Annotated in this window: 110 protein-coding genes, 5 tRNA genes, 1 other RNA gene and 1 pseudogene (2 of these 117 only partly in view); 41 read left to right on the top strand and 76 right to left on the bottom strand. The window is 38.5% G+C overall.

Translation table 11 applies throughout. The annotated features are described in order from the left end of the window. From ACZ5V8_RS02905 to ACZ5V8_RS02770, 28 genes are all read right to left on the bottom strand, one after another. On the bottom strand, positions 1-1,374 hold the 5' portion of the coding sequence (locus ACZ5V8_RS02905) for a polysaccharide biosynthesis protein (protein WP_464218274.1). Its footprint begins 411 nt before the window's first position; the window shows 1,374 of its 1,785 coding nt (coding positions 1-1,374); its start codon is at positions 1,372-1,374; its stop codon lies beyond the left edge, outside the window. 39 nt (positions 1,375-1,413) lie between these two features. After that, the gene (locus ACZ5V8_RS02900) at positions 1,414-2,580 is read right to left on the bottom strand and encodes a DegT/DnrJ/EryC1/StrS family aminotransferase (protein WP_464218273.1); all 1,167 of its coding nucleotides are present in this window, start codon (positions 2,578-2,580) and stop codon (positions 1,414-1,416) included. A gap of 121 nt (positions 2,581-2,701) precedes the next feature. Continuing rightward, positions 2,702-3,331: a NeuD/PglB/VioB family sugar acetyltransferase gene (locus ACZ5V8_RS02895; RefSeq protein ID WP_440616719.1), complete on the bottom strand. Its 630-nt coding sequence runs from the start codon at positions 3,329-3,331 to the stop codon at positions 2,702-2,704. Next, positions 3,324-3,950, bottom strand: coding sequence for a sugar transferase (locus tag ACZ5V8_RS02890; RefSeq protein WP_464218272.1), 627 nt, complete (start codon positions 3,948-3,950; stop codon positions 3,324-3,326). Before ACZ5V8_RS02890 ends, ACZ5V8_RS02895 begins: the two co-directional genes overlap by 8 nt. Positions 3,951-4,227: 277 nt before the next feature. Beyond that, on the bottom strand, positions 4,228-4,620 hold the full coding sequence (locus tag ACZ5V8_RS02885) for a hypothetical protein (RefSeq protein ID WP_440651792.1): 393 nt from the start codon (positions 4,618-4,620) through the stop codon (positions 4,228-4,230). Between the two features lie 80 nt (positions 4,621-4,700). Beyond that, the gene (locus ACZ5V8_RS02880; protein WP_464218271.1) at positions 4,701-5,006 is read right to left on the bottom strand and encodes a nucleotidyltransferase domain-containing protein; all 306 of its coding nucleotides are present in this window, start codon (positions 5,004-5,006) and stop codon (positions 4,701-4,703) included. Between the two features lie 253 nt (positions 5,007-5,259). After that, the gene (locus ACZ5V8_RS02875; protein ID WP_464218270.1) at positions 5,260-6,483 is read right to left on the bottom strand and encodes a glycosyltransferase family 4 protein; all 1,224 of its coding nucleotides are present in this window, start codon (positions 6,481-6,483) and stop codon (positions 5,260-5,262) included. 1 nt (position 6,484) lies between these two features. Continuing rightward, positions 6,485-8,308, bottom strand: coding sequence for a hypothetical protein (locus ACZ5V8_RS02870; RefSeq protein WP_464218269.1), 1,824 nt, complete (start codon positions 8,306-8,308; stop codon positions 6,485-6,487). A 36-nt stretch (positions 8,309-8,344) separates the two neighbouring features. Beyond that, entirely contained in the window at positions 8,345-9,439 is a 1,095-nt protein-coding gene (locus ACZ5V8_RS02865) for a glycosyltransferase (RefSeq protein ID WP_464218268.1), read from the bottom strand. 23 nt (positions 9,440-9,462) lie between these two features. Continuing rightward, positions 9,463-10,605: an N-acetyl sugar amidotransferase gene (locus tag ACZ5V8_RS02860; RefSeq protein WP_464218267.1), complete on the bottom strand. Its 1,143-nt coding sequence runs from the start codon at positions 10,603-10,605 to the stop codon at positions 9,463-9,465. Further along, positions 10,602-11,372 (bottom strand): AglZ/HisF2 family acetamidino modification protein, encoded by a 771-nt coding sequence (locus ACZ5V8_RS02855; protein ID WP_464218266.1) that lies wholly within the window; start codon positions 11,370-11,372, stop codon positions 10,602-10,604. Before ACZ5V8_RS02855 ends, ACZ5V8_RS02860 begins: the two co-directional genes overlap by 4 nt. Then, the gene (gene hisH, locus ACZ5V8_RS02850; protein ID WP_464218265.1) at positions 11,354-11,989 is read right to left on the bottom strand and encodes an imidazole glycerol phosphate synthase subunit HisH; all 636 of its coding nucleotides are present in this window, start codon (positions 11,987-11,989) and stop codon (positions 11,354-11,356) included. The genes ACZ5V8_RS02855 and hisH overlap by 19 nt, the downstream gene beginning before the upstream one ends. Positions 11,990-12,203: 214 nt before the next feature. Next, complete coding sequence (locus ACZ5V8_RS02845) at positions 12,204-13,637, bottom strand: O-antigen polymerase (protein WP_464218264.1); 1,434 nt, start codon at positions 13,635-13,637, stop codon at positions 12,204-12,206. Continuing rightward, positions 13,630-15,045, bottom strand: a complete 1,416-nt coding sequence (locus tag ACZ5V8_RS02840) for a lipopolysaccharide biosynthesis protein (protein WP_464218263.1) — start codon at positions 15,043-15,045, stop codon at positions 13,630-13,632. Before ACZ5V8_RS02840 ends, ACZ5V8_RS02845 begins: the two co-directional genes overlap by 8 nt. Then, positions 15,045-16,151, bottom strand: coding sequence for a TDP-N-acetylfucosamine:lipid II N-acetylfucosaminyltransferase family protein (locus ACZ5V8_RS02835; protein ID WP_464218262.1), 1,107 nt, complete (start codon positions 16,149-16,151; stop codon positions 15,045-15,047). Before ACZ5V8_RS02835 ends, ACZ5V8_RS02840 begins: the two co-directional genes overlap by 1 nt. 131 nt (positions 16,152-16,282) lie before the next feature. Further along, entirely contained in the window at positions 16,283-17,008 is a 726-nt protein-coding gene (locus ACZ5V8_RS02830; RefSeq protein WP_464218261.1) for a dTDP-4-amino-4,6-dideoxyglucose formyltransferase, read from the bottom strand. Continuing rightward, positions 17,001-18,074, bottom strand: coding sequence for a DegT/DnrJ/EryC1/StrS family aminotransferase (locus ACZ5V8_RS02825; protein WP_464218260.1), 1,074 nt, complete (start codon positions 18,072-18,074; stop codon positions 17,001-17,003). The genes ACZ5V8_RS02830 and ACZ5V8_RS02825 overlap by 8 nt, the downstream gene beginning before the upstream one ends. Then, entirely contained in the window at positions 18,064-19,071 is a 1,008-nt protein-coding gene (gene rfbB / locus ACZ5V8_RS02820) for a dTDP-glucose 4,6-dehydratase (protein WP_464218259.1), read from the bottom strand. The genes ACZ5V8_RS02825 and rfbB overlap by 11 nt, the downstream gene beginning before the upstream one ends. Then, positions 19,071-19,946 carry a glucose-1-phosphate thymidylyltransferase RfbA gene (gene rfbA / locus ACZ5V8_RS02815; RefSeq protein WP_440616742.1) on the bottom strand — a complete coding sequence of 292 codons (876 nt, stop codon included), beginning with the start codon at positions 19,944-19,946 and terminating at the stop codon, positions 19,071-19,073. The genes rfbB and rfbA overlap by 1 nt, the downstream gene beginning before the upstream one ends. Before the next feature lie 10 nt (positions 19,947-19,956). Further along, on the bottom strand, positions 19,957-21,018 hold the full coding sequence (locus ACZ5V8_RS02810) for a DegT/DnrJ/EryC1/StrS family aminotransferase (RefSeq protein ID WP_464218258.1): 1,062 nt from the start codon (positions 21,016-21,018) through the stop codon (positions 19,957-19,959). 8 nt (positions 21,019-21,026) lie between these two features. Then, positions 21,027-21,596, bottom strand: a complete 570-nt coding sequence (locus ACZ5V8_RS02805) for an acyltransferase (RefSeq protein ID WP_464218257.1) — start codon at positions 21,594-21,596, stop codon at positions 21,027-21,029. Next, the gene (locus ACZ5V8_RS02800) at positions 21,593-22,597 is read right to left on the bottom strand and encodes a Gfo/Idh/MocA family protein (protein ID WP_464218256.1); all 1,005 of its coding nucleotides are present in this window, start codon (positions 22,595-22,597) and stop codon (positions 21,593-21,595) included. The genes ACZ5V8_RS02805 and ACZ5V8_RS02800 overlap by 4 nt, the downstream gene beginning before the upstream one ends. Before the next feature lie 32 nt (positions 22,598-22,629). Beyond that, positions 22,630-23,877: a nucleotide sugar dehydrogenase gene (locus ACZ5V8_RS02795; RefSeq protein ID WP_464218255.1), complete on the bottom strand. Its 1,248-nt coding sequence runs from the start codon at positions 23,875-23,877 to the stop codon at positions 22,630-22,632. Between the two features lie 127 nt (positions 23,878-24,004). Then, positions 24,005-25,129 carry an ATP-binding protein gene (locus ACZ5V8_RS02790; RefSeq protein WP_464218254.1) on the bottom strand — a complete coding sequence of 375 codons (1,125 nt, stop codon included), beginning with the start codon at positions 25,127-25,129 and terminating at the stop codon, positions 24,005-24,007. 174 nt (positions 25,130-25,303) lie between these two features. Continuing rightward, a complete protein-coding gene (locus ACZ5V8_RS02785; protein WP_464218253.1) occupies positions 25,304-25,792 on the bottom strand; it encodes a hypothetical protein in 489 nt (162 codons plus the stop codon). Then, entirely contained in the window at positions 25,789-26,085 is a 297-nt protein-coding gene (locus ACZ5V8_RS02780; RefSeq protein ID WP_464218252.1) for a nucleotidyltransferase domain-containing protein, read from the bottom strand. The genes ACZ5V8_RS02785 and ACZ5V8_RS02780 overlap by 4 nt, the downstream gene beginning before the upstream one ends. 25 nt (positions 26,086-26,110) lie before the next feature. Next, on the bottom strand, positions 26,111-27,664 hold the full coding sequence (locus tag ACZ5V8_RS02775; RefSeq protein ID WP_464218251.1) for an ATP-binding protein: 1,554 nt from the start codon (positions 27,662-27,664) through the stop codon (positions 26,111-26,113). Between the two features lie 110 nt (positions 27,665-27,774). Then, complete coding sequence (locus tag ACZ5V8_RS02770; RefSeq protein ID WP_464218250.1) at positions 27,775-27,954, bottom strand: hypothetical protein; 180 nt, start codon at positions 27,952-27,954, stop codon at positions 27,775-27,777. A 149-nt stretch (positions 27,955-28,103) separates the two neighbouring features. On the opposite strand from ACZ5V8_RS02770, the gene trxB reads away from it, so the two are divergent. After that, the gene (trxB, locus tag ACZ5V8_RS02765) at positions 28,104-29,054 is read left to right on the top strand and encodes a thioredoxin-disulfide reductase (protein ID WP_464218249.1); all 951 of its coding nucleotides are present in this window, start codon (positions 28,104-28,106) and stop codon (positions 29,052-29,054) included. Positions 29,055-29,063: 9 nt separating this feature from the next. Here the strand turns inward: trxB and ACZ5V8_RS02760 are convergent, their stop codons facing one another. The 7 genes from ACZ5V8_RS02760 to clcA all read right to left on the bottom strand — a co-directional run bounded on the left by ACZ5V8_RS02760 (position 29,064) and on the right by clcA (position 37,068). Further along, positions 29,064-31,271 (bottom strand): RelA/SpoT family protein, encoded by a 2,208-nt coding sequence (locus ACZ5V8_RS02760; RefSeq protein ID WP_464218248.1) that lies wholly within the window; start codon positions 31,269-31,271, stop codon positions 29,064-29,066. A gap of 278 nt (positions 31,272-31,549) precedes the next feature. Continuing rightward, an RNA gene (gene rnpB, locus ACZ5V8_RS02755) (RNase P RNA component class A) lies at positions 31,550-31,946 on the bottom strand. A gap of 166 nt (positions 31,947-32,112) precedes the next feature. Beyond that, positions 32,113-32,805, bottom strand: a complete 693-nt coding sequence (locus tag ACZ5V8_RS02750) for a DNA-binding protein (RefSeq protein ID WP_464218247.1) — start codon at positions 32,803-32,805, stop codon at positions 32,113-32,115. A 280-nt stretch (positions 32,806-33,085) separates the two neighbouring features. Beyond that, positions 33,086-34,270, bottom strand: coding sequence for an amino acid permease (locus tag ACZ5V8_RS02745; protein ID WP_464218246.1), 1,185 nt, complete (start codon positions 34,268-34,270; stop codon positions 33,086-33,088). 123 nt (positions 34,271-34,393) lie between these two features. Next, entirely contained in the window at positions 34,394-35,407 is a 1,014-nt protein-coding gene (gene tsaD / locus ACZ5V8_RS02740) for a tRNA (adenosine(37)-N6)-threonylcarbamoyltransferase complex transferase subunit TsaD (protein WP_464218244.1), read from the bottom strand. Continuing rightward, a complete protein-coding gene (locus tag ACZ5V8_RS02735) occupies positions 35,404-35,628 on the bottom strand; it encodes a lipopolysaccharide assembly protein LapA domain-containing protein (protein WP_440616765.1) in 225 nt (74 codons plus the stop codon). Before ACZ5V8_RS02735 ends, tsaD begins: the two co-directional genes overlap by 4 nt. A 75-nt stretch (positions 35,629-35,703) precedes the next feature. Continuing rightward, positions 35,704-37,068, bottom strand: coding sequence for a H(+)/Cl(-) exchange transporter ClcA (gene clcA / locus ACZ5V8_RS02730; protein WP_464218243.1), 1,365 nt, complete (start codon positions 37,066-37,068; stop codon positions 35,704-35,706). Between the two features lie 738 nt (positions 37,069-37,806). Between clcA and ACZ5V8_RS02725 the strand changes: the two genes are divergently transcribed. The 5 genes from ACZ5V8_RS02725 (at position 37,807) to ACZ5V8_RS02705 (ending at position 44,666) form a co-directional block, all read left to right on the top strand. Beyond that, a complete protein-coding gene (locus tag ACZ5V8_RS02725) occupies positions 37,807-40,518 on the top strand; it encodes an Rne/Rng family ribonuclease (protein ID WP_464218242.1) in 2,712 nt (903 codons plus the stop codon). 57 nt (positions 40,519-40,575) lie between these two features. After that, positions 40,576-41,148, top strand: a complete 573-nt coding sequence (locus ACZ5V8_RS02720) for a tetratricopeptide repeat protein (protein WP_464218241.1) — start codon at positions 40,576-40,578, stop codon at positions 41,146-41,148. A 23-nt stretch (positions 41,149-41,171) separates the two neighbouring features. After that, complete coding sequence (gene ffh / locus ACZ5V8_RS02715; protein ID WP_464218240.1) at positions 41,172-42,572, top strand: signal recognition particle protein; 1,401 nt, start codon at positions 41,172-41,174, stop codon at positions 42,570-42,572. Between the two features lie 123 nt (positions 42,573-42,695). Next, complete coding sequence (locus tag ACZ5V8_RS02710; protein WP_464218239.1) at positions 42,696-43,910, top strand: amino acid permease; 1,215 nt, start codon at positions 42,696-42,698, stop codon at positions 43,908-43,910. Positions 43,911-43,928: 18 nt separating this feature from the next. Then, on the top strand, positions 43,929-44,666 hold the full coding sequence (locus tag ACZ5V8_RS02705) for a 16S rRNA (uracil(1498)-N(3))-methyltransferase (protein ID WP_464218238.1): 738 nt from the start codon (positions 43,929-43,931) through the stop codon (positions 44,664-44,666). On the opposite strand, the gene ACZ5V8_RS02700 is transcribed toward ACZ5V8_RS02705, so the two are convergent. From ACZ5V8_RS02700 to aroK, 6 genes are all read right to left on the bottom strand, one after another. Continuing rightward, positions 44,660-48,577, bottom strand: a complete 3,918-nt coding sequence (locus ACZ5V8_RS02700) for a YhdP family phospholipid transporter (RefSeq protein WP_464218237.1) — start codon at positions 48,575-48,577, stop codon at positions 44,660-44,662. The genes ACZ5V8_RS02705 and ACZ5V8_RS02700 overlap by 7 nt on opposite strands. A gap of 25 nt (positions 48,578-48,602) precedes the next feature. Then, positions 48,603-50,081, bottom strand: a complete 1,479-nt coding sequence (gene rng, locus ACZ5V8_RS02695; protein WP_464218236.1) for a ribonuclease G — start codon at positions 50,079-50,081, stop codon at positions 48,603-48,605. 99 nt (positions 50,082-50,180) lie between these two features. Continuing rightward, positions 50,181-50,693 carry a methyltransferase domain-containing protein gene (locus tag ACZ5V8_RS02690; protein WP_464218235.1) on the bottom strand — a complete coding sequence of 171 codons (513 nt, stop codon included), beginning with the start codon at positions 50,691-50,693 and terminating at the stop codon, positions 50,181-50,183. Then, positions 50,653-50,739 (bottom strand) — tRNA-Leu (locus ACZ5V8_RS02685). Before ACZ5V8_RS02685 ends, ACZ5V8_RS02690 begins: the two co-directional genes overlap by 41 nt. A gap of 124 nt (positions 50,740-50,863) precedes the next feature. Then, entirely contained in the window at positions 50,864-51,958 is a 1,095-nt protein-coding gene (gene aroB, locus ACZ5V8_RS02680) for a 3-dehydroquinate synthase (protein ID WP_464218234.1), read from the bottom strand. Continuing rightward, a complete protein-coding gene (gene aroK / locus ACZ5V8_RS02675; RefSeq protein ID WP_440615791.1) occupies positions 51,955-52,479 on the bottom strand; it encodes a shikimate kinase AroK in 525 nt (174 codons plus the stop codon). The genes aroB and aroK overlap by 4 nt, the downstream gene beginning before the upstream one ends. Positions 52,480-52,719: 240 nt before the next feature. Between aroK and ACZ5V8_RS02670 the strand changes: the two genes are divergently transcribed. Both ACZ5V8_RS02670 and ACZ5V8_RS02665 read left to right on the top strand, forming a co-directional pair. Then, positions 52,720-53,208 (top strand): DUF2062 domain-containing protein, encoded by a 489-nt coding sequence (locus ACZ5V8_RS02670; protein WP_464218233.1) that lies wholly within the window; start codon positions 52,720-52,722, stop codon positions 53,206-53,208. Between the two features lie 131 nt (positions 53,209-53,339). Further along, positions 53,340-54,713 carry an O-antigen ligase family protein gene (locus tag ACZ5V8_RS02665; protein WP_464218232.1) on the top strand — a complete coding sequence of 458 codons (1,374 nt, stop codon included), beginning with the start codon at positions 53,340-53,342 and terminating at the stop codon, positions 54,711-54,713. A 6-nt stretch (positions 54,714-54,719) separates the two neighbouring features. Here the strand turns inward: ACZ5V8_RS02665 and ACZ5V8_RS02660 are convergent, their stop codons facing one another. The 5 genes from ACZ5V8_RS02660 to ACZ5V8_RS02640 form a co-directional block, all read right to left on the bottom strand. Continuing rightward, the gene (locus tag ACZ5V8_RS02660; protein ID WP_464218231.1) at positions 54,720-55,163 is read right to left on the bottom strand and encodes a pilin; all 444 of its coding nucleotides are present in this window, start codon (positions 55,161-55,163) and stop codon (positions 54,720-54,722) included. A gap of 213 nt (positions 55,164-55,376) precedes the next feature. Then, positions 55,377-56,081, bottom strand: coding sequence for a 1-aminocyclopropane-1-carboxylate deaminase (locus ACZ5V8_RS02655; RefSeq protein WP_464218230.1), 705 nt, complete (start codon positions 56,079-56,081; stop codon positions 55,377-55,379). Positions 56,082-56,277: 196 nt separating this feature from the next. Continuing rightward, entirely contained in the window at positions 56,278-56,457 is a 180-nt protein-coding gene (locus tag ACZ5V8_RS02650) for a rubredoxin (RefSeq protein WP_119327587.1), read from the bottom strand. A 99-nt stretch (positions 56,458-56,556) separates the two neighbouring features. Beyond that, positions 56,557-57,471, bottom strand: a complete 915-nt coding sequence (locus ACZ5V8_RS02645) for an acyltransferase (protein ID WP_464218229.1) — start codon at positions 57,469-57,471, stop codon at positions 56,557-56,559. Between the two features lie 188 nt (positions 57,472-57,659). Continuing rightward, complete coding sequence (locus ACZ5V8_RS02640) at positions 57,660-59,765, bottom strand: DNA internalization-related competence protein ComEC/Rec2 (protein WP_464218228.1); 2,106 nt, start codon at positions 59,763-59,765, stop codon at positions 57,660-57,662. 262 nt (positions 59,766-60,027) lie between these two features. Here ACZ5V8_RS02640 and ACZ5V8_RS02635 point away from each other — a divergent pair, with 262 nt between their 5' ends. The 10 genes from ACZ5V8_RS02635 to nhaA all read left to right on the top strand — a co-directional run bounded on the left by ACZ5V8_RS02635 (position 60,028) and on the right by nhaA (position 68,707). Next, positions 60,028-61,188: a saccharopine dehydrogenase family protein gene (locus ACZ5V8_RS02635; RefSeq protein WP_440615798.1), complete on the top strand. Its 1,161-nt coding sequence runs from the start codon at positions 60,028-60,030 to the stop codon at positions 61,186-61,188. Positions 61,189-61,223: 35 nt separating this feature from the next. Further along, positions 61,224-62,714 carry an L-piperidine-6-carboxylate dehydrogenase gene (gene amaB / locus ACZ5V8_RS02630; protein ID WP_464218227.1) on the top strand — a complete coding sequence of 497 codons (1,491 nt, stop codon included), beginning with the start codon at positions 61,224-61,226 and terminating at the stop codon, positions 62,712-62,714. A 10-nt stretch (positions 62,715-62,724) separates the two neighbouring features. After that, positions 62,725-63,528, top strand: coding sequence for a 2-oxoadipate dioxygenase/decarboxylase family protein (locus ACZ5V8_RS02625; protein WP_464218226.1), 804 nt, complete (start codon positions 62,725-62,727; stop codon positions 63,526-63,528). Positions 63,529-63,536: 8 nt separating this feature from the next. Then, on the top strand, positions 63,537-64,817 hold the full coding sequence (locus ACZ5V8_RS02620; protein WP_464218225.1) for an aspartate aminotransferase family protein: 1,281 nt from the start codon (positions 63,537-63,539) through the stop codon (positions 64,815-64,817). A 147-nt stretch (positions 64,818-64,964) separates the two neighbouring features. Then, a tRNA-Arg gene (locus tag ACZ5V8_RS02615) sits at positions 64,965-65,041 on the top strand. 7 nt (positions 65,042-65,048) lie between these two features. Then, positions 65,049-65,123: transfer RNA gene (locus tag ACZ5V8_RS02610), tRNA-Gly, on the top strand. 92 nt (positions 65,124-65,215) lie between these two features. Next, positions 65,216-66,388: a D-alanyl-D-alanine carboxypeptidase family protein gene (locus tag ACZ5V8_RS02605; protein ID WP_464218224.1), complete on the top strand. Its 1,173-nt coding sequence runs from the start codon at positions 65,216-65,218 to the stop codon at positions 66,386-66,388. Between the two features lie 63 nt (positions 66,389-66,451). Next, the gene (locus tag ACZ5V8_RS02600; RefSeq protein WP_440615806.1) at positions 66,452-66,733 is read left to right on the top strand and encodes a DUF6812 domain-containing protein; all 282 of its coding nucleotides are present in this window, start codon (positions 66,452-66,454) and stop codon (positions 66,731-66,733) included. 162 nt (positions 66,734-66,895) lie between these two features. Beyond that, the gene (locus ACZ5V8_RS02595) at positions 66,896-67,498 is read left to right on the top strand and encodes a TetR/AcrR family transcriptional regulator (protein WP_464218223.1); all 603 of its coding nucleotides are present in this window, start codon (positions 66,896-66,898) and stop codon (positions 67,496-67,498) included. Between the two features lie 63 nt (positions 67,499-67,561). Continuing rightward, the gene (nhaA, locus tag ACZ5V8_RS02590) at positions 67,562-68,707 is read left to right on the top strand and encodes a Na+/H+ antiporter NhaA (RefSeq protein ID WP_464218222.1); all 1,146 of its coding nucleotides are present in this window, start codon (positions 67,562-67,564) and stop codon (positions 68,705-68,707) included. Between the two features lie 39 nt (positions 68,708-68,746). On the opposite strand, the gene ACZ5V8_RS02585 is transcribed toward nhaA, so the two are convergent. Both ACZ5V8_RS02585 and kdsA read right to left on the bottom strand, forming a co-directional pair. Next, on the bottom strand, positions 68,747-70,039 hold the full coding sequence (locus tag ACZ5V8_RS02585) for an MATE family efflux transporter (protein WP_464218221.1): 1,293 nt from the start codon (positions 70,037-70,039) through the stop codon (positions 68,747-68,749). 15 nt (positions 70,040-70,054) lie between these two features. After that, positions 70,055-70,888, bottom strand: a complete 834-nt coding sequence (kdsA, locus tag ACZ5V8_RS02580) for a 3-deoxy-8-phosphooctulonate synthase (protein ID WP_464218705.1) — start codon at positions 70,886-70,888, stop codon at positions 70,055-70,057. 141 nt (positions 70,889-71,029) lie between these two features. Between kdsA and plsY the strand changes: the two genes are divergently transcribed. From plsY to holA, 3 genes are read left to right on the top strand one after another with little or no spacing between them, the layout of a single operon-like run. Further along, on the top strand, positions 71,030-71,623 hold the full coding sequence (plsY, locus tag ACZ5V8_RS02575) for a glycerol-3-phosphate 1-O-acyltransferase PlsY (RefSeq protein WP_464218220.1): 594 nt from the start codon (positions 71,030-71,032) through the stop codon (positions 71,621-71,623). Next, the gene (gene mutM, locus ACZ5V8_RS02570) at positions 71,616-72,434 is read left to right on the top strand and encodes a bifunctional DNA-formamidopyrimidine glycosylase/DNA-(apurinic or apyrimidinic site) lyase (RefSeq protein WP_440615814.1); all 819 of its coding nucleotides are present in this window, start codon (positions 71,616-71,618) and stop codon (positions 72,432-72,434) included. Before plsY ends, mutM begins: the two co-directional genes overlap by 8 nt. A 12-nt stretch (positions 72,435-72,446) precedes the next feature. Beyond that, a complete protein-coding gene (gene holA, locus ACZ5V8_RS02565; protein WP_464218219.1) occupies positions 72,447-73,439 on the top strand; it encodes a DNA polymerase III subunit delta in 993 nt (330 codons plus the stop codon). Here holA and ACZ5V8_RS02560 read toward each other — a convergent pair. Beyond that, positions 73,436-74,029: a GspH/FimT family protein gene (locus ACZ5V8_RS02560; RefSeq protein ID WP_464218218.1), complete on the bottom strand. Its 594-nt coding sequence runs from the start codon at positions 74,027-74,029 to the stop codon at positions 73,436-73,438. The two genes, holA and ACZ5V8_RS02560, sit on opposite strands and share 4 nt — an antisense overlap. A gap of 42 nt (positions 74,030-74,071) precedes the next feature. Here ACZ5V8_RS02560 and ACZ5V8_RS02555 point away from each other — a divergent pair. Further along, positions 74,072-74,147: transfer RNA gene (locus ACZ5V8_RS02555), tRNA-Lys, on the top strand. A gap of 204 nt (positions 74,148-74,351) precedes the next feature. Here the strand turns inward: ACZ5V8_RS02555 and ACZ5V8_RS02550 are convergent. The 3 genes from ACZ5V8_RS02550 to ACZ5V8_RS02540 all read right to left on the bottom strand — a co-directional run bounded on the left by ACZ5V8_RS02550 (position 74,352) and on the right by ACZ5V8_RS02540 (position 76,810). Next, entirely contained in the window at positions 74,352-75,758 is a 1,407-nt protein-coding gene (locus tag ACZ5V8_RS02550) for an APC family permease (RefSeq protein ID WP_464218217.1), read from the bottom strand. 96 nt (positions 75,759-75,854) lie between these two features. Then, entirely contained in the window at positions 75,855-76,457 is a 603-nt protein-coding gene (recR, locus tag ACZ5V8_RS02545) for a recombination mediator RecR (RefSeq protein ID WP_440615819.1), read from the bottom strand. A gap of 29 nt (positions 76,458-76,486) precedes the next feature. Next, entirely contained in the window at positions 76,487-76,810 is a 324-nt protein-coding gene (locus ACZ5V8_RS02540; RefSeq protein ID WP_440615821.1) for a YbaB/EbfC family nucleoid-associated protein, read from the bottom strand. 190 nt (positions 76,811-77,000) lie between these two features. Between ACZ5V8_RS02540 and ACZ5V8_RS02535 the strand changes: the two genes are divergently transcribed. Both ACZ5V8_RS02535 and hemW read left to right on the top strand, forming a co-directional pair. Next, positions 77,001-77,435: a universal stress protein gene (locus tag ACZ5V8_RS02535; protein WP_440615822.1), complete on the top strand. Its 435-nt coding sequence runs from the start codon at positions 77,001-77,003 to the stop codon at positions 77,433-77,435. Between the two features lie 21 nt (positions 77,436-77,456). Further along, positions 77,457-78,599: a radical SAM family heme chaperone HemW gene (gene hemW, locus ACZ5V8_RS02530; RefSeq protein ID WP_464218216.1), complete on the top strand. Its 1,143-nt coding sequence runs from the start codon at positions 77,457-77,459 to the stop codon at positions 78,597-78,599. A 465-nt stretch (positions 78,600-79,064) separates the two neighbouring features. Here hemW and ACZ5V8_RS02525 read toward each other — a convergent pair whose 3' ends face one another. Further along, the gene (locus ACZ5V8_RS02525; RefSeq protein ID WP_464218215.1) at positions 79,065-79,469 is read right to left on the bottom strand and encodes a hypothetical protein; all 405 of its coding nucleotides are present in this window, start codon (positions 79,467-79,469) and stop codon (positions 79,065-79,067) included. Between the two features lie 103 nt (positions 79,470-79,572). Between ACZ5V8_RS02525 and dnaQ the strand changes: the two genes are divergently transcribed. Continuing rightward, entirely contained in the window at positions 79,573-80,301 is a 729-nt protein-coding gene (dnaQ, locus tag ACZ5V8_RS02520) for a DNA polymerase III subunit epsilon (RefSeq protein ID WP_464218214.1), read from the top strand. 174 nt (positions 80,302-80,475) lie between these two features. Then, complete coding sequence (locus tag ACZ5V8_RS02515; protein ID WP_464218213.1) at positions 80,476-81,039, top strand: potassium channel family protein; 564 nt, start codon at positions 80,476-80,478, stop codon at positions 81,037-81,039. 11 nt (positions 81,040-81,050) lie between these two features. Here the strand turns inward: ACZ5V8_RS02515 and ACZ5V8_RS02510 are convergent, their stop codons facing one another. Next, the gene (locus ACZ5V8_RS02510) at positions 81,051-81,725 is read right to left on the bottom strand and encodes a transposase (protein WP_464217023.1); all 675 of its coding nucleotides are present in this window, start codon (positions 81,723-81,725) and stop codon (positions 81,051-81,053) included. A gap of 64 nt (positions 81,726-81,789) precedes the next feature. Next, a complete protein-coding gene (locus tag ACZ5V8_RS02505; protein WP_464217022.1) occupies positions 81,790-82,299 on the bottom strand; it encodes a helix-turn-helix domain-containing protein in 510 nt (169 codons plus the stop codon). Between the two features lie 68 nt (positions 82,300-82,367). Here ACZ5V8_RS02505 and ACZ5V8_RS02500 point away from each other — a divergent pair, with 68 nt between their 5' ends. The 3 genes from ACZ5V8_RS02500 to cysZ all read left to right on the top strand — a co-directional run bounded on the left by ACZ5V8_RS02500 (position 82,368) and on the right by cysZ (position 84,792). Beyond that, complete coding sequence (locus tag ACZ5V8_RS02500) at positions 82,368-82,991, top strand: NAD-binding protein (RefSeq protein WP_464218212.1); 624 nt, start codon at positions 82,368-82,370, stop codon at positions 82,989-82,991. A gap of 74 nt (positions 82,992-83,065) precedes the next feature. Then, positions 83,066-84,034, top strand: coding sequence for a lipoate--protein ligase (locus ACZ5V8_RS02495; RefSeq protein WP_464218211.1), 969 nt, complete (start codon positions 83,066-83,068; stop codon positions 84,032-84,034). A gap of 2 nt (positions 84,035-84,036) precedes the next feature. Further along, positions 84,037-84,792 (top strand): sulfate transporter CysZ, encoded by a 756-nt coding sequence (gene cysZ / locus ACZ5V8_RS02490; RefSeq protein WP_464218210.1) that lies wholly within the window; start codon positions 84,037-84,039, stop codon positions 84,790-84,792. Here the strand turns inward: cysZ and gyrB are convergent. From gyrB to ACZ5V8_RS02450, 8 genes are all read right to left on the bottom strand, one after another. Continuing rightward, positions 84,789-87,206: a DNA topoisomerase (ATP-hydrolyzing) subunit B gene (gene gyrB, locus ACZ5V8_RS02485; protein WP_464218209.1), complete on the bottom strand. Its 2,418-nt coding sequence runs from the start codon at positions 87,204-87,206 to the stop codon at positions 84,789-84,791. The two genes, cysZ and gyrB, sit on opposite strands and share 4 nt — an antisense overlap. A gap of 255 nt (positions 87,207-87,461) precedes the next feature. After that, entirely contained in the window at positions 87,462-87,908 is a 447-nt protein-coding gene (gene rplI / locus ACZ5V8_RS02480) for a 50S ribosomal protein L9 (protein WP_440615835.1), read from the bottom strand. Between the two features lie 25 nt (positions 87,909-87,933). Further along, positions 87,934-88,161, bottom strand: coding sequence for a 30S ribosomal protein S18 (gene rpsR, locus ACZ5V8_RS02475; protein WP_117002186.1), 228 nt, complete (start codon positions 88,159-88,161; stop codon positions 87,934-87,936). Positions 88,162-88,172: 11 nt separating this feature from the next. Further along, on the bottom strand, positions 88,173-88,532 hold the full coding sequence (gene rpsF, locus ACZ5V8_RS02470) for a 30S ribosomal protein S6 (protein WP_440615836.1): 360 nt from the start codon (positions 88,530-88,532) through the stop codon (positions 88,173-88,175). Between the two features lie 169 nt (positions 88,533-88,701). Then, a tRNA-Val gene (locus ACZ5V8_RS02465) sits at positions 88,702-88,777 on the bottom strand. Between the two features lie 79 nt (positions 88,778-88,856). Then, complete coding sequence (rpoZ, locus tag ACZ5V8_RS02460; RefSeq protein WP_117002188.1) at positions 88,857-89,069, bottom strand: DNA-directed RNA polymerase subunit omega; 213 nt, start codon at positions 89,067-89,069, stop codon at positions 88,857-88,859. 106 nt (positions 89,070-89,175) lie between these two features. After that, positions 89,176-89,691 carry a hypothetical protein gene (locus ACZ5V8_RS02455; protein WP_464218207.1) on the bottom strand — a complete coding sequence of 172 codons (516 nt, stop codon included), beginning with the start codon at positions 89,689-89,691 and terminating at the stop codon, positions 89,176-89,178. A gap of 45 nt (positions 89,692-89,736) precedes the next feature. Then, the gene (locus ACZ5V8_RS02450) at positions 89,737-90,324 is read right to left on the bottom strand and encodes a superoxide dismutase (RefSeq protein WP_464218206.1); all 588 of its coding nucleotides are present in this window, start codon (positions 90,322-90,324) and stop codon (positions 89,737-89,739) included. A gap of 110 nt (positions 90,325-90,434) precedes the next feature. On the opposite strand from ACZ5V8_RS02450, the gene grxD reads away from it, so the two are divergent. The 3 genes from grxD (at position 90,435) to mnmA (ending at position 93,827) form a co-directional block, all read left to right on the top strand. Next, complete coding sequence (gene grxD / locus ACZ5V8_RS02445) at positions 90,435-90,773, top strand: Grx4 family monothiol glutaredoxin (RefSeq protein WP_464218205.1); 339 nt, start codon at positions 90,435-90,437, stop codon at positions 90,771-90,773. Between the two features lie 414 nt (positions 90,774-91,187). Beyond that, positions 91,188-92,345 (top strand): methionine adenosyltransferase, encoded by a 1,158-nt coding sequence (gene metK / locus ACZ5V8_RS02440; protein ID WP_464218204.1) that lies wholly within the window; start codon positions 91,188-91,190, stop codon positions 92,343-92,345. A 408-nt stretch (positions 92,346-92,753) separates the two neighbouring features. Continuing rightward, complete coding sequence (gene mnmA, locus ACZ5V8_RS02435; RefSeq protein WP_464218203.1) at positions 92,754-93,827, top strand: tRNA 2-thiouridine(34) synthase MnmA; 1,074 nt, start codon at positions 92,754-92,756, stop codon at positions 93,825-93,827. 224 nt (positions 93,828-94,051) lie between these two features. Here the strand turns inward: mnmA and ACZ5V8_RS02430 are convergent, their stop codons facing one another. Continuing rightward, positions 94,052-95,920: a cation:proton antiporter gene (locus ACZ5V8_RS02430; protein ID WP_464218202.1), complete on the bottom strand. Its 1,869-nt coding sequence runs from the start codon at positions 95,918-95,920 to the stop codon at positions 94,052-94,054. 170 nt (positions 95,921-96,090) lie between these two features. Between ACZ5V8_RS02430 and lgt the strand changes: the two genes are divergently transcribed. The 7 genes from lgt (at position 96,091) to ACZ5V8_RS02395 (ending at position 103,845) form a co-directional block, all read left to right on the top strand. Continuing rightward, a complete protein-coding gene (lgt, locus tag ACZ5V8_RS02425; RefSeq protein ID WP_464218201.1) occupies positions 96,091-96,936 on the top strand; it encodes a prolipoprotein diacylglyceryl transferase in 846 nt (281 codons plus the stop codon). Beyond that, positions 96,920-97,753, top strand: coding sequence for a thymidylate synthase (locus ACZ5V8_RS02420; protein WP_464218200.1), 834 nt, complete (start codon positions 96,920-96,922; stop codon positions 97,751-97,753). Before lgt ends, ACZ5V8_RS02420 begins: the two co-directional genes overlap by 17 nt. Next, positions 97,753-99,003, top strand: coding sequence for a phosphoglycerate dehydrogenase (gene serA, locus ACZ5V8_RS02415; RefSeq protein WP_464218199.1), 1,251 nt, complete (start codon positions 97,753-97,755; stop codon positions 99,001-99,003). The genes ACZ5V8_RS02420 and serA overlap by 1 nt, the downstream gene beginning before the upstream one ends. Positions 99,004-99,008: 5 nt before the next feature. Next, positions 99,009-100,220: a tRNA lysidine(34) synthetase TilS gene (gene tilS, locus ACZ5V8_RS02410; RefSeq protein WP_464218198.1), complete on the top strand. Its 1,212-nt coding sequence runs from the start codon at positions 99,009-99,011 to the stop codon at positions 100,218-100,220. 136 nt (positions 100,221-100,356) lie between these two features. Then, positions 100,357-101,817 carry a decarboxylating NADP(+)-dependent phosphogluconate dehydrogenase gene (gene gnd / locus ACZ5V8_RS02405; RefSeq protein ID WP_464218197.1) on the top strand — a complete coding sequence of 487 codons (1,461 nt, stop codon included), beginning with the start codon at positions 100,357-100,359 and terminating at the stop codon, positions 101,815-101,817. 17 nt (positions 101,818-101,834) lie between these two features. After that, positions 101,835-102,356, top strand: a complete 522-nt coding sequence (locus ACZ5V8_RS02400; RefSeq protein WP_464218196.1) for an outer membrane beta-barrel protein — start codon at positions 101,835-101,837, stop codon at positions 102,354-102,356. 85 nt (positions 102,357-102,441) lie between these two features. After that, positions 102,442-103,845 (top strand): leucyl aminopeptidase, encoded by a 1,404-nt coding sequence (locus ACZ5V8_RS02395; protein ID WP_464218195.1) that lies wholly within the window; start codon positions 102,442-102,444, stop codon positions 103,843-103,845. A gap of 200 nt (positions 103,846-104,045) precedes the next feature. Here ACZ5V8_RS02395 and ACZ5V8_RS02390 read toward each other — a convergent pair whose 3' ends face one another. From ACZ5V8_RS02390 to glyQ, 9 genes and pseudogenes are all read right to left on the bottom strand, one after another. Further along, on the bottom strand, positions 104,046-104,447 hold the full coding sequence (locus tag ACZ5V8_RS02390) for a helix-turn-helix domain-containing protein (protein WP_464218194.1): 402 nt from the start codon (positions 104,445-104,447) through the stop codon (positions 104,046-104,048). After that, the gene (locus tag ACZ5V8_RS02385) at positions 104,431-104,754 is read right to left on the bottom strand and encodes a type II toxin-antitoxin system HigB family toxin (protein ID WP_464218193.1); all 324 of its coding nucleotides are present in this window, start codon (positions 104,752-104,754) and stop codon (positions 104,431-104,433) included. Before ACZ5V8_RS02385 ends, ACZ5V8_RS02390 begins: the two co-directional genes overlap by 17 nt. Positions 104,755-104,780: 26 nt before the next feature. After that, positions 104,781-104,960 (bottom strand): hypothetical protein, encoded by a 180-nt coding sequence (locus tag ACZ5V8_RS02380; RefSeq protein WP_440615853.1) that lies wholly within the window; start codon positions 104,958-104,960, stop codon positions 104,781-104,783. Positions 104,961-105,051: 91 nt separating this feature from the next. Next, the gene (gene ilvD, locus ACZ5V8_RS02375; RefSeq protein WP_464218192.1) at positions 105,052-106,734 is read right to left on the bottom strand and encodes a dihydroxy-acid dehydratase; all 1,683 of its coding nucleotides are present in this window, start codon (positions 106,732-106,734) and stop codon (positions 105,052-105,054) included. A gap of 21 nt (positions 106,735-106,755) precedes the next feature. Then, positions 106,756-107,292, bottom strand: coding sequence for an alpha-isopropylmalate synthase regulatory domain-containing protein (locus ACZ5V8_RS02370; protein ID WP_464218704.1), 537 nt, complete (start codon positions 107,290-107,292; stop codon positions 106,756-106,758). A 150-nt stretch (positions 107,293-107,442) separates the two neighbouring features. Next, positions 107,443-108,465, bottom strand: a pseudogene (thrC, locus tag ACZ5V8_RS02365) (threonine synthase); the annotation flags it as partial. Between the two features lie 104 nt (positions 108,466-108,569). Then, positions 108,570-108,866 (bottom strand): acetolactate synthase small subunit, encoded by a 297-nt coding sequence (locus ACZ5V8_RS02360; protein WP_440615856.1) that lies wholly within the window; start codon positions 108,864-108,866, stop codon positions 108,570-108,572. Positions 108,867-108,870: 4 nt separating this feature from the next. Further along, entirely contained in the window at positions 108,871-110,583 is a 1,713-nt protein-coding gene (gene ilvB / locus ACZ5V8_RS02355) for a biosynthetic-type acetolactate synthase large subunit (RefSeq protein ID WP_464218191.1), read from the bottom strand. Between the two features lie 449 nt (positions 110,584-111,032). Then, positions 111,033-111,920, bottom strand: coding sequence for a glycine--tRNA ligase subunit alpha (glyQ, locus tag ACZ5V8_RS02350; protein WP_117003820.1), 888 nt, complete (start codon positions 111,918-111,920; stop codon positions 111,033-111,035). Positions 111,921-112,224: 304 nt separating this feature from the next. Between glyQ and asnS the strand changes: the two genes are divergently transcribed. Then, positions 112,225-113,628, top strand: coding sequence for an asparagine--tRNA ligase (asnS, locus tag ACZ5V8_RS02345; protein ID WP_464218190.1), 1,404 nt, complete (start codon positions 112,225-112,227; stop codon positions 113,626-113,628). A gap of 12 nt (positions 113,629-113,640) precedes the next feature. Here the strand turns inward: asnS and ACZ5V8_RS02340 are convergent, their stop codons facing one another. The 3 genes from ACZ5V8_RS02340 to ACZ5V8_RS02330 form a co-directional block, all read right to left on the bottom strand. Next, on the bottom strand, positions 113,641-113,964 hold the full coding sequence (locus tag ACZ5V8_RS02340; RefSeq protein WP_464218189.1) for a helix-turn-helix domain-containing protein: 324 nt from the start codon (positions 113,962-113,964) through the stop codon (positions 113,641-113,643). Further along, positions 113,954-114,310, bottom strand: a complete 357-nt coding sequence (locus ACZ5V8_RS02335; RefSeq protein ID WP_464218188.1) for a type II toxin-antitoxin system RelE/ParE family toxin — start codon at positions 114,308-114,310, stop codon at positions 113,954-113,956. Before ACZ5V8_RS02335 ends, ACZ5V8_RS02340 begins: the two co-directional genes overlap by 11 nt. 68 nt (positions 114,311-114,378) lie before the next feature. Next, on the bottom strand, positions 114,379-114,942 hold the full coding sequence (locus ACZ5V8_RS02330) for a hypothetical protein (RefSeq protein ID WP_464218187.1): 564 nt from the start codon (positions 114,940-114,942) through the stop codon (positions 114,379-114,381). 339 nt (positions 114,943-115,281) lie between these two features. On the opposite strand from ACZ5V8_RS02330, the gene murJ reads away from it, so the two are divergent. Further along, positions 115,282-115,343, top strand: the 5' end (the start) of a protein-coding gene (murJ, locus tag ACZ5V8_RS02325; protein WP_464218186.1) for a murein biosynthesis integral membrane protein MurJ. The gene runs 1,483 nt beyond the window's last position; the window shows 62 of its 1,545 coding nt (coding positions 1-62); it begins with the start codon at positions 115,282-115,284; the stop codon falls past the right edge of the window.

Genomic DNA, 115,343 nt, shown 5'->3' with positions numbered 1-115,343 from the left:
TTCCAATTGCTTTTTAAATAGTGGGACAACGCTACCTGCAGAACCCAACACATTGCCAAAGCGTGTGATCATGAACTTTGTATGTTCACTTTTTTGAGCATTCACATATAACTCAGCCACCCGCTTTGTCGCGCCCATAACGTTTGTTGGATTAACTGCTTTATCCGTTGATACAAGAAGAAAGCGCTCGACTTTATATTGCAGACTCAAATCAACAACCTGCTTAGTTCCTAAAATATTGTTTTGAATGGCTATTTCTGGCTGATCTTCCAACAGTGGCACATGCTTGTATGCTGCCGCATGAAAGACGACATCAATTTTATTTCTCTCAAAGACCTGCGTTAGTGCCTCGGTATCTATTACACTTGCCAGAATAAACTGTAAGTCTGTTTGACAAGGATATGCACTAAGCTCTTTCTCAATCAAATAGAGATTATATTCACTGTGATCCAAAATAATGAGCGTTTTTGGAGATGATTTTTTGAGTAACTGCCGGCATATCTCAGAGCCAATAGATCCAGCACCACCTGTGACCAATATTGCTTTATCCAGATAGGCTTTATCCAATTCATTTGAGTTAATAACAACTTGATCACGCCCCAGAAGATCTTCAATTTTTATCTCTTGCAAATCAGTCAGTTTAGCGCCGTGTGTTAACTCCATTAACGATGGTAAAATTTTAACAGGCAAGCCAAGCTTTGAGACTTTCTGATACAGCGTTTGTAATTTTACTTTATCAAGTGATGGAATAGCGATTAAAACTTCGTCTGCTGGGTGTTTTGTTAAAAAATCTCGCTCGTCTAGGAAGTTAACAGGTCCAATGATTTTATTATTACGTAATAACTTACCATGCAATGTTTTATCATCATCAAAGATACCTAGAACATTATAAGGTCGATTAAGCGCATCATTCTCACGTAAAAATAAACTTGCACCGCTGCCCCCACCAATGATAATCAGTTTCTTTGCATGCTTTTTCCTCACTCCCAACAAATACTGCCGGTAAAAAAATCGTCCTGCTAAAGTAATTAAAAGCGTCAATACCGGATAAAACAGCACTTCAGAGCGAGCAATAAAATCCATCCTATTAGCAATAAACTCTAGACCAAAAAAAATAATCACTCCCAAAATAACTGAATAAATATTCCTTTTTAAGTCTTCTGCCGACACTGTTTTCCATAGCGAGGCATAGGTACGAAAAATCTTGGTTGATATAGCAAATGCAATCGCTATAAATATAAACTGTCGAAAACTAAAACCACTTACTCTTCCCCATATAAGCGCATGCACAATCCCCCATGAGAGTAAGGCTGAGAAAATATCGTAAACAAAGACGATCCACGCACTTTTATTTTTTATTAGGCTTATTTTCATTATTATCTCTTTTACTCCTCACTTTTATCTAAAAGTGAACTACATACTTGCTTGCTCTAGAACTTTTGTAATTATATTTATACTATTTTCAATATCATCATCTGATAATGTTGGATGGCACAACAACATCAAGCTCCTCTCCCCTATACGTTTAGCATTAGCTAGTGGGTTATGCAGGCTATACTCACTGCCCATAAAAGCTTTTTCTTTATATATCTCTGAACAACTGCCACTAAAGCAGCTTACCCCTCTTGAGGTAATCTCTACTATCAAGTTATCACGACTCCAACCCTCTTTTAGTCTGCCCTCATTAACTAACAAATAATATTTATAAAACGCGTGAATTATATCATTTGAATAATTTGGAGTTTCAACCGCTTCAAAGTTAGAAAAGGCATTTGTATATGCTTGTGCAATCTCATTTCTTCTAGCAAGCCAATTTGGTAGTTTTTTCAACTGCATTCTACCAATTGCAGCCTGCATTTCAGTCATCCTGAAATTGGAGCCAAATGATCCATGTAACCACCTAAAACCAGCCTCATGTTTATTATGAAAGACTGCATCATAACTTTTACCATGATCTTTATAGCTCCACGCTCGTTTAAAAAGACTTTCATCATTACAAACTAACATACCTCCTTCGCCACCGGTTGTCATAATTTTATCCTGACAAAATGAAAATGAGCCAAAGTGCCCCCATGAACCTATCTTTTTCCCCTTATACTCAGCACCATGAGCTTGAGCACAATCCTCTATAACATAAATTCCTTTTGCTAATGCCAACTCCATAATTTCATCCATTTCACATGGATAACCTGCAAGATGAACTGGGATAATCGCTTTTGTTTTATCAGTACATTTTTCTGCAATCGTAGCAGCTGTTATATTACCAGTATGAGAATCAACATCTGCCAGAACAGGAATCGCACCTACAGCAACAATGGCACTTGCCGAGGCAATAAATGTTCTTGGTGTCGTAATAACTTCATCACCATAACCCACATCACAAGCACGAAGTGCTAACTCCAGACTTACCGTTCCATTTGATAATGAAATGGCATAATCACAACCAATAAATTTAGCAAACTCTTCCTCAAACAGCTTGCACTCGTTGCCAGTCCAATAATTTACTTTGCCACTTCTTAAAACTTTTTCAACTGCCAAAATTTCATCTTCAGCAAAGTGCGGCCATGCGCCTAACGTCATTCAAAAATCCTCTACTAATGTAAAAGTTAAATTTCAAAATTTTTAGATCTCTTGCTGTTATACACAACACGTTTACTATAAGGTTTGCGAATGGAAGTATACAGCTAACATTCACAATATTCTATTCCTTTCTTTTAGCAGGAACTCCAACATAAGTACCTGACTCTGTAATATTGCAAACTACACTCGCTCCACAGCCTATTATTGAGTCATTCACTATATGGATACATTGGCGAATCACTGAGTTAGCACCAATATAGACTTTTTCATCTACGCAACATCCTCCACACACCACCGCTCCGGGAGATAACTGTGAGTGACTCAAGATACTGACATCATGTTCGATAATAACCCCTGTATTAATGATTACATTAGCTCCTATATTACTATCTGGATTGATAATAACACCCGCTAAAATAACACTTCCTTCACTTACTATAACATTGCGAGCGATTATACTTTGAGGATGGATAATTGTTGCGGCATGATAGCCTTGCTTTTTATACTTTAAAAACTGCTCTTTTCTCGTATTGTCACAGCCTATAGCAACGATAAAACAATCTATTTTTTTCCCACTCAAATGAGAGGAGTGAATAACCTCATACCCTAGAATTGTTTTCCCGTTTTCAGGAATTGGGTCATCCTGAATAACAGCCTGAATAGTGTATTTACCTTGAGCTAATATTGCATCCACTACAACCTTGGCATGCCCGCCTGCACCGATAACTACGATATTTTCACCTTTACTCATCGCTTCTTGCGCTCCCTGTAAACTTCTCCATCGTTACATGCTTGCCACTGGATATATCACTACGCTTTATCACTTTTAAAAAAGTTAGCCATAATATTTTTAAATCCAATAAAAAAGTTCTATTCTCTACATACCAAACATCTAGCTCAAACTTCTCCTCCCAAGTTATAGCATTACGCCCATTCACCTGAGCCCAACCTGTAATTCCTGGTTTCACCAAATGTCTTCTTGCTTGTCGAGAATTATACAAAGGTAAATACTCAACCAACAATGCACGAGGACCAACAAAACTCATATCGCCTTTTAACACATTATATAATTGAGGAAGCTCATCTAAACTAGTACTCCTTAGAAATTTCCCAAACTTAGTTAGCCTTTGTTCATCTGGCAGTAACTCACCATGAACATCCACCTTATCATTCATCGTACGAAATTTATAGATAGTAAATATTTTGCCATTCTTTCCTGGACGTTCTTGTTTGAACAAAACAGGACGACCAAGCTTAACTCCAATTAAAACACTAGTCACTAACAGAATTGGTAAACTCACAACAAGAATAACACATGCTAAAAATTTATCTAAAAACAACTTCATCTTTAAATCTTCTTCACTATACATCTATTTCTGTATCAAAAATTGGACTCTTAACAAACTCGTTACCAACAAAGCCCGTTGCACCAGTTATTAATACTTTCATAATATAATTACCCCTTTTACATTGTCTTTCTGATAATGCGCCTCAATTAAAGTAATACATAACTTAAATAACTCTAAACTCAAATTCGATATTTTACTTCTAAATCTCGCCAATAAATTATAACAATCACCTTTTGCCATTTAGCTCAATGACTATGACGCTGCATTATATATTAAAAGCGCTAATCTTTCTTGATGTTTAGTTTAAAAAATCAAACTTCTCTCGGCAGAACAAATTGATTCGATCATAAATATCAATCAAATCTACACATGATTCGTAAATCGCATTGAGACTATCAACCATATCAACCACATTAAATCCATATTCATGCGCAACACTGTTTCTAATTTTTCTTAACCGAAGCCAATGATCAGTGTATAACAACCCTAGCGCCTCTAATTTATTAAGGATATCGATAAATGACTGACGCTTAACATCCTCCGCCAACAGCATAAGCACCGTTGGAAAAAGCTTCTCACCCATCACATCTTGCAACTTAGCAAAGCGAAATAAGAACTGATCAATATGCTCAATTTCTTCATCACGAAATTTCTCATAATTAACCACATCAAAAGGTAATTTGTGTTTCATGTTATTATAAGCGTAATTTATTCTCTTTTTGTGCTGGTCACATTCGTATAAAATTTTAACCATTTTATCTTGCAATGGATTCATAGCTCAACTCCATCTCTTAAGGCTATATCATCTATCAGGCGTTTATCATCACCCGCTTTTGCAATCACTATATCAATTTTTTGCTCACCTAGCGTTTTTTCTAATGCAACCAGTAGATCAATTTTCCTGCCATAAGCCCCTTCAATTTCCTCATGCTTTTTGGGCAAAAGATATAAATCAATATCACCCCCTCGCTTTTCATCATCAACCCGACTACCAAATAAGAATACTCGCATACCCCGACCAAAAATCGAATGAACACAAGCTTTTATTTTCAACGCATTTTCTTTACTTAAGCGCATAAAATACCCTTGCTGTTAAACCAAAAATAGTTGTTGCTTTCATTTAACCATAAACCTTCTTAACATTCACACTTTTTCAACCCACAAATCCGCCATATTGCACTGTTTAACATCAAAGCTCCATAATAGAGCCTTGATTAAACATCCACTATTAATTCACTATACTCTATTAAAAATGGACTAGGTTGATAACCCCATCAAATGTACACATACTGTTACAGATAGGTGATCAATTGGATGACATAATGTAAGACTATTTTTTAACTAAACCCTCAAGTTGAATTAAATACTCACTCGCAAGCTTATCATAGGTTCTATTTTTCATAATCCATGCCTTTCCTCTTTCACCCATCCTAGACTTATCTTCTGCATTTAGCATCGCAACTTTTAAAATTTCTTGCTTTAACTCTTCAGGATCATCCGTATTAATAAAGCATCCACAATTCGCTTGATTTATCATTGATTGATAGCCTGAGTATGATGCCAATATTGGCTTAGCTGCCAACATATACTCAACTACTTTATTCATTGACTGACCATATAGCCAAATCTTAGAGGGCATAGTTGAGAGGTATACCAAATCACATTTATCTAAAAAAAATTTGACCTCATCCTGAGGTAGCTTGCCAATAAAGCGAACATTATCACAACCCTCAAGCTCTTTCTCAAATTGCCCTTTTAGATCTCCGTAGCCTACAAGTGCAAAAAAGATTTCTTTATTATCTTTCAAAAGTTTTATTGCTTTGATTAAAGGCGCTAGATTGTTTGTCACCCCCATGCTTCCAGCATAACCGACAATTTTTTTATCTTTCGGAAGAAGTATCTCATGTTGTTTTTGACCTTCAGACTCTTTGATATCATCATAAGTTTTTTTATCAAATCCCAAGGGCGAGCAAAAATAGGGGCGCTTATACCCTAATATTTCTTCGACATGCTTATCTAGTCTGGGCATCGTTCCAACAATGAGGTTAGCATGTTTATAACCAAACTTTTCAATCCATCCAACTATTTTAACCAGCGGATGCCATTTAGAAAAACCACCTTCCTCCGTCATTGTTAGAGGCCATATATCTCGAACTTCAAAAACTAGCGGAACTTTGTATTTTCTTTTGAGATAATACCCATAAATTACTGTGAAAATAGATAACGATGAAACAATGACAACATCAGGATTGTTAAGTTTATCTCTCTTTAATTTAAATAGCTTTATTTCAAAATCAAGCCAACTCAAAATACGAGCAAATGAGGCTGTTTTTTTGTATTTCTTGGTTTTGATCCAACAAACATTAACACCTTGAACTTGTTCAAAGTTGTATACTTGTTCAGTTTCAGGATATTGCGCCAAGTGATTAGCATCTGAAGTAACTAACAAGACATTATGATCTTTATCAACAAACTCTTTTGACAACAAAAAAGTTCGTGCAAGCCTACCATATTTCGGAATGGTTGCATATTTAGAAATACACCAAATATTCACGTTATTCTACCTTATACAGTTTTGGTATTGCATTTACTACTTTTATGACCTCTTTAAAATCAAATCCTAAAACATCAAGATACCACCTAAGGTTTGAATAGCGAGGTTTGTTTTCTTCTTTAACCAATTCCAACGCCTTCTCTCGCGAAATTTCACCTTCTCGAATTTGATTACTTCTAAACGTATCATGCTCGGTGAAACCTGCAACCGTATAGTATACATAGTTATAGAACGCTGCAGTTCCATCACCTATCCGCCAGGTTGTACTAGTATCTGTTGCCTTTTCCCAATCATAACAAGAGACTAATGTGTCATCTATTGTTTCTTCATCCCAACGCCAATAGTCAAATATATGAAAATAATCTTTTTTTTCAGTAAAACTTCTATAGTATTCTCCTGAAAGCGTATCCCATAATGAACTATTAAAGTAACCTGGACTTTTGATCATTGCTCCCAAACGCAATGACTGGTAGCGTAATTGCTTCATCATTCCATGAGAATATACTCTTTTTTCCTCAAAGTCAGGTTTAATACCAAGAAAGCCCGCTTTAAAATGTGTTACTTCTAAAGGGTTTACTCCCCATAAATTTAAATTGATTCCAGTTTGCTTTTTGACTGACTCTACGTATTTGAAAAAGTGTTTATCTCCGGCTGTCAATATACTAATCATCCCAAGGTGAGGAGATTTTAACCACGCCTTCAAATTCATCGCAATATTTTTACGTTTTGTCTCAATATCAGCGGCAACAATAATATTCTCCACACCAAGTTCGGCACACATTCTACTAATATTACGCCTCCCTAGATCTGTCACCATCCCCCAATCATAGGTGTAAGTAACAGGTTTCATTTTGAGCTCATTAACAATTAGATGAAGTCCATAACAACTATCTCTTCCACCTGAAAAAGGAACTATACAATCATTGCCATGCGCGCTGCGATATGGCTCTACAAGTTCAAAAATCTCCTCCTTAGGGCGTGGCTTATTTCGTATTTTATAATGATGACAATAATTACATACACCGTCTGCGTCAAAGTGAATAAAAGGCATGGTTTCTGTCAGAATACATTTACTACAACGCTTCAGCTCCGGAGTGTCATACTCTAAAAGAGCTTCTTCCTCACTATTTGTCAAAAGCTCAGGAATAACATTATGTTGACGAGTTTTCTCATCAGTAATTACTGGCAACTCATTTGATTTTGGAATATCTATAAATATAGCTGATTTGATTTGCTCAATATTGATGCACCCATTTGTTTCTAGAGGATAACTCTCAGAAGAAAAATAAATATCCTTCTTCTTTTTTCCCCAATATAAGCTGCCATTGTTTGAGAACAATGCCAACTTACCGTACTCTGGAAACACTAATGCACAGGCAATCACGCCTTTACAAAGGCTCAATACCTTTTCTGGAATATCCTCAATTGCACCACCATCCAAAAGATGTTCTTCAGCAACTGCTACAATTACTTCTGAGTCTATTTGTAAGTTTTGCGTAACCGAAAGTTTCTCCCAGACATCCTTATCATTGACAATAATCCCATTATGGATTGCCATAATTTTCCCACGCACTACAGGTTGATTATCAGACAAACCATTGGTGATCAATCGACTATGTCCCATTGCCAATGAGCCATTACATGGGTTAACTTTGCGAATTAATTTTTCAATTGAATAGTCCGATCGGTTAACTTTGTAAGAATCATTTTCATAATAAATCAGACCACTAGAGTCCATACCTCGCTGTTCAGCATGTCTAGCCAACTTCTCAAAATCACGCTTATCTACACTTGGTGTTGAAATAACACCAAAAATTCCACACATAATTACTCCAAATTCTTTAATAAAGCTACAATTTTGTCATGCAATACTGTTATAAAAACCTAACAACTTTTCCGATTCAATTCCCCAATTATATTTCTCTTCAACAGCAAGTCTTCCATTGTTACCCATTTCTTCGGCCTTATCCATATTATCAATAAAAAAGTCTATTGCTTGCGCAATATCCTCTGGTCTCATTGGATCGACACAAATACCACAGATATTGCCCTCAATAATTTCTTTCCATAAAGGGAAGTTAGAAGCTATTACAGGAATACCAGCTGACATATATTCAAACATTTTAACTGGTAATGCATCTATGTAATTAACTGTAGGATGTAGAGCGACCAAACCTACAATACTTCTCTCATAAACAGAACTCACTTCTTTTCTAGACAGCCAGCCAGTAAGTTCAATTTTTTCAGGCAACCCCTGTTTAATTTTTTTCTCCAAATATGAGTTTTCAAAATCACCAACGACATAAGCCTTTATTGCTTTTGATAAATCGATTGCGCAAATAGCCTCATTAATTCCCCTTGCTTTGGATATTCCACCAACATAACAACAGCTATTTTCTTTCAAACTCCAATTACTTAAGCTTCCAACTTCATCAATAATTGGGTAATTATTAACATCCAATGTGTTTTTGTTTATTTTAAGAAACTTGTCTTTAATAAATGGCGTTGCAGCTATTATACCATCAAGTTTTGAGCAAATTATTTTCTCATATTTAGCGGTTAACAATGAGAGTAACTTTGCTTTCCAAGGCTTTAAATAAGGTTTAGATAAAATTTGCGCCGGCAAGTCTTCATGAGCATCAAAAATAACTTTTTTGCCTGCTTTTTTTAGTTTTTTCGCAATAAGCAATAATTCAGGATCGTGCAAATGATAAATATCTGCATCTATTTGTAAAGCCTTATCTAAAACTTTCCTCGTTGTTTTAAAAACTCGATGTATACGACTATTTGAGTTACCTACATCATAAATATTAATACTATTTTTTATCTCATCTCCTTTGCCGTCTGCAACCACTAATGAAACTTCATATAGCTCACAAAGCGATTGACATTCTTTAATAAAAATTCTCACATCATAACGAGGGTGAGCAGATGTTAAATGCACAACCTTTATCATAAAATCCACTCCGCAATAAAATGCTAACTATAAATCTTAACTTTTTTATTAGCTATTTTCTCAAATATCCTCTGAGTTTTTTTAGCCCATTTATGCAAAGAATCCCAGTTTTTATAATTCTTATAACTGTATCCTTGCATTTTCGTCATTTCCATGAGTTTCTCAGCGGAAATACCCAATTTTTTTGCGACATAAGCACAATCATCTTGCAACTCATCTTGATCATATAACGGACGATCCAACTCAGCAAGCGCTTGATTTCGAGTGATTAGTTCCGAAAGGATTTCGCTTGATAGATGAGCTCTGCGCTTATCTATATTAAACTTAGTTGGCAAGTAATAGTTTTGAAAAAACTTGGTAAATCTGGATTCACCATGCTTTCTGCCATACTCTTTATAACCAACCGTTTCCTTTAGCTCCTTTAATGCCTGTGCTTTATCATATTGCATATAATTTAGCGGTCTAATGGTTCTCATTTTTTTAATCATTGGATAATAAAAATAATACTGGAAAAATGAAATCGTATCATAATCCTTTAACCTATGCTGACCAAATTTTTTATGTATATCCTTTAAGTTGATTGCATCCATTGCTGAATGATGCCAGCTCTCAGGAAAAACTGATTCAGTAGCAATGTTACCTCCGCTAATTACATATCTAATTTTATTTTGAGTCGCGTAATGGTACAAAGAAGCAAAAAATATGTGATCCTGCACAACATCTTGGTTCGCAACGCCAGACTTCAAATAAGCGTTTTGTAAGTCTTTAATTTCTTGCCAATCAACAACCCTAGTATGCAGTTCATAACCACAGTGTTTTATGATTTGTTCAATATTCCAAACTGCTAATTCACTGTTCCATCCAGCGTCAACATGAACAACTAGAGGGCGCAAACCATAATCTTTAATTTTCAAAGCCAAATATGAACTATCAACCCCACCACTTAAGCCAATAATACAGTCATACTCTTTCCCTTGACCTTCTTTTTTTATTTGCTCAAAAACCTTCTCTAGCTTCTTGCCACCTTCAGCATTAGGGAACCAGTGCTTTGAGGTAATGTCATCAAATTTATGACAATGATTACATACACCACTATCATCAAATGTAATCATGGGATCACTTGTATCCATTACACATCTACTGCATACTTGATAGAGCTTGGTCAATTTTGTTTCTCCTGCAAAAGACTTTCTAATTTTTCATAGCTGGGGTATGTTATCAAAACAGCGCGATGTTTACCATGAAAAACAAACATGCTACCTGCTGAAACAGCCGACACATCAGCTTTTGACACAGCTTGAGCAAAATCATCAATAGAGCCTGCACCACCTGAGGCTATTACAGGTATTTCAACCTCCGAGGATATTTGTTGAAGCAAATCAACATCATAACCATTACCCATTCCTTCACGATTAATTGAAGTCACAATCAGCTCTCCAGCGCCTAAATCCTGCATTCTCTTTGCATACTCAACTGGGTGTTGTCTTGTTCTACATTTACCATTGTTAACAAATACTTCATGCTTCCCAATAAAACTTTTCTTAACATCAATTGCAACAACAATGCTTTGACTTCCTGCAAGTTTACTTGCTTGAGCAATCAACTCTGGAGAGTAATATGCTGCACTATTGATAATTACCTTTTCAACCCCTAAACGAAAAAGTTTCTCAACTTGCTCTATCTGGCTAATTCCACCACCATAGGCAAATGGCATAAAAGTTTCAGCCGAAATATCTGCAATCAACTCGTAATTAATGGACTGATTTTTAGTTGCTGATATATCTAAAAAAACAAGTTCATCAACCTCTTTCTCATTGAAAATTTTCACCACATTAATAGGGTCACCAACATATCGATGATCCTTAAACTGCACGCCTTTATATAATCCACCCTCTTTCAGTAGCAATATTGGAATCACGCGAGTTCTGAGCATCTTACAATCTCCAAGAAGTTTTTAAATAATTGCATCCCAAATTTATGACTCTTCTCAGGGTGAAACTGGACCCCATAAATATTATCCTTGCGTACAGCACAAGTGAAGGGTTGACCATAGTAGCAACAGGCTAATGCATTAGCTCCATCCAAACAGTTAACATAATAGGAGTGCACGAAGTAAAATCTAGCATTTGCAGTTAATCCCCTAAATAGCAAGTCATCTTTCGCTGATATTTCATTCCAACCCATATGCGGCACACGCATTTTTTTTTGTTGCTCTTGCCGTTCAGAAAATTTAAACCTTGTGACATTTCCTGAAATATACCCTAACCCAAATTCTTTACCTTCTTCACTTGTTTCAAATAATAACTGCATACCTAAACAAACACCTAGAAATGGCGTCTTATCTTGCAGTATTTTCTTTTTTAAAACCTCTAAGATACCTAATTTCTTTAGCCTTATCATACCATTATCAAAAGAGCCCACCCCTGGAAGTATGATGGCTGTTGCAGCATTAATCTCCTGAATACCGGATGACAAAACGGCCTTTCCACCAACCTTTCTAATCATATTCAATATAGAAGCAGGGTTTCCCATACCATAATCAATAATCACAATCACTAAATACCTCTACGTTTCTTCTTTAATAGTTAAACATCTTAATATGATGTGGTTACTTTACAAACTTTGCTTAATCACTGGCAAGCACTTTTTTAAACGAAAAACTCAAAAAAGACAGCTTTGTAGTGCGGTAATGTTAGCAAAGATTGTACCTATCAGCAGTGAAATTGGGTATCCTTTTTTTTGCTTCACCGAACCTACTTCACTTCTAACTTTGCAAAGATTTAATTGCTTCTACAGAGCTAAAATTAGTACGTTTACTTAAGAGAGCTAAAGCACTATACACTAAAAGATAAGGTAAGATATACCATAAACTCATGTTATCAAACTCCCCTTTAGCATAAAGCATAAAAAAATTAACAGATATCACCGCATAGATAACCGAGGACCAATAGCTATTGTACTTACGCAACACATTATGAAGTAAGGACATTAAGATACCCATAAAGAAAAAAGCCATCACTCCCCCCATATAACCAAAGTTCATATACATTTCTCCCATCCCAGTTGGAGGCAAGGCTCCACCCTCTACTCCGCTATACCAGAGTTCTTTAATAATTACACTTGGCTGGTAATTCGGTAAAAGCAATGAATTTGCTGGCAATATATTCTGAAGCCATAAAATAGTTGAGCTCCCATAAAGTAACTGATGACTTCCCTCCCATTTATCCAAAATTTGCATCAGCACGGGAATATTCGGCATATTACCACTGCCAACTGAGTAATAGGTGAAGAGCTTAAAATTGAAGATATAATGCAAGATAGTGTCCGTATAAGTTGTATCTAGTAAATGATTATAAGCCAAATTACTCGCTAGCCTAAAAAAATATAAAATAACACCCAAGCTACAAATTAGTACTAAAATACTGAAGTATTTAAAGTTTTTCTTAACACACTTCGTATAAAAAAATAAATAGTGCGTAATAAAGAATGTTAATAAATAAACAATAGATGAGAAAACCCTACCTGTTGAGATATGGATTAGAAAAGTTAACAGCAAATATAATAACCAACACCATGAAAAACCTTTGCCCTCCTTAAAGAGATAATACTGCCACATATAACAAGCAATATAGGAAAACAAGTAAAAAAAAGTGGTTGTGTGAACCGTTTTCAGCTCCAAATATCTTACTGAGATATTCTGCATATAGCACCAAAGGTTCCCATTTGCAATAATAGCAACATTATAGATAAAGTTTGAGAGACCTATTAAAAAAAATAACAATATAAATAATGGTAGAAGTTTGCTAGACACCCCATCATTGATGTTAATTTTCACTACAAATTTTCTTCGAAAAACTCTATATCCAAAAAAAGACGATATATAGCATAAGCAAGAATATATCACTGCCGATTCTAATAATTTAACTCTATTTGCATTCTGAATATCAAATAAGTATCTATTTGTAGATAAATCCCCAAAATATAACAGTATGGCCGCTACTGGAACCGTTAAATAGAAGAGTGTATAGAGCATAAATGGGCTAAATAAGTTTCTGTCTGCAGAAAAAATGGCATAACAAAAAAGTACTACTGTCAAAAACATAGCCCACCCTACTACCTGACTAAAGAATGCAATTACTACACAAATTAAAGTTCCAAACAAAAAAAATAAAGCAGCAGATTTTGAAAAATTATACATAGTCTTTCCTTCTCCAAAAATATTTAAACGTGCCTATATAAGCTAATAGTAAACAGAATATTAAGAGCAAACATACAGCAGGTGACCAATCTATAAAATCTTGAAGCACATACAGTAAGGGTGGAAATAATATAAATATTGTAAACCTGATATCTATGCACTTGAATTTAAAGTATTTATTTGCCAAGATCCATTTTGAAATAAAAAAAATAAAGTATCCAAAAGCAATTGATATAGCAGCACCTTTAGCTCCATACATAGGGACAAACACAAGCGAGCCAATAATATTCACCAACATGGCAAGAAAAGAGGATAAAATTATAAACTTTGTTTTTTTAACGTACAGAAACCCAACTTGCACAATTTCAGATAATACATAAAAAAATGGAATAAAAAGAAGTATGCTAAAAATATTTATAGCTGCGGCATAATTATACCCAAGAAACATCACGATCAGATCTTTCAACATGTACGAAGTAATAATTATAACAAGCATTATACAAGCCATAAAATTAAACACTTGATTGAAAAGCGTTTTTTCTTCTTCACCTAAGCCTGTTGCTATAATTTCATTTACTTTAGCAACCCAAAAATTACTAAAAACTCCTTGGATTATACTCAAAGGCGCGATAAGTGCGAAAGCCGCAGCATAAATGCCTAGCTCATAGCTATTAGATAGATTCAGCACTATAACGCGATCTATGCTCTGCATAACCCATACCATAGCAAAGGAAAACACAAATGGGTAGCCATATTTTAAATAGGACTTTAGTTTTTCTGATTCAAGCCTCAGCAATATAGGTGTATTTTGGATAGAAGGGAGGTTCCAAGCCTTGTGAACACCTATAGCACTAACCAATATTTGAGCGATAATTTGAGCAACTATTATTAGCCAAAAACTATTGTAGTTAAACCCCAAATATAATAACAACACTAGCATGAAATAAAATAAACTATTGCTTATTTGGAGGAATGCATAAAACGCAGATGATTTAGCCATAAGTACAGAAAGCAACACGAATCTATTTATCACAAAGCTTAAAACCCCTATAACAGTCGCAACATAAAGGGCTAGGCTTTGAGCTGAGAAGAAGACTTTTGTTATTTCTTTATGAAAAGGGAATAATACAGTTAACACTAAAGCAGCAAATATAAGCACGACAAACAGGCACTGACATAGCAAGACACTCCTATTTTCTTCACTTTCCTGCTCATAATAATGCCTTACAAAAACTTGATCCATTCCACAACTACATATATAAAAGGCTAAATTCATTACTGTAATAAACATTGTCCCTAGACCATAGTCATTTGGCTCTAATATTCTAGTTAGTATGGGGACTGTAAATAATAGTATTGCTGCAGATCCAATAGCACCTATGCCGTAGTGCAGTATACTTTTATTCATCAACTTACAAGCTCCACAATTTCTTGAGTCTGTCTATCAAGGCAATCATCCGACCAAATCTGTGATAAAATTCTACGATTTTCAAGGACCTCATCATACTTCATTGGCATTCCAAGCCCCTTAGCATAATCAAATGCATAAAGATATATGCCTTTGTTTTTCAAAAATATATAAAGTGGGGATTTACTATTCATAAAAACCTTGCACCCTGCAAACAATAGCACCACAATATTCGCTAGTGCCTCTTGTCTCAAGTGGCCAAAAATTGCATATTTGCAATCAAAAAGAAGCTTGGTGTAATTATGTAGCGACATGAATTTTTCAATAAGTTCGACACGTCTATAGCCTTCTACAACCTCTTTAATCTTTATTTTATAGCGTTCACTTGCACCATAAGATATGGGTATAATGAGCTTCACATACTCTACATTCCATTGATATATTAATCGATTAAGTATATCAACATGGTTATTAGTATAAGAACCTGAGTTCCCCACCAACACCCAATCATTACTAGGCAATCTATTACTATACACCACTCCTTCTAATAAATCTTCTAAACTGCAATAATTCCAATTAATCAATTTAGCGCTAAAAGAGGGATAATACTCTTTTAGCAGGAAGAACTCAGACTCAATAACTGGAGCAAAATAACTGATTTTAGCAAGCACCTTTGCATAGTAACCCAAGCTAGGAAAAACCATTTTCTTGACTATATTACTCAATAATTCAGACTTCCTTTTTTCGCAGTTATATTTTTTGATATATTCCAAACTGTTAGGTAAATATTGCTGATAGCCCACTAAATATGGATATAGGTCTCCTCCCCAGCCTATCCAAAAAAAAATAATTTTTTCTGAGGAATTCAAGATTAATCTTTGCTTGATAGGGCATAGACAGTGAATAAACACCATTTTATATTTCTTAAGCTTATTTAAGAAGAGTGGGTTATATATATTTAACCAACTTATTCTCCTAACTTTTTTATTAGAACACCTTAACCTTCTTTGAGTCGAAAGACAGATAAACTCATGCCCCTCATACTTGGAAAATCGTTTAATTGCATATGAAGTAAAGTTATCATCTTGAACAATATGTAAATACAAAAATCACCTCAACCTTTTTAATTTGAATTAATTTGCACACAGACACAATGCGTAAGGGTTAAAATGCCAATTAAATAAAATATAATTTCTCCAACATAATTGGCAATTGTGTTTTTCTTCAAGGACATTAACTACAGCTCTTCCTGAAGGTCAAGTGAAACATATATACGCTTTCCTTTTTCATTAACAAAATAGGCATTTTTATATGGATAATGGCTCATCGCCCTTAAATAGTCGATAGCCTCCTGCATGGTCACTTGCTTTTCTAAATTAATGGCACATAAATTTTGAAAATCTTGAATAGAGTTATAATTACCTTCATTTTTTGGTTTATCTGCTATGCATGCGTTATTTAATATATTATCTATGTTCTCTTCCAGCAGCTTCATCTCCACTGACACAACCTTGTTATATAACGACAAAGAGGTATCATCTTCTGATTGAACCACCTCTCTTTGCGCAATAATTTTACCATGGTCTATTTCCTCATCCATAATATGAATAGTAGCCCCAATTGGTTTCTTATTTATAATTGAAAACACCTGTGGAAACCATCCTCTATTATAAGGATTGAAACCAGGGTGAATATTAATACATTTTAGCTGATTAACTAATTTACTTGGAAAAATTTGTTTTGAATGACAGGAAAAGCCAAGCTCATAACCTGAATTCATAAGCATGCGCATAGCTTTATTATCTTTCAAGTCTAACTCAGATACTTCATCCTCTAGCTCAAACAATTTATAACTTTTAGGGCTATGAAAATAATCAACTTCAACTTTTCTACTACTTAAAATTACCCTAATAGCTTTATATAGAAGCAAGTTATCCGTTAGAACAAATAGTTTACTAATCACGTAAAACCTCGATAATACATTTCTGTTGAGCTAGATTTAAGCCTATATAAATAGGCAAGCATAAAATTCCTCTAGATATCGATTCGGAGATAGGGCAATTATTTTTAAAGCTTTCATCAATAAAACTCAATTCATTTAATGATGGGTAAAAGTATCTTCTTGGATAGATACTTAAATCATTAAGTTTACGAACCGCCTTAAGCAAAGATTCTTCCGTTTTAAAAACAATAGGAAAATAGTGATAATTTAACGATGCACTCTCATCCATCTCTTGTAACTGGAAATGATTATTTAAGTGATCGTAATAATATTCCCAAATCCTTTTTCTATTTTTAACAATAGCGTCCATATCCTCTAAAACAGCAAGTCCCATAGCCGCTTCAAACTCATTCATCTTTAAGTTACTACCAAGACATACTATATCTGCTCCATCGAGACCAAAGTTAATCATGTGTTTAGCTTTCTGATATAAGACATCATCTTTTATAATTAAAGCTCCACCCTCAATAGTATGGAATAATTTGGTTGCATGAAAACTCAAGGTGGAAATATCACCGTACTCTAAAATACTTCTTCCTTTATACTTTACGCCAAAGGCATGCGCTGCATCGTATATAACCTTGACATTACTCTCATCAGCGATGCTTTGAATCAACTCAACCTCACAAGGGTTACCAAAGACATGCACTGGAAGTATCGCTGAGGTTTGTGTGGTTATTTTTTCCTTAATTAACTTAGGGTCAATATTAAAGCCACTTGATTTTATATCACTAAAAACCGGGGTAATATTATCCCATATAAGGCTACTAGACGTTGCCACAAAAGAAAAGGGTGTTGTAATCACATCACCGCTGATATCTAGTAATTTATAAGCTAAATTCAATGCTACAGTTCCATTAGTGACTAAAAGCAGGTTCTTAACGCCTAGATGTTCTTCAAGATCACGCTCAAGCTTTTGCACCAAAGGTCCATTGTTTGTTAACCATTCATTTTGATAAATCTGATCAATATAGCTTTTATATCTATCGATATTTGGCAAATACGGTTTAGTAACATTAATGCGCATCTAAATAAAACTCAATCGTCTGTTTAAACAACTTCTCAAAATCCTGAGAAGGCTTCCATCCTAACTCATTTTGAATCTTACTATTATCAATTGCATAACGCCAGTCGTGCCCTTTGCGATCCTCAACAAAATTAATGAGTTTTTGGTGTGGCGCACTATCTGGACGATATCCATCCATCAGTTGACAAATCGTTTTAACCAAAGTTAAATTATCAACCTCATTTATACCACCTATATTATAAACCTCTCCAACTTTCCCTTTTTCCAGTATGCAGGCAATAGCATCACAATGATCCTCAACATAGAGCCAATCACGAACATTACTACCATCACCGTAAACAGGGATGGTTCTTTGTTCAATACAACTATTAATAACCACTGGAATTAATTTCTCAGGATGCTGATAAGGTCCGTAGTTATTAGAACAATTCGATATAGTTACTGGCAACTTATAAGTGTGATAGTAACAACGCACAATATGATCAGAGCCTGCTTTCGATGCTGAATAAGGTGAATTAGGCTCATATGCTTTGCCTTCAGTAAATGCAGGTGCTTCTTTTGTTAGCGTACCATAGACTTCATCTGTTGACACATGATGGAAACGACATTGCGTTTCATCCAGAGCTTTTTCATCAAGCCAAAATCTTTTTGCCTGCTCTAGAAGGTTAAAGGTGCCCATTACATTCGTTTCAAAAAAGACCTTGGGGCCTGCAATTGAATTATCGACATGCGACTCTGCAGCAAAATGTATGACCGTATCAATATTATGCTCTCTTAATACTTTTGCTACCTGTCCCTCATCACAAATATCACCTTGAACGAAAGTGTGATTTTGGGCATTTAACAAGTCCTCAAGGTTCTTTAAATCACCCGCATAGGTTAATTTATCGTAGGATATTACCTTATATTGCTCATTCATTAACAACAGCATCCGCACAAAATTGCTACCGATAAATCCCGCGGCACCTGTAACTAAAATATTTTTAGCCTTATACATTAATTCACTAACCCTTTTAAATACTGACCATATTCGGTCTTATTAAGCAATTCCGCTTGCGCTAGCATTTGCTCAGTTACAATAAATTTTTTACGCCACGCGATCTCTTCTAGACAACCTATTTTTAGCCCTTGACGCTTTTCAATTGCAGCAATATACTGCGAAGCATCTAATAGTGAGTCATGTGTTCCCGCATCAAGCCAAGCAAATCCACGACCAAGCAATTGTACATTCAATTTTTTCTTTTCCAAGTAAATTTTATTTAAATCCGTGATTTCAAGCTCACCACGCCAAGAACGTTTGACTTGTTTTGCATACTCAACCACATGCTTATCATAAAAATACAGCCCTGTTACGGCGTATTTTGATTTAGGTCTTTGGGGTTTCTCCTCTAGTGAAACCACTTGATTATTTTCATCAAACTCAACAATGCCATAACGCTCTGGATCGTTAACATAATAACCAAACACACAAGCCCCACCATTATCTGAGTCACATTGTATTTTCGCTGTGTTTAGAAAATCTGGCAATCCTTGACCATAATAAATGTTATCTCCCAGAATCAAGCAAGCCGAGTCACCCGCTAAAAAATCTTCTGCTAAAATAAAGGCTTGCGCCAACCCATCTGGGGATGGCTGAATTTTATAACTTAGCTCAATACCAAACTGTGAACCATCACCTAAAAGATCCTTAATCAGGGGAATATCTCGCGCAGTAGAGATAATTAGAATTTCTCGCAAACCCGCTAGCATCAACACTGATAAGGGATAATACAACAAAGGTTTATCATATACTGGCAAAAGTTGTTTACTCACGCCTAGAGTTAAAGGGTAAAGCCTTGTCCCGCTACCACCTGCTAAAATAATGCCTTTCATCCACTATCCTCTATGAATACAAACACATTGGTAAACTAATCACCTCATCAGATAATCTATCTGATATCGGACAAAAAGCGTTCTTGTCTTCAAATGCAGGTTGCTTATTTAACGGGACAGGATAATGAATCGTCGTTGGAATACCTTGATCTTTTAACTGCTCTTGGAAGTTCGATCTATTTCTCACCCGCACGGTATATTGGCCATAAACATGCTTTCTGCCTTTTAACTCTACAGGAGTTATCAGGTCTGTATTTTTATATTGCTCAAAATAAGCTTGCGCGCGTTTACGACGTATTTCAATTTCTTGATCAAAATACCTGAGCTTAACCAACAGTATAGCTGCCTGAATGGTATCCAATCGTGAGTTTACACCAATACTGGTATGGTAATAACGCCTACTTTGTCCATGCACTCTGATTTCACGCATTTTTTGCGCAATATCGTCATCTGAGGTAAACATTGCCCCACCGTCGCCATAGCAACCTAGAGGTTTCGTTGGGAAGAAACTCGTTGTTGCTATATCAGATACATTGCAAGATTTGTTGCCTTTATACTCAGCACCAAAGCTTTGAGCTGCATCCTCAATCACATAAATCTTATGACCCAACTTTTGCGAATAACTCTTTGCCACTTCATTAATTGCATCCATATCTGCAATCTGACCATATAATGAAACCGGAATAATGGCTTTTGTTTTTGATGTTATTTTTTCTGCAATTAGCTTAGCATCAATCAAAAAGCTGTCTTCTTCAATATCGACGAATACAGGTTTAGCACCCAATAGTGCAATTGTTTCAGCTGTGGCAATAAAAGTAAACGGGGTTGTAATTACCTCATCACCCGGTTTAATACCAATAGCCATCAATGCAATTTGCAAAGCATCCGTGCCATTTGCACAACTGACACAATGTTTAGCACCTGTATATCTTTCTAATTCTTCTTCAAGCATTTTAACTTGCGGACCCATAATAAATTGACCACTATCTAAAACTTCTTGAATTGCATTATCAATTTCTTTTTTACGTGCCTGATATTGCGCCTTAATATCAAAAAATGGTTTCATTTGCATAGTCACATTTACTCCATTACTACGCAATCATTATTAAGAAAGTAATGATTGCCTTGGGTGTCAATTGCTTTACCGTCTTCATCAAATTGCAAACGATCGCCACATTGATCAACCCAACCGATTTGTTTAGCTGGCACACCAGCCATTAATGCATAAGGTTTTACGTCTTTTGTAACCACTGAACCTGCGCCAATTAAAGCATATTCACCGATTGTCACGCCGCATATAATAGTTGCATTAGCACCTACCGTTGAACCCTTTTTTAGTAAAGTTTTTCTAAATTCGCTCTTACGATTCACATGACTTCTTGGGTTAATGACATTGGTAAAAACCATTGAAGGACCAAGAAAAACATCATCCTCACACTCCACCCCATCATAGATGGATATGTTGTTTTGCACTTTGACATTATTACCAAGTTTAACATTTGGACCTATTACACAGTTTTGACCAAATGAGCAATCATTACCAATAACTGTATTACCCATAATATGACAAAAATGCCATATTTTAGTGTTTTCACCAATGCTAACATCTTCATCAATATAGCTACTTTGATGAACGAAAACATTACTCACACTGACTTCTCCATGTATTGATCTATCAATGGTTTAGAAAATCCTAAAAATGGTGTTTTCAGCGCTTTTTGACAAAATGGGTGACTATTTGGAGTAATCCCAAGCGGTGTCTTGTGTCTTAATGCAAACACAATTTCAATAGCAGTTTTAGCATCTGATACACGATAACCTTTACCATTTAATATATCTTGGTACACAAGTGTGTGCAAATCCGTAAAGCCCTCACTAAACTCAAACTCATCACCATCAATTTTAATTGAACGAAATGTTCTCATCCCTTTATCAAGTGCTTCTTGTGGTAACATCTCTGGATTGATGCTCAAGAACCATCTCACTCTCGCACGCTCAAACTCAAGATAACCCGCTGCTTTATCAACTTCATAGAGGTGACAGTCATTTCTTTTTAAATCACCAAAGATCCAAGAAAGCATATCAAAAAAATGCACACCAATATTGGTTGCAATACCTCCTGATTTACTTTCATCCGCTTTCCAAGTAGTGTAATACCAAGTTCCTCGACTCGTAAGATAAGTCAGATCAACATCGTAAACTTTATCTTTTGGCCCACTCAATATTTTTTCTCTCAAGGCAATAATTGAAGGATGAACTCGTAACTGTAGAATATTATAAACATTCCTACCCATCTCTTTTTCTAAACTCTCCAAGCCTTCTAAAACCCAAGGATTTAAAACCAATGGCTTTTCTGAAATTGCATGTATACCATTATTTAACGCAAAACGAATATGACTATCATGTAAATAATTTGGAGAGCATATTGAAACAAAATCTAGCAATTGGCTCTGTTGTTTTCTCAACTGTACGTTACGCTCAAATCGCTCAAACTCTTTAAAAAAATCAGCTTGTGGGAAATAGCTATCAATAATGCCAACAGAATCAAAAGCATCCATTGCCACTACAAGATCATTATTAGTATCTTTTATTGCCTTCATATGCCTTGGGGCAATATAGCCCGCCGCACCAATTAATGCAAAATGCTTCATCACAAATTCCTTAAACAGAATTAATATTAAATTTACAACCTAAACTTCGATTTCTTCTTATCATAAATCGACTTAACATCAATTAATATATCATGCATAGGCAATCTTTCATTGCGATAATCATCATGACCTACAGCAACAACAATAACATCGTAGTGTTTTTTTTCAAGTTCCGACCAACCGATAAGCTTCACACCAAACTCATGCTGAACTTCGCTAACATCAGCCACAGGATCATGAACATCAACATCCAAGTTATACTCTTTTAACTCTCCAATCACATCAAAAATTTTAGAGTTCCTGATATCAGGGCAGTTTTCTTTGAACGTTACACCCAAAACAGCAACTTTTGAGTCACGGATCAACTTTCCTTCATGTATCATTGTCTTAACCGTTTGTTCAGCTACATATTTTGCCATACCATCATTAATTCTTCGCCCTGCCAACAACACCTCTGGGTGATACCCTAGCTTCTCTGCCTTATAAGTCAAATAATATGGGTCCACACCGATACAATGCCCGCCAACAAGCCCAGGGTTATGGCGCACAAAGTTCCATTTGGTGCCAGCTGCATCTAAGACTTCTTGCGTGTCTATATCCATCATGGCAAATATTTTGGATAGCTCATTAACGAATGCAATACTTAAATCCCTTTGTGCGTTTTCAATCACTTTACAGGCTTCAGCCACTTTAATTGAACTTGCCTTATATATGCCTGCTTTAACAACAGATGCATAAACATCAGCAACAATGTCACAAACTTGAGGTGTTTGCCCTGAGACTACTTTTAGAATCTTGGTAAATGTATGCTCTTTGTCGCCCGGATTAATTCGCTCGGGAGAGTAACCGACAAAAAAATCAACGCCACATTTTAAACCTGACTCTTTCTCCAAAATAGGTACACAATCCTCTTCTGTTGCCCCTGGGTAAACTGTCGACTCATACACAACAATATCACCCTTTTTAAGCGCTTGACCGATCGTCTTGGATGCGCTCAAAAGCGGTGTCATATCAGGCTTATTAGCATCATCAATAGGTGTCGGAACGGCAACAATATGAAAATCAGCATTTTTTAAATCAATAATCTTATTCGTTAGAACTAAATCTGCCGATCGCAACTCATCATCAGAGACTTCAAGTGTTGCATCATGGCCTAATTTTAACGCTTCTATTCTCTTTTCATTAATATCAAATGCAACCACTTGATGCTTTTGCCCAAAAGCAACCGCCACAGGCAAGCCGACATAACCTAAACCAACAACCGAAATTTTTCTATCCACTTCTTCTAACGTCCAATTTTTACTTTGAAATTTATAAGTTCTTCACTTGAAGACCGTCGCTAACCCTATAAGGTTAAAGCAAGACATTCAACTTAATTCTTAATCTTTAATTCAATATTTATCATTTTCACTCATCCAACACTTGCCAATGTCCAGACTTAGTTCCTCCCACTCTTTTAAGTCTACCCTCTTTTTTAAGGTTTGCAATATGCTCCTTAATCGTCCCATCTGCCTTAGCCAAAACCCGCATCAAATCTGATTTAGTGTATTTTGGATTTTGCCTTAAAAGCTCTAAAACCATTTCTTTTGTATTTTCTTGAGCGGTTTCTTGAGCGGTTTCTTGGGCGGTTTCTTGGGCGGTTTCTTGGGCGGTTTCTTGGGCGGTTTCTTGAACCAATTTGATTTTAATAAACTTTACCTGCACAAAGCTAGATGCATCATCAATCTCAATAGCAAGTTCTGGATAGTCCTGCATAATAGAATGAATCTTATTAAACCCTGTACCCCACTGCTCAATTATCTCTAAGCGCTTAAGTAACGCACCTAAATGCGGATTTCTTAACTCACTATACCCAAACCCAAGCTTTTCCTTATCAATCACTAGAATGCCAGGACTTGTGATCTCTAACATGTCATCAAAAATAGCAATTTTAATGTCACTGCCTAATATCGAATAATCTCGATGCAGCACAGCATTAACAAGCACTTCCCGTAATGCTAATAATGGGTACTCCCACCTATTCTCACGATAAATCTCACCAATCGTGGCTCCCAATCGAATATTACGTTTAATAAACTCCGTTGCGCCTTCAATCGCTTCAATAAGATCATTATCATAAGTTGCCTGATCAATAAAGATTTCTGTCTTGATACCCTTAAAGCGTGCACATTCAATCTTTGCATAAGGGAAAAAGGTCTGTTTTTTATCAGAAAACAAAATGCCAAGATTAGTGAGAAAATACCTCCCTCTTTCACTGCAAATCAATTTTAGCTTTTCATACAAGGAAACAGAACCTTGCTCATTTAAACGATGTGTCAGACTTTTGAATAATCGATGTGTTTGAGCTTCCGTTACTTCAAGGTCATAATTCACTAAACTGTCAAAATGAAAGTTACGTTTTTCTCTCTCAAGCGAGATTAATGTTTCTTCAGTTGCCAACCTATTACTAGACCCAAGCCTGACATATCGCCAGAAGGCTTTTTTGTCTTTTGCATCCATTATGCCAAAAAAGTAATATTTAAATTTTTTCATCTAGCACTCATTACTACCAGTAAGATGATTCAAATAACCAACAACCGAAATTTTTCTATCCACTTCTTCTAACGTCCAATTTTTACTTTGAAACTCATAAGTTACTCACTAAGAAAACCGCTGCTAATCTTATAAGATATTCCAGTGATTCTCAATTTTTAATTTTTAATTTCTCTACATTCTCAGTTCTATATTAAGTCTCACTCTACAAAACTCACACACTCTTCCATAAGTTTCCGCAAGTTCATCACTTTTGTGATAGATAAGATTAATGCTGTCAACCACTTCAGCTACGTTAAATGAATATTCATGCGCTATTTCATTTCTGGCTTCTCTTAGATTAAGCCATTGATTTTTATCAAGCACCTCAAGCTCTTCAAGCCGGTTTAGAATATCTATAAACGTTTTTCTCTTTACATCTTCCTCTGCCAGCAATAAGACAGCTGGAAAGATTTTGCCTCCCATCGTATCCTGAAGCTTTAAGAATCGATATATCAATCCATCAATAAAACTCAAACTGACATCATCTAATGCTTGGTAAGCCTCAACATTAAGCGGCATATGGTCAGCTAAGTATTTTTTAGCAATCTGAATTTTTTCAATGTGCTTATTGCATTCATATATTTTTTCTTGAAATGTATTCAACACACTATTACCACTCATAGCTTAACACCTTTAGTTAATGCTTCTTGCTCAATCAATCTATTTTCATTCGTGGCAATGATAACATCTATTTTCTGTTCACCTATCAAACTTTTCACGCTAACCAAAAAATCTATTTTCTTCTCAAGCAATTGATCTCGCGACAACGCTTCATTAGGCACAATATATAAATCAATGTCACCGCCTCTTTTATTATCGTCGACTCTACTACCAAATAGATAAACACTACCCGTACCAAAAACCTCTAAAAATGAACTTTTGATTGCTTTAACCTCATATTCTGTAAGCCTCACATCGATCCCCTAATTCATAATTAGTCTAAAATCTCTCCACCGCCAAATCCGCCATATTGCGCTGCTTGTTATCAAAACTCATACCAATTAAATAAATAGGTTTATTATAAGCCTCATACTTTTGTGCATATTGGCGTGATTTAATTTGTGCAACAGCCTCTTTGGCATCACCATATTTTTGTAGTTTAAACTCAATAATCAGTACTTTATCGGGCATTACAAGTGTTAAATCAATTCTCCCGTGATTGGTGACATCTTCAGCAATCAAATCATAGCCAAGCGCTGCTAAAAAGCTATAAACAATACTGGCATAAAATCCCTCATATTGATCAATATGATTATTACGATACCAATCATTAGGGATAGAGGCAAAATGACTGCTAAAGATCTGAAACAAGCTTTCAAAATCATTTTGCAGCAAGGCTTGGGCAATACTTTGCAAATGTTGATTTTTAACCATCATATTAGTAGCAATACTAGCTAAGGCACCATTTAAACTGGCCTTAACCTCTAGATTTGGATAACTTAGAACATAGGCATATTGCGTACCTATCGTTGTCGTATTTTTCACCGTTAAATAGCCTGTTTGAAATAATAAGGTTTCAATGGGCATATTATCAATATCAAAAGTTTTTAAGACATCCTCACCAACAATAGCATTTTCAAGATTGGGAATAAAATAACGATATTTTTCAATCATTTTAATTAGAAAAGTGGGTGTTGCCGTTTCAAACCAATAATTACCATAACGATAGTCTTTATTAATAAATAACAATATATCAAAGGGATTATAGACTTTTTGCTCCTTACTACCAGTAAAATTATAACCGTTATACCAACTTTTTAACAGCTTTCTGTCAACATTACCTTGATCTAAATGTGCTTTAAAAGCCCCCTCCAGCTCCAACTGAGTATAACCACAAATATCGGCATATTTAGCATCCAAGGTTATATCATCTAAATTATTTAAATCACTAAACAAACTCACTTTACTAAACTTTAAAACACCGGTTAACATCACTAACTTAATATATTCATCTTGCGCTTTAATAACACTATAAAAATTTTTCAAACGCTGGCGCATCGCTATCGCAAGATCACTATTATCAATATTGTCTAAGATTGGCTTATCATATTCATCGATTAGAATAACCACCTGCTGATACTTAGTGCCAAGCATGTTAATGAGATAAGAAAATTTGCTACTGATTTCACTATAAGGTTGCTCAATACTATAGCGCTCATAGTAAACATCTAGAAAGCTGCTAATCTTTTCATCTAAGGCCTCTGGACTTGAGAGATTTCCCTCACCAAAGCTAAAGTGCAACACAGGGTAAGTCGTTTGCCAATCCCAATGATCCTCAAGGTGCAGTCCTTTAAACAGTGCTTTATTACCTTCAAAGGCGTGCTTGATTGTATCAATTAATAATGACTTACCAAACCGTCTAGGACGAGATAAAAAATAACGCCCAGCACCCTGGTTCACCAGCTTATCAATATGCTGGGTTTTGTCGACATAAACATAGCCTTCAGTAATGATTTTATCAAAGCTTGAAATACCAATTGGAAGTCTTTTCATATTTGCCTCAACTCGCATGATTTTTAATTTTTAATTTTTAATTTTTAATTTTTAATGTTTAATTTCTAATTCACAATTCACAATTCACAATTCACAATTCACAATCAAGTTTACTCCAGCAACTGACGATTCTGTGCATAAACTTCATCTAACTTCTTCTGAATCATTTCTATGGTTCGCTTACTTACGCCCAAATCATACGCATAGTTTTGCCAATATGAAAGCGCATCAACAACAGATTGAATATCTTTTTTGGCATTTTGCCAAGAGGCGTAATTTGCTACCTGCACGGGTGAGGGGAGTAATGGAAGCTTAACTTATTTTTGCATTATTATATCGCTTTCCCAACCTCAACTAATTCCAAATCGGCAATAGCTTCTAGCGCGCTTTCCGTTTACCATATTGTCGTTTGATTATTTGACATTACGGAGTGAAAAAGATGGCACAAAATCATCATAAACTTATTATTCTAGGATCGGGACCAGCTGGCTATACGGCAGCCATTTATGCCGCGCGCGCTAATTTAAATCCTGTGATTATTACTGGCATGCAACCAGGTGGGCAACTCACGACAACAACTGACGTTGATAACTGGCCAGGTGAAGAAAATGGTATTCAAGGTCCTGAGCTTATGCAAAAGCTGCAAGCTCAAGCTGAGCGCTTCAATACCCAGATGATTTATGACCACATCAATCAAGTAGATCTTAACAATCGCCCTTTCACACTGATAGGGGACAATGATCAATACACCTGTGATGCATTGATTATTGCCACGGGCGCCAGTGCAAAATACTTGGGGCTCCCCTCTGAAGCAGCCTTTATGGGCAAAGGCGTTTCGGCGTGCGCGACGTGTGATGGCTTTTTCTATCGTGGCAAAGATGTCGCGGTTATTGGCGGAGGTAACACGGCTGTTGAAGAAGCGCTTTATTTATCGAATATTGCTAAAACCGTGACACTGGTGCATCGCCGTGATGAGTTAAGAGCGGAAAAAATTCTTATTGACCAAATTATGAAAAAATCAAAAGACGGCAACATTCGCTTTGAGTGGTTTCACACTCTTGATGAAGTATTAGGTAATGACGCCGGTGTCACTGGTGTACGAATCAAAGATGTCAAATCAAATAGCATCAAAGAGCTTGCCGTTGATGGCGTGTTTATCGCGATTGGTCATACGCCAAACACACAGATCTTCAATAATCAACTTCAAATGGAAAATGGTTATATCACCGTCAAATCCGGTCTTACTGGCAATGCCACACAGACATCCGTCGAAGGCGTTTATGCTGCAGGTGACGTGATGGATCATGTGTATAAACAAGCCGTTACTTCAGCTGGTACGGGTTGCATGGCAGCGCTCGATGCTGAAAAATATCTTGATGCGCTTAAGTAAATGACAAAGCTACGCGATCACACGTGTGACATTCTCAACATAAGCCGTTGAGCTCATCTTTTTAGCCAACGTATCTAAGGTTTGCATATCGTTTAAAATCAAGCTTAGTTTGATGGTTTTATGTTTATCTGAATACGAAGGTTGTAATGCCGCAATGGTTATCTTCTCAATGTTTAAAATACTGGTGACTTCATGCATCGCCTTTTCGACATCACTACAAATCAACAGCAAATCAACCTGATAACGCCTTAAATCCTTCTTACCCCATTGGACATCAAGCACCCGCTCAGGGGAGCTTAAGCTTAAACGCAAGAAGTTGGGGCACACTGCTCTATGTACGGTCACGCCTCGACCATGTGTCAAATAACCAACAATATCATCACCTTGCACCGGCTTGCAGCATCCTGCCATATGTGACAATAAATTATCAACACCATAAATTGTTAAATCCGTTTTGCGTGCATTGTCTTTTAAGCTTTGCGTGACATTAACACTTTTACTCGCCACTTCTTCAACCGTTGGTTTTTCGACAAGCGTGTAATGCTCAACAATATAATTAACCACTTGATTAAAACGCAGAGACCCCGTTTCAATACCGGCATAAAATGTTTCCTCATCCGCCATATTAAAATGTGAGGCAACCTCGGCATAATCAATTGATTTCAAACGATGCTGCTTTAATTCATCCAAAAGGCGTTCGCGACCTAAGCTCGCATTTTGCTCTTTATTTAATTGCTTAAACCAACGTGCCACGCGTGCACGAATTTTCGCTGAATGAATAAAACCACTTCCGGCATTTGCCCAATCCAAACTGGGGCTTGGTTCCTTGTGAGTAAGAATCTCAACCTTGTCACCGGTGCTCAGTTTGGTTGTCAAAGACACAATCTTACCATTGATTTTAGCCCCCTTGGTGCGGTGCCCAATCATCGTATGCACCATATAAGCAAAATCAAGCACAGTGGCCCCTAACTCCAGATCAATCACATCACCATTAGGGGTAAACACATACACCCGATTTCCGGCAAGCTCTTTTTTAAGCTCATCACTTTTTAACTCATCGGCGAGCTCAGTCTCCCAGTCAAGTAAGGATCGCAACCAATTAACGCGCGCCTCGTAACTTGGATCATGCTTGACACCCTCTTTATAGCGCCAATGTGCCGCAACACCCATTTCAGACTCATTATGCATTTGATGTGTTCTAATCTGAATCTCTAAACTCAAGTGCTCAGGCCCATAGACAACGGTATGTACTGAGCGATAACCATTGGGCTTAGGCGTGGCAATATAATCAGCAAATTCACTAGCAATAGGCTCCCACAACTGATTAACAATGCTTAACGCACGATAACACTCATCAATCGAATCAACCAATACACGCATCGCCCGAATATCATATAGCTCATCAAGGCTACGTTCTTTTTTGCGTAATTTGCGCCATATGCTATAGATGTGTTTCACCCGACCGGATAGCTCAAAGTGAATATTTTCTTTTTTCAGCTCAGCAGCAAGCATATCCATTGCATCATGAATATAAGCTTCACGCTGTAAACGTTTCTTTTTTAGTCCTCTGGCAATTTTCTTATATTCAACAGGATATAAACAGGCAAAAGCACGATCCTCAAGCTCCCACTTTGTCTTTGATAAACCCAAACGATTTGCCAATGGTGCGTATATTTCAAGGATTTCCTTAGCGATTGTCTGTTTGTAGCTTTCCGTCCAATTCTTAACCGCACGCATGGTGCACACTCGATCTGCCAACTTAACCAACACGATGCGCACATCTTCAACAATGGTTAATAGCATCTTACGAAAGGTATCAATTTGTGCCTGATTAGGTTTGTTATTTTGCAAAGCTCTAACTGCTGACATTGCCGTAGCACCATCAAGAATTTTCAACACTGCTTCACCACAAGCTTCAAGCACAAGCTCTGGCGAAATTTTTTGATTATAATGCAACTCAAATAACAATGCGGCTGCGACGGATTCCTCATCCGCCTGCAAATCAAAAAGAACTGCTGCCATTTCAACACCATAACCAAAACACGTACCACCATGCACCGAAGGCTCGTCAACACCGTATTGCGCCAAAATATCAATTGCACCGGCAATCGTTGCTAAACGTTGTTTTGGATAAAAGTCTTCTAATAAAGGCAACCATTTCTGAAAATCAATCAACCCTTCAGCGGTTAAAGCATATTTGTCCGTTACTTGCACCATTCTTATCTATCCAAAAATCATCTTAAAAAATCAAAGTCCACACTTGGAATTCAAGTTTGCACTATCAATAAAAGCTGTATTTAAGGATAACGAAAATCAGTGAAAAACCCTAGTGAAAGTATGGTAAATATCAAATAGCTTGCATTAGGTAAAAAATACTAAGTAATAATTCAAAAATAAGTTGAGCTTCAATTACTCCCCTCACCCGTGCAGCTTAAGCTGCACGACCTCTCCCGCAAGGGGAGAGGTGCTAACTGACGCAACTTATTCAGGATTCATTACTAAGTCAATCGATAAGCCGGGTTCTGTCGTGGACAGTCATTTCTCTAGGCATTATGTCACCATAATGCTCAAGCAGCCTACCCAGTTGCAGCGCGAGCCACACTATTACAACCCTATTTGGCCTTGCTTCAGATGGGGTTTACCATGCCACTTTTGTTACCAAAAGCGCGGTGCGCTCTTACCACACCGTTTCACCCTTACCTATATAACAATACAGGCGGTCTATTCTCTGTTGCACTTTCCGTAAGCTTACGCTTCCCAGGCGTTACCTGGCATCTTGCTCTTTGAAGCCCGGACTTTCCTCGTCCTACCACTTTTGCCGACTCTAAGCTTTTGCTTTATCAAAACTCTGAATTGCCAAAAGTGGTAAGACGCGACTGTCTGATCAACTTAGCAGGCAGAATTATATACCCATCCCAAACCATTTTACAGAATTTTTTGCTTTGTATTTTGCGTGCTTTTGGCAAGTTGAATTTTGATAATAGTCCTAGCTATTACCTGCAATCCAACTTGCTAAAATCTTCACAAACTACTTTACAAGTAAACACTGCAAAATGATTTACGATGGGTATATACTTAACTGACGACGAATGGCAATAATCTCTTGATCATAAGTTGTTTTCAAGCGACTAAACTCTGTTTGCAGTGCTAATAATTGCTCATTAGCCTTTTTTTGAAAATCACGCACTTCTTGATCACAGGTCATACGTATATTAAGTAACTCATTTTGTGCTGTTTGATAATGCTCTTGTGCCAACAAGCGCGTGCTTCTAATAATGGCTAATGCCTGAAAAAGCTTCTGGATAATATCAGGCTCTGCCTTTAAACGCTCAGAGGTCAGCGATTCACGTGGTGCGATAGCCTCATAAGATTCATCGGAATTGCCATTGCCAATAAACTGCGTTCTTGAATATGATTTTCTGTATTCGCTTTGCCCATGTGAAGATTGCTGTTGACGCATAGGCTTCTTTGATTTAAATCCATTCATATCTGGTCTACGCAATGAAGAAGCGCCTGTATTTTTCGTATCATCCGATCTTGATTGTGAAAATCTAGGTCTTGCATTTTTATTTTCATGCATTAATTGCGCATTTTCTTTTTGCCACTTACCAAGAAGAACCGCAATCTGCGCATGTGTCCCTTTGCCTAACTCGCGACGCACATATTCAAGTGTGACTTTGCGCCCCTCACGACTTAGACGTTCGGCAACCGCAGCAAGCTCATCATAAGTTATCTGGTTATCTTCCGACATGGATTCCCTTAATTAAGATATTTCATATTTTTTAATTTTTAATTTTTAATTTTTAATTTTTTTAGAATTTTTCCTACTTAGCATTTACTTTTAAGCTTAACTCAATCCCACCAAGGGCTTAGATATTCCAACATATACACTGCCTAAACGGGTCACCTAATAGCAAATGAAAAAAGCACACTCATCAAATGCGCACAATTTAGTTTTAGCAGAAAATCGCTTTAAAGGTAAATGAAAACGGCTGAATTATGACTAAAAATATGCTTAAGCTCAAGAAAAATCATGCTAATACTGCTAAAAGACCGATACTACTGAGTATTTGCAGTACAATAATAAATGTGCCCAATAGGATCAATAATGATAAATACGCTTTACTGGGCAGCGTATTACGTCCCTCATTATTTCTTAATGACCATGCCATGCATGCCGGCAGTATAATTAACAAAATACAAACAAAGATACTGGCATAGCCTAATGCCGCCAAGAAGCCATTGACGAAAAAAACGGCAAATATCAGTGGCGGCACATAGGTAATCACAAAGTTTAAAAGCTTTGCTTTAGTCGATTTTTTCAAGCGATAAGCATCTTGATTAAAGTGGAATAGTGCTAACGTCACGCCAAGAAAAGATGTTGTGACTGCAATATTGGAAAAGCCAACGATAAAACCACTGGCTGCATGCACATTCAGTAGATGGTGATATGCCTTACCCAAATCAACACCATGTGTCATTAGATATTTAAAACCATATTCCCCCAAGACAGGGACAACACCCAATGTAACAACAACCCATACGACATAGACGATAAATGGCACACTCGCACCAATAACAACAATTCGTTTTAACTCATGATCATTTTTAAAATAATTGCGAATTGTTGGAATCACAATATGAAATCCAAAAGAGGTTATCAAGATAGGGAAAGCATACCACGCATAGCCAATACCCAAGCTTTGTGTACTCAATAGACTGGTCTGCACATACGGCACAATCACCACAATAATCCCAATAAAACAAAGTGCTTTAAGGGTAAAAAATAATTTATTTAGTTGATCAACTGCCGATGTACCGAAATAAATAACCGCTCCCAATATCACAGTAAATAACAATGCCCCATAACCGCCTGAATTGCCCACACCCAAGACATATTGATCAAGCAGCCCGCCACCCATTGCAATATAAGCTGTCGTTAAAGCATACAGCAGTAATAGATAAGCCAACCAATTGACAACTTGCCCAAAGCGCCCCAAAGTGGCAAACGCCATAGTATTTAGATCCGCCGTTAATGGCTGACGCACATTGACTTCAACAATCAATAAGGCAGTTGCCAACATAATAATCCAATTGATAAACAACAAGATCAATGCGGTTTTAAAACCAACTGCCGCAACAGCGTACGGAATACCAAGCATGCCAGCACCAATCGATGTGCCGGCAATCAACAAAATACCTCCAAGTTTTTTCATCCTTGAAACCGTGTGCGATGTATGATTTTCCAACATTTTTTTGAATCAAAAAATTAGCGAAGCTTCATCTTATCATCACCAGTCAAACTGACAACTAATTTTCTAAAATAGTTTTGTAATTCTCTATAGATTCAGCGACGCTCTTGGTTTCACATTAATCGCCATATCATGATCAACAAAGCCATTTGCTAAACGATAGGCCCCTGCAATGGCAATCATTGCACCATTATCAGTGCAAAACTCAAGAGGCGGATAATAAACCTGCCAACGATTTTTAAGTGCCAACTCATTAAGCGCTGACCGCAATCCTTTGTTGGCACTAACTCCACCTGACACCACTAAATTCTTCATAGCTGTATGCTTTAATACACGCTTGCATTTAATGACAATTGTATCAATTAATGCCTCTTGAAATGCATATGCAATGTCCGCTTTAATTTGTTCACTTTGATCATCTTGCGCCTGCCAAGTATTAAGCACGGCTGTTTTCAAGCCACTAAAACTAAAATCAAACCCAGGTCGGTCACACATTGGGCGTGGAAAAGTAAAAGCACCCGCTTGCCCTTTTTCAGCCAGATGCGCTAAATGTGGTCCACCAGGGTAAGGCAAACCCAATAACTTAGCCGTTTTATCAAAAGCCTCACCTGCGGCGTCATCAATTGACTCACCTAGTAACTCATATTGCCCAAAGCTTTTAACCGCTATTAACTGCGTATGTCCACCTGAGACCAATAGTGCCACATAAGGATATTCAGGTCTAACCTCTTCACTTAGTAACGGAGCTAATAAATGCCCCTCTAAGTGATGAATAGCAACCGCAGGAATATCCAACATATAACTTAATGTTTTAGCAAAAGTTGCGCCAACCATCAGCGCGCCAACCAACCCTGGCATTGCCGTGTAAGCAATTGCATCAATATCCTCAAGCGCAAGTTCAGCCTTTGCTAACGCTTCTTTGGTCAGTGGAATGAGTTTAGCCACATGATCACGCGAGGCAAGCTCGGGGACTACACCACCATATTGCGCATGCAAATCAATCTGACTGAACAATGCATTGGCAAGAAGTTTGTGTTTTAAGCCATCATAAATGGCAATACCCGTTTCATCACATGATGTTTCAATACCAAGGACAATCATCCTTTGACAACCTTATCACGCTGTTTTTTTTTGCATGACAGCAGCATCAAGACCATACCGATAACAAGCCCCAAGACAAAAACCACCAACAGTAGCAATATCAACGGTAAATGCAATGTACCAATCAAATAATTAAAGGTTACTTCCTGTGCATTCAACACTGCCAATGCCGCAACCAAAATAAATATAACTACTAAAATTATATATCCCAATAAACGCATTATATCTCCTATAGCATATGCATTAATTCATGCTGCGCATGATAGTATATCTTTATAGGCGTATGCAATACGCCCCTACAAACTTCTATTTTTCCTCTTTTTAAACGACAGATAAAGCTTCTTACGCTTTGCCAATACAAGCGTCCGACTCAACAGCGTGCTATAAATAGGACTTCCACCCATAAAGATTGCAGCAATCGTAGCACTAAAGCAAGTGACAATTAGTGGCAAAATTAAAGCATAATTCATCGTCATCTCAACAACCAGTACAATTCCTGTCAATGGAGCGCTAACCGTCGCGGTAAAAAGTGCACTCATGCCTGCGACAGCAAAAACTTGTGGGTTGGTTATAAGATCTGGAAAAAGCGTATGTGCGACAATACCAAAGAACATGCCAAAAACGGTTCCCAATGCTAGCATGGGGGCAAATATCCCACCAGGAACACCGGTGCCATAACTAACCAGGGTCGTGACAAAACGTAAAATAAATAAAGCAATTAGCACTGATAAGGCAATCTCACCATGCAATGCATCAGGCATGACTTTATAACCACCGCCAACTACATGCGGGAAAAAAACAATGAGTAATCCCGTTGCCGCGCCAATGACAATGATCCATTTCCAAAAATGAAACCCTGAGCGCTTAGCAAAGAAATTCAGTGAACGCACTAGATACTTATTAAATAATACGCCCAATGCACCAAAAATCGCACCAAACATAACAAAAAGCCATAAACTTGACAAAGGTGGCGCATTATATGCAGTCATATCGATATCCATCATCTGACGAATATTATACCCCCCTGTTTGCAGCAATGCTTCGAGCAAAATATCTGCAACAACACAGGCAACAATCACTGTTTGTAATGATTGAAAGCTGTATTTGAATTGCCGACGCATTTCTTCAATCACAAATAAAATCCCCGCTAAAGGCGCATTAAATGCTGTTGCAAGACCGGCACCAGCTCCGGCGGCAATAAGTACATGCGCATAATCATTATTCAATCTAAAAATGCTTTTAACCAACTGACCAATCGCACCACCCATTTGGATAGTTGGACCTTCCCTTCCTAAGACAAGTCCACTTGATAAAGACATCACCCCACCGATAAATTTAGCTGGCAACACACGCCACCATCGAAGCTCTCGCACACCGTCAAGCGCGCCTTCAATCTCCTGCACTCCACTACCTGACGCCTCAGGCACCATATGTCTGACAATAACCAAGGATAAAATCAAAAACATGCTGGAGAAGAACATGCTAAATAGGCAGAGTAAGAATAGATTATCTTGTAATGCCATAAATGCGGCTTGCTGCCCGGCCAATATCCAATGGATACATAACTGAAAAAGCGCACCAACACTCCCCACTAAAACCCCAACAATACCGCCATAGACTGTTGATCGCAATACATCCTTTGGGTAATGAACTTTATTCATCCTCATCCTTAAAATGATTTAATTTTTCTATATCCTAGGCGTTAGCATAGAAACTCTTTAAGATTATTACAAGCATTCAACAATTTAACTTTCATTCATAGTGACCTTTTGCTAAAATACCGCTGTTTTTGCTCGATAGTTTTATGGCGCAATAACAAACAACAATTTGATATGGATTTTGACGATTGTACATCGACTGGGAGAAGTCAATTGCGTTAACGCAATTAGCCAATGACTCATTCATCTACATGACGCTTTAAAATCCAACCACACATAGTATATTGGCTTTTGAGTCTATGCTATGTGCTTTTAAGAGAAAGCATAAAATATGCAAAACAGATTTAGATGATTAATAACTGCAGCTATCTAAGGCAGCTGCAAGCGATCTTGGAGAGTCTACTCACAAGGGTTGCACACATTAAACGTTAAATCACACAAAGGTATTAGGACAAGGTTTAAGTGTCCTTAAATTTGTGTAAACACTTATGGTAAAGAACATAAGTGACCATAGCAGAATATTTGCGTTTTTGGTCATATAGGCGCAAACGCAAGATGAGAAAACTATAGGAATCACAAAAAAGATGATTGTTTTTATAACAATAATAACAATAACAGCGTGCTTTTATTGGGCTTTAACTAGTCAGGCATGCGCTTTATTTCATGCAAACAGATCATCTACACACTTAGCTTCATCCTTTGTACCTTTTAAACAACCTGAATTTAAAAGGATAACAACACATGAAAAAAATGTTAATCAATGCGCGTCAAGCAGAAGAAACGCGTATTGCAATCGTCGACAACGTTCAATTGATGGATTTAGACATCGAGAATGTTGACAGAGAACAGAAAAAAGCCAATATCTACAAAGCAAAAATTTCACGCATTGAACCAAGTTTAAATGCTGTTTTCGTTAATTATGGTGAAGATAAGAATGGTTTTTTGCCATTTAAAGAAATCTCACCTGAATACTTCAAGAAAACTGCCAAAGACCAAGACTCACCGCTAAACGAATTGCTTGATGTCGGTCAAGAATTGATTGTGCAAATTGCCAAAGAAGAGCGTGGATCCAAAGGTGCCGCCTTAACAACATTCATCACACTTGCCGGCTGCTATATGGTACTGATGCCAAACAACCCAAGTGCAGGAGGCATTTCTCGCCGCATCGAAGGTGATGAGCGTCAAAAACTTAAAGCACTTTTTGACTCCCTAACAATCCCTGCCAATATGGGCGTTATTATCCGTACGGCAGGTGTTGATCGTTCAGCTGATGAAATCCAAGCAGATCTTGACACTTTAACAACACTTTGGGATGCGATTAAACGTGTTTCATATCAGCGTAAAGCGCCTTTTTTAATCCATAAAGAAAGTGACATTACCATTCGCGCTATTCGTGATCATTTAAAGGAAGATATCAAAGAAATTATTATCGATGATCAAGAGTCTTACGAAGACCTTAAGCGCCAATTAAGCATGCTACGCCCTGGCTTTGTTGAGCGTTTACAACTTTATAAAAAAGATTTGCCATTATTTAACGCTTTCCAAATTGAAAAGCAAATTGAAAGCGCTTTTAAACGTGAAGTGCAATTGCCATCAGGTGGCTCAATTGTGATTGATACTACGGAAGCGTTGACTGCGATTGACATTAACTCGGCGCGCTCAACCAAAGGTGACAACATCGAAGAGACGGCTTTTGCGACAAATTTGGAAGCAGCTGAGGAAATCGCTCGACAATTACGTTTACGTGATCTTGGTGGTTTAATCGTTGTTGACTTTATTGATATGGCATTTTTCCCCAATCAAAAAACCGTTGAGCAAAAGCTTGTCGACGCTTTATTCCATGATCGCGCACGCATCCAGATGACTCGCATCTCTAAGTTTGGCTTAGTGGAAATCTCACGTCAGCGTTTACAAGCATCCCTTGGTGAGTCAGTCATGCACTCATGCCCACGTTGCGCAGGACACGGTTTTATTCGCTCGATCCCATCATTAGCATTATCCATTTTACGCAATGTTCATGCTGAGGCAGTGCGTGATAAAACCAATGAATTACGCGTGCAACTACCAATCGATGTTGCAACATTCTTACTCAATGAGAAGCGCGATGAATTGGCGCAGATTGAGGAAGGCACAAGCACTAAGGTCACTTTAATTCCTAATGCTAACTTACAATCCCCTCATTTTAGCGTACAACGTATCTGGGGTGATGCTTATACGGCAAGTCGTCCAAGCTACGATTTGATTGAAGATAAGAAAGATGTTGAGCTTTATAAAACACCAAAAAAAGATAAATCAAAGCAGCCAGCGTTAAAATCTGCTGATTATAATCAGACATCTGGCAATAATGACAACAAAAAATCTGAAAACAAACCTCAAGCTACTAAAGAAGCCCATAAAGAAGCTAAGCATAGCAAGGCTGAAACAAAAGGTTTCTGGGCAAAGCTAAGCGCTTTTTTCTTCAGCGATAAAGAAACCAGCACTGAGCGTGATGCACGTGATCAAAAACAATCACATAAATCAGCACAACCTAAAAAAGGTCAACAAGATAGAGCTGATAACAGAAATAATGACCGTGATAACACTCGTCGCGATAAGTCTCAATCTCGTGACGGGCGCAATAATGACCGTGATAACAGCCGTCGTGATAGTCGCAATAACAATAGAAATCAAAATGAGAATAAGCCACGTCATCAGCAAAAAAGTGATGAACGCAATGATGATCATCACAACAAATCTGCTGACGCACGTCAAAATAATGACAATCGCAATGATCGCGGCAATAAAAATGATCGTAATGATCGTAACAACCGTAATGATAGAAATGATAGAAATGATCGCGACAGAGGTAATAAAGGCAACCGTAGCAATAATCGCAACAACCAACGCCTACAAGTTCACCAAAGCGAAGAGATGGTTGATATTGCTGCATTGAAGAAGGATTCACCTGAAGCACAAAAAGCGGCAAAAGAAAAAGCGATCATGAAGACAATTTCAACCACACCAGAAGAAAAGATTTCAGTGATGGTGAAAGAAGTTTTAGCTGAGGTTACGACACTTACAAGTGATCAAGCTGTTCAGGTTGAAACACATGCTTCACAAACCCGCAAAGTGAAATACTTAAACTTTGAAGTAGTTGACACGCAAGCATTAACTGCTGAAATTGCCAAGGAAGAAAAGCTTAAGCAAAAAGAGCTTGCCAAACAAGCTAAAGAAGCCGAAGAGTCGATAGCTGATGCTGAAGATATTGGAATCATTATCGGTGAGACCACACTGCAAAGTGATGATAGCACTGCTGATGATAACGAAGTTGAAGCAGCGGCTACAAGCGATACTGGCGACAACAGCAAGCAGGAAAAAAAGCCACGCGCACGCAAATCAACACGTAAACCTGCACACATGGAATACTCCCCTGCCGTTGATGTTAGCTCTCAAGGCTATATCACTAAAGTCTAAGTAAAACCGTCACCACCTTTTCAAGAGGGTGACCATTTTAAAATATAAGGATGGATTATGACTCACTATAAACGTAACCTACTTTTTGTTGGCAGTATTTTATTGGCAAGTTTGAGCATCCAAACGGCAAATGCTTGTATCTCTAAAGAATACAATGACGCATATGCATTGTTTAAGCATGGTGAATATAGCCAATCTGTGCCTGCATTTACCAAGCTCTATAATAACGGTTGCCCAACTTCTCCCTACTTTCTAGGGACTTATTACACCTACGGGATTGCCGTTAAACCTAATTATGATACAGCGATCAAGTATTTTGATAAGTTCCTTGATAAGAGGAACCTAGCACAACCTCGCGATTATCGAGCCAATGCCTATCGTGCTTTAGCACTGATTTACAATTCTAAAAATCAACCTGAAAAAGCGCACACTTATCTTATTGACTCCGCTAAACTAGGTAATACTGAGGCGATGTACTTATTAGGTCGATCATATATTGGCAAAGATCAACCGTATTATACAAAAACCGACCTGCATCAAGCATTTATCTGGCTTAATAAGGCAGCCAATTTTGGCAATATTGCTGCCATGAAACTCATTGACCAACATCAATTACAAAAAGATGCTTAAAGCACAATAAACAGGTAAAACATATGTTTAAAAGTTTATCCGAACGCTTAGGCGGCTCACTTGACAAACTCAAAGGTCAAGGTCGCTTAACCGAAGACAACATTAAAAGCGCCTTACGCGATGTGCGTATGGCATTACTTGAGGCTGATGTCGCCCTACCAGTCGTTAAAGAGTTTATCAATCGCATTCAGGAAGAAGCTTTGGGTGAAAAGATTCGTACAAGTCTCACGCCAGGGCAGACCTTTATTGCAATGGTTCAGAAAGAGCTGGAACGCACCTTAGGTGAAAAAAATGAGACACTTAACTTAAGCGCCCAGCCACCTGTTGTTATCTTAATGGCAGGTTTACAAGGCTCCGGTAAAACAACGACCACTGCGAAACTTGCAAAATTTTTAAAAGAACGTCAAAACAAAAAAGTCATGGTCGTTAGTGCCGATGTTTACCGACCAGCAGCGATCAAACAGCTACAAACCTTAGCCGAGTCTTTAGATATTAGCTTTTGCCCATCATCAGCTGATGAAAAGCCTATTGATATCGCCGGGCGTGCATTGCAACTTGCCAAGCAACAAGTATGCGATGTTTTAATACTCGATACCGCTGGGCGTCTGCATATTGACAGCCAAATGATGGATGAGGTTAAAGCATTACATCATGCGATGAAGCCAACCGAGACGCTCTTTGTCGTTGATAGCATGACCGGTCAAGATGCAGCAAATACAGCCAAGGCATTTAATGATGCTTTGCCATTAACCGGTGTTGTGCTGACTAAAGCCGATGGTGATGCCCGAGGAGGAGCCGCCCTTTCTATTCGTGAAATCACCGGTAAACCGATTAAATTTATCGGGATGGGTGAAAAAGCCGATGCCTTAGAGCCTTTTCATCCTGATCGTATCGCTTCACGTATTTTAGGTATGGGCGATGTGCTTTCTTTAATCGAAGAAGTTGAGCATAAAGTCGATCAAAAGGAAGCTAAAGCACTTACAACCAAACTTAAAAAAGGTAAATCATTCACCTTAGAAGATTTCAAAAGTCAGTTGCAACAAATGAAGAAAATGGGTGGTGTTGGCTCAATGCTGGATAAACTACCAGGCATGGGTAACATGTCGGCTAATCTTCAGGATAAAGTCAATGATAAGATGTTTGTACAAATGGAGGCCATTATTAATTCAATGACCCCTTTTGAGCGCCGTAAACCTGAGTTCATCAAATCATCACGCAAACTGCGTATTGCTAAAGGCTCTGGCACACAAGTGCAAGATATTAATCGCCTATTAAAACAGTTTACACAAATGCAAAAGATGATGAAGAAAATCAGTGGTAAAGGCGGCATGGGTAAAATGATGGGAACCATGCGCCAGATGAAGCAAATGAAAAATATGCAAGGCATGATGCCTCCTGGCGGCAAAGGTGGTAAGTTATTCTAAAGACTATCTACATTTGATAAATTTCAAAAATAAATTATCTAATATTTTCACTTTTATGCAGCAGGAAAATCAGGTACTGTAGCATTTCAATAAGCAAAAATATCAATTTCTGGAAATTCTTACATGGCAAATAATACATTTGCAAAGCAGCTTGGCTGTATGATGATTGTTACAGGCACTGAGATCGGCGCTGGCATTTTAGCACTCCCTATAATCACCGCCAAGCTTGGCTTTTTTATCAGTAGCATAGTGATGCTTGTTGCCTGGTGCATTATGACCTATACCGCACTGTTAATTGCTGACATCTCACTATCAATGCCAAAGGGTGCAAGCTTCGCCTCTATTGCTAAGCGCACATTAGGCCTACCAGGTGTTATCATCACTTGGATTTCGTTTCTACTTTTAATGTACTGCATTAGTGTCGCTTACATCTCAGGTGCTGCTTCTGCTTTTAATTCATTACTACCTAGCATTTCCTCAAGTGCTTGGTCGTTAATATTTGTCGTTGTTTTTGGTGCAATCGTCGTTGTTGGGACTTCTGCAGTTGATGTTATCAATCGCATGCTCCTCTCAGCGAAGCTTGTATTTCTGGTGCTCGTCTGTTTGATTTTCTTGAACTTCGTTGACTTTAGCAATCTTGCAGTATCACCCGTTGATTTAGCGCCTACGTTATTAATTGCCATTCCAGTTATTATCACTTCTTTTACATCACATATTATTGTACCAACCTTAAGTGAGTATCTTAATCAAGATGCTAAAGCATTATTTCGCGTGATCTTTATCGGCAGCATAATCCCGCTAATACTTTATTTCTTATGGCTCATCGCAGTACTTGGTGTATTACCTTTGCATGGACCAATCAGTTTCATGAGTTCTATTTTTGATCACACGAGTGTTGATCAGGCTAATGTTGGTAATATTCTGCATGCACTAAAAGAAAAAATCACAACAACAACTGCCAATATCAGCATGAACGTCTTTACCGATATCTCAGTGATGACATCATACTTAGGTGTCAGCTTGGCACTTTATCACTTTAATGTTGATAGTTATCGCTTAAACCGCCTACCTGCTCAATTTAAGATCCTTATCGCAATTATTCTCACCTTTATTATTCCACTATTAGTTAATTTGCTTGACCCTAATCTGTTTATTAGTGCCATTGGCTATGTTGGTGTGTGTATTGCTGTTTTGCTCCTCATGATGCCTGCTGTTATCGCTTATAAGCTCAATAAATCAGGGCATGTTTTTCATTATAAAATCAGTCAGTTTTCGCTATTGTGGCTTATCTCATTTATTGCCGGTATTGCTATTATTGCGATTCATTTTTCCGCCTAAACATAAGCGAGTTATTATATGAGAGTTTCTCGTGTATTTTATCCTGAGGTTTCTGCACAATCCGCAACGATCACCCTTTCTGCTGAAACAAGTCATTATCTTATTCGTGTATTAAGACATAAACAGGGTCATCAAGTTACTTTATTTAATAATATTGATGGCAATGAATACCTTACTGAAATCAGTCATGCAGACCCTAAAAAAGTGACACTTCAGATATTATCTAAAACTGAAAAGCATAATGAATCGCCAATCCATATCCATCTTTTTCAGGCATTGTCTAAGGGAGATAAGTTAGAAACTGTCATTCAAAAAGCCACTGAACTTGGCGTCAATGAACTCACACCAATGCTGAGCGAACGCGTTGATTATAAGCTCAATCAAGATCGGATAGCGCATAAACTCGATCATTGGCAGAAGATTGCCATAAGTGCCAGTGAGCAATCCGCTCGTGTATTTGTGCCTACAGTTAATATGCCTCAAGCTTTATCTAATGCACTAACTATCGATGCGGATATTAAATTGTTCCTATCCCCTTACAGCAATGAAACCATTACCCATCTCCATCAACAGCAATCAAATGCCAAACGTTTTGCTATTTATATTGGTCCTGAGGGTGGTTTTAGTAATGATGAAGAGAAGCTTGCCTTAAATAAAGGCTGTCACAGCATACGACTTGGTAAAAGAATACTGCGCACAGAAACTGCACCCTTGGCAATTATTGCTATATTACAGGCTTTATGGGGTGATTATTGAACTTGCTTAAGGCTTGGTTTATCCCAACTACCTGTCACATCAAAACTTACTAAGCCAATATTTTTAAAGACGGTATTTCCTAAAAGTTTTGTACCTAAATAAGTAGCAAAAGCAACAACTGGCCCGCCAATAGCGCCGGCAACTGCCGCCGTTGTTCCTGAGAAATGCGGCTGATATTTAATACGCTGATTGAGTTGTTTATTGGTTATATCAACATCACCTGTCACCACCAAAGCAAAGCTAGGGGTATCAATAATCACTGATGGGTTACTTTTTGCCAAACCATTATCTAGTGTATAAGCACCAACCACACTATTAAAAGCCATACCGCGATGTTCAAAATCATCATAAGGCATAAATAAACGTTTGAAATATGAATCCAGACTTAATAAACCAATATATTTAGCAATTCCTGAGTCAACCGACAATATGACACCATTGAGTAAATCAGCCGTTGCTTTACCTGAAATAGTTGATACGTTTGGCATGAGACCTGACCAGCTTAATTGTGCTTGTACATTGCCAGATCCTCCTTTTAAGAAATCATCATAGCCAAAATTATGCAGCATATCACCCCAATTTAATGAAAAGACATTGGCATGCACATAACTATCATATGAGGAGAGCTTCGCTGTCGCTAATAACTTGGCATTTGGATCATAAGCGGATAATACCGGAATAGATAACACTCCTCCTCTAACCGTCGTTGCCATTAGAAAATTTGGGATCGAGTAACCACCAACTTGCAAATTGTTCAGCTTCACATTCATATCGGGCGTTTTGCGCAACACATCTGAGGTTAATAGCGTGTTCAACATCATCATAAAGTCATTTTTATTATTTTTGCTATGTTCATTGTCATTTTCAAGTTTGTCCCTATTTTGTGGTAAGGCAAAAAACAGATTATCTGCACTGACTTCAATCGGCTCACTTAACACATCAGGTACGCTTATGACCAATGATTTTTGAGACTCTCCACGCGCAATATAGTTGGTATAGTTATGCACGCTATTGGTTTGCAAAGTGACACTACGATAATTACTACCAAAAAGGTTTAACTGATCAATACTGAGCATCACTTTTGGGCGCAGTAACTGATTAAGCTGTCGATAAACACAGTCATTATAATTGGCAACCACAAAACATCCTGTTTGACTAAAGTTTTTATCGATCATAGGCACATCTAAGTGCAAAACCTGCTGCCATTGCGCTTTATTCTCTACATTTAAAATATCAGCACTACTGATGCTTTGCATTGCATTGACTATTAACTGGCTACTTATTATTGATAGCTTCCCGTATAAGTCAACATCTGAGACAACACCTTTGTCACTGACATTAAGACTTGCGCTTAGTTTATCCTGATGTTTGATATCCAATTTACTACTGACATGCCATGAGACTGCCTTGTTTTCTGATTGATTTTTTTGCCATGTACTTTTTAATAACAACGGAGTAGATTCAAAACTTTTTTTCGTTAATGGTTGACCTAAGCTATTTTGCCAACCCAGTAAATTAGAACTCACTTGCAAAATACCTTCATTAACATTGCCTTTAATGGCAAAATCAAATGGCAATACACCTTGCATTAAGTGATATATACCATTATCTAATCGCTCAGCACTAAACCTAGGCAAAAATGCAATAGACGCTCCCCCTTGAAGATTAATGCTCGGGTGTTTAAGATCTGAGAAATCAACCATACCCTTGGCATTAAATGGTGTATTAACACCCCAAAACCCTAGCAGATTTTGAATTGTGAACGTCTCATTATTGAAAAATACTTCGGCATTTACATCATAAAGTTGTTTAGACAGTGGTTTTTTAATATCAACCATACCATGTTTAAGTAATACTTTACCTGCAAAACGATCCTTTTTTGTGTGATCACCCAAAGCAATATCAATATTAAGCTTGGCATTAATGTCACCTTGATAGCGCGCATATTGATTAACTTGTTGCGCCAAGTTTCCATATTTCGTTTGCGCTAAATACGTATATACATGCTGGCTATTGGTTGCAACATCAGCATTAATATTAAAAGTTGCTGGCACACCAGGTGCAATGTTATCAATTTTCAAATTAACTTTTTTGATTGGAATACCGGCTAAAAATCCCCCATTAACCTTAGCAGTAAATAGCTCATTATCAAAGTGTAAAGTCCCCATCACTTGGTGTGCGACACCTAAACCAAAATAAGGCGATAAACTACCCTCTTCAATCGTTGCATCTATTTTAAATATACCATCATTTTTGGGATATGGAATTTTGCGTGCAATGCCATTTATTGCAAAGCTTGCATCTAGTTTTTTAGCGCCATACAAACACTGCATTAACCAATCATACAACGGCTTAGGGATCCCTTTCTGTGGTAAAAAGGCTTGATATTCAGTTGTTAGATTTTTGCCACTTAACTCACCCTTAAGATCAAGACTAAAGTTTTTAGGGTTAGCTAATGGCAGATCAACCGTACCTTTACTCACAAAATGAATATTCGCATTCGTTAATGCCAGATCATCAACCACAAAGCGGATTTTTGAAGGCTCTTTGATGATATCTATATTTCCTTTAACGGCAAGCTCTGGCCAATCTCGACTAAATATATGATTCTCCGCCATATTAAAATCCGAGGAGTCAAGCGTGAGTTTCACGTGATTTTCACGCCACCAAACGTTACCACTTAGCCCCTTAAAGTCAATATTATGATCGCTATTAGCAATACCAAGATCATTAAAGTGCGCTTTTAATTGCATACCACTTAAACTAAAATCCTGCAAATCAAAACTAAAACGCACATCGCTTAGCACACCAGAGAGCGCAATATTTTTACGCCAATCACTCGTTTCCATCTGCACTAATGACGAAAAATCTGCCAAGTCTAGCCGTGGAATATTCATCACTAAGCGGTGCTGATCTAATGAAAAAAGTGCAGATCTGAGAGTATATCGCTTATGATTCGTTACAAAGGACAAGGGGTTAGCACCCAATACAAAACGATTTTGATAACGGAATAATCGCAGATTAAATACGATATTCCTAAACACTGATTCATCTAACTGACTGGTTTTAAACTCGGCTTTGGATAACTCACCCATAATCATAACTGAGTCTAACCCTTTGGTTGAGCTGACCACAGACAATGTCAATTGATGATCAGTTAAATGTGATATTTTCACTTGTTGTGTCACGCCATCAATCAAAGTTGCTAAGACATTATGCTTGTCATTTAAGGTACTATCAAAATGGTATTTATGCTCTTTTTTCTCAACAACCGAGACGATATCAATTTGTCCAAGCTGAGGCTGCATATTAGCTTTCTTTTGTGGTTGTAACGTTAAACGTAAAACACCTTTTGCCAGAGTTCTCTGCTGATAATTCGCATTAACAATAAGCTCGGCTAACGATTTATTATTCTTAAGAATATCAACGTGCATATTCTGCAACTCGAGATCATTTTGTTGTAATAGATAATCCAAGATACTCGACCAACGTCCACCAATTTCATCAATCTCCGCCACTGATATGGATTGTAACATGCGATAATCGAACCCTTTGTCACTGGAATAAAAGACAAGTTTGGGTGCTGCCACAGTGACTTCTTTAGTGACAAACCGCCAACTCACCAGTGATTGCCATGCATTAATATGCACCGTCATTCTAGGAATATTAAGAGAAAACCCTTTATCTTTAACTTTGACATCTCTGACTTCAATCACAGGATTGATGCCATGCCAACTGGCATACTCTACTTTTAGAGAAACACTCGAGCCAGTCACCTTTGATAACACATCTTCAATCGAGCTTTGATAAGCAGGCAGAAGCCTTAAAACACCATAACCAACAACACAAGCAACAATAAGAAAAGTAGCAAATACTGAACTTAACCATAATATAAATATTCTTCTTTTCATAAATTGCTGCTCATTACATCTATAATCACATTAGTACAATATCATACATTTCTTGAGCATAGCTTAATTCTGGCTGAAGTTTAATGGGTTTACCAATAATAATTTCTAACTCACCTAAACCAAATGATTCATCATTTTGTAAAGCATCAATCACCGAGTTTGCAGCAACGATCAAAAAGCCATTGCTTTGATAAGCATTTGCCTCACGATTAATCTCACGAAAAATCTCATAACAAATGCTTTGCACTGATTTAATACGCCCTTTTCCTCGACACATCGGGCAAGGTTCACACAAAAACTGTGCCAAGCTTTCCTGCGTACGCTTACGCGTCATTTCAACCAAACCAAGCTCTGACAAAGATGAAAATGTCGTGCGCGCATAATCAAGCTCTAACGCTTTTTCAAGTGCTTCTAAAACTTGTGTTTTATGTTCCTCGTCTGACATATCAATAAAATCAACAATAATGATACCACCCAGATTTCTTAGCCTTAGCTGTCTTGCTAAAACGCGTACTGCCTCTAAATTCGTTTTAAAAATTGTCTCTTCAAGATTGACCATACCGACATAACCGCCGGTATTAACATCAATGGTTGTCATGGCTTCCGTTTGATCAATGACAATATGTCCACCAGATTTTAATGGCACTTTACGCTCAAGCGCACGTGATAACTCTTCTTCAACACCATACATATCAAAGATTGGCGTGTTTGAGCTGTATAATTCCAATTTCTCACGCACGCCAGGCACAAATTTGTCACTAAAGCGACATAACTCACTATACATATCAATATTATCAATGCGAATTCGCTCAACCTTATCATTAGCAAAGTCTCTTAACGCACGCATAACCAGACTGAGGTCTTGATAAACGACACCCGGTTTTGTCACGGTACTGGCTGAATCGACGACATCTTGCCATAAGTTTTGCAAGAAATTAATATCTTTTCTAAGCTCTTCAGAGGACAAACCTTCAGCCACCGTGCGAATGATAAATCCGCGTGGATAATCCGAGCCAATCGCTTCTTTCATTACTTGCTGTAACCGATCACGCTCTTCTTCAGACTCGATACGTAAAGAGATACCAATATGGTCCAAATCTGGCATATGCACTAAATAGCGCGATGCTAATGACAAATGCGCACTTAAGCGCGCACCCTTACTACCTAATGGATCCTTAAGCACTTGTACCAAGATGCTTTGCCCTTCTCTCAACCAATGGCGCACATCAGCTTCTTTGCTATTTAGGTCAATCCCAACACTTTCATCTGAGGCAATAGGCATGACATCAGAAACATGCAAAAATCCAGATCGCTCAAGTCCTATATCAACAAATGCAGCCTGCATTCCAGGTAAAACACGCGTGATTTTCCCTTTATAAATATTACCAACAATACCGCGCTGATTTTCACGCTCAAAATGTACTTCCTGCAACACACCATTTTCGATCACGGCAACCCGCTTTTCGTGTGCTGCTATATTCATTAAAATCTCTGCTTTTACCATAACAGCCCACTATCAAAATCCAAATATTTTACTCATCAAACAGTTTACTGGATTTAACTCGGTGCAGCAGTAGTTTTTACGGTGTTTTTGAGAGTTTAACTAGTTAACTTTAACTGCAACCATGCGTAAACGCACATAATCAGCATACCACTGACCATCTTGATATTGTGTCCCCTGCGCCAACGACTCAACATTGCTCAAATAGTCTTCATGACTATCTTTGGGAATCTGACTTAAGACATCATTGCGAAACATCTTCACCCAATTGCGTAAGCCCTCATCCGTTTGCAATAAGGTCGGACGATCAAAATGAACAGCAAATGTCACACGAAAGCCATTATTTTCAAGTAATGTCGCATATTCAGCAATTGATGGATAAAAATTAAAGGCACTGAACTTTGTTACACCATAAGATTTAGCTGCTGTTTCAATTGCCGTCAGCACGTTATTAACATTGCCTTTACCACCCATCTCAAAAACAAAGCGTCCATCTGGCTTTAGTACTTCTTTGATATTTTTAATCACCGCATCGGCATTGTGCATCCAATGAAGGGCAGCATTAGAAAAACTTTGGTACCAGAGGCCGGACTCGAACCGGCACAGTGTTGCCACCGGTGGATTTTGAATCCACTGCGTCTACCAATTTCGCCACTCTGGCACACAAACTCGTGTGAAGGATAAACTGAACTTCTTACATCGCAAGAACAGGTGCTATTCTAGCTAAAGGTCATCTGATGTCAAACACTATTTAAGGCTTTTATCATAATTTATGCTGAACCTCATCAAACTCGATCAAAATATCTTGATAAAAACTCTGATAAATCACTTTCTGAGACGGACTTATCCACTTTTGCCTGACCAATAGCATCTAATAGAATAAGTGTGATGCCTGCTGTGGTATTTTTCTTATCACGTAACATCGCTGCGATAAACTGTGTCTTACTCAAGCCTCTTGGCAGCCCTATCGGCAATGAAAAGTTTTGGAGTAACGAACGTATTCTTTTAACAGTCAACTCATCAACAAACCCCAAGGATTGTGATAATTCTGCAGCCATTACCATGCCAATGGCAACCGCTTCACCATGTTTCAACCCTTGATAATTCTGGCAACACTCAATGGCATGCCCAAAAGTATGCCCAAGATTTAAAAGTGCGCGTACACCAGTTCTTTCTTCTTCATCAAGACTGACCACATGCGCTTTAAGCTCGCAACTCTTGGCAATCGCATAGATTAATGCATCCGGATCATGTGCTGTTAACAAGCGCGTATTTTGCTCAAGCCACGCAAAGAAATCCGCATCAATAATACAACCATATTTAATAACCTCTGCCATACCTGCAGCAAATTCACGTTCAGCTAAACTCTCTAGAAATTGCGTTGAGGCCAGCACCAATTGCGGTTGGAAAAAAGCGCCAATCATATTCTTACCCAACGGGTGATTAATTGCTGTTTTACCGCCAACCGAAGAATCTACTTGTGATAATAAAGTCGTTGGAATCTGAATAACATTGGCACCGCGCTGATAAGTTGCAGCAGCAAAACCTGTAATATCACCGATAACGCCACCACCTAATGCAATAAGCACACAATTACGCGTGTAATTACGCTCAAGCAAATGTTGATAGATCGTGTTTAAAGAATCACTATTCTTATACACCTCACCATCTATTAAAACACAGTGACCATATTTAAAACATTCATCTTTAATGGCTTTATCTAACACCGTTAAATACAAATCAGCGATTGTGGTATTGGTGACAACCAACACTTCTTTGTTTTTGATATAGGAAATAAGTTTCGTAAAGTCAATATCAGACGAAATCATGACAGGGTAGCTTGGCTTGCCCTTCGGAGCAACGACAACTTCGGTGATCAAACCGCCTCTTCCATTAATAGATTTGTGATTTTTTGCACTACATTGCGTACCGTCGTTTCACTTGTCTCAATGGTAATATCGGCAATCTCTCGATATAACGGCTCACGCTCTGCCATTAACTTCTTCAGTTGCGCTTCCTTGTCATCAACTTGTAATAATGGACGCTTTTTATCTTTGGCTGTACGCTCTAATTGCTGCTCAATTGAGGCTTGCAAATAAACCACTTTGCCACGTGATGACAGAAGCGTTCTGTTCTCAGGCAGAATAATCGCACCCCCTCCAGTAGCCAAAACAATACCCTGACGAGTCGCTAAATCACCGAGCACTTCTTGCTCTCTTTTTCTAAATCCTTCTTCGCCTTCAATATCAAAAATCCAATCAATATCAACGCCGCAACGTTGTTCAATCTCACGATCAGAGTCAACAAAGTCAAGCTTAAGCTCATTTGCTAGTTGACGACCTATTGTACTCTTGCCAGCACCTACTGGCCCAATCAAGAAAACATTTTGAGTAATAATCATTTTTCTCTACATTACGTTAATATGTTTAACACATAGACCCACAACACGATCATAACCTTGCATGATCCACTTCAAAAAACCAAAACAAAATACACAAAAAAGTCATTTTAAGCAAGATTTTTTGCACTAAAGACATCTTGGCATGACAGAGAGATTTTTTATTTTTTTGCCAGTGTCCAACAGCTTTTATAATCACTTTTTGCTATGATTTCTCAAGTTTATGAATAATGGAAATAAATCGTGAAGCGCAAATGGCTGCCTAGCAAAGAGGAACTGAAAGAACATAAATGGTTGCGCTTTTTACACAAACACATGCACCATAATTTTTTATGGCAATTTGATAAAAGCAGTGTTAGCAAAGCCTGTGTTATTGGTGGCTTTATGTGTATGATGCCAATGCCATTTCAAATGGTGCCTGCAGCCATTTTGGCACTTTTTCTACGTGCTAACTTGATCATTGCTGTTGCTCTGGTGTGGATTAGTAACCCGATCACCATGTTACCGATGATGTATGGCGCGTATTTATTTGGTTGCTTTATGCTAAATAAAACGCCACTTTTTCATGAGAATAATTTTGCTTGGCATCAGATGATTACACATATCCATAGTATTTTTATGCCACTGATAACAGGATGTGTCGTTATCGGCTTAATACTTGGGATTATTTTGGCAAGCATTAGTTGGTTTGGATTTGCTTTGTTTAAACCCAAAAATAAAAAACATAACTAAAATAACCGTACCCTGAGCGTAAGTCGAAGGGTACATTTAGAAACATAAAAGGCTTCGACTTACGCTCAGCCAACGCTTACACAATTAAGATAAGTAACAACAAGTAGGAACATACGACAGGAAATCGCAATATGCTAAACAAAAAGCTTCTTTCATCTAATCACACTGAGCACTTTATCTATGGCGTGATGCTTATCGGACTGATTATGGTCTTTTGGAATCCGATTGGCATGATGAAAATCTCAATGGAAAACACCGTCATGCTCTATGTTTGGCGTGGGATTACGGCACTTTTTTGCTGGATTGTGATTTTGATTTTATTTACCGCCAGTCGTGATGCACGAAATAGCATTTTAGCTACATTTCATGCACTTTCAACTTGGATTAAAAGTCTGATTGTATTGTTCTTCTGTATTGGTATTATCTCAGCAAGTTTGGCATTTCATCCTGCCACTGCCTTTAAAGGCATATCGATTGATATCACACTACTGCTTAGCGTGTTATTCTTAGCATATTACTTTAGTCGCTTCCCAGATCATATTCGTTGGCTTATTGGTGTTGTTATTATTTGTGCTATTAGTTATACACTTGTTCTCATAGTTAATGTTCTGCTCGCGCATTTTTATTTACCACCAAAAATAGCACAGTTTAACTTCCCAGAGTTTTTTTTGCGTCAATTTAACTTTGCCAACCCACGCTTTTTTGATCATTTTGCCAGTTGGTTTTTGCCAATTTTGTGTTTGCCTTTATTGAGCCAAACTTATAGTCGTACGTTTAAAGTTTTAAGTCTCATTGCCATGGCATCCCTTTGGTTTGTCATTATTGCGCATAGCTCACGCGCTTTAATCCTTGAGTATATTGTTATTACGATTATTCTTGGCGTTTTAAATCATAAAATACTGATACGTTTTCTTGGTTGGCAAGTCTTGGCACTTATTGTTGGGGCTCTACTGTTTTATATGATTCAAAACATCGTTGGTGGTGAAACCGTTCTCACACGCAATATTTTTGCCAATCAAGATCGCTGGGATTTATGGGCAAAATCATTGGCGTTAGCCGCACACCACCCACTCTTGGGTGTTGGTGAATTAAATGCCTTATATTATCTCAAAGACTATCCGCATAATATTATTCTGACCATTGCCTGCCAATGGGGAATTATCGCTCTTGCCTGCTTTTTACTCGTTGGTTTACGCGCTTTTCGTCGCGCTTGTGAATATATGCAAGATTATAAGCAATCATCTTTATATTTTGTTGCCTTTGCCAGTGTGTTGGCAGGGATGACCCATGCATTGGTCAGTAACCTCTTCAAACTACAATTAAGTCAATTTAGCTTAGTCTTTGCCATGGGACTTCTACTATCGTTTATGCCACAACTTATACAAAAAAACCAAAAGACTAAAAGTAGCACACACAAAAAATGCCATCTATTATTGATGGCATTTATAATGATTGTTTGGGTAAACTTACTGGTGACTCCATTTTTCACTACAGTAACATTTTAACCAGTATTAGAATTCAGCACAAACATCTGCAACAGTTGCACTACTTATCGTAGTTGCACAAGTCCACGTTACACCGTTTGACGCTGAAACAGGTGTTAAGGTAACAGTCGTATTATTAAGATTTGCACCAACGTCTCCATCAAAAGTATAGACGATAGCACCAGTACCTGAAGTCACTGCGACAGACCCGTATTCTCCAGTTTTCGCACCACCTGCCACATCAAAGGTTGCCGGTAAAGTCCCACCGTTTGTATTAATTTGTTCTGCAACAAACACCTTGTCAGAACCTAAAAATGCATACGCTTCAGACAATCTTGCACGTTCGGTATAACTGGTATACATCGGAATCGCAATCGCGGTTAGAATCGCAATAATCGCAATCACAATCAGTAATTCAATTAACGAGAAACCTTTTTGCTTTCTCATTTTTTTAATTTGTTTAATGTCCATTGTTATTCTCCTCTTTTTAATTATTTTGGTTGGGGGCACAATAAGCGCTTTGAGCTTTTTGTAATTAGAAAGCTAGCCCACAGTTGCTTTTTGCGCAAGTACGTTATCGAAAAAAATAGTGTTTTTTAAGCTTAATTTAGCAAAAAACGAAATAAGCTAATTTAATGTGCGAGATTTGCCATAAGCCACTAACAAGAATTGCTTAGTTCTACATCACAAATTCGCAGTCAAACGATGATAACGCTTAAGCATACTTGCATTACCACTTACGCCGCCGCAATGTAGATAAATAATCGGTTGCGGTAATTTATGATAATAAGCAAGCATTACCTGCCATGTTAGTGGATCATACAATAAATCAAACTCAATACCCGTTTGCTCTTTAAGTTTATAGTACATTGCCAAGTGCTCAGGATAACAAACCCCAAAGTGATACTTCTTTAAAGTTGACAATACTTTTGGTAGACGCAATACTCCTTGAGACAGGACATTCATTTGCTCATATAAATATTCCTTATTGCCAACACAAGGCACGGTATAAACTTGATACGCTTTGTCGATATGTTGCTGCAAATATAAAGCACTTACCCCCGTACCTGAAGCAATGACAATGCTTGCCTGAGCTATATTGCGTGATTTAAGATAGTCATTAATGTCTTGGGCGCATAGTTTAAGACCTTCTTCAGCACGCCTATCCGCGCCACCTTGCGCTAAAAATAATATATCTACACCTTTCTTATAGCGATTTTTCACATTTTCTAAAGTTAATGCTTGATCAGCAACACAAGCCGCCATTCCAAGTGATAACGCCTCTTTGTAGTTACCAAATGGCATATTTTTTAGTGGCTTAGGTAATGGTTTTAACCAGTAATCAAATGGTAATTGATGCAAAGCGCAAAATTGCGCTAATGCCAACATATAGTTAGATTGCGCACCACCAAGGGATACGATTTTTTTGATGTGTGGATTTCGCTTGATATACTTGACAAGCCAATAAAGTTTATACGCTTTATTGCCTGAAAACAGCGGATGAATTAAATCATCGCGTTTAACGATAAACGCTAAGCCATCAACGCTAACTTCCTCGAAGATCGGCTTATTAAAATGGATAATGTTAGATCTCCATCATCTCAAAGTCTTCTTTACCGACACCACAATCAGGGCATTCAAAGTCATCAGGAACATCTTCCCACTTGGTTCCTGGGTGGATGCCATCTTCTGGCCAACCTTCAGCTTCGTCGTAAATCCAACCACATACCACACACATATATCTTTTGTATTCTAGTTCTGACATCTCTTGACTCTTTTCTTGATCTTTTTCTTGGCTCTTTGGCTTACTGATTAACATTCTGACACCTTTAACAGTAGGTTCGTCCAAATTATGGCGCACATCTTACTGTTTTGTCTGGTCAATGTTAAGTGATTTATCTTCTAATATTTCACTTATCATGACATCATTTTTCTGCCACAGCCCATTAATCCAAGCTTGAAAGCACCTCTTTGCTGCATCGTCTTGATGATAGTTTTGATACGGAATATCCTTGGGCTCAATCAATTCAATATGAATACGCACTTGATTAATAACTCCACATAGAAAATCCCAGAAACTCGGAGAATTATCAGGATAAACAATCGTTACATTTAAAACCCCTTTGATCTTATCACCCAAGACATCTAACGCAAGCGCAACTCCTCCTGCCTTTGGTTGTAATAAATGCTTAAATTGCTTACCACCTTTGACATGTTTTTGTAGCGTGAAACGCGTACCCTCAACAAAGTTAACAACTGACACATGGCGATTTTTAAAGCGTTGACAAGCGCGCTTCGTCTCTAACAAATCTTGACCTTTTTTCTCAGGATGTTTTTTAAGATAGTTTTTTGAATAACGTTTCATTAACGGGAAATCCAATGCCCAACAGGCAATACCAATGATTGGCACATAGATGAGCTCTTTTTTCATAAAGAACTTGGCAAAGGGAATTTTATTTAAAAACACTTGTTGTAATACGACAATATCAAGCCAACTTTGATGATTGCTTAAAAGCAAATATGAGCTGCACATACTAAAATCTTGATAACCACTGACGACATATTTGGTTGGCAAAAGGCATAAGCTCACCTTGTTGTTGATCGTCATCCATGATGTTGCCAAGAACATTAACATTTTTCCTATCGCATTTTGCCATGCTTTTTGCGGGATTAATTTCAACAATGACAATATAATCACTGGCGCCCCAAAAATAATCGTATTAATGATCAACAATAGCAACAGCATAACCCCAACTGCAATATGCCATATTCTTTTCACACGTGCTCTCCATTTTTTCTGTTAGTTTTGTTTTAGTTTTCTTTGCCCAGTCTAAATATTCACTCATCAACACGACTATATGTGCGCTCTGAGCGTAAGGCAAAGTCCTTGACGACTTATACTCGTCCTTCGACTACGCTCAGGGTACGACAGATAGCCTTAAGTGAATATTCTCTTTACTGCCTTGTTTAATCTTCTTCAGTTTTATTTGTTTTTATCACTAGTTCGCCATTATCTTTAAATATAGCTGTGATTGCACCATTTTGTGCGGTATTTAATATTTTTATACCTGCAGCTTGATACTTTTGTACCACCTCACTATGCGGGTGTTTAAAGCCATCATGCTTGCCACTGCTAAAAATCACATACTTGGGTTCCACTGCTTCAATAAAAGCTGTCGATGATGAGCTTGAACTTCCATGGTGCGGTGCAAGCAAAATAGTTGATGGCAATAATGTACGATGATTATTAAAAAGATAACGCTCCGCTGTTTTGTAAATATCGCCCGTTAACAAAACGGATTGATCATTAGAACTTACCTTTAACACACATGAGCCATTGTTACCCTTAAGATGATTGGCAGTGAGAAATTTAAAACTAACAGCATGAACTTGCCACTGCAAACCATCTTGACAAATTTTTGCATTTACTTCGCCAATTACCTCATTGCTAAAGACGTTTGTTACTGTGAATTCATTTATCACATGACTTAAGCCACCACTATGATCTTTATCTTGGTGACTGATAATGAGAGTGTCAATATGATGAATACCTTGGTGTTTAAGATAAGGGATGAGTGTATGTTCAGCGATTACAAACTTCTTGCCATTACTTCCTGCTGTATCATAGACGACAACGGTTTCTGGCGTTTGAATAACAATAGCCAATCCTTGCCCAACATCCAGTACTGTCATTTTAAAAGCGACATCTGAAGCTAAACGCTCCTTTTGAAAAATTGGCAGGAAGAGCGCAACACTCAGTATCCGCAAATACCATGGCAAAGGGAAAAGCAGTAAAGTTAAGCCAGTGACTGCACTAATCACCGCTAATAGCGAAATGCTATGCCAGTAAAAGAACAACATCTCAACAGGTAGGAGATTAAGCCACAATACTAGAAGCTTAATCAAATAAGCACTAATAAACCAAAAATCGACACCAAACAATGACAACATCAGATTAATAAATAAACTTGGCACAACTAAGAAACTTACCCATGGGATTGCGACCAAATTGGCAATAACTCCAACCATACTAAAACCTTGAAACCAGAAAATAGTTAATGGGATTAAAAGCACCATCAATAGCAACTGAATCAATAAGTAACGTTTGAATTTAGTTAATGACAATAAGATGCGATTAATCACAATCAAAAAGAAAACCGCCATAAATGACAGCCAAAATCCTGGCTCAAACAATGACAAAGGCTGCCATAGAACGATAATAACACCAGCTAAGAGTAATAAATAAAAGCTATTGATCTTGCGATTGATCAAAAGCCCAACAGAAAAAACAAGTACCATGATAAAAGCACGCTCTGTAGGGATAGCAAAACCAGCTAATAAACTATAACCAAAGGCACTGATAGCAGCCGCAATCAATCCCGCCTTTTGCGCTGGCAACCATTGGCATAAGCGCACTGAGCATGACCATAAAAATCGCAACAGACAAAAAGCAAATAACGCAATCATTCCAATATGAAGCCCTGAGATCGCAATCAAATGTGATGTGCCTGTTTGCTGAAAAAGGCGTTTATCATCAAGTGTCAGCTCATTTTTATTGCCAATTAATAATGCACTGGCTAGTGCCCTTAATTGTGTATCTTTAATGGTTTTTTGCAGTATGCGCTCAATTTTATAACGCAGGCGCTCAACAAAGTAACCATAGTCTATCCCACGAAATTTTGCTTTCTCCGTGGTAACAACATAACCCACAGCCTTAATACGCTGACGTTTCAGCCAATTGGCATAGTTAAAAACACCCGGATTGCTAAAGCCTTTTGCTGTTTGTAGCTTAACATGTAAGCGCCAACGCGAACCCGGCGTTAACTGCCATGGTCTTAAATTTTTATTTGGATAAACACTCAAGCGAATCAAACCATCCTTTGTCGCAAATAGGAATTTGCTGACCGCTTTATCACGATCAGCCAAACTAGCAACAACACCCTCGATCATAATTTTTTTATTTAGTTGATTTTCAGGATATTTCTGTCCATAGCCATAAAGCACCCACAGCCCATGTATTGTGATAAGCAATGACAAGAGAGTGATCAAAGAAAAACCCAGACGTTTATGCATAAAAAAGTTCAAATAACAAACACTATTCATAGCATAGTGAAAATAAAAAGCTTTTACGAAAAAAAGCGCGTTAAATTCTGCTGGATTTTGATTGCAACAATACTACCAATATGTAAAATAACTTCATCATTTAGGTATCATTAATAACTATTATGGCGAAACGGATGCGCTTAAATGAAACTTATTAACTGGAATAATTAAAACAGCCTATCCTTAAATTAAAATAGGCAACGTAAATAAAAAAGTAAAATGGAGGATTCTAATGATCAATATACTTATATTCGGCAGTGGTAGAGTAGGTTTACTTACGGGCGCCATGCTTGCATCAAGCGGTGACTACCATGTGCATATTGCTGATATTCAAGCTGATAGAAAACCTTTAACTCTTGGCAAACATACTCATAATTTAAGCCACTGTGTATTAGATATTACAAAGGAAGATAATGTTAAGGCATATATCAAAGAACATAATATCACGGCTCTGGCAGCTGCTCTTCCTTACTTTTTAACCAAAAAAGTGGCTGAAATGGCAAAAGCCTGTGATACCCATTACTTCGATCTAACTGAAGATGTTGAAACAACGAAATATGTTGAATCACTCTCACAAAACAGTAACAAAGTTTTTGCCCCACAATGCGGTTTGGCTCCTGGCTTTATCAGTGTTGTCACTAATGATCTTGTTAAGCTTTTTGATGAAGCCGAAACAGTCAAAATGCGTGTAGGCGCGCTACCGGTTAATATTAGTCATCCACTGCAATACGCACTGACTTGGTCAACCGAAGGCTTGATCAATGAATATGTGAAGCCATGTGAGGCGATTGAGGATTTCAAAAATGTCACGATCGAACCACTTGATGATCTTGAGACAATCAAAATTGACGGTCTAACGTATGAAGCATTTAATACCTCAGGCGGTATTGGCTCACTCAAAGACACATACAAAGGTAAGGTACGTAATATCAACTACAAAAGTGTGCGTTATCCTGGACACTGTGAGAAATTACGCTTCTTAATTAATGATCTCAAGCTTAAAGACAAACAAGAATTGTTGTGTGAAATCTTTAATAATGCCATTCCACGCGTTGATGATGATGTGGTCTTGGTCTATGTCTCTGTTGAAGGCACAATTAATGGCGTTTATAGTGAGCGTCATTTTGCTAAGAAATACCACTCACAAGAAGCCTTTGGACAAAAATGGAGTGCATTGCAATTAACCACAGCCTGTGGTCTATGTGTCACCATTGACCTTGCACTAAAACAAGCGCATTTTAAAGCAGGTTTTGCTAAGCAAGAAGATATCACTTTGGCGCAAATGATGGATAATCGCTTTGGGCACTATTATCGCTATAATTTCTTAGATAATTGCGCTGACAACCCAAAGCCTGAGCTTGGCACTAATCCAAGCAAAACAGAATATATCTAAACTTAATGACTGGAGAATATAATACAATGACTTGCATGACAAGCTACACAGAACAACTAAGCCAATACGCTGCCAAACACAACACGGGTGAATATATCGAAAGCTTCAACCCTGCCAATAATGAACTATTGGCTAAGGTGCCAAGCTTAGGCGTTTCACATTTACAACAAACGATTGGTGAAGCACAAAATGCTTTCATAAAATGGCGTAAGATTCCAGCGCCGCAACGCGCTGAATTAGTGCGGTTAATTGGTGAAGAATTAAGAAAGCAGAAAGACCAATTAGGCAGTCTCGTGTCCCTTGAGATGGGTAAATCCAAGCAAGAAGGTGATGGCGAAGTGCAAGAGATGATCGATATGGCTGATTTTGCCGTTGGTCAAGCGCGCATGCTTTATGGCAAATCAATGCACTCAGAGCGTCCAGATCATCGCATGTTTGAACAATGGCACCCGCTTGGTGTTGTTGGTGTGATCTCAGCCTATAACTTCCCTGTTGCTGTTTGGTCATGGAATGCCTTTATTGCCGCAATTTGTGGTAACACAGTTGTTTGGAATCCATCACCAAAAACACCGCTTTGCGCCTTAGCAATTCAAGAGATTTGTGATCGCGTGACCAAAGCACATAACTTTCCAAATGTCTTTACCTCTGTGGTTTCAAAAAGTGTTGATGTTTCTAAAGCATTGGTTGCTGATGAGCGTATAGCTCTTATGTCTTTCACCGGTTCAACTGCCGTGGGACGCGAGGTTGGTGCACGTGTTGCTGAGCGTTTTGGTAAATCGCTACTTGAATTAGGTGGTAATAATGCCGCAATCATTGACGAATCTGCTGATTTAAAATTGGCAATTCCTGCCGTTGTCTTTGGAGCCGTTGGCACGGCGGGGCAACGCTGTACCTCATTACGTCGTTTGCTTGTACACAAGAACATCTATCAAGATGTTGTCAAACGTCTACAAAATGCTTACAAGCAAATCACTGTTGGTGATCCATTAGATACTAACAACCTTATGGGACCTTTGATTGATCAAAACCTTGTTGGGATTTATCAAAAAGCAGTTGCTCGCACTAAAGAATTAGGTGGCAATATTCTGTTTGGAGGCAATGTGATTGATCAACCAGGTAACTATGTTGAGCCAACCTTAATTGAAGCCAAACCTGACTGGGATATCGTAAATCAGGAGAACTTCTGCCCGATCTTGTTTGTGATGCCATTTGATGATATTGAGCATGCAATTAAAATCAACAATCAAGTCGATCACGGCTTATCATCTGCTATTTTCACGCAACGCATTGATCATTCTGAACAATTTCTATCATATGCCGGTAGTGATTGCGGTATCGCTAATGTTAATATTGGCACATCAGGCGCTGAAATTGGTGGCGCTTTTGGTGGCGAGAAACACACCGGTGGCGGGCGTGAAGCAGGTTCAGACGCATGGAAAGCATACATGCGTCGCCAAACCGTTACCATGAATTGGAGCAAAGACTTACCCCTTGCGCAAGGAATCAAATTTTCACTTACAGAGTAGGAGAATAACCATGTCACAAATCGCAATTTTAGAAGACTTATGGCAGCAATATGTTGAAGCCAATCCACACGTGCAGAAGATTTATGATCTTTTTTGTGATCATAATGTACAAGTAATTAATGATCATATTGCGCTGCGTACGATTAATGACCCACGCATTAATCTTGATATTTTGGCTAAGCCTTTTATTGATGAAGGTTATTTTGAAAATGGTGATTACCACTTTGAAGCTAAAAAACTTTACGCTAAACACTATGAGCAAAAAGATCCAACACAGCCTAAGGTGTTTATCAGTCAGTTATTACTTGAACAATTAAGTCCGTTTGCACAAAAAACCATTAAGGCATGTATTGATCAAATCCCACAAGCTTTACTTGATGATCCTCAAAAACTATTGCTATCAGGCAACTCTTGGGGCAAACCAAGCCATGAAGTTTACCAAAAGCTATTAGCTGAATCGGAATATGCTGCATGGTTTTATGTCTTCGGGTTTAGGGCAAACCACTTTACCGTTTTCATCAATGTATTAGATCAATTTAATGAAGTCCATGAAGTGAACACCTTCCTTAAAAATCATGGATTTGATTTAAATAGCTCAGGTGGTGAAGTCAAAGGCACACCGCGCGATTTGCTTGAGCAATCAAGTACTAAATCAGGCATGATTAAGGTTGAGTTCACTGAAGGCGAAAAAGACATCCCGTGTTGCTATTATGAATTTGCTAAACGCTACCCAGATCACACCGGTAAACTTTATCAAGGATTTGTGGCAGCTTCTGCTGATAAAATCTTTGAAAGCACCAATGTTAATGCCTAATCGAGGTTATGATGAATAACGAATCGTTATGGCAACTGCGTGAAAGCGAAGTTCCTCAAGCACTTGGTAATAATACCAAGCTATGCGTCAAAAAAGCACAAGGTTCGACCTTAACTGATGTAGATGGCAAAACCTATATCGACTTTGCTGCAGGTATTGGTGCTATGAATGTCGGACACAATCACCCTAAAGTCGTTGAAGCAATCACCAAACAAGCCAATGCATTTATCCAACCATGCTTTCATGTGATGATTCATGCGCCCTACTTAAAGCTTGCACAAGCCTTAAACACTTTAACACCCGGTGACTTTGCAAAGCAAACAATGCTTTGCAATAGTGGCGCTGAAGCGGTTGAAAATGCAATTAAAGTCGCACGCTTCTCTACAAAACGCTCGGCTGTGCTTTGCTTTGATGGCGCTTTTCATGGTCGGACATTTATGAGCATGTCTTTAACTGCTAAAGTCAAGCCTTATAAACAAGGGTTTGGTGAACTTTTTAATAACATCTACCGCCTGCCCTACCCTGATATGCATTGTGATCTTAATCACTTTAAATCATTGCTGAATGATTTAATTGCCAATCAAGTTGCGTTAGAGGACATCGCTGCGATCATTATCGAGCCTGAACTTGGTGAGGGTGGCTTTATTCCTGCAAATATTGAAGCTATACAATATTTGCGTCAGCTTTGTAATGAACATGGCATTGTGATGATTGCTGATGAAATCCAAAGTGGCTTTTGTCGCACCGGAAAGCTTTTTGCGATGGCGCATTATCATTGTGCGCCAGATATTCTAGTGATGGGAAAATCACTGGCCTCAGGCTTACCATTAAGCGCGTTAACCATTAAAAAAACACTGCTTAAAGACATGCCCACGGCGTCATTAGGAGGCACCAATTCAGGTAACCCACTTGCTTGTGCCGCAGCACTTGCTTCTTTAGAGATATTTAAAGAAGAAGCACTTGCTGATAAAGCCATGCATCTTGGTCAGGTATTACGTGATTTTTTTAATGAGCATAAGAAAACCTGCGAGTTTATTGGTGATATCAGAGGGCTTGGCGCGATGATTGGTGTTGAGTTTATTGATCACAATAATCACCCCAATCCCAAGATGTTGAAAAGCTTTATTGATCAATCATTAAAACATGGATTAATTTTATTAAGCTCAGGCAGTCATAAGCATGTGTTACGCTTATTATGCCCTTTGAATATTAATGAGCATGAACTAGCAAAGGCACTTAATATTATGACCCAAGCACTGAATGAACTGCGCTTGGCGACGCAAGTTTAAACAACACTGATCAACAATAAAACAGCTGTTAATTTCAAAGCAAAAAAGCGAAATATTTTTTAATTTATCTTTACTTTGACATTGACAGCGATGCGGCAAAGCACTATCATGCACCTCGTTTTCACGAAACAGTTGAAAACTCAATACGCACCCGTAGCTCAGCTGGATAGAGTACCTGGCTACGAACCAGGCGGTCGGAGGTTCGAATCCTTCCGGGTGCGCCATATTCACGCGGGAATAGCTCAGTGGTAGAGCACAACCTTGCCAAGGTTGGGGTCGCGAGTTCGAACCTCGTTTCCCGCTCCAATCAAATAAAAAGCTTTCGCTATAAGCGCTTGAAATAGCTAAAACTCATTGCTATCTTTCTAGTATCGTTATAAGAAATGGAAATATCTATAATGCAACTAACTCACTTTAAAAAAGTACTTGTAAGTACCGCTATTGCGACATTTGCTTTTATTAACACACCATCACTTTTGATTGCTAATACACTAGCTAGTCCCCCTGTTATTATTATCAAACCGCATCCGATTCAACTCAATGCTGCCAGCTGGTTATTAATGGATTTTGAAACTGGTGACATTATTGCCAATCACAACATGCATGAGCGGCGCGCACCAGCAAGTTTGACCAAAATTATGACCGCTTATATTATCGCAGGAGAGCTGAAACAAGGCACACTTAAACTAGATCAACAGATAAAAATCAGTGAAAAAGCATCTAAAACACCTGGGTCTAAAATGTTTATTAATCAAGGTTCACGTGTTAGTGTTGATGATTTATTAAAGGGGATGATTATACAATCTGGCAATGATGCTACCGTTGCACTGACTGAATTTATTGCTGGCTCTGATAGTAACTTTGTACGCCTTATGAATAAAACTGCCAAAGCACTTGGCATGAAAGATACTAACTTTGCCACGGTTGATGGATTACCCGGAGACGATCAGTATACGACAGCCTATGACATGGCAATTTTAGCGCGCAGCTTTATTAAGCATTACCCCAAAGTTTATAAACTTTATTCTGAAAAAACATTTGAATTTAATGGCATTGTTCAACACAATCGCAATAAACTACTACGTACATTTGAAGGAACTGATGGCATAAAAACAGGCTACACCAAAAAAGCAGGTTATAATCTGGTTGCCTCTGCCATGCAAAATAACCAACGCTACATTAGTGTTATTCTTGGATCACCCAGCGCCTATGTACGGGAACAAGAATCTGAAAAGCTATTAAATTTTGGTTTTAGTAAATTTGTCGATCAACTACTTTACACTAAAGATAGCGTTATCTCACTCGATGACACCGCTATTACTGATGCCGCTAAAGATGCTACATTGACAGTCATTGGTAAAGATGACATCACCAAAACGATCCCCAAATCATTTGTTAACCATTTAAGCCAAAAAGTCGTGCTCTTACCGGGACTTAAGGCACCGATTAACAAAGGGCAAAAAGTGGGTACACTTATCATTAGTGCGGGTGATTATAAGGTAGTTGAGATTCCTGTTTATGCTAATAATAATATTGAGCGCGCTGGATTCTTTAGTCGCTGGTTTGGTTAATCTCGCTTTTTCAAGATTGTAGTATATACTCAAGAAGTAATAACATTTTTCAAGGATGACATTATGCCGTTTTACTACAATGCAGCAGACTCTAAAAATAGCGCACGAGATTTCGTACCGGTTACCGTTCATACAGATCAGTATATAATTACAGGAGAGATATCAATACGAACGGGTGTACGCCTAACTGATCACATCAATAGCGAAATGACAGGTAAATTTATTGCTTTACGTAATGTCAAAGTGTACATACAGGAGAATAACTCACCAATTAACGAATGTGAATTTATGAATATTAATCTCGACAAAATTTTATTTTTATATCCTAACTCAGAAAGCATTTAATGCCGAGCACTTTGATGACTTTGCAAATCAAACCCTTAAAAAATAAAGATATTACGCAGCATTAAATCGCTTAAAAATCTCCAAAATTTCTTCGTTATTAAACACCTCAAAATCATTTAGGAGTGGTATAATGTCTTTCAACCACAGTGAAGGAGCTTATGTGTGACAGAGAAGCAAAAAGGTCAACAAAAAATCGTAAATGCTGCCAAGAAACTATTCGTAAAAAAAGGCTTTGACGGTACATCCCTACGCGATATTGCAACCAAGGCACAAGTCCCTGTTTCGCTGATCTATCACTACTTTGAGAATAAGGTTCATTTATGGCAAGAGGTTAAAGTTAATCTCTTGATCGATAGTGGTTGGATGGGTGATCATCACCTTGACAAAGATCGCAACTTTGTGGAGTTTCTAGAATATTTCGTCAACATGCGTTTGAAATTATTACATTCAAATCCTGATATCGTCAGACTCTTTGATTGGCAACGCCTTGAAAGTGGCAAAAACCAACTCTTTGGCTTGGGTAATGCACCCAAAAATGGCAATTGGAAAACCCTCTTAGACTACTTGCAGATTTATCGCGAAAAAGGTCAAGTGACAGATAAGCTTAGTGACGAAGCGGTAACGAGTATGATTTTTGGCTTAATTCTAGGACCATTCGTACGCACAGGGCAGGCTTACTTTAAAAATGAAGATGAATGCAATATATATAGAGATATGATCACAACAACACTCATTCAAACACTTGCTGTAAAGCAGATTGAGTAATTTTCAAAAAACTCTACCATAGTAATAATTTAATTTAGTTAAGAAAGAAGGGGAAAATCATTCATGAGCAAAGAGAGAAAGCTCAGCATTGAAGTCATTGGCGGTATTATCTTATTCACCGCTGCAGTGGCAGCAATCGTTGTCAATAATTCATGGCTTAGTCCGTATTATCACATGCTAGAAACCGTTTATGCCGGCGTGTCTATCGGGGATTTTGCTTTACAGAAGAATCTAACCCACTGGATTAATGATGGATTTATGGCACTTTATTTCTTATTGGTTGGCTTGGAAATAAAGCGCGAATTTGTCGGTGGCACCCTTTCTAGTAAGTCTAATATTATTATTCCTGCCATTGTTGCTTTTTTTGGTTTATTGGTGCCGGCACTTATCTATTTTCTGATTAACCAACATAACCCCAACTATATCGATGGCTGGGCAATTCCAACAGCCACAGATATTGCCTTCACCTTAGGGATATTAGCACTTCTTGGGTCGCGTATTCCAACATCGCTTAAAATACTCGTAACCACAATTGCCATCTTTGATGATATTGCAGCCATTGCGATTATTGCCGCATTTTATACCAGCAACTTGTCGCTTATATCATTATTTGCAGCCTTAATATGCATTGTCATACTTATTTGTATGAATCGCTTAGGTATCAGGAAACTTGCACCATTTATGATTGTTGGTGTAATCATGTGGCTGTGCGTTTTACAATCAGGCGTTCATGCCACCTTAGCTGGCGTTGCCTTGGCAATGACCATTCCACACACTGAAAAAAATTCTCCTCTACTGAAACTTGAGCATGGTTTAAACCCTTGGATTATCTTTATGGTTTTACCACTATTTGCCTTTGCCAATGCTGGTATTAGCTTTAGCGGCATGAGTTTATCACACCTATTTCATCCAGTAGCGTTAGGTATTATCTTAGGATTATTCTTAGGCAAACAAATCGGTATATTTATCAGCCTTTATCTATTTAGCAAAACGAAATACTTCACCATTGGACGCCAACTCTCAACTCCTCAGCTTTATGGTATTAGCTTAGTTTGTGGTATTGGCTTTACCATGAGTTTGTTTATTGGCACGCTTGCCTTTAGCACACCTGACCTTATGAACATGGTCAAAGTAGGTGTTTTAGGTGGCTCGCTCATTTCAGGATTTGCCGGCTATCTTGTGCTTAAAAAGTGTTGTAAAACCACATAATACAATAGCAAAAACGTTACCTACATTGACGTTCAAGAGTTACTTTAAGCGCTTTAGTAGCGGCGCACCTAATGTTATCGCTCTGTAAATGAAAAACAATAAATATGCAAGCCACAATCCAACATTACCAAATGACCATAACGCTGCAACACTTAACAAATATAAAAGCATAGATACAATCATTGCATTACGCATAATCGTTGTTTTAAGCAGGCCGACAAATACCCCATCTAACCAAAAACTAAATACCGCTATTAATGGGAATATGATTGAGAAAATAACATAGTGCTCAGCTGCTTGGCGAACGCTTGCAATAGACGTTAACAAATCAAATACCCACGGGTATACACAGGCATACATCAAAACAAACAATAAACTAAAAGTAATAGAGTAACTCAACGTGTATAACAAAGTACGTTTTAATGCGCTTTTATCATTTTGCCCAACCTTTTCACCAACAAGCGTTTCTGTTGCATTTGCCAAGGCATCCAAAAAGAGCGCTAATAACATCGCAAACTCAATCAGTAAGGTATTTGCAGCAAGCACTTCTTGCCCCATATGTGCTGAGAACACGAAAAATGAATTAATGCAGATTTGTAAACACAAAGACCGTATAAAAATATCACCATTGACCGACATAAATGCTTGATAAGCTCGCCAATTAAACTGATTACGATGTATTAACTTCCTCAATGATACATTGTTATCTTTGGCGATTTTAATACTGAAAAATAACGCAAATATACAACTTAAGGCTTGTGACAACAACACGGAATAAGCTATTCCCTTAATATCTAAATGCAGTAATTTAACAAAAATAAGGCTCAACAAAATCCCTGTGATGCTAGTAATTAACGCCATCAAGAAAGCAAGATTTGCCCGCTGTAGCGCAATAAAAAAGCCAAGTAAGACATAATTAATCAGAACAAACAACAAAGCATAGATGGTGATATCAAAGTATTGACTAAATAGCTTGGTTACGGTTTGATTCATCGACAATATTGTTAACGCCAGATCATAAATAATGCCTTGTAACACAATTAACATAAGCGCCAATATAACCGCGACAATAAGCGCTTTTATTAACCAATCAAATACCTTATCAAAGTCTCTCTTACCATATTGTTGCGCAATAACTCCCGTTGTACTCATTCGTAAGAAGTAAAACAGTGCGCTAATAAAGGTAATTACTGAGACACCTAAAGCACTTGCTGCCAGATAACTACTGGCGTGCAAATTACCCATCAATGCAGAATTAACAATACCACATAATGGCAAACTAATATTAGCAAGGATTAAAGGAATCGACAGCTGAATGATTTTTTTATGCACGATCAGCTACATTGCTTAAAGTGTGTTTTCTAATAGAGGTTGTGATTTAACAATACGATCAATCTGTTGAAGTTGCATTAATAATGACTTCATTTTTTGAATTGGCAGCGCATTTGGTCCATCACTTAAGGCCTTGGCTGGATTGGGATGCGTTTCCATAAATATGCCTGAAATGCCTGCAGCAATAGCTGCACGTGCAAGCACTGGTACAAATTCACGTTGCCCACCTGAGACATTCCCCTGCCCCCCTGGCAGTTGCACTGAGTGTGTTGCATCATACACCACAGGGCAACCAGTTTCCCTCATAACCGCTAATGAGCGCATATCAGACACCAGATTGTTATAACCAAAGCTGGCACCTCTTTCGCATGCCATTACTTGCTGGTTCCCCGTTGATTTGGCTTTCTCCATCACCTGTTTCATATCCCAAGGTGCTAAGAACTGCCCCTTTTTAATATTAACTGGCAACCCTTGCTCACATACGCGTACGATGAAGTTTGTCTGACGACATAAAAAAGCCGGTGTTTGCAATACATCGACAACACTTGCAACCTCAGCTAATGGTGTATCTTCATGCACATCCGTTAATATCGGAACATTAATTTCCTTTTTTACTTTTTCTAAAATCGCAAGCCCTTTGTCAATTCCTGGTCCTCTAAAGCTATTAATCGATGAGCGATTAGCTTTATCAAAAGAAGATTTATAAATAAACGAAATACCTAACTCATCGGTTAACTCTTTTAAATAACCTGCTGTGTCCATTGCTAAAGCCTCTGATTCAATAACACAAGGTCCCGCAATTAAAAAAAATGGCTTATCAGTCCCCACTTCAAAGTCTAATAATTTCATCATATGATCCAATTTAGCTATAACTTGAAGTAGTTTAATGCGCACTAGCATAAATAGGAAGAGCTTTCTTGCATGAGGGCTTGACTTAGCACTTAAAAATTCAGACACTCATGGGCAGTTTAAATCATACTGTACACAATTATGCTATTTGTTTTAATGCTTATCATTGGCTACTTATTTGGCTCAATTAATAGTGCCATTATCACCTGTAAATTCATGGGTTTACCTTCACCACGCAGTATTGGCTCCGGTAATCCAGGAGCGACCAATGTCTTGCGTCTTGGGGGCAAAAAGGCCGCAGCAATCACGCTGTTGGGTGACGCACTAAAAGGCTTAATTCCCGTACTCATTGCACATGCTTTACATTTAAGCGCAACTGAGATTGGTTATGTCGCACTTGTAGCGATCCTTGGTCATATATTTCCTGTGTTCTTTGGCTTTAAAGGTGGTAAAGGTGTAGCAACCTTAATCGGTGTCATTCTTGGATTTTATTGGTTGATTGGCATGATCTTTCTTGCCGCCTGGCTCATATGCGCTTTAATTACCAAATACTCTTCATTGTCTGCATTAATTGCGACGATTGTATCTGCTCTTTGTGTGATTTTTATCTTTAGTTTTAACACTGCACTGCCGTTTATCATTATCGCTATTATTGTGATTGTGCGTCATCACGAGAATATCAAACGTCTTATCAACGGTAGCGAAAGCAAAATAGGTCAAAAGAAAAATGCCTGAATTACCTGAAGTTGAGACGGTTAAAAATGGTCTTAGTTTACATTGTTTAAAGCGCCAGATCATAACTGCTAATACTTATATTAATAAACTACGCTACCCATTGGATCCTAAACTTAGTGATAAAGTGACTAACCAATGCATCCATGATATCTCAAGGCGCGGCAAGCATTTGATTATCACTTTAGATGATTATGCGTTAATTATTCATCTTGGCATGTCAGGCGTGTTACAAATCGTTGACAGTAATACCTACCAGCATAAAAAACATGATCATATTGTTTTACAACTTGATGACGGTCAAACGATCTTTTATCATGATCCACGGCGCTTTGGTTATTGGGACATTACCAACAGTGATCCTTTGGCACATAAATACTTTTTAAACTACGGTCCTGAGCCATTAACACAACACTTTAATAGTCACTATTTGCAACGCGCACTTAAAGCACGTACACAAGCGGTTAAAAGTGTCATTATGGATAACAAAATTGTGGTTGGTGTTGGTAATATCTATGCTTGTGAAAGTTTATTTAAAGCAGGCATTTCACCATTGAAACCTGCCAATACTTTAACACAAAATGAGCTAAAAAAGCTTATCGATGCCATTAAATTCACTTTGTTGCAAGCGATTAAAGCCGGTGGCACTACGTTAAAAGACTACAAAAATGCCACAGGCAAACCTGGCTATTTTGCCCAATCTTTAGCAGTTTACGGGCAAAAAGACAAAACATGCCCAACCTGTTCAACAGCCATTGCCTCAGTTGTTATCAATCAACGCAACACCTTCTATTGCCCACAATGCCAACCATAGGGGATAAGAATAATGATCAAAGCGACTAATTATCTAGAAGCATTAAAAGCAATTGAAAAAAAAGACTTCCCTTCTTATATCATCACCGGTAAAGAACCTTATCAAAAAAATAAACTTATTGAGCGAATCAATACCAAATACAAATCACAAAACTTTGAGATCTTACGCACACAAATCATCAACCAACAATACGACTTTTTGCAAAGTAACTTTAATAGCTTTAGCTTGTTTGCTGAAGAACGTTTATTACAGCTAACGATCACTAAAGCACCAGATAAAAAGGCACAAAAACTACTCGTTGATTGCCTTAACAATATCTCACAAAGTGATCGCTTCTTATTGATATTTGAGGATCTAACAAGTGCGCAACAAAAAACCAAATGGTTTCAATCAATTGTTCAACAAGCTCTATATATTCAAGTGTGGCCAGTTAGCATTCAAGAGTCGATTAAACTCATTAGACTTGAACTTAATTCGCTTAACAAACCGATTACATTAACCGAAGATGCCTTGATGCTTTTAGCACAAAAAACCGAAGGCAATCTCTTTGCTGCCAATCAAATGATTAGCTTGCTGCAGCATCAACCACAAACCCACTTTGATGATAAGTCACTGTCTGAGTACCTATCTAATGCGATGAATTACGATGTGTTTGATCTAGCGCAAAGCCTTATTGAACAAAACATGGCTCGCTCACTGGTGATATTGCAGCATCTATTTAAAGAACGCATTGAAAATGCCATTATTCTTTGGGCAATTCTAAAAGAGCTACGCATTTGCTACAACTTAAGTACGCAAACGCCACAACAGCAACAACAAACCTTTATGCGCAATAATATCTGGAAAACACGGCAAGTCCCTTACGCGCGACTATCTAAGAAATTTAGCAAACAGCATTATGCCAAGCTTTTTAATCAATGCTTCATGATTGATTTATTGATTAAAGGAATTGAACAAGGTGATGTAGAGCAAGCGTTAACTGAGTTAGTTTGTCAATTACATTAAGAGCAAACTTGTGAATCACTATTAATATCAAGTCGAATTCTACCAATCATATTAATCACCACTTCTCGATCATAACGCCCCGCTCCTTGGTCATCAACGGTGGCGCAATAACGCAATGCTGCTGCTGTTGAAGACAACCCACTTGGTCTAAACTCGACTGTATCACCATTTGTACTTGATATATATTCTCCTGCTGCAGGCGCCTCAATCGTTGTAATAATGCGATCAACATCAGTGGACACGCCATCCGAGCTTGTAAATAAAATCAAGCGATTATCCCCCCAATTACTCTCTGGTACTGTTGCACAAGTCTCACCATCAGCACTAGGGCATAGAAAAACCGATGTTGCCTCTGACATTGCAGTCACCCTACCTAGCTCTAATGCCGCTTTGACTTTATCTAAATAAATTTCTGAATTAGCACGCCCAAAGGTGCCAATCATCATAGGTACGGCAATCGCAATAACAATCGCCATTACAACGATAACAACCATCCCTTCAATCAAGCTAAAGCCTAAACTTCGAACACACTTCTTATTTTTGCCCTTTTTACCCTTTTTGCTATTTTTGCTATTTTTTTTCATCTTCATATTGCAATTGACTCCATATTCCCTATAATGTGCCCTGTCTTAGGGTCGTTAGCTCAGTTGGTAGAGCAGTTGGCTTTTAACCAATTGGTCGCAGGTTCGAATCCTGCACGACCCACCATTTTCATGATCATCATAATATCTTATATCCCAACTCATTATAGTAATAAAACAAGTTTTGAGAAACATTTAGATATTCGTGTAAGCTAACTGCGTTTAGTATCTCCGTAAAAACTTTCATGACTTCCTAGTTTCAATAATGTGAGTGTTATTTTTTATAACACCCCAAAAAATTTAAACAGTGCCAATTGCTGGGTAGATCATTTCAAGCTTGATAATTACGCGTGATAGCATAAGGGATCACTAACGCTATTATAATTCCAGTGAGTAGCAGTAAATCAAAGTTTACTGCTGACATCGTGACATCTGACGTCGGAATAAAACCAACACTAATCGCAATAACACAGCCAACAAAGCCCAAGACAGCCATTGAGACAGTGCCCTTGACACCCCCGAAAATAATATATTGCCCAGGTTTTGGTTGGTTTTGGCGACGTAATTTAATCGCTGCGGCAAACATACCAATATAGGCTAGCACAGCAAGTTGTGCAGTTAATGCACTTAAAAACCAATAGGCTGAGTTAACACTTGGCATCAACACATAGCTTAAACAAAACAAGGAAAAGATAATACCTTGCAAAATAAGTACTTTACTTGGTGCTTCATATTTATTGGTTTGCGCCAATTTTTTACTAATGAGTCCATCTTCGGCGGCCACCGTAAACGCGCGCGATAAGCCCATAATCCAAGCAGCCACCGTGGTAAACGCGCCAAGCACCAAGGTTAATGCAATAACATCTGACATCCACGGCATATTAAATTGCGTAAAGAAATAATGAAATGATGCCATAAGCCCAGTGACAATATCAACCTGCCCACCTGTGCTACTATTCACCGTAAAGATCGCGATATTCGATAGTATCAGTGATAATAAAATAACAATACTGGAAATCAACAGTGCTTTAGGGAAATTCTTCTTGGGGTTCTTCACATTTCCAGCATGAATAGAGCTCATCTCTAAACCAAATAAGCTAAACATCACCGTCAAAAACAATCCCCAACTGCCGATATTCGCAAAGCTTGGCAATACATCTGAGACTGTTTGCGGCTTTAAGATAGGCTGCCCTGCCATAACCCAAAATAATGCCAATCCAATAATTAGCAACATCGGCATTAAGGTGCCAACGATTGCCCCAATGACACTTAAGGTACTTGACGTTTTGATCCCAAATAAATTAATAATCGTTGCCAACCAAAACATGCATAAGCTCATACTGATCATATACCACGGGCTCATGACAAGCTCATTAGGATTTAGACCAAACCATGGCGCGATAATATAGGCAATAATCCCTGCAAAAAAGCCACATATTGAGGGAAACCACACAAGATTATAGACCCATTGCAGCCATAAGATGACAAATCCCGTTTTGGCACCAAAGGCCTCTTTCGTCCACAGATAGATACCACCGTTTTTGGAATAGCCCGTTGCCATCTCTGCTGTTAATAAAGCACAAGGGATTAAAAACACAATCGCTGCCAAAATGTAGAAACTCACCACAACCCATCCAGCTTGTGCGGTAATCGATATATTACGTAAACTATCAACAGCAATAATATTAATCATCACCAAACGCAACAGCGTCAGCGATTTTGAGGATGAAATCTGCATATTTTCACTATAATTTTATCTAAAACGTCAAAATTATAACGACAACCAACGCAATTGAATAGCGCTTTATTTCACTGGAGTTACGCAAATGTTGAATTAAAAATTAACGCGTGCTTTAAAAGCGTGTGTCAATGTCTGTTGATCAAGATACTCAAGCTCACCACCAAAGGGTACACCAAAGCCAATACGCGAGATCGTGCAGGCATGACCTTTTAACATATCTGAAATAAAGTGTGCGGTTGTTTCACCCTCAACAGATGGGCTTAACGCCATCACAATTTCACTGACCTCAAGACTTGCTACAAGTAATTTAAGTCTAGGTAGCTTAAGCTCATTAGGACCTATACCATCCAAAGGTGATATCCTACCGTGCAAAATAAAATACTTACCACCATACACACCTGCTGATTCAATCGCCATCATATCGAGCATATTTTCAACAATGCACAGCTGTGCGTTATCACGTCTGACACTACTACAGATATGACACAGATCATCCTCACATAGCATATTACATTGCTGACAATGTTTTATCGCATCAAGCGCGTTCTCAATCGCCTGAGCTAACTCATGTGCGGCTTGTTGTTTTTTATCTAACAACTGAATTGCCATGCGTTGTGCGGTTTTTTTACCGACACCAGGCAATATCTTCAGTGACTCAATCAAGCCTTCGATTTTGGGTGAAAATAGTTTTTGCATAGTACGTTTTAGAGCTAATGTCTAAGGCATTAAAATGGGAATTTAAACCCAGGTGGTAAATTCAAGCCTTGCGTCATGTCTGACATTGAGCTTTTATTATTCTCCTCAACACGACGAACCGCATCATTCACCGCAGCGGCTAATAAGTCTTCTAGGACTTCTTTATCTTCTGACAATAAGCTTGGATCAATTTCAACGCGCTTGACATCATGCTTACCTGTCATTGTGACCTTAACAAGACCAGCACCAGATTCACCGACAACTTCTAGCTTTTCCTGTTCTTCTTGCATTTTTTTCATTTGATCTTGCATTTTCTGCGCTTGCTGCATGAGCTTACTCATATTCATACTCATTGGTGTGATTATCCCTTGTTTTGATTATTTAAAAATTACCAGTCGCTAGCTTAAAATTTTACCCCTAAGATTTCAACTGCTATTTGTTGCTTGTTACTATTTTTGATGATGCTTTGACTATCTTTTACAGAAGAAGTTTTTTAGAATGATCATCGTTAGAATCGTTAAAACACTGCACTGGAGACTTAGGATGAAGAATTACAAACATATTTTACTGGCAACTGACTTACATGCTGACAACAAACCTGTGATTGAACAAGCTGTTGCCTTAGCCAAACGTAATGATGCCAAACTAAGTGTTGTTAATGTTTTACCACATATTCCTTATTATATGGCATCTGGTGTGCCTTCGATTTCTGATTTGGAAGATTACCTAGAAGAAGAAAACCTCAAGCACTTGAAAGCACTTGAAGCACAAATTGATCTTGAGGCAGACTTTCATTTATTACACGGCTCACCTAAACGTAAAATCGTTAAACTCGCCGAAGAGCTTAATTGTGATATCGTTGTTATCGGTAGTCATGGTCGTTATGGTGTTGAGCGTTTTATTGGTTCAACAGCCAATGGTGTGTTACAACGCGCGCATTGTGATGTACTTGTTATTCGTATTGGGCAGCCAAAATAATTTCTCTTATTTCTCTTTTTTATGCTAAAACTTCCTCCTTTAAGCCTTTATATTCATTTCCCTTGGTGTGTTAGAAAGTGCCCTTATTGTGACTTTAACTCACATCACTTAAAGGGCGATATTCCAGCGCAAGCTTATTTGGATACGTTATTATTAGATTTGCAAAGTCATGCACACGATTTACAAGATCGACAATTTGGCAGCATCTTTTTAGGAGGCGGGACACCTTCGTTATTTCCAAGCAATGAGCTATCAAAACTTTTTGAGCATTTATCTAAGCATCAACTGATTGCTGATAATGCTGAGATTACCATTGAGGCAAATCCCGGCACCATTGAGCACGGCAAGTTCAGTGACTATAAAGCCATGGGGATTAATCGTATTTCTCTTGGTGTGCAAAGCCTACAAAATGACAAATTAAAAATACTTGGGCGCATCCACAATGCACAAAATGTCTATAGCGCTATAAATGAGTTAACACATGCGGGATTTGATAATTTCAATATTGATTTAATGCACGGCTTACCTGATCAAAGTGTTGATGATGCACTGTTTGATTTACGCGAAGCACTCGCATTAAACCCGACCCACTTATCTTGGTATCAATTAACTTTAGAGCCCAATACCGCCTTTGCTGTCAAACCACCAAAGCTTCCAGATGAAGATTTATTATTCACCATCGAGCAACAAGGTAAAGCATTGATTAAATCCTCAGGGTTTACACAATACGAAACTTCTGCCTATTGTAAAGATAGTGAATATCAAGCCAAACATAACCTAAACTATTGGCAGTTTGGTGATTATATTGGGATCGGCGCCGGCGCACATGGCAAGATTACTTTACCCGAAACTGGCACTATCAGACGCCATTGGAAACGCAAAAACCCCAAGATTTATATGCAAGAGTTACAGTTCCCTTATGGTGCCAGTGATATTGCCACTGACGAGCGCCCTTATGAATTTATGCTAAATGCACTACGTTTACAACATGGTTTTTCGATTAGCCAATTTGAGCAGGCTACAGGGCTTAGTATTGATGCCATTGCTTCACAACTTAACGAGGCAATCGCTCGTGAGTTACTAACAAAGAAATCACAACACCTTATACCCACTGAGCTAGGCCAACGCTTTTTAAATGACCTTTTGCATATCTTTCTGCCTTAAAATTTGCTAAAGGAAACGTCAAAAACAGACTGATCACTTCATATACACAATGATTTTCTACCAAAATTTAACGTTGCTGCGCTAGACATAGTTATAATTATTTATTATGATCTAAGCACTCCTCAGATTATGCTTTGCTACACAGCATTACCCCATGTGAAGTGATAGCAAAAGTAGCTGGTAACTCGACCCCCATTTGAGTATCAACAAGGAATATAACAGCAGGGATAATCTGAAGAGCTTAAATTATTTGGTTTCCTAAATTTAACATGCAATAAAGCTTTTTCTGATTTTTACGGCGACGACAATATTCCGACCCACTTTGATTGTATAAGCGTTGGCTGAGCGTGAGTCGAAGCCTTTATCTATGTATGATTTTCCCAAGCTTACCCTTCGACTTACGCTCAGTGCATCGCTTCGACTTACGCCGAGGGGACGATGGTTCCATATCAGTCTTAGCCATTTTTACTTAGCGGTAACATCTCTCGTTATAGGCTGTTTTCCCGACATACATTTTGCTGAGTTAGCACGTTCAATTGGTGTCTCAAAAGAAACACGTACTACTTTAAATCCATGCTCTTTTAATAATGGTTTAACTTCCTTCAACATATCTTGAATCGGTGTTTTTTGGGTCTCGATATCCAGAATTATCTCGCCGATTTTATGATTGATGGTGACATTATAAGCATGCAACTCACTAGCGATCATCTGATTGGCAAATAGCGCTTTACCTAATCCAGCATAGCCCTTATGTGATACATTATCCCCTTGCTGCGAGGTAAATAGTATATTTACTTGCTCTTTGCCTGAGCATGCCAGTGCTGCATTTACTGATAACAATAAACCCATAGTGAGTAAAACTTTCTTCATCTTCCTGTCCTTTATTTTAGTTAAAATAACGCAGGCTATTATGTCAAAGTCAGTTTAAGTCCGCTATACTAATTGCCATACTTTTGACTACCATATACAAATCATGCGACAAATATTCTTAGATACTGAAACCACAGGCTTTGACTTTAAATCAGGTCACCGTATTATTGAATTTGGCGCCGTTGAGATGATCGATCGCAAATTAACGGGTAACAACCTACACTTTTACTTCAAACCAGATATTGAAGTTGAAGCGGGTGCTTTGCAAGTCCACGGTTTAAGCAATGATTTTTTGGCTGACAAGCCCCTTTTTAGTGACAAAATTGATGACATCATGGCATACCTTGGTCAGTCTGAGTTGATTATTCATAATGCCGGATTTGACGTCCCCTTTTTAAATTGGGAATTGCAATTATTATCCCCTAATAAATGGGGAGAGCTTGAGCAGCATTGTAATATCATCGACAGCCTAATCATGGCTCGTGAAAAGCACCCAGGACAGAAAAATTCACTCGATGCCCTATGCTCACGTTACGGTGTCAATAACAAACATCGCACACTGCATGGTGCGTTATTGGATGCCGAGATTCTTGCAGATGTTTACTTAATGATGACTGGTGGACAGCTAGATTTGTTTAGCCTTATGACACCCGCTACTGAAGATGACAGCAACGCGCATACATCGATAAATAAGCATACATCAACCTCCGCCAACAAGGCGATTAAATTGATTGATTTACTAGCTCTAAATCCACAAAGTAATGCACATGATGATTATCTAGAGCTGCTAGATAAAAAATCAAAAGATCAAACATTATGGCGACGTTTATAATAAAGAAAAACATGCCTAGACATAAAGTATGTAACTCCACTTATTCAACATTACCTACCTTAAGCACGTTTCATATTGAACTTTAGAATAATATTGGCTATGTTTATACGAGACACTTATTAGACTACCCATCGTAAAGCATTTTGTGATAGGTATAGTAACTAAGGATAGCTTATGCCAAGGTTTGTGCACTTTTTCAAAGAAAAGCTGATGCGTTTTAATATCCCTTTATTTTTGGCTATTTTGTTAGTTTTAAATGGTATATTCGCTATTTTAATCGGCGTATTTCCTTTTATTGAAGCCGCTATTCATGATGAAGGCGTCCAATTCGTTAACCATATTATCGCAGGACAAGGCTTTAAAGAGTTTAATACGGTGATCTCCTGCTTTATTGGTTACTTAATGCTACTAATTGGTCGCGGGATTTATCGACGCTTGCGTTTTTTCTGGATATTAGCACTACTAATGCTTATAACCCTTTTCTTGACCAATATCTTTGTTTATTACCGCTCAGGTTTTTTAACGTGGTTTTATTTTGTTGAGATCATAGTCCTTGCCATGAGTTGGAAAGTATTTAATGTGCGCTCGCAAACGATCAAGCTCAGTTATGCGCAGTTTATCGTTATTTTGTCATTTATTTTGGCATTTCTATACGGTGTTGTTGGCGCTTATCTGCTACGTGATCAATTCAACAGCATTAAAGATTGGCCAGATGCTATCTACTACCTCATCCTTTAAATAAGTAAATATTATGTCGCCTGTAGAACTCTCCCCTTATATGTCCATTTAAATGGCTTAGCCAATACATCATTAAAGTACCCAATAAATGCCGTTATTTTATCTTTAAGCTCAACTGTTGACTTCGTAGATAAACGTTTAAGTAATCGCTTAACCAAAATGCTAAACCATATCTCAACTTGATTAAGCCATGAAGCATGTTTCGGTGTATATACAAACCGAATACGATGTGAACTATCTTCAAGAAACGCTTTACGTGTTTGCATGTTTTTCAACACGCCATGTTTGCCTTTTTCACCAATATCCACCCCAGTAATACCACACAAATTAAGCACTAGCAAAACCAACGCTTCAGACATGTGCGTATTTAATTGATCAACAACGAAAACCCAATTAGCCTTAGGCTTCGTTTGCACTGTTTGCTCGACATGATTCTTGAAATCTTCTTCCGTTCTGGTATCACCTATGGTTGGAGCAATTATTTTACCTGAAGCAATATCAAAATTTGCAATTAAACATTGTGTGCCATGGCGTTCATAGCTGTTATCAACGCGTTCACAATGATCCAGATTCATTGGAGTGATTTGACGCTCCAATGCCTGTATCCCTGTTTTCTCATCACAACTGACCACTTGAAGCATGTCATTGTCCTTTTCATCATATGCTTTTTGATAGGTGTTGCACACTTGCGCTACTTCATGATCAAATGTGGCTTGATCCTCAATGGGTGTGTGTATCCACTGTTTTACCTTATGGGGCTTTATATCTGCCTGATTTTAAAAAAACATGTAGTTGGGAAATTGAAATGCTGTCCACTATTTGTCGTTTAACTAACTCTGCAGCCAAACTTGGTAAACTCCAATGACTTAAAGGAAGCCCTGATTTTTCTGGTGCTTCGCAAGCAACGCTTATAATTTTACAAATTTGCTCTGCGCTAAACTTTGCAGGTGTTCCTTCTCTAGGTAGATCATCAAGTATTTCGCATATAGCTCGCTCATACTCAATACCTTTTATTTCTTCTCGTTCAAGGCATGCAAGTTTTTCTGAAGCATTATTCCAACGATCACGCCATTTGCCTACCGTGCTAGCTACTATATTCAACTCAGAAAGTGTATCTTTTGTGCGTCTATGATCTGCGCTGTCAAGAATAATCTTGGCTCTTAGTTTATAGCGATATTGTCCCGTATTTGATGTATGCAGTTTTGACAGAATATGTCTTTGTTTTTCAGTCAGAATAATTGCTTGTTTAGCCTTTGCCATTGTCGCTTTAATAGTCAGTCATTTATAAGGATTTATTATACTACATTTTGTCTTTGTTTATTTAGAATATGCAGCACTACTTTACTGTAGTCACTTATAGTACGGTTGGTTATGGTGACATTACACCCATTACCGATGAAGCGCGGCTTTTTGTCGTGTCGATGATTTTCATCGGATTAGGCGCATTTGCTGCTGTCTTAACCTTTATTGTTAGCGCTTTTATCGACCGCTTACAAAACTTATTTCAAACATTCAACAAAGGGAAAAAGCATATGAAAGATCATGTGATTATTTGCGGTTTAAATGACTTAACACACATTATTATCAGTGAATTACAACAGCAAAATAAAAGCTTTCTCATTATCGATAGCGAACACAGTGAAACAGCCGATAGTGCTGAGCTTAAGTCACTCACACTTCATGGTAACGCCAATGACCCTGACATTCTCGATAAAGCTAGCATTGTCGATGCCCATGCAGTAATCATCGCCTATGAAAAAGACGCTGATAATATCATCACTTTATTGAGTATTAATGAATTTCTAAATGACCATAAGCCATCAAAGTCCGCTAAGATAACCATTCGTATCAATCAAAAGAACAATATTAACAAAGCGAAGTCTTTAGGAGCTGCTGACGTCATCTCACCTTTGGTAATGGCAGCCAATGCGATGCTTGATAGTACACATTAAAATGGTTTACGATCGATATATAAGTGGGATACACTGCCACTTTTAAATGCGTAACAAATACACAAGCTGCCTATATGAACGTTTATATTGCTACAAGTCACGATCCTTTTTATAACCTTGCCGTTGAAAACTGGCTTTTTCGCGAGATGTTGACGGACACCCCAATTTTATATCTTTGGCAGAATATGCCTTCTGTGATTATTGGACGCGCGCAAAATCCATGGCGTGAGTGTAATATTGATGCTTTGAGCAATGACAATATCCCAATTGTCCGCCGTCAAAGTGGTGGCGGCACGGTCTATCATGATCTTGGCAATCTCAACTATACCATCATGGCAAAATCGCAAGATTATGATAAAAAAGCAAATCTCGCATTGATTGTAAATACACTTAAAAGCTGCGGCATTAATGCCCATGCTTCCGAACGTAATGATATCTTAGTGACACATGAGGGGGTTGATTATAAAGTCTCAGGCAGCGCCTTTCGTGAGACAAAGGATAAATCCTTTCATCACGGGACACTCTTGATTAATGCAGACACCAGCAAACTATATCGTTATTTACATCACAATATTGATGCATCATTAAGCACAAAGGGTGTGCACTCTAAGCGTTCAAGCGTTATCAACTTAGCAGCAATCAATCCTGAGATTAGTGCCGCAAAGATACGCGATTGTTTTTTAAATCAGTTTAATCACCACATTACCTATATCCCTGAACATATGGAAAATAAGCAGGTAGTTGATGAAGAAAACACCTTGCGTACTTGGCAATGGCGCTTTGGCAAAACGCTACCCTTTAGCCGCAAGTTTATTTTTGAAGATAACCATATCACACTAGAGATTAAAAACGGGCGAGTGATTACATTTGAAACTCATAGCGATAAATATCATAATCTTAAGACTTATTTCCAAATAACCAATCCAATCTATAGCAAACAAAGCTTTGACCTTACTCATAAGAAATCACTGAATTTTACGGCACAAGAACGGGGATTATTAACGCACTTTTATCAAAACATTGCCGATGTAACGGGAGGCTAACCATGACGCAATACCAAGGTAAAAACAGTGGTATTAGCTATTTTTTTGCCGGATTAACACTTATTTTCAAGAAAGGGATTAAGCGCTATACCATTGTGCCACTTATTATCAATACCATCATCTTTATTGCATTATGGTGGTTTAGCCTGCATGAGATTTCATTATTGATCAACTGGGTGGATGCGCACCTACCTAGCTGGCTATCATGGCTTAGTTTGTTGATTTATATTATTGCTATTTTGGCGCTACTACTATTTAGTGCTTATCTTTTTACTGCAATTGCTCTTATTATTGCAGCTCCTTTTTATAGTTTCCTTGCAGAAAAAGTACAAAAACAACTGACAGAGCAAGACGTTGGTAGTGAGCTCACACTTGCAAAACTGATGCTTATCGCCCCAAAATCTATCGCCCGCGAATTTAAAAAACTATTGTCTTTTCTACCGTGGGTTTTAATTATTCTGTTGTGTTACTTTATTCCTGTAGTTAACCTTTTTACCAGTGTTTTATGGTTTATATTATTATGTTGGTTCAACGTCGTACAATACGCCGATTACGCTTTTGATAATAATGAAATCAGCTTCCCACAAATGAAAAAGCAACTCTCCCAACAAAAGTCTCTAAGCCTAGGTTTTGGCTTTATTACCACGGTTTTTTTGATGATTCCATTTTTTAATATCCTTGTTATTCCTGCTGCCATCGCAGGCACTACCAAGATGTATGTTGATCATTGGCATAACCATGATAAAGCAGCTATTTAAACATCAATATTCACAACATTAAGCGCATTGCTTTCAATAAAGTTGCGTCTTGGTTCAACATCATCACCCATGAGTGTCGAGAATAACTCATCAGCAGCAACAGCATCGGCAATGGTGACTTGTAACATACGGCGCTCAGCAGGATCCATTGTTGTTTCCCATAACTGTTCTGGATTCATTTCACCAAGACCTTTATAGCGTTGTACATTTTGCCCACGTTTGGCTTCTGAGATTAACCACTCCATCGCTTGCTCAAATGTATCAACAAATTCTTTTTTGCTACCACGCTCAACACAGGCTGCTTTGGTCAAAAGACCATTGAGTGCTGAGCCCAATTCAACAATACTTTGATAATCTTTACTTTCAAAGAAGCTCAAATTAAAGCTGTACTCAGTATCTACACCATGCAACAAGCGCGAAAGCTTAAGTTTAATCACTTTTTCATCTTCATGCTGTTCACTATCGATAGCAGCCGTATAAAATTCATAACCACCTGATAGCTTATTCGCATGCTCAGCAAAGCCTTGCCACCAAGCATTAAGTGCCGACTCGTCGCTTACAACAGGATATGGCTCATAGCTAATGAATGCTTTAAGCGCATTCACTGGATAGCGGCGCGATAAGGTAGTGATTTTTGCATTGGTTTTTTGATATTGCTGATACAAATTCTCCAAACCAACACCTGAAATAGGTGGGATGTTGTCCCCTGGAAATAAAGACGCACCCTCAATCCCGATACTTCCTAAATATTGTGCTAAGGCGGCATCATCTTTAAGATAAGTTTCCTGTTTGCCGCGCTTGACCTTATACAATGGCGGTTGTGCAATATAGATATAACCACGCTCAATAAGCTCAGGCATTTGACGATAAAAGAAAGTCAGAAGTAACGTACGAATGTGTGAACCATCGACATCAGCATCCGTCATAATAACGATGCGATGATATCTTGTTTTATCCGGATCATATTCATCACGTCCAATACCACAACCCAAGGCTTTGATTAACGTCCCCACTTCTTGTGAGCTTAACATCTTATCAAATCGGGCTTTTTCAACATTTAAGATCTTACCTTTTAATGGCAAAATAGCCTGTGTTCTGCGATCGCGTGCCTGCTTTGCTGAACCACCCGCAGAGTCTCCCTCCACGATATATAGTTCAGATAATGCCGGATCTTTTTCCTGACAATCAGCAAGCTTACCTGGTAAACCGGCAATATCCAAAGCACCCTTTCTACGGGTCATTTCACGTGCTTTTCTTGCCGCCTCTCTAGCGCGTGCTGAATCAATAATCTTATTGGAAATCAACTTGGCTTCATTCGGGTTTTCAAGTAAGAATTCTTGCAACTTTTCATTAACTAACGCTTCAACTGCCGTTTTCACTTCAGAAGAAACCAGTTTATCCTTAGTTTGTGATGAGAATTTAGGATCGGGTACTTTGACAGATAATACAGCGGTTAATCCTTCACGCGCATCATCACCTGACGTGCTAATCTTAAGCTTCTTATTTAAGCCTTCTGATTCAATATAACCATTAATTGTACGTGTTAATGCCGCTCTAAAGCCTGATAAATGTGTGCCACCATCACGTTGTGGAATATTGTTCGTAAAGCAATAGACGCTTTCTTGATACGACTCATTCCATTGCATCGCAAGCTCAACCACAACATCATTGCGCTCACCTTGGATACTAATAATGTTTTGATTTAATGGCGTTTTGCTCTTATTTAAATGCTCAACAAACGCCTTAATACCCCCTTCATATTGGAAAGTCACATTTTGATCATTAATCTTATCAATCAGTTGAACTTTAACACCTGAGTTTAAAAATGATAACTCACGAATACGCTTTGCTAATGTGTCATAATTAAACTCAACAATTGAAAATGTTTGTGGTGATGGCTTAAAGCGAATCATTGTCCCTTGCTTTGTTGTATCTCCTATTTCTTTTAGTGGTGCCAACGGCTCACCATGAGCATAATATTGCTCGTATTCTTTGCCATTTTTCCAAACACGTAGCTCCAAACTTTCAGACAACGCATTAACAACGGATACACCAACCCCGTGCAAGCCACCTGATACTTTATAAGAGTTATCATCAAATTTACCGCCTGCGTGCAGTACTGTCATAATGACCTCTGCTGCTGAGCGCCCTTCTTCAGGATGTATATCCACAGGAATTCCACGACCATTATCACTGACTGACACCGAACCGTCAGTATGCATAGTCACAATAATATCATCACAATATCCCGCTAACGCCTCATCGATTGAGTTATCAACCACCTCAAATACCATATGATGAAGACCTGAACCATCATCCGTATCCCCAATATACATGCCTGGGCGTTTACGTACCGCCTCAAGCCCTTTTAATACTTTAATATTTGACGAATCATAAGCTTTAACGTCGGACATTCAGTCACTCCATTTTCATTCAAAACAAATCACCGTAGAGTATACCAAAATTTAGCGCTAAAGCCTTTAATTTATTGCCTGTCAAATACAAATGAAATTCAAAAGAGAAACTTGCGTCATTTATCACATAAACTATCAATGACAAGGGTAACGCAGCCGAGTAAACACTCCCACAAGGGGAGAGGTATTAGCTGACGCAACCTATTATTGATTCATTACTTAAAGTGTAATCGTAATTAGTGAATAATGAGGAAATTATTCAGCGATAACGACCAATTTGATATCAGCATCAACATCTGAGTGTAAATGAACTGATAACTCATATTCACCCAATGAACGGATGATACCTTCTGGCATACGTACGTGACGTTTTTCAACTTCAACACCCGCTACCGCGATAACATCAGCAACTTCTTTCGTACCAACAGAACCAAATAGTTTACCACCATCACCAGCAGCTGCTTTGATTGTGAATACTTGACCTGAGATTTTCTCAGCTTTTGCTTTAGCCGTTGTTAAACGCTCAGCTTCTAATTTTTGTAATTCTGCTTTTTGCTTTTCAAAAGCAGCAATGTTTGCTTCAGTTGCTTGAACTGCTTTGCCATAAGGCACTAAGTAGTTACGCGCATAACCTGACTTCACATTTACAACACTACCTAGCGTACCTAGGTTTTCTACTTTTTCTTTTAAAATAACTTGCATTGTCAAAGACCTCTAAACTTAAAGACTAGTTAAAGTGACGATCACAGTAAGGGATCAACGCTAAAAATCTTGCTCTTTTGATTGCATTAGCAAGTTGACGTTGATACTTAGTAGATGTACCTGTGATTCGACTTGGAACGATTTTGCCAGTTTCAGTGACATAACCTTTCAATGTATTTAAATCTTTGTAGTCGATCTCTTTAACGCCTTCAACGGTAAAACGACATACTTTACGACGACGATTTGGACGCATCTTTCCTCTCCTCACTCAGCCGCTTGGCTTGTTTCTTTAACTTCTTTTTTCTCATCTTTTGCCATCATGATTGATGGTTCAGTGATCGCTTCATTTTGATTAAGTACTAAACGACGTAGAATCGCATCATTATATCTGAATGATTCGTTTAACTCGTTCAACGCTTCAGTATCACACTCGATATTCATCAAAATGTAATGCGCCTTATGAAGCTTAGCGATTGGGTAAGCAAGTTGACGACGTCCCCAGTCTTCCAAGCGGTGAATTTTTCCGCCTCTAGACTCAACGATTTCACGGTATTTTTGTAACATGTTTGGCAACTGATCGCTTTGATCAGGATGAACCATGAACACGATTTCATAATGTTTCATAATTTTACTCCTTTCGGTTTATCGTATCTACTCTCGATAAGCTATTGCGCGCCTAATTTAAGGGCAACAGCAAAGAGCCGCGCTATTGTCACAGATAGCAGCTTAAAACTCAAGCACTATTATGTGACACAAACAAAAAAGGCTCCCAATTGGAAGCCTTTTAAATCTCTGGTGGGTGCTGAGGGGTTCGAACCCCCGACCCTCGCCTTGTAAGGGCGATGCTCTCCCAGCTGAGCTAAGCACCCGAGAACGAGATGAGATTATAGGGTTAAAAAATTCAAAGTCAACGCCTAAAATCAATATTTTTTATTTTTGTTAATCTTTTTAATATTCCTGTTCAGCACGGATTTCTACTTTGTTTATTTTGCCATCAGCAATCTCACGCAAAGCAACAACGGTTGTCTTATCATTATCCCAGTCGACACGTGGCTCTTGTCCACTTAGACTCAAGAAACGCGCTCTTTTTGAGGCCAAAACAATTAATTCAAAGCGACTATCAATTTTCTCTAAACAATCTTCTACTGTTACACGTGCCATACATATTCTCCAAAGTTCAAAAGCCGGTCAATTCTATAGAACTTTTGTGATTTTGCCAAGACTTACTAAGTCTAAATTTATATCGCTGAATTGCATCAAACACAAGTTATTGCCATTTTTCAGTTACCGGGTTAACCACGGTATTTTTCTGAATAGTGAAGATCCCATTTTGTTGTGCAATTGCCTCCCCGATCTCGGTAATCGCGTTTTGAATAAAAACACCGTCATCCTGCTTGCCCAGATTAATAAAAGTCAACTGATGAAACGCTGTCTTATTACCCCAGTCTGGTGATGGTAGAGAAATATATCTAACCGTATAAGTCTGATCTTGGAAAGTGCCTTGCATCACATATACACCATAATGGTTCTCACCTTCAGAAATCAGCTTATACACACCGTTGTCATAATAAAATATCTTGGCGTCTGGGAAGGGTTTTTTGCTATACATCTTTCGATAATGCAGCGTCTGCTCATAGGTTGGATGACCAAATCGCAACTCAAGCTCGCTCTTTTGCACTGCCATCTTACTCTTGATATCAGCGTTAACTGTACCGACATCCGCAAAGGTAAGCGAAATACAGGGTAAAAACAAAAAAAGCTTAAGATATTGTTGTATTTTCATACTTTTCTCTTATGGCTAAATAATTCCAGCTCTACAGCATACACCCTAATGAGCAAACTGCTTAGCAACGAAGTCCCAATTAATAATACTCCAGAACTCCTCGACATATTTTGGACGCGCATTACGATAATCAATATAGTAAGCATGCTCCCATACATCACAGGTTAAAAGTGGTGTGTGACCTTCGGTTAATGGACATGCCGCATTACCAGTGCTTACTAGCTCAAGCTCACCTTGTTTAGTTTTCACAAGCCACGCCCAGCCAGAACCAAAAGTAGTTACAGCTGTTTTACTAAACGCTTCTTTAAAGGCATCAAAGCTGCCAAACTTTTTCTCAATTGCTTGCAATAACGCGCCTTCGGGTTTTGCTTTAGCATTCGGTGTTAGGCAGTTCCAATAAAACGTGTGATTCCAGATTTGTGCTGCATTATTAAACACTCCACCTTTTGAGGTCAAAATGACGTCTTCTAATGATTTACCGGCAAAAGATTTAAATTCATCTGTTTTTAATAAGTTATTTAAGTTAGTGACATACGCCTGATGATGCTTGCCATAATGGTATTCAATCGTCTCTTCAGAGATCACGGGTGCTAAGGCATTTTTAGGGTATGGTAACTGTGGTAATTCAAACATTTCTTGCTCCTTGTTGGTTGACCAAAATTTAGAAATTGATATATGATGTCCGCGCAATATAATACTAATCCTGTATCTTTTCAAGTTAAGACAATAATAAGGAAACAATAATGCATACAAACCATAATTTTGATGAAGAAAAAGTAATCGAAACAATAAAATCACAAATTGCTGATAACAGCATCCTACTTTACATGAAAGGCACTCCTAAAATGCCACAATGCGGCTTCTCAGCACATACGGTTGCTGCCATTCAAGCCTGTGGCAAGCCTTTTGCTTTTGTTAACATTTTGGAGAATCCTGAGATTCGTGCCACCTTACCTAAATACGCCAACTGGCCAACTTTCCCACAACTGTATGTCAATGGTGAATTAATTGGCGGCTGCGATATTGTGCTTGAACTACATGAAAATGGTGAGTTACAGGAAATCATTAATCAAGCAAAGTAAATCACTCCGATAAAAACAAAACCTCTATCTCCGCCCTCCATTCTCTGTTATGAACTTTGGCTGAGCATTAATCAAAGTCATTATTATTTATTATTCCCTTCGGCTTAAGCTCAGGGCACGATTGACGCCATTGGCTGAGCGTTCGTCGAAGCCATTGTTATTTTATTGTTCCCTTCAATTTAAGCTTAGAGTGTAGTCAATCCCTTTGAGCAAACGCCTTATTGTAATCAAAAAAATTCTAAATATTTTGACAGACCACTTTGTTGGCGTTAGCATAACTAACTGTAATTACACTGTCGCTGATTTAAAGACAACTTGCGGGCGACATAAAACAACACCGCTAAAGCGTTTCTATAGACTTTTCCTCTAGAAGCCTTTTAGCTTGTACACAACAAACATAAAAGGAAAAATATCATGGCAAATGATTTTTTATTTACCTCTGAGTCTGTTTCTGAAGGACACCCAGATAAGATTGCCGATCAAATTTCTGATGCAGTTTTAGATGCTATTTTAATTCAAGATAAAAACGCACGAGTTGCTTGTGAGACCCTAGTCAAAACAGGCATGGCACTTGTTGCCGGCGAGATTACCACCTCAGCGTGGGTTGATATTGAAGAAATCGTCAGAAATGTCGTAATTGATATTGGTTATGACAAAGATAACTTAGGTTTTGACGGCAACTGTTGCGCGGTAATCAACGCTATTGGTAAACAGTCCCCTGAAATTGCCCAAGGTGTTGATCGCTCCAACCCCTTAGATCAAGGCGCTGGAGACCAAGGTTTGATGTTTGGCTTTGCCACCAATGAAACCCCAACACTAATGCCCGCCGCCATTTATTACTCACATAAACTCATGCAGCGCCAAGCGTTTTTACGCAAAAATAAAACACTCTCATGGTTACGCCCTGACGCTAAATCACAAGTCACATTGCGTTATGTCGATGGTAAGCCTGTTGCCGTTGATACAGTAGTCATTTCGACTCAACACGCGCCTGAAATTCCACAAAAAGTAATTGAAGAAGCAGTAATTGAAGAAATCATTCTACCGGTTTTACCGAAAGAATGGATAACAGATAAAACCAAATACTTTGTTAATCCGACAGGTAAATTTGTTATTGGCGGGCCTGTTGGTGATTGCGGTTTAACGGGACGCAAGATTATCGTCGACACCTATGGCGGAGCAGCACATCACGGTGGTGGAGCATTCTCCGGCAAAGACCCATCGAAGGTTGATCGCTCTGCTGCCTACATGGGTAGATACATCGCTAAGAACATCGTTGCTAGTGGTCTAGCGGATAAATGTGAAATTCAAGTTTCTTATGCTATTGGTGTTGCTAACCCAACATCAATTATGGTTAACACCTTTGGCACAGGTAAATTGGATGATGATATTATTGAGAAGCTCGTTCTTGAACACTTTGATTTACGCCCTTATGCCATTACACATCAACTTGATTTACTGCGTCCGATTTATCAAAAAACAGCCGCCTATGGTCATTTTGGTCGCGAAGATGCTGATTTCACTTGGGAGAAAACAGATAAATCAGCTAGTTTGGCACAAGCCTTGAGTTAAATCCACACCCCATCTACTTTATCGTATAAGCATTGGCTGAGCGTTAGTCGAAGCCTTTATGGTTTTACCACTCTCTTTAAAATTACTTTATCGCTCCCTTCGACTTCGTTCAGGGAACGATAAACAGGGAGCAGTAGATATTCTTTTCATTAATACCCCTATTTTGTTTTTTTATTACTCATTTCAATTAGCTTATGTTTTAATCTCCATCAGGTTTGCGTGGGGGCGCAATGCATGGGTGTAAGATGAGCTAATCATTAACACTCATGCACCAGTTTCAATCACTGTTAGTGAATCTTTCTCCGTGTTGAATCAAAGCAAACATTTACCAAGAGAAAAGTTATTTTTTGCAAATTTTCATAAATCACGGCACAATGGTCGCATTATTTTTTGATCATTTTAGAGCTTATGTCACAGAAAATTATTGTTGGCGTCTCCGGTGGTGTCGACTCATCCGTTGCCGCCTTATTACTCAAAGAGCAAGGTTTTAATGTCACCGGTGTTTTTATGAAAAACTGGGAAGAGGATGACAATGACGAGTTTTGCTCTGCAGAAGAAGATATCAAAGATGCGCAAAGTATTTGTCAAAGTATTGGTATTGAATTTAACAAAATTAATTTCGCGGCAGAGTATTGGGATCACGTCTTTGAATATTTCCTAGAAGAATACAAAGCCGGACGCACACCAAACCCTGATATTCTATGCAACAAAGAAATTAAATTTAAAGCCTTCTTAGACTATGCCAAACATCTGGGTGGTACGCATATTGCCACAGGGCACTACGCCAGAAAAAGAACACTGTCAAATGGCGAGCATCAATTATTAAAAGGCTTAGATCACAACAAGGATCAGTCCTATTTTCTCTACACTTTAGGGCAGCAACAATTACATTATGCATTATTCCCAATCGGTGAACTTGAGAAACCAAAGGTTCGCGCGCTTGCTGAAGCACATGACCTTATCACACATAACAAAAAGGACAGCACGGGTATCTGCTTTATTGGTGAGCGTAAATTCAAGGCTTTTTTGAACCAATATTTACCTGCGCAACCAGGGGAGATTCATGATGAAAACGGTATTGTCATCGGCAAACATGATGGCTTGATGTATTACACTATCGGTCAACGTCAAGGTTTGGGCATTGGCGGGGTTAAAAATCGCCCCGAAATTCCATGGTTTGCCGCACAAAAAGACCTTGAAAATAATGTATTAATTGCCGTTCAAGGCCATAACCACCCATTACTATTAAGACAAAGCTTAACTGCGGTTAAATTGCATTGGGTCAAAGGGCACCCGCCTGCTGATCGCTTTAGATGCACTGCCAAGGCACGCTATCGCCAAGCAGATCAAGCATGTCAGGTCATGGTAACTAAAGACCAAGTAGAAGTTATATTTGACCAACCTCAACGCGCGATTACACCGGGGCAATCGATCGTATTTTATGATGGTGAAATTTGTTTAGGTGGTGGCGTTATTGAATAGCTATAATTACTCAAACAATAATTTATTGGTAAGCATGGATATCTTGGTCAAGCCCAAATATGACGATTCGTTGTCATGTTCGGACTTGATCCGAGAATCCAAAAAAAACATCTGATAATATTTGCATAGCCACTTACCTCTCCCCTTGCGGGAGAGGTCGTGCAGCGCACGCTGCGCGGGTGAGGGGTAATTAAAACTCGATGTAACTTTAATATTGAACACCACTACTCTTCATCATTTTCAACAACCCAATTCTCAGGCGGCATCAGGTAAATCACACGCCAACCTGCTTCAGGAGCATATTGACTATCAGGGGATACTACATGAATTTGTGATTTTTTGTTGATATAAAACAGTGGAATCGCCTGTTGATTGAGAGACAAAAACTGCTCCCAACTAAACTCATTACTGATGGTTGTCGTTTTGACTTGCCCACCTTGCTTGATGATACTTCTTAATGTTTGATATGACAGGTCTTTACTAAACAAACGCTTGGCATACTTTTTAGTAAGATACGTTAACTTAGAGTTCGCTTTATTCTGAGCTGTTGGTAAGACAAATACAGAAGCACGCCCATCAAACTCGCGATAATACTTCACAGCTGCCAATGTATTCATTTGCTCACTGGAAGAACAGCCGAGCATTCGCCCAATTCCTACCAGATTCAAATGCCAATCGGCATGCTCTGATACCGAACTGCCATAATAACAGGTCAAACCCTGCAAACGGCACGCCTGAACACTACGCCAACTGGTATCAGCAAGCACAACATGCACATCATTATTGTGAAGCTCCTTAGCAATGTTTCTGGCTAAAGTGTTACCACCAATGACTAAAAATCCGCGTGGCTCAGGAGCCGATGCATGTAATACTTTTGCCAAAAATGGTGCAGTAAGACTCTGAATAATCACCGTGCCTAAAATAATCATAAAGACAATAAGAACGAGTAATTCACCTTCTTGCGGCAAACCCAAGTTCTCAATGACTTTTATGGAAAACAACGCAGCTACGGCAGCGGCAACGATCCCGCGGGGTGCGATCCACCCTACCATCACACGCTCACGCCAATTAAGCTCACTGCCCAAAGTTGAGAAGCCTGCAGCAATTGGTCTGACGATCAATTGCAGTATCAGCACCAATACAATGGCCTTCCACCATACGGCTTCTAAGTACTCAAAACTAACATTCGCACCTAAAATAATAAATAAACTTGATATTAAGATCAGGCTTAAAGACTCTTTAAAATCAAGAATTTCCTCAATATGCGCATTAGGCATATTACCGACAATAATGCCCATAATGGTGACAATCAAAAGCCCGCCACCTTCAACAATATGCTCAGCAATCACAAAACTAGTAATCACAAAAGACAGGACAAACATGTTATTTAAATAGCTTGGCACCCACTGCTTTTTAAGTACCGTACCCAATAAAAACCCAGCAACCAATCCACCAATTCCACCGACGATAAACACCAATAAAATATGTACGGTGATATGCCAAAAAGCATTATATTGCGAAGCAGTGATCGCGGTAAAGACAATCACAGCCAACAACGCACCAATTGGATCGACTAACATTCCTTCCCAACGAATGATGTTAGCAAGCTTCTCCGTTGGGCGCACACTACGCAAAATCGGCACAACAACAGTAGGTCCACTGACTGAAGAGATCGCGCCAATAAGCGCTGCAACTTTCCAAGAAATATCAAAGATATAATGCACTAGAAAGGCCGTTAAAACCGCAGTAATTAAAAGCCCAATAGTGACAATATTTCTAACGGTTCCACCCAAACCTTTGATCTCTCTGAATTTCAAGCTCATACAGCCTTCAAAAAGAATGATTGCCACACAAATTGAAACAATCGGATAGAGCATACCATTAAATACAAGTTCAGGATTTAAAAATTGATAATGATTCCCAAGAACTAATTGACTTACAGGCCCTAATAAAATCCCGACAATCAATAAAAATAAAATTGCCGGCAGACGCAGACGCCACGCCAACCATTGACAAGCGAATCCCAATAATAAAATAACCATTAACACAATAGGGATATAGGTTGCTGAGGCAAAAAAATTACTAACTTCCACGTAGGTCGTCTTCCTTGTTGATTTAATTCTAAATAATTGTAGCAAACAACTTGATAAGCGAAAGTGTTTTTTCACTGTCTTTGTTTATAAGATTTTATTGGCGCTAAACGCTATAAAATCTTACCTGATCTCGCTATAATATGCCTACTTTTGATCTATTAATAAGACAAATGCTTATCTACCCAAACATTGACCCAGTTGCTTTATCACTTGGTCCGATAAAAGTGCACTGGTATGGCATCATGTATTTAGTCGGCTTCGCTGGTGCGTGGTTTCTATCGACGCTTCGCTGCAAGAAATGCTACAGCCCAATTACCAAAGCACAAGTTTCTGATATGATTTTTTACGCAGCCCTAGGGGTGATCCTTGGCGGGCGTATTGGCTATATGCTGTTTTATGATTTTAATAACTTCATTCATGCACCTTGGATTATCTTCAAAGTTTGGGATGGCGGTATGGCATTCCATGGTGGTTTAATCGGTGTAATTCTTGCTATTTCATTATTTTGCCGCAAGTATAAATGCAATGTTTTTGATATCTTAGACTTTATCGCGCCGATGGTGCCGATTGGTTTGGGTGCGGGACGCTTGGGTAACTTTATCAATGGTGAGTTATGGGGACGTGTTACTGACTCATCGATTGGCATGGTGTTTCCTAATGGTGGGCCGCTGCCACGTTACCCTTCACAACTTTTAGAGTTTGCGCTTGAGGGCGTTGTATTATTCTTGATCTTGTGGTTTATCTCCAGAAAACAACGTCCACGCCTATTTGTTTCTGCAAACTTCTTATTATGGTATGGTTTATTTAGATTTATCGCTGAATTTTTCCGCCAACCGGATCCACAAATGGGCTACATGCTCTTTAACTGGATGACCATGGGACAACTGCTTTCGACACCAATGGTTGTTGTAGGCTTGATTATTTTGTTATATATCACTACACAAAGAACGCAAAAAACACAAGAAGCAGAAGAAGCAGAAGAAAAGACGAAGGATAACAATGCAGCAATATCTTAATTTTTTGCGCCACATCAAGGAACATGGCGTCACCAAGGCTGACCGCACCGGCACTGGCACACAAAGTGTCTTTGGCTATCAAATGCGTTTTGATTTAACAGAAGGCTTCCCATTAGTTACGACTAAGAAAATTCATATTAAAAGTGTCATTCATGAATTATTATGGTTCTTAAAGGGAGACACTAATAATAATTATCTTGCCGAACATGGTGTGCGCATCTGGAACGACTGGGCACTTGAAGATGGTGATTTGGGTCCTATTTATGGCAAACAATGGCGCAGTTGGCAAACACCTGATGGTGAAGTGATTGATCAAATCGAAGAAGCCATCAACTTAATTAAAACTCGCCCTGATTCAAGACGAATCATCGTTAATAGTTGGAATCCTAGTGTTTTGCCCGATGAATCGATCTCACCACAAGACAATGTCAAAATGGGCAAAGCGGCATTACCCCCTTGTCACACGCTATTTCAATTTTATGTTGCTGATGGTAGGTTATCCTGCATGCTCACCCAACGCTCAGCCGATGCATTTTTAGGTGTGCCTTTTAATATCGCCTCTTATGCGCTGTTAACGCATATAGTCGCCAAAGAGTGTGATCTTGAGGTCGGTGAATTTATTTGGTCAGGAGGTGATTGTCATATTTATAGCAATCATCACGCGCAAATTGATGAACAGCTAACACGCACCCCACTGCCGTTGCCAACGTTACATATCAAACGTAAGGCATCAACAGTTTTTGATTATCAATTCGATGACTTTGAGATCGTTAATTATCAATGTCACCCAGCCATTAAAGCACAGGTAGCTGTCTAATGAACGAACAAGAAAAACAAACCACCTCTCTTGATCGCAGTGCGATTAAAGTGCTATTACTTGAAGGTGTACACACCCAAGCGCATAACGCTTTTATCAAAGCGGGCTATAGCAATATCACTTCACTGACGCATGCTTTGGATGATGATGCCCTTATTGAAGCTATACAAAATGTTAAGATCGTTGGCGTGCGTTCACGCACACAATTAACCGACAAAGTATTAAAGGCTTGCCCTCATTTAATTGCCATTGGTTGCTTTTGCATTGGCACCAATCAGGTGGATTTAACAACTGCCCAAAGCCTTGGCATCCCCGTTTTTAATGCGCCTTTTTCTAACACACGTAGTGTGGCTGAGCTTGTCATTGGTCAGATGATTTTGCTCTATCGCAATGTTGTTGACAAAAATATGCAGATGCATCGTCAAAATTGGATAAAATCGGCCAGTGGCGCACATGAAGTACGTGGCAAAACACTAGGTATTATTGGCTATGGTCATATAGGCTCTCAAGTCAGTGTGTTAGCAGAAAGCCTAGGTCTTAAGGTATTTTTTCACGATATTGAAAATAAACTCCCCCTTGGCAATGCCACCGCCAGTGTTAACTTAGAGGTATTATTAAACAAATCAGATATTATTACTTTGCACGTGCCAGACACACCAGCTACTAAAAATATGATTACTGCCAAAGAGCTTATGCTCATGAAAAAAGGCAGTGTATTGATCAATGCCTCACGCGGTAGCGTTATTGATATCCAAGCCTTAGCACAAGCAATTAAAATCAAACATCTAAAAGGTGCGGCAATTGATGTTTTCCCAAAAGAACCATCAAGTAATGATGAAGTTTTTGAAAGCGCGCTTATAGGGCTTGATAATGTATTTTTAACACCACATATTGGTGGCAGTACCTTAGAAGCACAACAAAACATTGCCGTTGAAGTGGCTGATAAGCTCATTAAATATAGCGACAATGGCTCCACCATCTCAGCCGTGAATTTTCCAGAACTTTCTCTACCAACACAGGATAATGTTCATAGAATCTTGCATATCCATGAGAATAAGCCAGGGATGATGCGCGCGATTAACCGTGTTTTCTTTGATCATAACATCAACGTCGAAGGTCAGTTTTTGCGAACCCTTGCTAATATTGGCTATGTTGTTATTGACATTGATAGTAGTGAAGAAACCTCACGCGCCTTACTGCAAAAGCTTAAAGCCATTGATGGCACGATTCGCTCACGCGTTTTATTCTAGAATCCATGCATCCGGCAGTTGACCTCATTGATAACGTTGTAACACAACATCATATTCAACATATTTATGTTGCTTATAGTGGAGGTGTTGATTCAACTGCCTTGTTGCACTTAACGGCACAGCTAAAGAGTAATATCAATATCCACGCCATTCACATTCATCATGGCTTAAGTAAAAACGCCGATCACTGGCTTGATGTTTGTCAGGCGCAAGCAACTGATTTAAATATCAAATTTATTGCCCACAAACTTTCACCGCCAACTAAGCGTAAGAATATTGAAAACTGGGCACGCACTGAACGCTATGCATTTTTTAAATCCGTGATGCAACAGACACCTAATAGTTTATTGCTTACCGCCCATCACCTTGAAGATCAAGCAGAGACTTTTTTATTGCAAGCATTGCGTGGGCATGGTTTAAAAGGGCTTGCAGCGATTGCCAAAGAGAAAACTTTTGCCAATGGCTTATTGCTTCGTCCTTTTTTAGATCTTAAAAAGAGTGAACTTATACAATATTGCCAAGATCATGATCTAGTATGGATTGAAGATGAAAGCAATCAATCCACTGATTTTAGGCGCAATGCCCTTCGTCACAATATCATGCCAAAACTACGTGAAATAGCACCGCAAGCAGGCACCACACTCGCGCGCAGTGCCGAGTTATGCGATGAAGCTGATCGTTTAATACATGAGTTATTAGCACCACATTTGAAAAAAATAGCTACTGATAAACGTCTTGATCTGCTTCAGTTTAAAGGGTATTCATCGTTACAGCAAAAGCAACTCTTAAAAATGTGGCTAACTGAACATAATATTTACCCTTCGCAAGCGCAGTTATTACAAATTCACGCTGGCACACAGAATATGCAAAGTAATTGGCACTATACATTAGCTGAAAATCATTTATCTATAACCAAAGGTTATTTGCTTATTGAGGGCAATACAGCACAAGCCTCATTAACCGCTACTGACATCGATATATTGCATTGGCTTAATAAACAACAGCAAACAACATTTGCATTAGATGATTTAATGATTCGCTCGCGTCAAGCAGGGGATCGTTGTCGCCCAATTGATCGTCATAAAAGGCAACGCTTAAAGGTCATCTTCCAAGAGCAAGGAATCTCTGTCCAAGACCGAACAAATGCACGAATTATTACCTTAGCGACTAAACCTGATCACATTATTGCCATATACCCTTTTTTTATTTGTCATTGACATACCGATATCAACTCAAGAAACTTCTTTTACTTAAATCTTGTTACCTTTTTTCACCTCCAATAAAAGCCTTTATCTTGCCTGACTAAAGTTTTAAAATGCTCGCAAAATTCAGAATAAGTTTAGGAGCGTTTTGATGCAAGCACTGCAACAAAAGGTAGATATTGCCGTTATTGGTTTGGCAGTAATGGGACAGAATCTAATTTTAAATATGAATGATCATGGCTTTTATGTTGTTGCTTACAACCGTACAACGAGCAAAGTCGATGAGTTTTTAAATGGCAATGCCAAAGGCACAAACATCATTGGTGCATACTCAATTGAAGATATGCTGTCTAAGTTAAAGAGCCCGCGCAAAATCATGCTAATGGTCAAGGCCGGAGAGGTGGTTGATCAGTTTATCAATGCCTTAATCCCACATTTAGATAAAGGTGACATCATTATTGATGGCGGCAACTCCAATTTCACCGATAGCGAACGTCGCACGCATGCACTTAAAGCTAAGGGCATATACTTTATTGGCACGGGTGTTTCAGGTGGTGAGGAAGGCGCGCGTTTTGGACCATCAATGATGCCTGGTGGCATGCCTGAAGCATGGAATGCAGTCAAGCCTATTTTCCAAGCAATTGCTGCTAAAACACCCGCAGGTGAAGCATGCTGTGAGTGGGTTGGCAATGGCGGCGCTGGTCACTTTGTCAAAATGGTTCACAATGGTATCGAATATGGTGATATGCAGCTCATTTGTGAAGCGTATCAGTTTATGAAAGATCTGTTAGGCTTAGACAATGAACAACTAAGTAAAATCTTTGAGAAATGGAATAAAACCGAATTAGATAGCTATTTAATTGAGATTACTACTAACATCCTCAAGTTCAAAGATGCTCAAGGCTATGTTATAGACCGTATCTTAGATACTGCCGGTCAAAAAGGCACAGGCAAATGGACAGGTATCAATGCACTTGATTTAGGCATCCCGTTAACACTCATTGCTGAGAGCGTTTTCGCGCGTTGCATCTCTGCACAAAAAGATATTCGTGTTGAAGCTGAAGCCATTTACGGCAAGAAATCATATGCTAAACTTACCGTTTCTGAGGAGTTATTACATGATTTACAGCAATCACTGTTATTTGCCAAAATCATCTCTTATGCACAGGGTTATATGCTCATGCAAGAAGCCTCTCAACATTACAACTGGGATCTTAATTACGGTGATATTGCGCTGATGTGGCGCGAAGGTTGCATTATCCGCAGCGTATTTTTAGACAAGATCAAAGCCGCATTTGACAATAATGCTCAATTACAAAACTTACTATTTGATGATTATTTTAAAAAGATTATTAGCAATGCACTGCCAAGTGTTCGACGCATCGTTGCCAAAGGCATTGAAGCTGGTGTTGCTATGCCAGCATTGACTTCAAGCTTAAGCTTCTTTGATGGCTTTACCACAGGACGCTTGCCGGCAAATTTACTTCAGGCACAACGTGACTACTTTGGCGCGCACACCTATGAGCGTTTGGATAAAAAACGCGGTGAGTTCTTTCATACAGATTGGATTGGCTCAAATAGTAACGTATCCTCCACAGGTTACAGTATCTAATAACAAGGATTAAGCTTATGAAAAAAATATTATCATCTCTCACACTAGCTAGCCTAATCACTACAAGCTCTGTCTACGCAGGTCTTTATGTCGGCGCCCAAGGTGGGGTTAGTCACTCCTCAAGCGAGTTAAATGCCGATAACAATATCACCACAGGTTTTCTTGTTGGTTATCAGTTTTCGGTTTTCCCACTATTAAAACTTGGTGTTGAAACAGAGCTAAACTATCTCAACAGCACGGTTAAGCTCAACAATCAAACGGGTGATTTAACGACTATCCCATTTTATGCTACCGCCAATTTAGATTTGCCGCTTGGTTTAAATTTAACGGCTAAATTAGGTTATGCTTATAACCGCATCTCAGGCATTGATGAAAACCTATTTCCTAATACATTATGGCGCCCAGCGATTGCCATTGGTATGGGCTATCAGATCTTAGGTTTTAATATTTTCTTCCAAAGTAGTCGTTACTTTCTATATAACCGCGGTGAACAACCTTTTGCTGACGCTTATACCTTTGGTGTTAGCTACGAATTCTAATCTGCTGATAGTAACTTGCAAATCGCTTTGTATCTATGCGACACTGCAACCTCTGAATTTGTAATCTAAAATCATGAGGGATATTATGCAAATTAATGCACTGACACAAAGCCCATTACAGACTGAAATCGTATTTATTTTTGATAACGACGACAGCACAATCACCACCATTCAAGATGCACTGACGCAGGGACTTTTTAAAGCAAAAGTCGCAAGCACCTACTTTGGCGTAGATAATGGCAAAAACTATCTTGCCGTTGGCTTAGGTGAAAAAGATAAACTAAACACCAATTCTCTAAGAAAGGCTGTTGCCGCTCTATACAAGCAATTAAAATCATTAAACATTGATCGTTTTGCGGTAGACACCCAATCGATTGGTGATAATCATATCCGCACATTTGTTGAAGGACTCATCAATGCTGCTTATGTCTTTGATCAATTAAAATCTGAGAAAGAAACCTTCAAACTAACGCAAGTTGATATTGTTACCCAATCAGCTAGCGAAGTAGCTAATGAAATCCACGTTGCACAAGCAGTAGCGCACGGACAAAACTACGCCAAGGACCTAAAAAACTTTCCAGCAAATATCTGCACCACTGATTATTTATTAAATGAAGCTAAAAAGTTAATGGATAGTAGCAAGCATGGATCATTACATTACATTGATGAAGACGAAATGCATAAACTCGGTATGGGTTGCATTACGGCTGTAGGACGTGGTTCTAGCATGCCAAGCTATATTGCTTGCATGGAATATCGTGGTGGTAACAAAGATGACAAACCAATCGTGTTAGTTGGCAAAGGCTTAGTCTATGACACAGGCGGCTTATGCTTAAAACCATGGCAAAGCATGGGTAGCATGAAGATGGATATGGGTGGTGCTGCCGCTGTCTTTGGAACAATGAAGGCAATCGTTGAGCTTAACTTACCAATTAATATCATCGGCACTGTTGCCTTGGTTGAAAACTCACTTGATGGTGACTCTTATCGTCCAGGTGATGTCTTGACAAGCATGAAAGGCATTACGGTTGAAATCGGTAACACCGATGCCGAGGGTCGTTTAGCACTTTGTGATACATTGACTTATATCGAGCGCTATGATCCTAAGGTGGTTATTGATGTTGCTACTTTAACAGGTGCCATGGTCATCTCTCTGGGTGGCGACATAACTGGATTATTTGGCAATAATGACGCCTTAGTAAATGATATAAAGCTTGCTGCTGAAGAAAGTCATGATCACGCATGGCATATGCCTTTACATCAAGCGTATCATGAACAGTTAAAAAGTGAGATTGCTGATGTTTATAATATTGGTGGTCCTGCTGCAGGTAGCATTACAGCAGCCCTATTCTTATCCAAATTCACTGAAAAATATACTTGGGCACATTTGGATGTTGCAGGCTCAGCAATGAAAGGCTTTGAGAAAGCCACTGCCACTGGTCGCCCTGTACCGATGTTGACTCAATACATAATCAACCAAGTAAAATAAACCGTTGGCTGAGCGAAGTCGAAGCCACCATTGCGTGATTGTTAGCTGAGCTTAGTCGAAGCCAACCATTGCGTGATTGTTAGCTGAACGTAGCCGAAGCCTTTCTTAGAGAGGCACCCTTCGACTGAGCTCAGGGCATGGGAACGCTATTTATCTACTTATCTATCCCCATAAAAATGGAAGGATCTACTAAAAAGACCCTAAAACCATGTACTAATGGAAACATTAAAACGCTTCGACAACGCTTTAATATGCTCGAGTGTTAATTCCCTTTCACCATTTAGAATCTTAGACACCAGTGACTGCGAACCAATCTCAGGCAAATCTTTCTGAGTTAGACCATTTGCTTTTATTAAATAAGCTAAGATATCTTTAGCCTCTGCACTATTATCTGCACCTAAATGCTTCTGTTCATAATAAGCGACTTGCTTAGCTAATGTTTTGGCAAAAGATTGAAGCTCTGCTGTTCTGTCATCTGCTGACAAACTCATGAGCTCGCGCAATAATCGCTTTGATGCCTCATACTGTTTCTTGGTTTTATATGCCTCTAAATATGGCATTAATAAAACCCAAGATTTACTAATATCATTTATCGTTAGCATGCTTCTTTGCCTCTTTTTTGAGTATATATTGCTTTTTATTATACTCTTCATGCGTCCATATATGGCTCACATCAATCACTGCAAAATCATAATCAACAATCGTTACCATGCGATAATTATGTCCTGCCACATCAAAAATTGTAAAAACATGATAAACATAGTCTGCTGTTTTAAATGTTTCAGTCAGGTGTCTAACCCCATCAAAGTCATTGCTTTCTATGATTTTAAGAAGCGGATCAAAACTTTTCTTAGCACGCGCATGCTTCTTACAAAACTTTATGATAAGCTCTTTGTTAATGATTATCATCGCTGACTTACTTAATAGCTATCTAATTAATTTGCTTCAGAAAACAAACCCATTAAATAGCTATCAAAGCTACGTGATAATGATTTCAATAATTTCTGCTTTTCTTTAGCTCGCTTTGCTTTATGCGTTTTTTCATGAAACCCTGCATTATAATTAAGTTTAGCAAGGCTCTTTGCTACCGGATTTATCTTGCCTTTTTTTAGCATTTTTTACTCCTTGTTGTAAATCTTGCTCAATTATGACAAATTGTCATCAAAAACACCAGATGATTTTATGACTTTTTGTCATTTTAAAAATTTACAAATCAGTGACACATCCCTCAGAGGCAGAAGCAACTGTCTTAATATATTTCTTCAAAGCGCCCTGTTTAGCTTTAAGCTCAGGAGCTAGCCAATTCGCACGACGCGCGTTAAGCTCATCATCCGATAGATCAACATCAATGCGATTATTGACAGCATCAATTGTGATCTTATCTCCATTTTGAATCAACGCAATATTACCTCCTGCTTGTGCTTCAGGGGCAATATGTCCAACGATAAAGCCATGTGAGCCACCCGAAAAACGCCCATCAGTAATCAATGCGACATCTTGTCCTAATCCCGCGCCCATAATTAATGACGTTGGTTTTAACATTTCTGGCATGCCAGGTCCACCTTTGGGTCCTTCATAGCGAATAACAATGACATCACCTTTTTTAACGCGCCCCTTTTCAACGGCTGTTACTAATTCTTCTTCAGCATCAAATACATTGGCAATGCCTGTAAACGTTTCACCTTCTTTTCCTGTAATCTTAGCCACTGAACCTTCAGTCGCGATATTACCAAATAGCATTTGTAAGTGCCCTGTTGCCTTCAACGGATTAGTTAATGGCCGAATGATATCATTATCTTGTGCCAACTCTTGGACTTCAGCTAGATTTTCAGCCAATGTTTTACCCGTTACGGTCATACAATCGCCATGCAACAACCCTTCTTTTAGCAACATTTTCATGACAGCCGGTGTGCCACCAATTGCATGCAAATCTGCCATCACATATTTTCCACTTGGCTTAAAGTCTGCCAGTAATGGCACTTTGTCACTGATACGCTGAAAATCTGCCAAAGTTAATTTGACACCTACCGAATGCGCAATAGCGATTAAATGGAGCACTGCATTGGTTGAACCACCCATTGCGGTAATCACAACCATCGCATTTTCAAAGGCGTGTTTGGTCATGATATCGCGTGGCTTAATATCTAATGCTAATAAGTTCTCGATAACGCTACCGGCTCTATCACATTCTTGAATCTTTTTCACATCGGTCGCTGGGGTTGATGAACTAAATGGCAAGCTCATCCCCATTGCCTCAATCGCACATGCCATGGTGTTAGCAGTATACATGCCACCACAAGCCCCAGCACCAGGGCATGCTTTTTTAATCGTCTCAACGCGCTCTTCTTCACTAATACTGCCTGCTAAGCATGCTCCATAGCTTTGGAAAGCTGTGACGATGTCGACAGGTTTGCCACGCACGACACCGGCTTGAATCGTACCACCATAGATCACAAAACCTGGGCGATTTAAACGCCCCAATGCCATCATACATCCAGGCATATTTTTATCGCATCCAGGAATAGCGACCAATCCATCATACCAATGCGCAGACATCACAGTTTCAATAGAGTCAGCGATTAAATCGCGTGATTGTAGTGAATAGCTCATGCCATCGGTTCCCATTGAAATGCCGTCACTAACACCAATCGTATTAAAGCGCATGCCAACAAGATCTGCTTTGGTGACACTATGTTTTACATATTGTGCTAGTTGATTTAAATGCATATTACAGGTATTACCCTCATACCAAACACTGGCAATACCAACTTGTGCTTTGTTCATATCCGCTTCATGCATTCCCGTGCCATAGAGCATGGCTTGTGAAGCACCTTGCGTTTTATCCTGAGTTAGCACTTGACTGTAACGATTTAACTTTTGATTTGTCATTATGATTATATTCCTTTGTTTTTATGCCGGATGCGCAATATTGTACGCATCAATAAACGCTTCAACAGATGCTTGAATAATATCAGGCGAGACGGCTTTGCCTACGGAGTTTTGACTGCCTTTTATCAACTTCATTTCGACATAAACAACTGCATCAGCACCCTGCCCGCGAATCTGTACTTTGTAATCAGTCAACTGATATTGAATCTCACTAGGGCATGCTTTACATAAAGCTTGAATAATGGCATCAACGGGACCAACTCCTTTATTTGATGCATAATAAAGCTGACCATTGAGCTCGACGGTAACTTCAGCGTCAGCAATTTTATCTTGCCCTGTGGTCACTTTAAATGACACAACTTTTAAAATATCACTATGTGTGACATCAATCATCTCCATCGCATCTTGCACAATATCCTGTAAGTCTGAAATATGAATAGCACGCCCTTTTGCTAAAAAGCGCTCAATGCAACTTTGCACCTTAGCAATTAAGTCATCATTGTAATTCGCGCCAAACAAATCTTCCAATGCCTTTTTGGTTTGAGTAGGATTTGGCATTTCTCTAAACAGCACTTGATCTTTTTCAACGAATACCATCGTTTTATTATTAAAAAAATTACTGTCATAAAGTTTGTCAAAGTCTTTTTCATTTGGATAAATAATCGGCGGTTGGATCGCTGATTTCAACACCACTGACGGATCTTTTAAACCTTCGCCTGATAAAACACACACAACGCGACTTCCTGTTTTAATCAAGCCTTGTTCTTTTTTCTTAAACAAATGTGCAACCGTTGCTGCTGAGGCACTTTCGACAAACAAGCCTTCCTGTGTAGATAGATAATATTGTGCTTTGAGCATATCAGTATCACTGACCGCTGATGCCTCACCGCCAGTTTGATAAATCGCGTCAATCGCTTTATCACCATCAATCGGGAAAGGCACGGCAATCGCCGTCGCAATTGTATCGGCACGCTCTAATGGTTCAAGGTGTTTTGCCTTCTTATCAAATGCATTAACTAATGAGCAAGCACCGGTTGATTGTACACCGACTAGGCGTGGTATCTTATGAATAAGTCCTAGGTCTTTATACTCAGCAAAGCCCTTAGCATAAGCCGTAATATTAGTACCACAGCCAACCGGAATAATTACTTCATCCGGCACTTGAAACAATAGCTGATCGATGACTTCAAAGGCACCAGTTTTTTGTCCTTCAACACGAAAAGCATAGTCTCCTGCTAGGAAAAACTTGCGTGATTTAGCAATCTTGAAAGCCAGATTCGCCGCATCATTATAGCTACCCTTAACCTGAATAATTTTGCCCCCGAATGAAATAACTTGCGCAAGCTTCGACATCGATACTCCTTCAGGCACGACAATAAAGCATGGCATTTTAGCTGCTGCTGCATAGCATGAGCATGACGCTGCCATATTACCTGTTGAGGCCAATATTACCCCTTTGGCGCCTAATTCTTTGGCAATGCTAATATCAACTGCGGAGCCGCGATCTTTAAACGAACCTGTTGGATTTTTGCCCTCAACTTTGAAATATAAATCAATGCCCAACTCTTTGCCCAACACTTTGCTTTTAACAAGTGGAGTCGCACTTTCACGTAATGATACAAAGTTAGCGGGTTCCTGAATTGGCATTAAGGGTAAATATTTAGAAAGGCAAGGAGCAGCGGAGACAAAATAATCTAAATTAATCTTACGTCGGATGTGCTCAATATCCATTTGCACTTCCCACGGAGAGCTCTCGCCGGCAAAAACGAAATCATCCGTTGTCACCACATCTTTGGTGTTAAAATCTAGCAGTTGATACATGTACTTTTTATCCTTTAGGCGACTTTCAGTGATTCTTTGCTTGCAGTTTCTTCAGTAGTAATTGGCATACTATTTGAAATCTGGATATCAATCACTTCAATCACTTTGGCAAGTTGTCTGGTCACTTTCTGGATTTTTTCATCATTAGAATGCAGCACCAAACTAAAATGTGACACCCCTTTATTAGCAGTTTCAAAAACATTCATCTGCTCGATATTAATTCTATGGCGTGAAAAGATCGATGAAATACGCTGTAAAACGGATAAAGCATTTTCTGTTGTCATTGAGATAAAGTAAATTTTCTGTTGCATGATCTTACCCTCCTACGGATAGTTGTGTATCACTGATTGAAGCACCTGCTGGCACCATCGGGAAAACATTTTCTTGCTGCTCAACCACCACTTCTAAAAAGAATGAGTGTGTTGAATCTAGCATCTCTTGAATACTTGCCTCTAAATCCGAGCGATCAACGACGCGTTTACCGCGGATACCATAGGCTTCGGCGACTTTGACAAAATCGGGAGATGAGATGTTAGTGTATGCATAACGCTCTTCAAAAAAGAGCTCTTGCCATTGTCTTACCATCCCAAGATAACCATTATTCAGAACGATCATCTTAAGATTAATTCCTTCTTGGTTAAGTACGGCAAGTTCTTGGATATTCATCTGAAAACCACCATCACCTGCAATGGCAATGACCTGTTTTTGCTCTTTAACACCAAGCTTAGCGCCAATAGCTGCAGGCAGTGCAAATCCCATCGTTCCCAAGCCACCGGAAGTAATATGACTATTGCTATTTCTAAATTGATAATAACGTGCTGCAATCATCTGGTGTTGACCAACATCACTGACGATAATGGCTTCCCCTTTTGTCTTTTGAGATAAAAGTGCAACTACTTCCGCCATTTTTAACTCGCCTGTTGCAGGTTTTGTTTCATTTTTGATAACGGCATCATATTCTTTGGCATGATGCTCAACAAACACCTTATGCCAATCATCATGTTTATTCTGACAAACATAGGGTAATAATGCAGTTAATGCTTCTTTGGCGTCGGCATGAATCGCCACATCGGCTTTAACGTTTTTATCAATTTCTGCCATATCGATTTCAATATGAATGACTTTAGCGTGTGGTAGATAACGCTTGAGATCCCCCGTAACTCGATCATCAAAGCGCATACCCACAGCAACAACAACATCAGCATCATTGCATAAGACATTAGCCGCATAATTGCCATGCATGCCAAGCATGCCTTTATACAGTGGATGTTCTACAGGGAAAGAGGACAAACCTAATAAGGTACTAACCACCGGCATATCTGCTTTTTCTGCCACCTTTATAAATACTTCTTCAGCGCCGGAGATCATGACACCATGGCCTGCAATCATAATCGGTTTTTTCGCCAAATTAATCAATTGCGATGCTTGGTGCACACTATCCATATTAATCATTGGCTTTTTAAGCCACTTTGGTTTAGACACTTCCTGCTTCACTGCTTGATGCGCACTAATATATTCCATCATCCCTACTTGTGCATCTTTGGTGATATCTATGAGTACTGGACCTGGGCGGCCATTTTGAGCAATTTCAAAGGCTTTCTTGAAAACACTTGGAATTTCATTTGGATCGGTGATTTGATAATTCCATTTAGTAGCAGTAATGGTCATGCCAATAATATCTGCTTCTTGAAAAGCATCAGATCCTAATAGGCTGCTAAATACCTGACCCGTAATACAAACCACTGGGATAGAGTCAATAAGGGCATCAGCTATACCGGTGATAAGATTCGTCGCGCCAGGCCCCGAGGTGGCAATCGCAACACCAACACCACCTGTTGCGCGCGCAAAGCCAACGGCACCATGAATCGCAGCTTGCTCATGGCGCACTAACACATGGTGAAGCGTATCTTTTGCATCATACAGTGCGTCATAAGTTGGCATAATCGCGCCCCCTGGATAACCAAAAACAGTACGAGCCCCTTCCTCTATTAGTGCTTTAACAATTGCTTGTGCGCCGGTTATTTGCATACCTACTCCCTACTGTCTCTATTTCAATTTATTCACATATTTTTTCTTCAACACCACAAAATTAAATAAGAAACAAAAAAAAACCCGCATCCTCCTTTGCTTGGAAGATGCGGGTTCTCTAATCTTGGCTTTTCTTAGCTACAGCCGCGCACCTTCCGATCGTCCAATGACGACCAGAATAATAATCAGGATCAGGCTGATTACCGGTGAACGTAGCATAAATTAATCTCCAAAATTTGCATTTTTTATGTATTTCTGTGTCTTTATCAACAAATGCTTTGCATCTGTTTTGAACAACATAGCTATTAAACTAGCAATAGATTTTGCGAAACACAATCTTTTATTTATAGTTTTTTAAAATTTATTTTCTTAAGTGTGAACGTGGGTATTTAGTTCACTAAATTTAGAGGTCGACTCGTATAATGGGTCACGATCAGAATATTCAGAAGTCAAACATTACTCAAAATTGGAAACCCGAGTTCCTCACGGGTTTTGTAGTATACTTCAGCCACACCTCGTGATAATGTGCGCACACGTAAGATATAGCGCTGGCGCTCAGTTGCAGAAATCGCATGACGCGCATCTAGTAAATTAAAGGTGTGTGATGCCTTAAGCATCATCTCATAGGCGGGTAACGCCAAGCCTTTTTCTAAAAGCCGCGCACTTTCTTTCTCAAGAAAGTCAAACTCACTAAAGAGATGCTCAACATCGGCTTCTTCAAAATTATATTGTGACATCTCGCGTTCATTTTGTTGGAACACATCGCGATAATACACAGGACCCATTGCCGTATTTGCCCACAGTAAATCATACATACTATCAACATTTTGCAAATACATTGCCAAACGTTCAAGTCCATAAGTAATCTCACCAGTAACTGGCTTACATTCTAAGCCACCAACTTGTTGGAAATAGGTAAACTGGGTCACTTCCATGCCATTTGCCCAAACCTCCCAGCCTAAGCCCCAAGCACCCAGGGTAGGCGACTCCCAGTTATCCTCAACAAAGCGAATATCATGTTCTAATGGATCAATACCTAAAACACGTAGTGAACCTAAATATAGCTCTTGTAATTCTTTAGGTGATGGCTTCATTACTACTTGAAATTGATAATAATGCTGCCCACGATTAGGGTTTTCACCATAGCGACCATCGGTTGGGCGACGCGATGGTTGCACATATGCTGCATTCCAACTCTCAGGACCAATTGCTCTTAAAAAAGTTGCCGGATGAAAAGTGCCAGCACCCACTTCCATATCCAATGGTTGCACAATCATACAACCTTTTTCTGCCCAATATTGCTGAAGTTTGAAAATAATATCCTGAAAACTAAGCATTAGCGATTATCCACATTCATCACATCAAAATTGCGCTAAAGTATATACTTATTGGCTGTTATTTTATAGTGTTTATCTCAAGCCTCATGTCAATTTGCAATCTTGTTCTACCGCTTAAGTATAAATATCGTTATAATCGCTTGCGAAATTTTGATTAAATGAAACCATATTGAACATGACCTTGTAGGGGCATATTGCATACGCCCCTTTGTTGCATATACGCTTATGATAAAACTTCAAGCGATATTCAGATCAAATATGTCATGCTAGATAAATAAAATAGATAGTATAGGTAAAAACTAATATGACACAAATACATACCGCAAAAGCACTATTTACCACACCAAAACTTATTGGGCAAAAAGTAACCGTCAGAGGTTGGTTAAGAAGCCGTCGCGATTCAAAAGCCGGACTTTCCTTTCTTGCCATTCATGATGGCTCATGCTTTGACCCCATTCAAGCAGTTGCTGAAAGCTCACTTGCTAATTACCAATCAGAGATTTTAAATCTAACTAAGGACTGCGCACTTGAGGTAACCGGCACATTAGTCGCATCACAAGGCAAAGGACAAAGTGTCGAAATCCAAGCAGATGAAGTGATTGTTCATGGCTGGATTGATAACCCTGAAACCTATCCCGTGTCACCCAAGCGCCACACGATGGAGCACTTAAGGGAACATGCACATTTACGCGCTCGCACCAACCTGATCGGTGCAGTTTCACGCATGCGTCACACATTAGCAAATGCCATTCATAATTTCTTTAATGATCAAGGCTTCTTTTGGGTTAATACACCCATTTTAACGTCAAATGACTGCGAGGGTGCTGGTGAGTTATTTCGCGTTTCAACATTAGACCAGTTGAACTTACCCAAAAATGATCAAGGTAAAGTTGACTACACTCAAGACTTCTTTGGGCGTGAAACTTTCTTGACTGTTTCTGGTCAGCTGAATGTTGAGACCTATTGCATGGCATTATCCAAGGTCTATACCTTTGGTCCAACGTTTCGCGCAGAGAACTCAAATACCTCACGACATTTGGCTGAGTTTTGGATGGTTGAACCTGAGTTTGCCTTTGCTGATCTGAATGATGATGCTGATTTGGCTGAAAAACTCTTAAAATCAGTGATTAAAACCATTATGCATGAACGCCAAGATGATCTAAAGTTCTTTGATCAGTTTATGGAAAAAGGCTTAGTCGATAAGTTAAACTCCATAGTGAACAATGACTTTATCCGCGTTGAATATACTGATGCTATTGAAATCTTAAAAACCTGTGGCAAAACGTTTGACTATCCGGTTGAATGGGGCTTGGATTTACAATCTGAACATGAGCGCTTTTTGTGTGAAGAACATTTCAAATCGCCAGTAGTTTTAATGAACTACCCAAAAGACATCAAAGCTTTTTATATGCGCTTAAATGATGATAATAAAACTGTTGCAGCGATGGATGTGCTAGTCCCTGGCATTGGTGAGATTATCGGTGGCAGTCAACGTGAAGAGCGCCTTGAGATACTTGATCAGCGCATTGCTGAAACTGGTGTCGATGCTGAAGGCTTATATTGGTATCGTGATTTACGTCGCTATGGCACAGTACCACATTGTGGCTTTGGGCTTGGATTTGAACGTCTATTAGGCTATATCACGGGCGTGCCAAACATTCGTGATGTGATCCCATTTCCACGCACACCGGGTAACGCGAAGTTTTAAGAACGAGATAATCTAAGCCATCGCAAAATTGATATTTGATGGCGAATTTTTAGCAGGATGAATATTAATATCAATATCCTGCCCTAGCTTCAAAAGAATGCTAAACATGCGATCAATTGTGAAGCCTGCAAAGTTACCATTGACGATTTTTGATAAATCACCCTGTGCAACACCTGTTAATTTTGAGGCTTTAACTTGCGTAATTTTTTCTTCTTTAAGTAACTGACTTATTTTGAGCGCTAGCTGTGCTTTTGCCTGCATTTCAACAGGATCATTAAAACCTAAATCCTCAAAAACATTGCCAGAGCCTTTGTGATATTTAATTTCATTTGTCATGATCAATCTCCAATTGCTTTGCTTCAATTAAACGCTTTAATATCATTTCAATATCTTGCTTTGGTGTTGATATACCGCGCTTAGATTTCTTCTGAAAACAATGCAACACGTAAAGTGTTTCACCAATTTTCACCGTATAAGCACACCGATATGTATCACCATCATGGTTTTCAACTACCTCGATCACTGCTGCACCGCTAAACTGTTTTCCTGTCAATGGTTTTGCATGGTGATGCTTTTCACCTATTTGTGCCAAGTGCAGCGCATAACCCATTGCAGAGCGCACTTCCTCAGGAAAGTTTTTCAGGTCGTTCAGTGATGAGCCTAGCCAAATTATTTCTTTCATATGAATGTATGCTTATACTTAATATAGTAAATATACTATATTTTTGAATTAAGTCCAATCGATATGGATTATTTGGCAACGTTAGAATCATCTTTCTTTTTTAAAACTGAATGAAGATCATTATCATTTTTCACAAAATCATTTAATTTTTGCATAGTATTTGATGGGTTATAACTAATTGCGTCTAACCCATTTTCTGGATGTAAAATACGATCTTCAAACTCCTTAATATCATCCATAGTATTATTTATATCTTCATGTAAGGTATTTATATTTTCATGAATCTCATCAATAGATTTCTTTTTTTCTTCAACAACTTTTTCACAATCAACAATACGCTCCTCAATAGAATTTTCATTTCCTTCGTAATGCACTATCTGATCATATGCAGCTTCTATTTCAGAAATTTTTCTCTTAACTTCATTGTTATCAATGTCATCTTTTAGCTGTATAATTTGATTATGCACGTTTTGTACACACTCAAACATATTGGAAAAATCATGGCACTTCGAGTATATTTTCTCATGATCCTGATTAATATCTTTTATATTTTTAAGCCTTTCCTCAAGATCAGAAATCATAGATAACAACTCAGCTTTATTCATTTGTTTAATACTTTTTTCATTATTCATTACAAAACATCCTTTTGCATCATTTCAACATAGCTATAAAGCTTCTTGAAAAACATAACATCATAATACTCTGTTCATTAATTTTATAAAAGCGCTTACAAATACCATTAGCTTGACGAGTATATGCCTTAGCTCTAGTATGATCAATATCTTCTAAATCTTCATTTTAGACTCAACAAGTTCGCAAACATAATAATACAATTTTTTTGACCTAATCATAATTACCCCATACAATCATGACAAGTAATGCGAAAGCCGATTTTATAAATGATAATAAACAGCATCAATCCACAATATTTATATTCACCTAGTAATTAAGTGATTAGTAAGGGCATTTATTTGAGAAAACAAAACAAACCTTTATTTAAATCAACGTTTACCCTTAGTTTCATCACACTCAT

Source organism: Cysteiniphilum sp. GTC20157, from assembly GCF_055396795.1.
Note: the sequence above shows the minus strand (reverse complement) of the source record. Positions and strands in the feature narration are given on the sequence as shown.

What these genes read in the sequence shown, in the direction of transcription:
- ACZ5V8_RS02900 (WP_464218273.1), bottom strand. Translation starts at nt 2,580, where the DNA reads ATGACGTTAGGCGCATGGCCGCACTTTGCTGAAGATGAAATTTTGGCA.
- ACZ5V8_RS02895 (WP_440616719.1), bottom strand. Translation starts at nt 3,331, where the DNA reads ATGAGTAAAGGTGAAAATATCGTAGTTATCGGTGCAGGCGGGCATGCC.
- ACZ5V8_RS02890 (WP_464218272.1), bottom strand. Translation starts at nt 3,950, where the DNA reads ATGTATAGTGAAGAAGATTTAAAGATGAAGTTGTTTTTAGATAAATTT.
- ACZ5V8_RS02885 (WP_440651792.1), bottom strand. Translation starts at nt 4,620, where the DNA reads ATGAAACACAAATTACCTTTTGATGTGGTTAATTATGAGAAATTTCGT.
- ACZ5V8_RS02880 (WP_464218271.1), bottom strand. Translation starts at nt 5,006, where the DNA reads ATGCGCTTAAGTAAAGAAAATGCGTTGAAAATAAAAGCTTGTGTTCAT.
- ACZ5V8_RS02870 (WP_464218269.1), bottom strand. Translation starts at nt 8,308, where the DNA reads ATGTGTGGAATTTTTGGTGTTATTTCAACACCAAGTGTAGATAAGCGT.
- ACZ5V8_RS02865 (WP_464218268.1), bottom strand. Translation starts at nt 9,439, where the DNA reads ATGATAAAGGTTGTGCATTTAACATCTGCTCACCCTCGTTATGATGTG.
- ACZ5V8_RS02855 (WP_464218266.1), bottom strand. Translation starts at nt 11,372, where the DNA reads ATGCTCAGAACTCGCGTGATTCCAATATTGCTACTGAAAGAGGGTGGA.
- ACZ5V8_RS02845 (WP_464218264.1), bottom strand. Translation starts at nt 13,637, where the DNA reads ATGTATAATTTTTCAAAATCTGCTGCTTTATTTTTTTTGTTTGGAACT.
- ACZ5V8_RS02840 (WP_464218263.1), bottom strand. Translation starts at nt 15,045, where the DNA reads ATGAATAAAAGTATACTGCACTACGGCATAGGTGCTATTGGATCTGCA.
- ACZ5V8_RS02825 (WP_464218260.1), bottom strand. Translation starts at nt 18,074, where the DNA reads ATGCGCATTAATGTTACTAAACCGTATTTGCCAAATATCGATAGATAT.
- rfbB (WP_464218259.1), bottom strand. Translation starts at nt 19,071, where the DNA reads ATGTATAAGGCTAAAAATATTTTAGTTACAGGTGCCGCGGGATTTATC.
- rfbA (WP_440616742.1), bottom strand. Translation starts at nt 19,946, where the DNA reads ATGAAAGGCATTATTTTAGCAGGTGGTAGCGGGACAAGGCTTTACCCT.
- ACZ5V8_RS02810 (WP_464218258.1), bottom strand. Translation starts at nt 21,018, where the DNA reads ATGCAAATGAAACCATTTTTTGATATTAAGGCGCAATATCAGGCACGT.
- ACZ5V8_RS02800 (WP_464218256.1), bottom strand. Translation starts at nt 22,597, where the DNA reads ATGAAGCATTTTGCATTAATTGGTGCGGCGGGCTATATTGCCCCAAGG.
- ACZ5V8_RS02790 (WP_464218254.1), bottom strand. Translation starts at nt 25,129, where the DNA reads ATGAAAAAATTTAAATATTACTTTTTTGGCATAATGGATGCAAAAGAC.
- ACZ5V8_RS02785 (WP_464218253.1), bottom strand. Translation starts at nt 25,792, where the DNA reads ATGAGTGGTAATAGTGTGTTGAATACATTTCAAGAAAAAATATATGAA.
- ACZ5V8_RS02775 (WP_464218251.1), bottom strand. Translation starts at nt 27,664, where the DNA reads ATGAAAAGACTTCCAATTGGTATTTCAAGCTTTGATAAAATCATTACT.
- trxB (WP_464218249.1), top strand. Translation starts at nt 28,104, where the DNA reads ATGGCACAAAATCATCATAAACTTATTATTCTAGGATCGGGACCAGCT.
- ACZ5V8_RS02760 (WP_464218248.1), bottom strand. Translation starts at nt 31,271, where the DNA reads ATGGTGCAAGTAACGGACAAATATGCTTTAACCGCTGAAGGGTTGATT.
- ACZ5V8_RS02750 (WP_464218247.1), bottom strand. Translation starts at nt 32,805, where the DNA reads ATGTCGGAAGATAACCAGATAACTTATGATGAGCTTGCTGCGGTTGCC.
- ACZ5V8_RS02745 (WP_464218246.1), bottom strand. Translation starts at nt 34,270, where the DNA reads ATGAAAAAACTTGGAGGTATTTTGTTGATTGCCGGCACATCGATTGGT.
- tsaD (WP_464218244.1), bottom strand. Translation starts at nt 35,407, where the DNA reads ATGATTGTCCTTGGTATTGAAACATCATGTGATGAAACGGGTATTGCC.
- ACZ5V8_RS02735 (WP_440616765.1), bottom strand. Translation starts at nt 35,628, where the DNA reads ATGCGTTTATTGGGATATATAATTTTAGTAGTTATATTTATTTTGGTT.
- clcA (WP_464218243.1), bottom strand. Translation starts at nt 37,068, where the DNA reads ATGAATAAAGTTCATTACCCAAAGGATGTATTGCGATCAACAGTCTAT.
- ACZ5V8_RS02725 (WP_464218242.1), top strand. Translation starts at nt 37,807, where the DNA reads ATGAAAAAAATGTTAATCAATGCGCGTCAAGCAGAAGAAACGCGTATT.
- ACZ5V8_RS02720 (WP_464218241.1), top strand. Translation starts at nt 40,576, where the DNA reads ATGACTCACTATAAACGTAACCTACTTTTTGTTGGCAGTATTTTATTG.
- ffh (WP_464218240.1), top strand. Translation starts at nt 41,172, where the DNA reads ATGTTTAAAAGTTTATCCGAACGCTTAGGCGGCTCACTTGACAAACTC.
- ACZ5V8_RS02710 (WP_464218239.1), top strand. Translation starts at nt 42,696, where the DNA reads ATGGCAAATAATACATTTGCAAAGCAGCTTGGCTGTATGATGATTGTT.
- ACZ5V8_RS02705 (WP_464218238.1), top strand. Translation starts at nt 43,929, where the DNA reads ATGAGAGTTTCTCGTGTATTTTATCCTGAGGTTTCTGCACAATCCGCA.
- ACZ5V8_RS02700 (WP_464218237.1), bottom strand. Translation starts at nt 48,577, where the DNA reads ATGAAAAGAAGAATATTTATATTATGGTTAAGTTCAGTATTTGCTACT.
- rng (WP_464218236.1), bottom strand. Translation starts at nt 50,081, where the DNA reads ATGGTAAAAGCAGAGATTTTAATGAATATAGCAGCACACGAAAAGCGG.
- aroK (WP_440615791.1), bottom strand. Translation starts at nt 52,479, where the DNA reads ATGATTATTACTCAAAATGTTTTCTTGATTGGGCCAGTAGGTGCTGGC.
- ACZ5V8_RS02665 (WP_464218232.1), top strand. Translation starts at nt 53,340, where the DNA reads ATGCTAAACAAAAAGCTTCTTTCATCTAATCACACTGAGCACTTTATC.
- ACZ5V8_RS02660 (WP_464218231.1), bottom strand. Translation starts at nt 55,163, where the DNA reads ATGGACATTAAACAAATTAAAAAAATGAGAAAGCAAAAAGGTTTCTCG.
- ACZ5V8_RS02655 (WP_464218230.1), bottom strand. Translation starts at nt 56,081, where the DNA reads ATGTTGGCATTAGCGCAATTTTGCGCTTTGCATCAATTACCATTTGAT.
- ACZ5V8_RS02650 (WP_119327587.1), bottom strand. Translation starts at nt 56,457, where the DNA reads ATGTCAGAACTAGAATACAAAAGATATATGTGTGTGGTATGTGGTTGG.
- ACZ5V8_RS02640 (WP_464218228.1), bottom strand. Translation starts at nt 59,765, where the DNA reads ATGCATAAACGTCTGGGTTTTTCTTTGATCACTCTCTTGTCATTGCTT.
- ACZ5V8_RS02635 (WP_440615798.1), top strand. Translation starts at nt 60,028, where the DNA reads ATGATCAATATACTTATATTCGGCAGTGGTAGAGTAGGTTTACTTACG.
- amaB (WP_464218227.1), top strand. Translation starts at nt 61,224, where the DNA reads ATGACAAGCTACACAGAACAACTAAGCCAATACGCTGCCAAACACAAC.
- ACZ5V8_RS02625 (WP_464218226.1), top strand. Translation starts at nt 62,725, where the DNA reads ATGTCACAAATCGCAATTTTAGAAGACTTATGGCAGCAATATGTTGAA.
- ACZ5V8_RS02620 (WP_464218225.1), top strand. Translation starts at nt 63,537, where the DNA reads ATGATGAATAACGAATCGTTATGGCAACTGCGTGAAAGCGAAGTTCCT.
- ACZ5V8_RS02605 (WP_464218224.1), top strand. Translation starts at nt 65,216, where the DNA reads ATGCAACTAACTCACTTTAAAAAAGTACTTGTAAGTACCGCTATTGCG.
- ACZ5V8_RS02600 (WP_440615806.1), top strand. Translation starts at nt 66,452, where the DNA reads ATGCCGTTTTACTACAATGCAGCAGACTCTAAAAATAGCGCACGAGAT.
- nhaA (WP_464218222.1), top strand. Translation starts at nt 67,562, where the DNA reads ATGAGCAAAGAGAGAAAGCTCAGCATTGAAGTCATTGGCGGTATTATC.
- kdsA (WP_464218705.1), bottom strand. Translation starts at nt 70,888, where the DNA reads ATGAAATTATTAGACTTTGAAGTGGGGACTGATAAGCCATTTTTTTTA.
- plsY (WP_464218220.1), top strand. Translation starts at nt 71,030, where the DNA reads ATGCTATTTGTTTTAATGCTTATCATTGGCTACTTATTTGGCTCAATT.
- mutM (WP_440615814.1), top strand. Translation starts at nt 71,616, where the DNA reads ATGCCTGAATTACCTGAAGTTGAGACGGTTAAAAATGGTCTTAGTTTA.
- holA (WP_464218219.1), top strand. Translation starts at nt 72,447, where the DNA reads ATGATCAAAGCGACTAATTATCTAGAAGCATTAAAAGCAATTGAAAAA.
- ACZ5V8_RS02560 (WP_464218218.1), bottom strand. Translation starts at nt 74,029, where the DNA reads ATGAAGATGAAAAAAAATAGCAAAAATAGCAAAAAGGGTAAAAAGGGC.
- ACZ5V8_RS02550 (WP_464218217.1), bottom strand. Translation starts at nt 75,758, where the DNA reads ATGCAGATTTCATCCTCAAAATCGCTGACGCTGTTGCGTTTGGTGATG.
- recR (WP_440615819.1), bottom strand. Translation starts at nt 76,457, where the DNA reads ATGCAAAAACTATTTTCACCCAAAATCGAAGGCTTGATTGAGTCACTG.
- ACZ5V8_RS02540 (WP_440615821.1), bottom strand. Translation starts at nt 76,810, where the DNA reads ATGAGTATGAATATGAGTAAGCTCATGCAGCAAGCGCAGAAAATGCAA.
- ACZ5V8_RS02535 (WP_440615822.1), top strand. Translation starts at nt 77,001, where the DNA reads ATGAAGAATTACAAACATATTTTACTGGCAACTGACTTACATGCTGAC.
- hemW (WP_464218216.1), top strand. Translation starts at nt 77,457, where the DNA reads ATGCTAAAACTTCCTCCTTTAAGCCTTTATATTCATTTCCCTTGGTGT.
- ACZ5V8_RS02525 (WP_464218215.1), bottom strand. Translation starts at nt 79,469, where the DNA reads ATGAAGAAAGTTTTACTCACTATGGGTTTATTGTTATCAGTAAATGCA.
- dnaQ (WP_464218214.1), top strand. Translation starts at nt 79,573, where the DNA reads ATGCGACAAATATTCTTAGATACTGAAACCACAGGCTTTGACTTTAAA.
- ACZ5V8_RS02515 (WP_464218213.1), top strand. Translation starts at nt 80,476, where the DNA reads ATGCCAAGGTTTGTGCACTTTTTCAAAGAAAAGCTGATGCGTTTTAAT.
- ACZ5V8_RS02505 (WP_464217022.1), bottom strand. Translation starts at nt 82,299, where the DNA reads ATGGCAAAGGCTAAACAAGCAATTATTCTGACTGAAAAACAAAGACAT.
- ACZ5V8_RS02500 (WP_464218212.1), top strand. Translation starts at nt 82,368, where the DNA reads ATGCAGCACTACTTTACTGTAGTCACTTATAGTACGGTTGGTTATGGT.
- ACZ5V8_RS02495 (WP_464218211.1), top strand. Translation starts at nt 83,066, where the DNA reads ATGAACGTTTATATTGCTACAAGTCACGATCCTTTTTATAACCTTGCC.
- cysZ (WP_464218210.1), top strand. Translation starts at nt 84,037, where the DNA reads ATGACGCAATACCAAGGTAAAAACAGTGGTATTAGCTATTTTTTTGCC.
- gyrB (WP_464218209.1), bottom strand. Translation starts at nt 87,206, where the DNA reads ATGTCCGACGTTAAAGCTTATGATTCGTCAAATATTAAAGTATTAAAA.
- rplI (WP_440615835.1), bottom strand. Translation starts at nt 87,908, where the DNA reads ATGCAAGTTATTTTAAAAGAAAAAGTAGAAAACCTAGGTACGCTAGGT.
- rpsR (WP_117002186.1), bottom strand. Translation starts at nt 88,161, where the DNA reads ATGCGTCCAAATCGTCGTCGTAAAGTATGTCGTTTTACCGTTGAAGGC.
- rpsF (WP_440615836.1), bottom strand. Translation starts at nt 88,532, where the DNA reads ATGAAACATTATGAAATCGTGTTCATGGTTCATCCTGATCAAAGCGAT.
- rpoZ (WP_117002188.1), bottom strand. Translation starts at nt 89,069, where the DNA reads ATGGCACGTGTAACAGTAGAAGATTGTTTAGAGAAAATTGATAGTCGC.
- ACZ5V8_RS02455 (WP_464218207.1), bottom strand. Translation starts at nt 89,691, where the DNA reads ATGAAAATACAACAATATCTTAAGCTTTTTTTGTTTTTACCCTGTATT.
- ACZ5V8_RS02450 (WP_464218206.1), bottom strand. Translation starts at nt 90,324, where the DNA reads ATGTTTGAATTACCACAGTTACCATACCCTAAAAATGCCTTAGCACCC.
- grxD (WP_464218205.1), top strand. Translation starts at nt 90,435, where the DNA reads ATGCATACAAACCATAATTTTGATGAAGAAAAAGTAATCGAAACAATA.
- metK (WP_464218204.1), top strand. Translation starts at nt 91,188, where the DNA reads ATGGCAAATGATTTTTTATTTACCTCTGAGTCTGTTTCTGAAGGACAC.
- mnmA (WP_464218203.1), top strand. Translation starts at nt 92,754, where the DNA reads ATGTCACAGAAAATTATTGTTGGCGTCTCCGGTGGTGTCGACTCATCC.
- lgt (WP_464218201.1), top strand. Translation starts at nt 96,091, where the DNA reads ATGCTTATCTACCCAAACATTGACCCAGTTGCTTTATCACTTGGTCCG.
- ACZ5V8_RS02420 (WP_464218200.1), top strand. Translation starts at nt 96,920, where the DNA reads ATGCAGCAATATCTTAATTTTTTGCGCCACATCAAGGAACATGGCGTC.
- serA (WP_464218199.1), top strand. Translation starts at nt 97,753, where the DNA reads ATGAACGAACAAGAAAAACAAACCACCTCTCTTGATCGCAGTGCGATT.
- tilS (WP_464218198.1), top strand. Translation starts at nt 99,009, where the DNA reads ATGCATCCGGCAGTTGACCTCATTGATAACGTTGTAACACAACATCAT.
- gnd (WP_464218197.1), top strand. Translation starts at nt 100,357, where the DNA reads ATGCAAGCACTGCAACAAAAGGTAGATATTGCCGTTATTGGTTTGGCA.
- ACZ5V8_RS02400 (WP_464218196.1), top strand. Translation starts at nt 101,835, where the DNA reads ATGAAAAAAATATTATCATCTCTCACACTAGCTAGCCTAATCACTACA.
- ACZ5V8_RS02395 (WP_464218195.1), top strand. Translation starts at nt 102,442, where the DNA reads ATGCAAATTAATGCACTGACACAAAGCCCATTACAGACTGAAATCGTA.
- ACZ5V8_RS02390 (WP_464218194.1), bottom strand. Translation starts at nt 104,447, where the DNA reads ATGCTAACGATAAATGATATTAGTAAATCTTGGGTTTTATTAATGCCA.
- ACZ5V8_RS02385 (WP_464218193.1), bottom strand. Translation starts at nt 104,754, where the DNA reads ATGATAATCATTAACAAAGAGCTTATCATAAAGTTTTGTAAGAAGCAT.
- ACZ5V8_RS02380 (WP_440615853.1), bottom strand. Translation starts at nt 104,960, where the DNA reads ATGCTAAAAAAAGGCAAGATAAATCCGGTAGCAAAGAGCCTTGCTAAA.
- ilvD (WP_464218192.1), bottom strand. Translation starts at nt 106,734, where the DNA reads ATGACAAATCAAAAGTTAAATCGTTACAGTCAAGTGCTAACTCAGGAT.
- ACZ5V8_RS02370 (WP_464218704.1), bottom strand. Translation starts at nt 107,292, where the DNA reads ATGCCAAATCCTACTCAAACCAAAAAGGCATTGGAAGATTTGTTTGGC.
- ACZ5V8_RS02360 (WP_440615856.1), bottom strand. Translation starts at nt 108,866, where the DNA reads ATGCAACAGAAAATTTACTTTATCTCAATGACAACAGAAAATGCTTTA.
- ilvB (WP_464218191.1), bottom strand. Translation starts at nt 110,583, where the DNA reads ATGCAAATAACCGGCGCACAAGCAATTGTTAAAGCACTAATAGAGGAA.
- glyQ (WP_117003820.1), bottom strand. Translation starts at nt 111,920, where the DNA reads ATGCTTAGTTTTCAGGATATTATTTTCAAACTTCAGCAATATTGGGCA.
- asnS (WP_464218190.1), top strand. Translation starts at nt 112,225, where the DNA reads ATGACACAAATACATACCGCAAAAGCACTATTTACCACACCAAAACTT.
- ACZ5V8_RS02340 (WP_464218189.1), bottom strand. Translation starts at nt 113,964, where the DNA reads ATGACAAATGAAATTAAATATCACAAAGGCTCTGGCAATGTTTTTGAG.
- ACZ5V8_RS02335 (WP_464218188.1), bottom strand. Translation starts at nt 114,310, where the DNA reads ATGAAAGAAATAATTTGGCTAGGCTCATCACTGAACGACCTGAAAAAC.
- ACZ5V8_RS02330 (WP_464218187.1), bottom strand. Translation starts at nt 114,942, where the DNA reads ATGAATAATGAAAAAAGTATTAAACAAATGAATAAAGCTGAGTTGTTA.